This window comes from Cryobacterium sp. TS_SC_7 (genome assembly GCF_056156285.1).
Genome location: NZ_CM149589.1, coordinates 2,397,437 through 2,509,680, shown reverse-complemented (window position 1 = coordinate 2,509,680; position 112,244 = coordinate 2,397,437). Strand labels below are relative to the sequence as shown.

The 112,244-nt window shown below is 68.8% G+C and carries 108 protein-coding genes and 6 tRNA genes (2 of these 114 running past the window's edge); 53 read left to right on the top strand and 61 right to left on the bottom strand.

Annotated elements, in window-relative coordinates:
- Together AC0J5J_RS11585 and AC0J5J_RS11580 are read left to right on the top strand one after the other, a co-directional pair.
- Positions 1-1,040, top strand: the 3' portion of a protein-coding gene (locus tag AC0J5J_RS11585; protein WP_474898101.1) for a PspC domain-containing protein. It extends 301 nt beyond the left edge of the window; 1,040 of the gene's 1,341 nt are visible here — the last part of the coding sequence; its start codon lies off the left edge, out of view; it ends in the stop codon at positions 1,038-1,040.
- A complete protein-coding gene (locus tag AC0J5J_RS11580) occupies positions 1,037-1,789 on the top strand; it encodes a hypothetical protein (RefSeq protein ID WP_474898099.1) in 753 nt (250 codons plus the stop codon). Before AC0J5J_RS11585 ends, AC0J5J_RS11580 begins: the two co-directional genes overlap by 4 nt.
- Before the next feature lie 124 nt (positions 1,790-1,913).
- Here AC0J5J_RS11580 and AC0J5J_RS11575 read toward each other — a convergent pair whose 3' ends face one another.
- The 3 genes from AC0J5J_RS11575 to AC0J5J_RS11565 are packed head-to-tail and all read right to left on the bottom strand — an operon-like array spanning position 1,914 to position 4,029.
- Positions 1,914-3,131, bottom strand: a complete 1,218-nt coding sequence (locus AC0J5J_RS11575; RefSeq protein WP_134424694.1) for a UDP-N-acetylmuramate dehydrogenase — start codon at positions 3,129-3,131, stop codon at positions 1,914-1,916.
- Between the two features lie 11 nt (positions 3,132-3,142).
- Entirely contained in the window at positions 3,143-3,586 is a 444-nt protein-coding gene (locus AC0J5J_RS11570; protein ID WP_474898097.1) for a MaoC family dehydratase, read from the bottom strand.
- Positions 3,583-4,029, bottom strand: coding sequence for an FAS1-like dehydratase domain-containing protein (locus tag AC0J5J_RS11565; protein WP_474898095.1), 447 nt, complete (start codon positions 4,027-4,029; stop codon positions 3,583-3,585). Before AC0J5J_RS11565 ends, AC0J5J_RS11570 begins: the two co-directional genes overlap by 4 nt.
- A gap of 55 nt (positions 4,030-4,084) precedes the next feature.
- Between AC0J5J_RS11565 and AC0J5J_RS11560 the strand changes: the two genes are divergently transcribed.
- The 4 genes from AC0J5J_RS11560 (at position 4,085) to arsM (ending at position 6,998) form a co-directional block, all read left to right on the top strand.
- A complete protein-coding gene (locus tag AC0J5J_RS11560; RefSeq protein WP_474898093.1) occupies positions 4,085-4,549 on the top strand; it encodes a GNAT family N-acetyltransferase in 465 nt (154 codons plus the stop codon).
- A 48-nt stretch (positions 4,550-4,597) separates the two neighbouring features.
- Positions 4,598-5,206, top strand: coding sequence for a HEAT repeat domain-containing protein (locus tag AC0J5J_RS11555; protein ID WP_134424690.1), 609 nt, complete (start codon positions 4,598-4,600; stop codon positions 5,204-5,206).
- A 63-nt stretch (positions 5,207-5,269) separates the two neighbouring features.
- Entirely contained in the window at positions 5,270-6,022 is a 753-nt protein-coding gene (locus AC0J5J_RS11550) for an SGNH/GDSL hydrolase family protein (protein WP_134424689.1), read from the top strand.
- A 91-nt stretch (positions 6,023-6,113) separates the two neighbouring features.
- A complete protein-coding gene (arsM, locus tag AC0J5J_RS11545) occupies positions 6,114-6,998 on the top strand; it encodes an arsenite methyltransferase (RefSeq protein ID WP_474898091.1) in 885 nt (294 codons plus the stop codon).
- Positions 6,999-7,001: 3 nt separating this feature from the next.
- On the opposite strand, the gene AC0J5J_RS11540 is transcribed toward arsM, so the two are convergent.
- A complete protein-coding gene (locus tag AC0J5J_RS11540) occupies positions 7,002-7,913 on the bottom strand; it encodes a PfkB family carbohydrate kinase (RefSeq protein ID WP_134424687.1) in 912 nt (303 codons plus the stop codon).
- A 288-nt stretch (positions 7,914-8,201) separates the two neighbouring features.
- Between AC0J5J_RS11540 and AC0J5J_RS11535 the strand changes: the two genes are divergently transcribed.
- Positions 8,202-9,140 carry an ornithine cyclodeaminase family protein gene (locus AC0J5J_RS11535; protein ID WP_134424686.1) on the top strand — a complete coding sequence of 313 codons (939 nt, stop codon included), beginning with the start codon at positions 8,202-8,204 and terminating at the stop codon, positions 9,138-9,140.
- A 17-nt stretch (positions 9,141-9,157) separates the two neighbouring features.
- Here the strand turns inward: AC0J5J_RS11535 and AC0J5J_RS11530 are convergent, their stop codons facing one another.
- The 4 genes from AC0J5J_RS11530 to AC0J5J_RS11515 all read right to left on the bottom strand — a co-directional run bounded on the left by AC0J5J_RS11530 (position 9,158) and on the right by AC0J5J_RS11515 (position 13,597).
- Positions 9,158-10,138, bottom strand: coding sequence for a DMT family transporter (locus AC0J5J_RS11530; protein ID WP_474898089.1), 981 nt, complete (start codon positions 10,136-10,138; stop codon positions 9,158-9,160).
- Between the two features lie 151 nt (positions 10,139-10,289).
- Positions 10,290-11,210 carry an acetamidase/formamidase family protein gene (locus AC0J5J_RS11525; protein WP_474898087.1) on the bottom strand — a complete coding sequence of 307 codons (921 nt, stop codon included), beginning with the start codon at positions 11,208-11,210 and terminating at the stop codon, positions 10,290-10,292.
- 3 nt (positions 11,211-11,213) lie between these two features.
- Positions 11,214-12,650 (bottom strand): APC family permease, encoded by a 1,437-nt coding sequence (locus AC0J5J_RS11520; RefSeq protein WP_474898085.1) that lies wholly within the window; start codon positions 12,648-12,650, stop codon positions 11,214-11,216.
- 35 nt (positions 12,651-12,685) lie between these two features.
- Positions 12,686-13,597 (bottom strand): proline iminopeptidase-family hydrolase, encoded by a 912-nt coding sequence (locus AC0J5J_RS11515; protein WP_474898083.1) that lies wholly within the window; start codon positions 13,595-13,597, stop codon positions 12,686-12,688.
- 260 nt (positions 13,598-13,857) lie between these two features.
- On the opposite strand from AC0J5J_RS11515, the gene AC0J5J_RS11510 reads away from it, so the two are divergent.
- Positions 13,858-14,568, top strand: a complete 711-nt coding sequence (locus AC0J5J_RS11510) for a FadR/GntR family transcriptional regulator (protein WP_474898081.1) — start codon at positions 13,858-13,860, stop codon at positions 14,566-14,568.
- 16 nt (positions 14,569-14,584) lie between these two features.
- Here AC0J5J_RS11510 and AC0J5J_RS11505 read toward each other — a convergent pair whose 3' ends face one another.
- Together AC0J5J_RS11505 and AC0J5J_RS11500 are read right to left on the bottom strand one after the other, a co-directional pair.
- Positions 14,585-14,764 (bottom strand): hypothetical protein, encoded by a 180-nt coding sequence (locus AC0J5J_RS11505; RefSeq protein ID WP_134424684.1) that lies wholly within the window; start codon positions 14,762-14,764, stop codon positions 14,585-14,587.
- Between the two features lie 172 nt (positions 14,765-14,936).
- Entirely contained in the window at positions 14,937-15,623 is a 687-nt protein-coding gene (locus AC0J5J_RS11500) for an NAD(P)H-hydrate epimerase (protein ID WP_474898079.1), read from the bottom strand.
- A 154-nt stretch (positions 15,624-15,777) separates the two neighbouring features.
- Between AC0J5J_RS11500 and AC0J5J_RS11495 the strand changes: the two genes are divergently transcribed.
- A complete protein-coding gene (locus AC0J5J_RS11495) occupies positions 15,778-17,496 on the top strand; it encodes an ABC1 kinase family protein (protein WP_474898077.1) in 1,719 nt (572 codons plus the stop codon).
- A gap of 337 nt (positions 17,497-17,833) precedes the next feature.
- Here AC0J5J_RS11495 and AC0J5J_RS11490 read toward each other — a convergent pair.
- The 6 genes from AC0J5J_RS11490 to AC0J5J_RS11465 all read right to left on the bottom strand — a co-directional run bounded on the left by AC0J5J_RS11490 (position 17,834) and on the right by AC0J5J_RS11465 (position 23,867).
- Positions 17,834-17,907 (bottom strand) — tRNA-Met (locus AC0J5J_RS11490).
- A gap of 33 nt (positions 17,908-17,940) precedes the next feature.
- Positions 17,941-18,012 (bottom strand) — tRNA-Thr (locus AC0J5J_RS11485).
- Between the two features lie 87 nt (positions 18,013-18,099).
- Entirely contained in the window at positions 18,100-19,932 is a 1,833-nt protein-coding gene (locus tag AC0J5J_RS11480; RefSeq protein WP_474898075.1) for a glycoside hydrolase family 13 protein, read from the bottom strand.
- Positions 19,933-19,939: 7 nt separating this feature from the next.
- Entirely contained in the window at positions 19,940-20,848 is a 909-nt protein-coding gene (locus AC0J5J_RS11475) for a sugar ABC transporter permease (protein WP_134424681.1), read from the bottom strand.
- Between the two features lies 1 nt (position 20,849).
- Complete coding sequence (locus tag AC0J5J_RS11470) at positions 20,850-22,502, bottom strand: ABC transporter permease subunit (RefSeq protein WP_474898074.1); 1,653 nt, start codon at positions 22,500-22,502, stop codon at positions 20,850-20,852.
- Between the two features lie 132 nt (positions 22,503-22,634).
- Entirely contained in the window at positions 22,635-23,867 is a 1,233-nt protein-coding gene (locus AC0J5J_RS11465; RefSeq protein ID WP_134424679.1) for a sugar ABC transporter substrate-binding protein, read from the bottom strand.
- A 172-nt stretch (positions 23,868-24,039) separates the two neighbouring features.
- Here AC0J5J_RS11465 and AC0J5J_RS11460 point away from each other — a divergent pair, with 172 nt between their 5' ends.
- Positions 24,040-25,710, top strand: coding sequence for a glycoside hydrolase family 13 protein (locus AC0J5J_RS11460; protein WP_474898072.1), 1,671 nt, complete (start codon positions 24,040-24,042; stop codon positions 25,708-25,710).
- 192 nt (positions 25,711-25,902) lie between these two features.
- Positions 25,903-26,754: a GTP pyrophosphokinase gene (locus AC0J5J_RS11455; protein WP_338145423.1), complete on the top strand. Its 852-nt coding sequence runs from the start codon at positions 25,903-25,905 to the stop codon at positions 26,752-26,754.
- Positions 26,755-26,789: 35 nt separating this feature from the next.
- On the opposite strand, the gene AC0J5J_RS11450 is transcribed toward AC0J5J_RS11455, so the two are convergent.
- Together AC0J5J_RS11450 and AC0J5J_RS11445 are read right to left on the bottom strand one after the other, a co-directional pair.
- Positions 26,790-27,980: a M23 family metallopeptidase gene (locus tag AC0J5J_RS11450; RefSeq protein WP_474898070.1), complete on the bottom strand. Its 1,191-nt coding sequence runs from the start codon at positions 27,978-27,980 to the stop codon at positions 26,790-26,792.
- A 426-nt stretch (positions 27,981-28,406) separates the two neighbouring features.
- A tRNA-Tyr gene (locus AC0J5J_RS11445) sits at positions 28,407-28,488 on the bottom strand.
- Positions 28,489-28,643: 155 nt separating this feature from the next.
- Here AC0J5J_RS11445 and AC0J5J_RS11440 point away from each other — a divergent pair.
- Both AC0J5J_RS11440 and AC0J5J_RS11435 read left to right on the top strand, forming a co-directional pair.
- Entirely contained in the window at positions 28,644-29,660 is a 1,017-nt protein-coding gene (locus AC0J5J_RS11440) for a LacI family DNA-binding transcriptional regulator (protein WP_134424676.1), read from the top strand.
- 26 nt (positions 29,661-29,686) lie between these two features.
- Positions 29,687-30,175, top strand: coding sequence for a YajQ family cyclic di-GMP-binding protein (locus AC0J5J_RS11435; protein WP_134363544.1), 489 nt, complete (start codon positions 29,687-29,689; stop codon positions 30,173-30,175).
- A 104-nt stretch (positions 30,176-30,279) separates the two neighbouring features.
- Here AC0J5J_RS11435 and AC0J5J_RS11430 read toward each other — a convergent pair whose 3' ends face one another.
- From AC0J5J_RS11430 to ubiE, 3 genes are read right to left on the bottom strand one after another with little or no spacing between them, the layout of a single operon-like run.
- Entirely contained in the window at positions 30,280-31,665 is a 1,386-nt protein-coding gene (locus AC0J5J_RS11430) for an FAD-dependent oxidoreductase (RefSeq protein WP_474898068.1), read from the bottom strand.
- 10 nt (positions 31,666-31,675) lie between these two features.
- A complete protein-coding gene (locus AC0J5J_RS11425; RefSeq protein ID WP_420898538.1) occupies positions 31,676-32,746 on the bottom strand; it encodes a polyprenyl synthetase family protein in 1,071 nt (356 codons plus the stop codon).
- Between the two features lie 32 nt (positions 32,747-32,778).
- The gene (ubiE, locus tag AC0J5J_RS11420; RefSeq protein ID WP_134424674.1) at positions 32,779-33,504 is read right to left on the bottom strand and encodes a bifunctional demethylmenaquinone methyltransferase/2-methoxy-6-polyprenyl-1,4-benzoquinol methylase UbiE; all 726 of its coding nucleotides are present in this window, start codon (positions 33,502-33,504) and stop codon (positions 32,779-32,781) included.
- Between the two features lie 59 nt (positions 33,505-33,563).
- On the opposite strand from ubiE, the gene AC0J5J_RS11415 reads away from it, so the two are divergent.
- Positions 33,564-34,802, top strand: a complete 1,239-nt coding sequence (locus tag AC0J5J_RS11415) for an isochorismate synthase (RefSeq protein ID WP_474898066.1) — start codon at positions 33,564-33,566, stop codon at positions 34,800-34,802.
- Between the two features lie 116 nt (positions 34,803-34,918).
- On the opposite strand, the gene AC0J5J_RS11410 is transcribed toward AC0J5J_RS11415, so the two are convergent.
- From AC0J5J_RS11410 to AC0J5J_RS11400, 3 genes are read right to left on the bottom strand one after another with little or no spacing between them, the layout of a single operon-like run.
- The gene (locus AC0J5J_RS11410; protein ID WP_474898064.1) at positions 34,919-35,785 is read right to left on the bottom strand and encodes a PPK2 family polyphosphate kinase; all 867 of its coding nucleotides are present in this window, start codon (positions 35,783-35,785) and stop codon (positions 34,919-34,921) included.
- Between the two features lie 17 nt (positions 35,786-35,802).
- Complete coding sequence (gene menD, locus AC0J5J_RS11405; RefSeq protein WP_474898062.1) at positions 35,803-37,539, bottom strand: 2-succinyl-5-enolpyruvyl-6-hydroxy-3-cyclohexene-1-carboxylic-acid synthase; 1,737 nt, start codon at positions 37,537-37,539, stop codon at positions 35,803-35,805.
- Positions 37,532-38,005, bottom strand: a complete 474-nt coding sequence (locus AC0J5J_RS11400; protein WP_134424670.1) for a PLD nuclease N-terminal domain-containing protein — start codon at positions 38,003-38,005, stop codon at positions 37,532-37,534. Before AC0J5J_RS11400 ends, menD begins: the two co-directional genes overlap by 8 nt.
- A gap of 70 nt (positions 38,006-38,075) precedes the next feature.
- Between AC0J5J_RS11400 and AC0J5J_RS11395 the strand changes: the two genes are divergently transcribed.
- Entirely contained in the window at positions 38,076-38,387 is a 312-nt protein-coding gene (locus AC0J5J_RS11395) for a DUF4229 domain-containing protein (RefSeq protein ID WP_474898060.1), read from the top strand.
- Here the strand turns inward: AC0J5J_RS11395 and AC0J5J_RS11390 are convergent.
- From AC0J5J_RS11390 to AC0J5J_RS11380, 3 genes are all read right to left on the bottom strand, one after another.
- Positions 38,361-39,341 carry a 1,4-dihydroxy-2-naphthoate polyprenyltransferase gene (locus tag AC0J5J_RS11390; protein ID WP_474898059.1) on the bottom strand — a complete coding sequence of 327 codons (981 nt, stop codon included), beginning with the start codon at positions 39,339-39,341 and terminating at the stop codon, positions 38,361-38,363. The genes AC0J5J_RS11395 and AC0J5J_RS11390 overlap by 27 nt on opposite strands.
- 65 nt (positions 39,342-39,406) lie before the next feature.
- Complete coding sequence (locus AC0J5J_RS11385; RefSeq protein WP_474898057.1) at positions 39,407-40,573, bottom strand: AMP-binding protein; 1,167 nt, start codon at positions 40,571-40,573, stop codon at positions 39,407-39,409.
- Positions 40,574-40,579: 6 nt separating this feature from the next.
- A complete protein-coding gene (locus AC0J5J_RS11380) occupies positions 40,580-41,491 on the bottom strand; it encodes a 1,4-dihydroxy-2-naphthoyl-CoA synthase (protein WP_474898055.1) in 912 nt (303 codons plus the stop codon).
- 167 nt (positions 41,492-41,658) lie between these two features.
- Between AC0J5J_RS11380 and AC0J5J_RS11375 the strand changes: the two genes are divergently transcribed.
- From AC0J5J_RS11375 to AC0J5J_RS11355, 5 genes are all read left to right on the top strand, one after another.
- Entirely contained in the window at positions 41,659-41,985 is a 327-nt protein-coding gene (locus tag AC0J5J_RS11375; RefSeq protein WP_474898053.1) for a hypothetical protein, read from the top strand.
- Entirely contained in the window at positions 41,982-42,932 is a 951-nt protein-coding gene (locus AC0J5J_RS11370) for a sigma-70 family RNA polymerase sigma factor (protein ID WP_474898051.1), read from the top strand. Before AC0J5J_RS11375 ends, AC0J5J_RS11370 begins: the two co-directional genes overlap by 4 nt.
- Before the next feature lie 123 nt (positions 42,933-43,055).
- Positions 43,056-43,385, top strand: a complete 330-nt coding sequence (locus AC0J5J_RS11365) for a DUF7882 family protein (RefSeq protein ID WP_134424662.1) — start codon at positions 43,056-43,058, stop codon at positions 43,383-43,385.
- Positions 43,382-43,645 carry a hypothetical protein gene (locus AC0J5J_RS11360; protein WP_474898049.1) on the top strand — a complete coding sequence of 88 codons (264 nt, stop codon included), beginning with the start codon at positions 43,382-43,384 and terminating at the stop codon, positions 43,643-43,645. Before AC0J5J_RS11365 ends, AC0J5J_RS11360 begins: the two co-directional genes overlap by 4 nt.
- Positions 43,646-43,745: 100 nt before the next feature.
- Entirely contained in the window at positions 43,746-44,726 is a 981-nt protein-coding gene (locus AC0J5J_RS11355) for an o-succinylbenzoate synthase (RefSeq protein ID WP_134424660.1), read from the top strand.
- Between the two features lie 102 nt (positions 44,727-44,828).
- Here AC0J5J_RS11355 and ccsB read toward each other — a convergent pair whose 3' ends face one another.
- Genes ccsB through AC0J5J_RS11330 form a run of 5 tightly spaced genes read right to left on the bottom strand, consistent with a single transcriptional unit; the run spans position 44,829 to position 49,492 of the window.
- Entirely contained in the window at positions 44,829-45,791 is a 963-nt protein-coding gene (gene ccsB / locus AC0J5J_RS11350; RefSeq protein ID WP_134424071.1) for a c-type cytochrome biogenesis protein CcsB, read from the bottom strand.
- A gap of 51 nt (positions 45,792-45,842) precedes the next feature.
- Positions 45,843-47,507 (bottom strand): cytochrome c biogenesis protein ResB, encoded by a 1,665-nt coding sequence (gene resB, locus AC0J5J_RS11345; protein WP_134424063.1) that lies wholly within the window; start codon positions 47,505-47,507, stop codon positions 45,843-45,845.
- Complete coding sequence (locus tag AC0J5J_RS11340; protein ID WP_474898048.1) at positions 47,491-48,252, bottom strand: cytochrome c biogenesis CcdA family protein; 762 nt, start codon at positions 48,250-48,252, stop codon at positions 47,491-47,493. The genes resB and AC0J5J_RS11340 overlap by 17 nt, the downstream gene beginning before the upstream one ends.
- Positions 48,253-48,254: 2 nt before the next feature.
- The gene (locus AC0J5J_RS11335; protein WP_474898046.1) at positions 48,255-48,851 is read right to left on the bottom strand and encodes a TlpA family protein disulfide reductase; all 597 of its coding nucleotides are present in this window, start codon (positions 48,849-48,851) and stop codon (positions 48,255-48,257) included.
- Positions 48,848-49,492 (bottom strand): histidine phosphatase family protein, encoded by a 645-nt coding sequence (locus AC0J5J_RS11330; RefSeq protein ID WP_474898044.1) that lies wholly within the window; start codon positions 49,490-49,492, stop codon positions 48,848-48,850. The genes AC0J5J_RS11335 and AC0J5J_RS11330 overlap by 4 nt, the downstream gene beginning before the upstream one ends.
- A 78-nt stretch (positions 49,493-49,570) precedes the next feature.
- Here AC0J5J_RS11330 and aspS point away from each other — a divergent pair, with 78 nt between their 5' ends.
- A complete protein-coding gene (aspS, locus tag AC0J5J_RS11325; RefSeq protein WP_474900221.1) occupies positions 49,571-50,884 on the top strand; it encodes an aspartate--tRNA(Asn) ligase in 1,314 nt (437 codons plus the stop codon).
- A gap of 54 nt (positions 50,885-50,938) precedes the next feature.
- Here the strand turns inward: aspS and AC0J5J_RS11320 are convergent, their stop codons facing one another.
- Both AC0J5J_RS11320 and AC0J5J_RS11315 read right to left on the bottom strand, forming a co-directional pair.
- Positions 50,939-51,235, bottom strand: coding sequence for a Dabb family protein (locus tag AC0J5J_RS11320; RefSeq protein WP_134424059.1), 297 nt, complete (start codon positions 51,233-51,235; stop codon positions 50,939-50,941).
- Positions 51,232-51,501 (bottom strand): glutaredoxin family protein, encoded by a 270-nt coding sequence (locus AC0J5J_RS11315; protein ID WP_134424058.1) that lies wholly within the window; start codon positions 51,499-51,501, stop codon positions 51,232-51,234. Before AC0J5J_RS11315 ends, AC0J5J_RS11320 begins: the two co-directional genes overlap by 4 nt.
- A 56-nt stretch (positions 51,502-51,557) precedes the next feature.
- Between AC0J5J_RS11315 and AC0J5J_RS11310 the strand changes: the two genes are divergently transcribed.
- Positions 51,558-52,280: an HAD family hydrolase gene (locus tag AC0J5J_RS11310; RefSeq protein WP_474898042.1), complete on the top strand. Its 723-nt coding sequence runs from the start codon at positions 51,558-51,560 to the stop codon at positions 52,278-52,280.
- A gap of 51 nt (positions 52,281-52,331) precedes the next feature.
- On the opposite strand, the gene AC0J5J_RS11305 is transcribed toward AC0J5J_RS11310, so the two are convergent.
- Both AC0J5J_RS11305 and AC0J5J_RS11300 read right to left on the bottom strand, forming a co-directional pair.
- A complete protein-coding gene (locus AC0J5J_RS11305; protein ID WP_003792170.1) occupies positions 52,332-52,430 on the bottom strand; it encodes a 30S ribosomal protein bS22 in 99 nt (32 codons plus the stop codon).
- A 127-nt stretch (positions 52,431-52,557) separates the two neighbouring features.
- A complete protein-coding gene (locus AC0J5J_RS11300; protein WP_134364384.1) occupies positions 52,558-53,004 on the bottom strand; it encodes an ArsR/SmtB family transcription factor in 447 nt (148 codons plus the stop codon).
- Positions 53,005-53,090: 86 nt separating this feature from the next.
- Here AC0J5J_RS11300 and AC0J5J_RS11295 point away from each other — a divergent pair, with 86 nt between their 5' ends.
- Complete coding sequence (locus AC0J5J_RS11295; RefSeq protein ID WP_474898040.1) at positions 53,091-54,521, top strand: TrkH family potassium uptake protein; 1,431 nt, start codon at positions 53,091-53,093, stop codon at positions 54,519-54,521.
- Positions 54,514-55,185 (top strand): potassium channel family protein, encoded by a 672-nt coding sequence (locus tag AC0J5J_RS11290; RefSeq protein ID WP_474898038.1) that lies wholly within the window; start codon positions 54,514-54,516, stop codon positions 55,183-55,185. Before AC0J5J_RS11295 ends, AC0J5J_RS11290 begins: the two co-directional genes overlap by 8 nt.
- Before the next feature lie 48 nt (positions 55,186-55,233).
- Here the strand turns inward: AC0J5J_RS11290 and proC are convergent, their stop codons facing one another.
- Positions 55,234-56,082 carry a pyrroline-5-carboxylate reductase gene (gene proC, locus AC0J5J_RS11285; protein WP_134424054.1) on the bottom strand — a complete coding sequence of 283 codons (849 nt, stop codon included), beginning with the start codon at positions 56,080-56,082 and terminating at the stop codon, positions 55,234-55,236.
- Positions 56,083-56,149: 67 nt separating this feature from the next.
- Here proC and AC0J5J_RS11280 point away from each other — a divergent pair, with 67 nt between their 5' ends.
- Complete coding sequence (locus AC0J5J_RS11280; RefSeq protein ID WP_474898036.1) at positions 56,150-57,112, top strand: cation diffusion facilitator family transporter; 963 nt, start codon at positions 56,150-56,152, stop codon at positions 57,110-57,112.
- On the top strand, positions 57,109-57,822 hold the full coding sequence (locus tag AC0J5J_RS11275) for a glutamine amidotransferase (RefSeq protein WP_474898034.1): 714 nt from the start codon (positions 57,109-57,111) through the stop codon (positions 57,820-57,822). Before AC0J5J_RS11280 ends, AC0J5J_RS11275 begins: the two co-directional genes overlap by 4 nt.
- Here the strand turns inward: AC0J5J_RS11275 and tadA are convergent.
- Positions 57,779-58,258, bottom strand: a complete 480-nt coding sequence (tadA, locus tag AC0J5J_RS11270) for a tRNA adenosine(34) deaminase TadA (RefSeq protein WP_198414224.1) — start codon at positions 58,256-58,258, stop codon at positions 57,779-57,781. The genes AC0J5J_RS11275 and tadA overlap by 44 nt on opposite strands.
- A gap of 34 nt (positions 58,259-58,292) precedes the next feature.
- On the opposite strand from tadA, the gene upp reads away from it, so the two are divergent.
- The 5 genes from upp (at position 58,293) to AC0J5J_RS11245 (ending at position 61,407) form a co-directional block, all read left to right on the top strand.
- Complete coding sequence (gene upp / locus AC0J5J_RS11265) at positions 58,293-58,925, top strand: uracil phosphoribosyltransferase (protein WP_134424051.1); 633 nt, start codon at positions 58,293-58,295, stop codon at positions 58,923-58,925.
- A 518-nt stretch (positions 58,926-59,443) separates the two neighbouring features.
- The gene (locus tag AC0J5J_RS11260; RefSeq protein WP_134424050.1) at positions 59,444-60,139 is read left to right on the top strand and encodes a winged helix-turn-helix domain-containing protein; all 696 of its coding nucleotides are present in this window, start codon (positions 59,444-59,446) and stop codon (positions 60,137-60,139) included.
- Positions 60,140-60,388: 249 nt separating this feature from the next.
- A complete protein-coding gene (locus AC0J5J_RS11255) occupies positions 60,389-60,823 on the top strand; it encodes a MarR family winged helix-turn-helix transcriptional regulator (protein ID WP_241972680.1) in 435 nt (144 codons plus the stop codon).
- Positions 60,824-60,915: 92 nt separating this feature from the next.
- Entirely contained in the window at positions 60,916-61,107 is a 192-nt protein-coding gene (locus AC0J5J_RS11250; RefSeq protein ID WP_134424049.1) for a DUF1918 domain-containing protein, read from the top strand.
- Between the two features lie 129 nt (positions 61,108-61,236).
- Positions 61,237-61,407 carry a hypothetical protein gene (locus tag AC0J5J_RS11245; protein ID WP_166785483.1) on the top strand — a complete coding sequence of 57 codons (171 nt, stop codon included), beginning with the start codon at positions 61,237-61,239 and terminating at the stop codon, positions 61,405-61,407.
- Positions 61,408-61,479: 72 nt separating this feature from the next.
- Here AC0J5J_RS11245 and AC0J5J_RS11240 read toward each other — a convergent pair.
- Together AC0J5J_RS11240 and AC0J5J_RS11235 are read right to left on the bottom strand one after the other, a co-directional pair.
- Positions 61,480-61,552, bottom strand: a tRNA-Arg gene (locus AC0J5J_RS11240).
- Positions 61,553-61,601: 49 nt separating this feature from the next.
- Positions 61,602-62,972, bottom strand: coding sequence for an MFS transporter (locus AC0J5J_RS11235; protein ID WP_474898033.1), 1,371 nt, complete (start codon positions 62,970-62,972; stop codon positions 61,602-61,604).
- Between the two features lie 93 nt (positions 62,973-63,065).
- Between AC0J5J_RS11235 and AC0J5J_RS11230 the strand changes: the two genes are divergently transcribed.
- Together AC0J5J_RS11230 and AC0J5J_RS11225 are read left to right on the top strand one after the other, a co-directional pair.
- Positions 63,066-63,800, top strand: a complete 735-nt coding sequence (locus AC0J5J_RS11230) for a flavodoxin family protein (protein ID WP_134424047.1) — start codon at positions 63,066-63,068, stop codon at positions 63,798-63,800.
- A gap of 30 nt (positions 63,801-63,830) precedes the next feature.
- Positions 63,831-65,393 carry a carboxylesterase/lipase family protein gene (locus AC0J5J_RS11225; RefSeq protein ID WP_474898031.1) on the top strand — a complete coding sequence of 521 codons (1,563 nt, stop codon included), beginning with the start codon at positions 63,831-63,833 and terminating at the stop codon, positions 65,391-65,393.
- Positions 65,394-65,697: 304 nt separating this feature from the next.
- On the opposite strand, the gene AC0J5J_RS11220 is transcribed toward AC0J5J_RS11225, so the two are convergent.
- From AC0J5J_RS11220 to serS, 5 genes are all read right to left on the bottom strand, one after another.
- A tRNA-Ser gene (locus AC0J5J_RS11220) sits at positions 65,698-65,788 on the bottom strand.
- An 87-nt stretch (positions 65,789-65,875) separates the two neighbouring features.
- Complete coding sequence (locus AC0J5J_RS11215; protein WP_241972679.1) at positions 65,876-67,162, bottom strand: LCP family protein; 1,287 nt, start codon at positions 67,160-67,162, stop codon at positions 65,876-65,878.
- A gap of 40 nt (positions 67,163-67,202) precedes the next feature.
- Positions 67,203-67,287 (bottom strand) — tRNA-Ser (locus AC0J5J_RS11210).
- A gap of 121 nt (positions 67,288-67,408) precedes the next feature.
- Positions 67,409-68,221 (bottom strand): HAD family hydrolase, encoded by an 813-nt coding sequence (locus AC0J5J_RS11205; protein WP_134424044.1) that lies wholly within the window; start codon positions 68,219-68,221, stop codon positions 67,409-67,411.
- Entirely contained in the window at positions 68,218-69,486 is a 1,269-nt protein-coding gene (serS, locus tag AC0J5J_RS11200; RefSeq protein ID WP_474898029.1) for a serine--tRNA ligase, read from the bottom strand. The genes AC0J5J_RS11205 and serS overlap by 4 nt, the downstream gene beginning before the upstream one ends.
- Positions 69,487-69,534: 48 nt before the next feature.
- On the opposite strand from serS, the gene AC0J5J_RS11195 reads away from it, so the two are divergent.
- Entirely contained in the window at positions 69,535-70,530 is a 996-nt protein-coding gene (locus AC0J5J_RS11195; protein ID WP_474898027.1) for a diacylglycerol/lipid kinase family protein, read from the top strand.
- Between the two features lie 35 nt (positions 70,531-70,565).
- Here AC0J5J_RS11195 and pheA read toward each other — a convergent pair whose 3' ends face one another.
- Positions 70,566-71,495 carry a prephenate dehydratase gene (pheA, locus tag AC0J5J_RS11190; protein ID WP_134424041.1) on the bottom strand — a complete coding sequence of 310 codons (930 nt, stop codon included), beginning with the start codon at positions 71,493-71,495 and terminating at the stop codon, positions 70,566-70,568.
- 36 nt (positions 71,496-71,531) lie between these two features.
- Here pheA and pgm point away from each other — a divergent pair, with 36 nt between their 5' ends.
- Positions 71,532-73,148, top strand: coding sequence for a phosphoglucomutase (alpha-D-glucose-1,6-bisphosphate-dependent) (gene pgm / locus AC0J5J_RS11185; protein WP_134424040.1), 1,617 nt, complete (start codon positions 71,532-71,534; stop codon positions 73,146-73,148).
- A 215-nt stretch (positions 73,149-73,363) separates the two neighbouring features.
- On the opposite strand, the gene AC0J5J_RS11180 is transcribed toward pgm, so the two are convergent.
- A complete protein-coding gene (locus AC0J5J_RS11180) occupies positions 73,364-74,077 on the bottom strand; it encodes an amidase domain-containing protein (RefSeq protein ID WP_474898026.1) in 714 nt (237 codons plus the stop codon).
- Between the two features lie 125 nt (positions 74,078-74,202).
- Entirely contained in the window at positions 74,203-74,982 is a 780-nt protein-coding gene (locus tag AC0J5J_RS11175) for a M15 family metallopeptidase (RefSeq protein ID WP_241972678.1), read from the bottom strand.
- Between the two features lie 191 nt (positions 74,983-75,173).
- Here AC0J5J_RS11175 and AC0J5J_RS11170 point away from each other — a divergent pair, with 191 nt between their 5' ends.
- The 7 genes from AC0J5J_RS11170 to AC0J5J_RS11140 all read left to right on the top strand — a co-directional run bounded on the left by AC0J5J_RS11170 (position 75,174) and on the right by AC0J5J_RS11140 (position 85,495).
- A complete protein-coding gene (locus AC0J5J_RS11170; RefSeq protein WP_134424038.1) occupies positions 75,174-75,854 on the top strand; it encodes an SDR family oxidoreductase in 681 nt (226 codons plus the stop codon).
- A 161-nt stretch (positions 75,855-76,015) separates the two neighbouring features.
- Entirely contained in the window at positions 76,016-79,486 is a 3,471-nt protein-coding gene (locus tag AC0J5J_RS11165; RefSeq protein WP_474898025.1) for a hypothetical protein, read from the top strand.
- Positions 79,487-79,739: 253 nt separating this feature from the next.
- Positions 79,740-80,951, top strand: coding sequence for an ABC transporter substrate-binding protein (locus AC0J5J_RS11160; RefSeq protein WP_134424036.1), 1,212 nt, complete (start codon positions 79,740-79,742; stop codon positions 80,949-80,951).
- A gap of 192 nt (positions 80,952-81,143) precedes the next feature.
- Positions 81,144-82,133, top strand: a complete 990-nt coding sequence (locus tag AC0J5J_RS11155) for a carbohydrate ABC transporter permease (RefSeq protein WP_474898023.1) — start codon at positions 81,144-81,146, stop codon at positions 82,131-82,133.
- Positions 82,130-82,972 (top strand): carbohydrate ABC transporter permease, encoded by an 843-nt coding sequence (locus AC0J5J_RS11150; RefSeq protein ID WP_134424034.1) that lies wholly within the window; start codon positions 82,130-82,132, stop codon positions 82,970-82,972. Before AC0J5J_RS11155 ends, AC0J5J_RS11150 begins: the two co-directional genes overlap by 4 nt.
- A 41-nt stretch (positions 82,973-83,013) precedes the next feature.
- A complete protein-coding gene (locus AC0J5J_RS11145; RefSeq protein WP_134424033.1) occupies positions 83,014-84,426 on the top strand; it encodes a GH1 family beta-glucosidase in 1,413 nt (470 codons plus the stop codon).
- A 40-nt stretch (positions 84,427-84,466) separates the two neighbouring features.
- Positions 84,467-85,495, top strand: coding sequence for a LacI family DNA-binding transcriptional regulator (locus AC0J5J_RS11140; protein WP_474898021.1), 1,029 nt, complete (start codon positions 84,467-84,469; stop codon positions 85,493-85,495).
- A gap of 92 nt (positions 85,496-85,587) precedes the next feature.
- Here AC0J5J_RS11140 and AC0J5J_RS11135 read toward each other — a convergent pair whose 3' ends face one another.
- On the bottom strand, positions 85,588-86,514 hold the full coding sequence (locus tag AC0J5J_RS11135) for an LLM class F420-dependent oxidoreductase (protein WP_474898020.1): 927 nt from the start codon (positions 86,512-86,514) through the stop codon (positions 85,588-85,590).
- A complete protein-coding gene (locus AC0J5J_RS11130) occupies positions 86,511-87,494 on the bottom strand; it encodes a DNA-methyltransferase (protein WP_474898018.1) in 984 nt (327 codons plus the stop codon). The genes AC0J5J_RS11135 and AC0J5J_RS11130 overlap by 4 nt, the downstream gene beginning before the upstream one ends.
- A 34-nt stretch (positions 87,495-87,528) precedes the next feature.
- On the opposite strand from AC0J5J_RS11130, the gene AC0J5J_RS11125 reads away from it, so the two are divergent.
- Entirely contained in the window at positions 87,529-87,885 is a 357-nt protein-coding gene (locus AC0J5J_RS11125; RefSeq protein WP_474898016.1) for a GNAT family N-acetyltransferase, read from the top strand.
- 8 nt (positions 87,886-87,893) lie between these two features.
- Here AC0J5J_RS11125 and AC0J5J_RS11120 read toward each other — a convergent pair whose 3' ends face one another.
- Positions 87,894-88,943, bottom strand: coding sequence for a lipoate--protein ligase family protein (locus tag AC0J5J_RS11120; protein ID WP_474898014.1), 1,050 nt, complete (start codon positions 88,941-88,943; stop codon positions 87,894-87,896).
- Positions 88,944-88,952: 9 nt separating this feature from the next.
- Positions 88,953-89,804 carry an alpha/beta fold hydrolase gene (locus AC0J5J_RS11115; protein WP_134424027.1) on the bottom strand — a complete coding sequence of 284 codons (852 nt, stop codon included), beginning with the start codon at positions 89,802-89,804 and terminating at the stop codon, positions 88,953-88,955.
- A gap of 191 nt (positions 89,805-89,995) precedes the next feature.
- Here AC0J5J_RS11115 and AC0J5J_RS11110 point away from each other — a divergent pair, with 191 nt between their 5' ends.
- The 3 genes from AC0J5J_RS11110 (at position 89,996) to AC0J5J_RS11100 (ending at position 93,378) form a co-directional block, all read left to right on the top strand.
- A complete protein-coding gene (locus AC0J5J_RS11110; RefSeq protein WP_241972677.1) occupies positions 89,996-90,400 on the top strand; it encodes a MarR family winged helix-turn-helix transcriptional regulator in 405 nt (134 codons plus the stop codon).
- Between the two features lie 5 nt (positions 90,401-90,405).
- Positions 90,406-91,719 carry an MFS transporter gene (locus AC0J5J_RS11105; protein ID WP_198414223.1) on the top strand — a complete coding sequence of 438 codons (1,314 nt, stop codon included), beginning with the start codon at positions 90,406-90,408 and terminating at the stop codon, positions 91,717-91,719.
- 141 nt (positions 91,720-91,860) lie between these two features.
- On the top strand, positions 91,861-93,378 hold the full coding sequence (locus AC0J5J_RS11100; protein ID WP_474898013.1) for an HNH endonuclease signature motif containing protein: 1,518 nt from the start codon (positions 91,861-91,863) through the stop codon (positions 93,376-93,378).
- A gap of 152 nt (positions 93,379-93,530) precedes the next feature.
- Here the strand turns inward: AC0J5J_RS11100 and AC0J5J_RS11095 are convergent, their stop codons facing one another.
- Positions 93,531-94,997: a peptide MFS transporter gene (locus AC0J5J_RS11095; RefSeq protein WP_134424023.1), complete on the bottom strand. Its 1,467-nt coding sequence runs from the start codon at positions 94,995-94,997 to the stop codon at positions 93,531-93,533.
- A 117-nt stretch (positions 94,998-95,114) separates the two neighbouring features.
- Here AC0J5J_RS11095 and AC0J5J_RS11090 point away from each other — a divergent pair, with 117 nt between their 5' ends.
- Positions 95,115-95,510 (top strand): sortase, encoded by a 396-nt coding sequence (locus AC0J5J_RS11090; protein WP_134424022.1) that lies wholly within the window; start codon positions 95,115-95,117, stop codon positions 95,508-95,510.
- Positions 95,511-95,538: 28 nt separating this feature from the next.
- On the opposite strand, the gene AC0J5J_RS11085 is transcribed toward AC0J5J_RS11090, so the two are convergent.
- Complete coding sequence (locus tag AC0J5J_RS11085) at positions 95,539-96,288, bottom strand: dienelactone hydrolase family protein (RefSeq protein ID WP_134424021.1); 750 nt, start codon at positions 96,286-96,288, stop codon at positions 95,539-95,541.
- A 149-nt stretch (positions 96,289-96,437) separates the two neighbouring features.
- Here AC0J5J_RS11085 and AC0J5J_RS11080 point away from each other — a divergent pair, with 149 nt between their 5' ends.
- Positions 96,438-97,226 (top strand): FadR/GntR family transcriptional regulator, encoded by a 789-nt coding sequence (locus AC0J5J_RS11080; RefSeq protein ID WP_134424020.1) that lies wholly within the window; start codon positions 96,438-96,440, stop codon positions 97,224-97,226.
- A gap of 18 nt (positions 97,227-97,244) precedes the next feature.
- Positions 97,245-98,504 (top strand): alpha-hydroxy acid oxidase, encoded by a 1,260-nt coding sequence (locus AC0J5J_RS11075; RefSeq protein WP_474898011.1) that lies wholly within the window; start codon positions 97,245-97,247, stop codon positions 98,502-98,504.
- Positions 98,505-98,594: 90 nt separating this feature from the next.
- On the opposite strand, the gene rocD is transcribed toward AC0J5J_RS11075, so the two are convergent.
- On the bottom strand, positions 98,595-99,842 hold the full coding sequence (gene rocD, locus AC0J5J_RS11070) for an ornithine--oxo-acid transaminase (protein ID WP_134424066.1): 1,248 nt from the start codon (positions 99,840-99,842) through the stop codon (positions 98,595-98,597).
- Positions 99,839-100,717 carry a dimethylargininase gene (ddaH, locus tag AC0J5J_RS11065; RefSeq protein ID WP_474898009.1) on the bottom strand — a complete coding sequence of 293 codons (879 nt, stop codon included), beginning with the start codon at positions 100,715-100,717 and terminating at the stop codon, positions 99,839-99,841. The genes rocD and ddaH overlap by 4 nt, the downstream gene beginning before the upstream one ends.
- A gap of 357 nt (positions 100,718-101,074) precedes the next feature.
- On the opposite strand from ddaH, the gene AC0J5J_RS11060 reads away from it, so the two are divergent.
- Positions 101,075-101,512, top strand: coding sequence for an Lrp/AsnC family transcriptional regulator (locus AC0J5J_RS11060; RefSeq protein ID WP_134424017.1), 438 nt, complete (start codon positions 101,075-101,077; stop codon positions 101,510-101,512).
- 58 nt (positions 101,513-101,570) lie between these two features.
- Positions 101,571-102,065: a hypothetical protein gene (locus tag AC0J5J_RS11055; protein ID WP_474898007.1), complete on the top strand. Its 495-nt coding sequence runs from the start codon at positions 101,571-101,573 to the stop codon at positions 102,063-102,065.
- A gap of 44 nt (positions 102,066-102,109) precedes the next feature.
- Here the strand turns inward: AC0J5J_RS11055 and AC0J5J_RS11050 are convergent, their stop codons facing one another.
- Positions 102,110-102,883 carry an ABC transporter permease gene (locus AC0J5J_RS11050; protein ID WP_474898005.1) on the bottom strand — a complete coding sequence of 258 codons (774 nt, stop codon included), beginning with the start codon at positions 102,881-102,883 and terminating at the stop codon, positions 102,110-102,112.
- A gap of 126 nt (positions 102,884-103,009) precedes the next feature.
- On the opposite strand from AC0J5J_RS11050, the gene AC0J5J_RS11045 reads away from it, so the two are divergent.
- Positions 103,010-103,372 carry a GntR family transcriptional regulator gene (locus AC0J5J_RS11045; RefSeq protein ID WP_134424015.1) on the top strand — a complete coding sequence of 121 codons (363 nt, stop codon included), beginning with the start codon at positions 103,010-103,012 and terminating at the stop codon, positions 103,370-103,372.
- Positions 103,373-103,469: 97 nt separating this feature from the next.
- Here AC0J5J_RS11045 and AC0J5J_RS11040 read toward each other — a convergent pair whose 3' ends face one another.
- From AC0J5J_RS11040 to AC0J5J_RS11025, 4 genes are all read right to left on the bottom strand, one after another.
- Positions 103,470-104,438, bottom strand: coding sequence for an NAD-dependent epimerase/dehydratase family protein (locus AC0J5J_RS11040; RefSeq protein ID WP_474898003.1), 969 nt, complete (start codon positions 104,436-104,438; stop codon positions 103,470-103,472).
- On the bottom strand, positions 104,435-107,209 hold the full coding sequence (locus AC0J5J_RS11035) for an alpha/beta fold hydrolase (protein WP_474900220.1): 2,775 nt from the start codon (positions 107,207-107,209) through the stop codon (positions 104,435-104,437). The genes AC0J5J_RS11040 and AC0J5J_RS11035 overlap by 4 nt, the downstream gene beginning before the upstream one ends.
- Before the next feature lie 89 nt (positions 107,210-107,298).
- Positions 107,299-108,321, bottom strand: a complete 1,023-nt coding sequence (locus AC0J5J_RS11030) for a 3-oxoacyl-ACP synthase III (RefSeq protein WP_134424013.1) — start codon at positions 108,319-108,321, stop codon at positions 107,299-107,301.
- 186 nt (positions 108,322-108,507) lie between these two features.
- A complete protein-coding gene (locus AC0J5J_RS11025; protein WP_474898001.1) occupies positions 108,508-112,095 on the bottom strand; it encodes a proline dehydrogenase family protein in 3,588 nt (1,195 codons plus the stop codon).
- A gap of 141 nt (positions 112,096-112,236) precedes the next feature.
- On the opposite strand from AC0J5J_RS11025, the gene AC0J5J_RS11020 reads away from it, so the two are divergent.
- Positions 112,237-112,244, top strand: partial view of a LysR family transcriptional regulator gene (locus tag AC0J5J_RS11020; RefSeq protein WP_474898000.1) — the 5' end (the start) only. Its footprint extends 907 nt past the window's final position; 8 of the gene's 915 nt are visible here — the first part of the coding sequence; the start codon lies at positions 112,237-112,239; its stop codon lies off the right edge, out of view.

Below are 112,244 nucleotides of genomic sequence, written 5' to 3'. Positions count from 1 at the left end.
GCGGCGTCTTCGAGCCCGCCATGATCGGGATCGTCGCGCTGGCGGCCCTCAGCTTCGCCTCGTATACGCGCAACCTGTGGTGGCAGGCCCCGCCGGCAGGGTTGCCCGACTGGCTGGCAACCACCCTCGCGGTCGGCTGGAGCGTGGCTGTGACCATCGGGATCATCTGGCTCGTCGTCTTCCTGGCGCGACGCACGGCGACTCCGGCCGGCGCCGTCCTCAGTGCCGCCGCATCCGGCGCCGGGCGCCCCGTGACCGGCCCGGCCGCCGGCGCCTTCGACCCCACCGGGAGCACGGTCGGCACCGGCGGCTTCGTCAGCTCTCCGGGCCTCGCCGGAACAGCCGGTGCCGCACCCACGGGCCCTCCTCCCGGGCGCGGGTCGTGGCGCGACCGCCGGCCCGGTGCCGGCTTCAGCGCGATCGTGCTCGGCCTGGCGCTGCTGTGCGGAGCCGTCGCCGCCGGTCTGTGGTCCGGCGGCGACTGGTCGGATGCCGCGCTGCTGGTGGGCCTGTCCGTCACGCTGGGCGTGCTCGCCCTCGGCGTCATCGTGTCGGGCATCCGCGGCAAACAGAGCGGTGCCGTGGGCGGGTTCGCCTTTCTCACGGCCGTCGCGCTCGTCTTCCTGGGCCTGTTTCCCAGCGGCACCGCGTTCTTCCCGATTGGCGCGCCGGTCTGGACCGTCAGCGCCGACGCCGCCTCCACGCCCCCCGGTTACGCCGTTCTGGCCGGCCGGGCAACCCTCGATCTCACCGCCCTGGATGCCGCCGGCGCCGCAGAACGCACCATTGACGTGTGGATGGGCGTCGGCGTCACCGAGCTGATCCTGCCGAGCGACCGGCCGGTGCAGGTGGAGACGACCGCGCTGATCGGCGGGATCGACTACGTCGGCGACGCCGCCGCTGCCGAGCGGGGCGGCATCTTCTTCCGCGATGTGCACACCTTCAACGACGACGACGCCCGCACCGTGACCCGCATCCGGGTCTGGACGGCCCTCGGCCAGGTCACCGTCATCGCCCCGGCCCGTCTGGAATCCTCATGACCGCGGCCCCCGACCCGACCGAGCAACCGGCTCCGGAACCGGAGTCGGAACCGGAGCAGCCTCCGACCCGGAAACCGATCCTGGAACCGCAGCTTCCGGACGGTGTACCCAACCCCCCGGTCGACGACCGGTTCGCGGACGCCATCACCTCCGTCATCGCCGTGACGGCGGCGCCCGGCCCAGCACCCTCAGAAGGCGAGGGGCCGGGCGCTGCAGGTCCCGAGATCGAGGTGGAGACCGCCGACTCCGCCGCGGACCACACGGTCGCCTATCCGAGCCCCATCCCGGAGTATTCCATGGAGGCCACCGGCGGCTCGGACGACCCCGACGACACCGACCCGACGCACGGCGGGCCCGGCGGGCCCACGGTGTCCCACCATGCCGACACCGAGTCGATGGGCTCCCTCACCCCTGAATCGCCGCTGCTCGCGCCCGAACCCCCGGCGTATTTTCCCCCCGAACCGCCGTACCTGCCCCCGGTGACGCCGCCGCCGCTCGCCCCCGCACCGCCGACGTACCTCGCCCCGGAGCCGGCGCTGCCCGCGGCATCCGTCAGACCCCGCAGCCGGCCTCTCTTCGGCACCATCGTCTGGGGTGTCATTCTGCTCTCGCTGGCAGGCTACGTGCTCCTCGGTGTGCTGGTGCCCACGCCCGCCGACCCCACGCTCTGGCTGCTCGGGGGTGTGATCCTGATCGGGCTGCTTCTGATCGTCGTCGGCATCATCGCCGCCCTCCGCCGAGCCCCCTGAAGCCTCGAGGGCTTCCAAGCTCGCGAGAGCGCAAAATGTGCCCTTTCGTCGGCGCCGAAGGGGCACATTTTGCGCTCTCGCGGCCGTGGCTGAGCGGGGGGAGGGAGGGGAGGGAGGGAGGGGGTTAGGCGTCTAGGCCGACGAGGATGGGCTCGGGCTGCAGGATGACGCCGAACTCGGACTGAACGCGGGCCTCCACCAGGCGGGCGAGCTGAGCGATCTCGTCGGCGGTGGCACCGCCCGTGTTCGTCAACGCGAGGGAGTGCTTGCTGGAGATCGCGGCGCGGGACCCCGGCAGGCGGAAGCCCCGACCGATCCCGGAGTGCTCGATCAGCCAGGCCGCGCTCAGCTTCACCAGCGGCACGGGCCGCTCCCCGGGGATGGGCCCGACGCCGGCATACTCGTCCAGCGGGATCACCCGGTCGGGCAGGTTCTGCTCCGACAGCGGCCAGCGCGGCACGGCGTCCGGGAGCGTGCGCGAGAACGCCAGCGACACGATCGGGTTCGTGAAGAACGAACCGGCACTGCGGGTATCGGCGTCGTCCGGGTCGAGCACCATGCCCTTGGCGGCGCGCAGGGCCAGCACGGCGGCCCGCAGTTGCGCGAGCGGCACCCGGTCACCCAGTTGCACCCCCAGCGCCGTCGCGAGCTGCGGAAAGGCCACCGGCCGGCTGAGCGCGCTGCCGAGAACGGATGCCTCACTCCGCGTGTCGTGCAGGTTCAGCTCGACCGCGATCACCAGGCCGCGAAGCCCCTGCTTCAGGGCCGAGGTGCGGTAGCCCAGGGCCAGCGCGCCGGCCTCCAGACGTCGCCGTTCGCCGGACTCGTAGTCGAGGAAGTCGATGGCCGACAGGGTGGTGCCGAGCTCCTGACCGTAGGCGCCGATGTTCTGCACCGGGGCCGCCCCGGTGGATCCGGGGATGCCCGAGAGAGCCTCGATGCCGGCCCAGCCCTGCGCCACCGTGTACGCCACCAGCTCGTCCCAGGGCTCGCCGGCCTGCACGCGCAGCACCAGCCGGTTCGGTTCGTCGGGTTCGTCGGACGAAGCAGACGGCGCAGACGACGGCAGCGGCGACGCCCCGGAAGTGGGCGAGACGACGCTCACCCCGCGCGTCAGCACCCGGATCACGGTGCCGTCGAAGCCCTCGTCCGCCACGATCGTGTTGGAGCCGCCGCCGAGCACGAGCCACTCGTCGCCCGACGCCCACACGTCCAGGGCCTGATCGACCAGGTCCTGCTCGGTCGTGGGCGACACCATGCGGGCGGGCGGGCCGCCGACGCCCATCGTGGTCAGCTCGGCGAAGGTCGGCATCGGGGAGGCAGAAGCAGCGGGGCTTGTCATCGGGGTGCCGTTCAGGCCAGCCGCACGCGTGCCTGCGCTTTGCCCAGCACCGTCACCTCGCCCGACGAAACGGTGAGGTCGATGCGGGCCACGCCGGCATCCGCGTCGAGGGCACCGACCTTGGCGACCACGGTCACGACCGCGACATCGTCGGCCGGGACCAGCACCGGGCGGGTGAAGCGCACCTGGTAGTCCACGATGCGGCCGGGGTCGCCGGCCCAGTCGACGACCGGCTGCACGGCGAAGCCCATGGTGAGCATGCCGTGCGCGAGCACGCCGGGCAGCCCCACGGACACGGCCACGTCGTCGCGGTAGTGGATGGGGTTGAAATCTCCGGATGCCCCGGCGTAGTGCACGAGGGAGTCGCGGGTGAGCGGGAAGGTTCCCTCGGCGACGATCTCCCCGACGGTCAGGTCGGCGAGGCGGGGCGTGGCGGGCGTTGCGCTGCTAGTCATTCGTCTCCCCTGACGACGAGGGTGGAGGTGGCGGTCACGACGTGCGCGCCGGCGGCGTCGACGATGGTCGACACGGCCGTCACCATGGAGTGGCCGCCGAGGCTCTTCACGCTGGCCACGGTCAGCGTGGCGGTGAGCTCGTCGCCGGCCACGATCGGGCGGCTGAAGCTGAACCGCTGGTCGCCGTGCACGACGCGGGTGAAGTCGATGCCGGCATCCGGTTCGGCCAGAAGCTGCGCCAGGGTGGCCTCCTGCACGACCACGGCGAACGTGGGCGGGGCGACGACGTCGGCGTAGCCCGCGGCGCGCGCGGCCTCCGGGTCGAGGTTGATCGGGCTCGTGGCGAAGACCGCGCGGGAGAACTCGCGCACCTTCTCCCGGCCGACGAGATAGGGGGCGACGGGCGGGAAGACCCGGCCCTGCAGTTCGGGGTTGACAGACACAGGGCGAGTTTACCGGCCTCCGCCGGGGGCGGCGCCATCGGGCAGACTGACTGGTGTGAAGATCAAGCGCGTGCGTCTGGGTGACCCTGAGGTGGCCCCGCTCCTGGCCGACCTGGCGCGGGAGTACGACGAGCGCTACGGCGACGGCGACTCCGTGCACGACGTGTCGGCGGAGGCTTTCGACCCGCCGAGTGGCGTCTTCCTCGTGCTGCTCGACGGGGGCGTGACCGTGGCGGGCGGCGGCATCCGTCGCCTGAGCGAGACCACGGGCGAGGTGAAACGGATGTGGACCAACCCGGCGCACCGTCGGCAGGGCCATGCCATGGCCCTGCTTGCCGCCCTCGAGGAGGTGGCGCAGGAACTCGGCTACCGGCACCTGCGCCTGGAGACCGGGCACGCGCAGCCGGAGGCACTCGCCCTCTACCGGCGTCTCGGCTACCGGGAGATCGGCAACTACGGGATCTACGAGAACGCCACCGGCTTCGAGCGCACATTTGCCGCCGGCGAGCGCCTCCCCTGAACTCAAGCATTGGCCTGCGACACGCCCGCTTGCTACCGTAGACATGCCATGCCTAACAAATTAGAGCCACACCCCGACCTTCCCATCGACCTGCCCACGGCCGAACGCATCCATGCGGCCGTAGCGCACTATGGCGAACAGGCCGTCATCGACAATTCCGTCGCGCTGCTGCGCGGCAAGAACGCCGGCAAGGACTTTCTGCTCTACGCCGGCGGACGCCACGCCCTGGGCATCCTCGAAGGTGCCCCGGCCCTTTACTGGCCCGAGCTGTGGGGCGCCCGCGCGCTGCTCTACGTGTGGGGCGAAACGGCCGCGCCGTACATCGTCGTCGGCATGAACAACCAGGCCTGGCGGGTGCGCGAGATGTGCGCCAAGGTCGTGCTGTTGCGCGGCCTCGAGGTGGCACCCAAGCTGGTGCGCCTGACCACCGACGAGGTTCCGCGCGTGCGCGCCGCGGCCCTGCACGCGCTGGCCGCCCAGGGCACCGCCGACCACCTCGCCACGATCGTGCAGCGTCTGCGCGACCCCGACAAGGAGGTGCGCCGCGCAGCCCAGCAGGCCCGCGACGTGCTCAACGAGCGGTGGAACCTTGTTGTCGAGCAGGGTCAGGGCATCGAGCAGACCCACGGGACCCGGCACACGCACCCGAGCGAGTAGCCGGTCGAGTAGCCGGTCCACGGACCGGAACGCACACACGCAGTACCGAGACGGGGGGTCCGGATGTTCCATCGCTTTGTGGCCATCGGCGACAGCTTCACGGAAGGCGTCGGCGACGACCTTCCGGGCGGCCAGGTGCGCGGCTGGGCCGACCTCGTCGCGCTCGGCCTCGCCGCGGCATCCGACCACCCCGTCTCCTACGCCAACCTCGCCGTGCGCGGCCGGCTGCTCGGCCCGATCGTCACTGAACAGCTGGAGCCCGCGCTCGCGCTCGGCCCCGACCTGCTCAGCATCTGCGGCGGCGGCAACGACGTCATGCGGCCGCGCGTCGAGATTCCCTATGTCGTGAACCTGATGAAGCAGGTCGTCGACCGGGCCGAGGAGCAGGGCGTTCACGTTCTGGTTCTCAGCGGCGGCAATCCTTCCCACCACCTGCCGCTGGGCAATCTGATGCGCCGGCGCGGCGACCAGCTCGCGGACGCCGCGCGCGCCGCATTCGACCGGCCGGGCGTGACGCTCGTAGACAATTGGGTCGACTCCGAGCTGGAGCACAAGCGGTTCTGGTCCGTCGACAAGCTGCACCTCAACGCTCTCGGTCACACCCGGGTGGCCACCAACGTGCTGGCCGACCTGGGCGTGCCGGTGCCCGTGGAATGGCTCGATGCCCCGGCCCCGACCGACGAGCACGTGCAGGGTACGGCGGCGTACTACCGCGAGTTCGTGCTGCCATGGATCGGCCGCCGCATCACCGGGCGCTCCTCCGGCGACGGCCGCCCGCCGAAGCGCCCCATGCTGGAGCCCGTCGACGCCGCCTGATCGCTGTGATCGAGCGTGGATTGACGGTGATCGATCTTCTGCGGTAGATTACATCGATAGTCATCAATGTATTCAGTCGAGGGAGAACGCCATGAGCGAGAACAGCAACCCGGTGCGCGAAGAAGTGCGGGCCCGTTACGCGAGCGCGGCCCTCTCGGTCACGAACGAGGGGCGCCGGTCGCTGCTCGCCGACGCACCCGCCGCCGGCTGCTGCGGCACCGACGCCACGGCCCCGACAGCGGATACCCCGGCGAACTCCTGCTGCGGCGGCGCCGACTCCGCCGAGGCAACGGATGCCGCCAGCTGCTGCGCGCCGGCCGCCATCGACGAGAGCCTGGTCTTCGGTTCCGCGCTGTACGACGCCGCGTCGACCCAGGATCTCCCGGGCGCGGCCCTGCTGGCCAGCCTCGGCTGCGGCAACCCCACGGCGGTCGCCGACCTCCAGGCCGGCGAAACCGTGCTCGACCTCGGCTCGGGCGGGGGCATCGACGTGCTCCTCTCCGCCCGTCGGGTCGGCCCCACCGGCTTCGCCTACGGTCTCGACATGACCGACGAGATGCTCGACCTGGCCCGGCAGAATGCGGCCGCCGCCCAGGCGCGGAACGTGGAGTTCCTGAAGGGCACGATCGAGGAGATCCCGCTGGGCTCCGACAGCGTCGACGTCGTCATCTCCAACTGCGTGATCAACCTGTCGACCGACAAGCCCGCCGTGATCGGGGAGATGTTCCGGGTGCTGCGTCCCGGCGGCCGCGTCGGCGTGTCCGATGTCGTGGCCGAGAACCACCTCGCACCCGCCCAGCGAGCCGAGCGCGGCTCCCATGTGAGCTGCATCGCGGGAGCGCTCTCGATCGCGGAGTACGAGGCGTTCCTCGCCGCCGCGGGCTTCGAGCAGGTCAGCGTCACCCTGACCCACGAGGTGACCGACGGGATGCACGGCGCCATCGTGCGGGCGGTCAAGCCGGCGCGCACCGTCTAGTCGTCAGCCGGCGGTCGGCACGCGCAGCAGGGCACCCTCGCTGCGGCAGGTGGCCGCTGCGATCAGCATGGCGTCGGCCAGCAGACTCTGCCAGCCGGCGGCATCCGTGGGCACGCCCCGCGTCAGCATGGTCTGCACGCTGGAGGCGAGGGTGGCGTCGCCCGCGCCCATGGTGTCGACGACGCTGCCGGCCAGAGTCGCGATCGGTTCGGTCACCAGCACGTCGTCCACGGTGGCGACGGATGCCCCCGCGCGCCCGGCCGTGGCCAGCACCGTCTGCGTGCCGCCGGCCAGCAGCCGCGCCCGCAGCTGATCGAGGGTGCTGCGGTAGAGCAGCTCGGCGTCCTCGTCTCCCACCTTCGTGAGGAGGCTCCGGGCAGCGAGGCGTTCGAAGTTGGCCACGAACAGGTCACCGTCGGCGAGCATGCCGGCGCGGGGGTTCGGGTCGATCACGAGGCGTCGCTCCGGGTCCGCGACCGCGGCGATGAAGGCATCCGTCTGGGCCGTGTCGTCGAAGGGGAAGCAGCTCACGACCACCAGGCGGGCCTCGTCGAGGGCGGCGCGCTCGGCCGGGCCGAACTCGATGCGGCGCTTCCGGGCGGCCTCGTTGAACGCGTAGGTGGGTTCACCGTCGGTGCGGTCGGAGGTGGCGCGCGAGCTGCCGAACGGGCCGGGCGTGGCCACCAGGGTCACGTCGTGGGCGGCGAGGAACTCGCGCAGGACGAGACCGTCGGCGTCGTCACCGACCATGGCGATCAGGGTGGTCGGCACCCCGAGCACGGCCAGGCCGACCGCCACGTTGAGGGCGGCGCCGCCGGGGAATTCCAGGTGCGACCCGGGGCTCACCATCTCGTCGATGAGGGCGTCGCCGACCACGACCACGCGGTTCTGCTCCGTCAGGTTCTGCTCCGTCATGCGGTCTCTCCCTTGCGCCTGCCACCAACCCTGTCGCACCAAGCCTAGGGCTCGCGCGCTGCCGGGGTGGCGACAGATGAGAACAGACGCGACCGGGTTTGTCCACCCCCTTTCGCGGGGTGCAGAGGGGTCGTAGGCTCGCCCTCAGGCGGGGTTGCTCCCCGAGCACCGATCCTTAGTCCCTGATTGCAGGGTCCGTATGAGACCGGAGCGAAAGCACCCCTCGTCGGGGGCAGGACATCATCGGGGTGACCTGCCCCCCTTTACCCCGCCACGTACAGTCGGAGCATGGCTTCCGACGCATCGACCCCGTGGTTCTCCGCCGACGATGTCTTCGCCCGCGTCGGCTTCGGCGCCGCGGTGCGCGCCCTGCAGGCCGCCGTACGCGGTGGGCTCGACCCGGCGCACGATTTCAGCCGCAGCATCCTGAACGTCGACCAGGGCCAACTGCTGCTGATGCCGTCGAAGTCCGCGGGGTTCGTGGGCGTCAAGGTCGCCACCGTCGCGCCCGGCAACCCGCAGCTCGGTCGGCCACGCATCCAGGGCCTGTACCTGTTGATGGATGCCGGCACGCTCAGCCCGGTCGCCCTGCTCGACGGCGTCGCGCTGACGACCCTGCGCACCCCGGCGGTGTCCGCGGCCGTCGCCGACCTGCTCGCGCCCGCCGTGATCGAGCACCTCGTGGTGTTCGGTTCGGGACCCCAGGCATGGGGCCATGTCGAGGCGATGCGGGCCATCCGTCGGATCGGCCGGCTCACCGTGGTCGGCCGGCACGCGGGCCGGGCCGAGGCTCTGGTCGAGCGGGTGATGGCGAGCGGTCTGCCCGCGCAGACCGGCACCCCCGACGCCGTGGGCGACGCGCAGCTGATCGTCTGCGCCACCACCGCCCGCACGCCGCTGTTCGACGCCTCCCTGGTGCCGATGGACTCCTGCACTGTGGCCGTCGGGTCGCACGAGCCCGATGCCCGCGAGCTTCCCAGCGCGCTGATCGGGCGCGCCCAGGTCGTCGTCGAAGACCGCCAGGTGGCTCTCCGGGAGGGCGGCGACGTGCTGATCCCGCTCCGGGAGGGTGTGATCGACGCCGCCTCCCTGGTGCCGCTGCGGGATATCCTCGTCGGCACGGTCGCGGTCGACCACACCCGCCCCCGCGTGTTCACGAGTTCCGGCATGTCCTGGCAGGACCTGGTGGTCGCCCAGGCCGTCTTCAGTCCGGAGTGCCGCGCGTAGCGTCGAACAGGCCGGTTTCAGTCAACGAGGGCGGGCGACGGATGCGGCGGGGCCTGCACCGCGGGCGCCGGCACCGCGGGCGCCGGCACCGCGCGCAGGCGGTGCCCCTGCTCCACCCGCTGCCCCCAGGTGGTCCCCGCGATGATCAGCCCGGCCCCGAGCACCGCCACCAGGCCGAGGCTCTCGCTGCCGAGGCTCACCCCCACGAGCACCGCCCAGATCGGCTCGGTGCCCATCAGCAGGCTGGCGCGCGCAGCCGAGGTGTGCCGGATCGCCCAGGTCTGGGCCAGGAACGCGAACACGCTGCAGGCCAGCCCGAGGTAGAGCACGCCGAGCCAGGCGGCAGGGCCGAAGGCGCCGATCGCGCGGAGCGTGCCCGGCGCATCCGCTGCGGTGAAGACGACGGCGCCCACGGCCGCCTGCACCAGCGTGATCGTGAGAATGCCGGGCCGGCGACCGGCCACCGTGCGCCGGGTCAGCCGGCCCACCATGGTGACGTGCAGGGCCCGCACCAGCGCCGCCGCGAGCATGAGCAGGTCACCCGGGTTCGGGGCGCGGAATCCGTTGCCGGACACCAGCAGCGCCACCCCGACGACGGCGAACACCGCGGCAACGAAGAACGGGCGCGGCAACCAGTTGCGCGCCGCGACCGACTCGAGAATCGGGGTGAGGATGATCGTCAGACTGATGATCAGGCCCGCGTTCGTGGCCGAGGTCACGGCCACGCCCGCCGTTTCCAGCCAGAGGATCGCGGCCTGCGTGAGTCCGAGCAGCCCGCCCACGGCCAGCTCGGAGCGGGTCGGCCGCCGCGGCCGGCTCAGCGCCCAGATCAGCGCCAGGGCCAACGCGGCCACCAGGAAGCGCAGCGCGAGCACGGCACCCACGCTGGCCTGCTCGGTGAGCACCTTGGCGGCAAGGTAGCTGCCACCCCAGACCAGGGCGACCAGCAACAGCACGGCGTCGATGCGGTAGCGGCCGAGCCGGGGAAGATTGGTCATGGGGCCATGCTCCCGGGTCGCATCCGTTAAGTCCAGATGGCCAATCGAGCCGACCCACCCCCGCCCCGCCAGAGTGGGTGTACCGTCGGTTTGAGCAACTCAAACCGACGGTACACCCGCTTTCGTGTTCGGGTTGGGTGGCGGCGCCAGGTCAGAGCACGCTCTTGGGCAGCCGGTGCACAGTCACCGCTCCGACAGCGGTGAACGGATGCAGGGGGTCGGGCGCGACGGACCCTGTCGGTCCGCCGAGGCGCGAGTGCCCCACTGCGCTCATGACCGCGTAGGCATCACCGGCTTCCCACCCATGGTCCTCGACGAGGAACACGAACATGTCTTCATAGCCGCGCGTGATGCTCTCCTGCACCGGGTCGCCCAGTCCTACGAAGATCCATTCCCCCTCGGTTTCGACCCGCGGCGCCCGGAGCGCCTTCCCTTTCACCAGGTCGATGCTGACCACAGCGATCCCCTCCGCCTCGATCGCCACGAAAGACGACTCGCCTTCGGCCATGATCGCGTGGATGTCACCGATCGACAGGTAGGCTCCCTCGACCATGACCGGCAGGTAGACCGTCGAACCAGGGCGGCAATCAGTGACGTCCATGTTTCCGCCCTGGGGGTATGACGGCATAATCGTCGAGTTCGCGCCCACTGCGGGTGCCGTGCCGATGCACCCAATCATGGGCAGCGGAGCGAAGACGTGGCGGTCCGTGACGTGCACGCCGGCCGCGTCAATGGGAACCCGACGCGTGAACATGCCCTCACCCATGACATTCTGCAGGGCGCCCGATCCCGGCAGGCTCACTGACCACCCCCAGTTCTTCAGCCGGATCTCGTGGATCGTGATCGCGAGGGCGTCGCCGGGTGCGGCTCCCTCGACGTAGACCGGGCCCGTCACCGGATTAATTTGCACCGTGAGCCTGTCCATGTCGTGATGTGAGTGCAGCTGCTCGTAGACCTCGTCGCTGGTCTCGAAGCCGATCCGCTCACCGGTGCCTGGAACGATGCGGAGGGCAGGCGGGCGGTCGGCCGAGAAGCTGGGCTGGCCATGGCTCTTGTCCAGAAAGTGGTCCATGGTCTACAGCCCCGCTCGCTCTCCCGTGGCAGGTACCGCGAGCGGAACGGCGGCAGGTTCGCCGTCCAGAGCGGTCTTGCGTCCCGTGTGCCGGTAGTACAGGAAGACGGCGGCCCCGAGCACGAGCCAAATCAGGCCACCAATCTTGGCCAGAGGACTCGCGTTGAGCAGCACATAGCCAATGATTAGGAAGCCGATCACCGGCACCACCAGGTGAAGCAAGTAGTTCGTCGACTTTTTGCGCACGATGTAGTGCACGATTACCGAGAGGTGCAGCAGCATGAATCCGAAGAGCGCACCGAAGTTGACCAGCGCCGCGATGAGGTCGATCTGGCCCACGAAGAACAGCACGAGGATGGCGGAGAGGCCGGAGACCAGGAGGATGGCGTTTCGAGGAACCTGACGGCTGCTGATCTCGCTGAGGAACTTCGGCAGTTGGCGGTCCCGACTCATCGAGAACAACAGCCGTGAGGTCGCGGCCTGAGCGGCCATGGCGTTCGCGATTCCGATGGCCAGCACGTTCACCACGAAGAACGCGGTAGCCCATCCGCTGCTGGAGGCAGCCTCGACCACGGTGAAGAACGCGTTGCCGGCTTCACTGTCACTGAACGATTCTCGTCCAGCCGAGAGAGCGCTGGCCAGCCAAGTCTGCACGATGAAGAGCAATGCGACGATCAGCAGAGCCGTGATCATGGCCTTCCCCGCGGAATTGCGTCCGCCGGTCGATTCCTCGGCCATGGTGGAGATGCCGTCGAAACCGAGAAAACTCAGCACGGCGATCGAAAGAGCGGATGCGATCAGCGGCCCGGTCACGGCGCTCGCGTCCCAGAGCGGGAGGATCGTGAATTCGGCGCCGGGAACCGAGCCGTTGGTCAGCGCGGTCACGGCGATGATCACAAAGATCACGACGAACACGAGTTCGATCGCCAGGAAGACCCGGTTCATCCGCTTGATGGAGGTGATACCCAAAAGGTTGATCACGGTGTTGATGCCGACGAAGAGAAGGGCCCACACCCACCTCGGGGAGTCAGGGAAGATCCCGATCATCGACTCGGCGGCGAACACGTAGAGCAGGGTAGGAACGAGCAGGTAATCGAGCAGAATGGCCCAGCCGGCAAAGAATCCCGCCGTGGGGTGGATCCCCCGGCCGACGTAGGAGAAGACCGAACCGGCCAGGGGGATCGATTTCGCCATCTGCGCATAGGCCAGCGCCGTGAAGATCATGGCGATGAGACCGATCAGGTAGACCAGCGGGACCATTCCCGCCGACGCGTTGTAGACGGTGCCGAAGATGGCCCAGGGGGCGATCGGAACCATGAAGATCAAACCGTAGATGAGCAGGTCGGTGGTGGAGACGGATCGTTTCAGTTGCTGTTTGTAGCCGAAAGACTCCAACTGTTCCTGCGCGTTGAGTTCGGGCGAACTCGGGGATGCTGTCATCGGGGTGCTCTTTCTTTTGGGGGTCGGGGCGGGCATCAGAGGTCGGGCCGTGAGTCGTGCCGGGCCAAGAACGCGGCGATGACAGCCCGGAATGTCTCGGGCTGTTCCAGATGGCTGCAGTGGCTGGCGCCGGAGAAGACGTGGCTGGTCGCTGCGGGAATGCGGTCGACGAAAGGTTGCCAAGTGGTCGGGGTTGCCTCGTCGAATTCACCGGCCACCACGAGCGTCACCGCCTCGATCTGATCGAGCCGGTCGATGATGCTCCAGGAGCGGAGCGTGCCGACCACATGAAACTCGTTGGGCCCGTTCATGGTGTGGTAGACGGTGGGGTCAGCCTCCATCTGGGCGACGCTCCGCTGGAAGTCGTCTGGCACCGGCGTGATTCGGCACACGTGGCGCTGGTAAAAGACTTCGGACGCGGCCAGATAGTCGGGGTGCGTCAGAGTGCCCTCCGCCTCGTGCCGGAGGAGCGTCGCCTGCAGCTCCTCGGGCAGCAGTGCGCGCAGTTCGGCTGCACCCTCAGACCAGAGGCCCATGGAGGCCGGAGAATTGCAGATGGCCAGGCTGCGCAACCCTTTCGGTCGGCGGGTGGCGATCTCGGCGCCGAGCATCCCACCCCAGGACTGCCCTAGGAGGTGGTAGTCAGCCAGGCCCAGGGCGGCGATGAGATTCTCGAACTCGTCAACGAATAGCTGGGGTGTCCAGAAGTCCACCGGCGCGTCAGGCAGGTGCGTGCTGTTGCCGCAGCCGAGCTGGTCGTAGTGGATGACAGTGCGCCCACTTCCGGCGAGCTCGTCGAGGTTGCGGAGGTAGTCATGGGCCATCCCCGGGCCGCCGTGCAGCACGACAAGGGGCAGTGCTCCGGCCCGTGGCTGGTCGGGTTCGGTGATGCGAACCCAGGTTTGCCACGCACCGAACGGCACGGCTCGGGTACTGATATCAGGCACTGGTCTCCCCCGGTTCACGACCGTCGTTGGACGGTGAGAATCATCATGGCGGAGTAAAGGTCTCGTAACAAGACCATTATTTGTGTCTTAATATGAGCGTTACACGCCGGACACGTACCCACCCGAGTGGGGGCCGGCATTCAGGGAGGGCAGGGAACAACATGGGCGACGCACCGCAACCCCACACAGTCGGCCAGCCGATTCCGGGACCCCCCGCGGGCCTGGACCCCGCCGGCTCTCTGGGCACTCCCCTGGCCGCTATGACACGGGCAGACGAGATCACGGACCGCCTGATCACGGCGATCGCGATCGGCGAGTACCTGCCGGGCGCACGACTGCCCTCCGAGCGGGAATTGGCGGCATCCCTGCGCGTCGGCCGGATGACCGTCCGAGCCGCAATCGCCACCCTCGTCAGCCAGGGAATGCTGGAGACTCAGCGTGGCCGGGGCGGCGGCTCATTCGTGCGCGAACAGTGGACCTCGTCGTCGAACGCATCCGTTCATCGAACTCTGTCGGCACGCTGGGAAGTGCTTCGCGACACCTGCGAGGCTGTAAGTCGCCTTCAGGGCACAATCGCGCGGGCCGCGGCCGAGAAGCGAACCGATGAGGATGTCACGCAGTTGCAGCAGTGCCTGGCTGTGTTCCGGGAGGCCGAATCAGGCCCGCCGTCCCAGCACGCGGATGAGCTGCTCCACATCGCGATCTGCGCGGCCGCCCACAATGACACCCTGCAGTCCGTGTTGTTCGAGTTGGAGTCCCGGGTCAGCATTGCCGCTCCGGCACACCTGTGGGGTTCGACCGCCGGGATGCGGGCAATGGAGCTTCGGGCTCTCGCCGACCACGAGAACCTCGTCGACGCGATCTGCTCCCAACGGCCCGACGATGCCGGCGCTATCGCCCTCGAGCACGCCCGCATCGACCTTGAACTCCTCGAAGAGGCTCTTCAGAGAGCCGGAGCGCCCGACGCCTGAGTACCGCAGACCGGCGTCAGCGGTCGACGAGCTGCTCCCAGTCGCGCTCCACGGCGCGCGTGAACTGCAGCTGCCTGACCATGAGGGGGATCTCCCAGACCAGCCACATCGGGACCACGAGGAACGGCCACAACCCGGCGGGGGTCTGGAACATCCCGACCACGACGATGAACAGCGCCAGCGGAACTTTGACCACGGTGTCGACCCCCTCTGTCGCTCTCGGTGCAGGGAAATGACTACCCTCCATTGAGACTCCGGGCCGCGGAGAACACAACGCCGGCGACCTTGGAAACCGCACAGAAAGTGCCGCCGCCCTAGTCCGACCGGACACCGAGCGGTCAACGTGCAGACACTGCGCAGCGAGCGGCCTACCCGCGATCCCGGGCCGCGATCCGCTCGAGCTCCTCGCCGATGCCGATGTCGGCCACCGCGATGCGCCCGGCCAGGCTCGCAGCAGGCTCCCGCAGCAGACCGGACTTGCAACCGCCGAAGGTCACCGTCAGGTCCGCGGGCAGCACGACGGGGTCCGGCACGGCGCCGTCGTCGACCCCGATCCCGCTGGGCAGGTCGACGGCCACCACCAGGGGCGCGGCGCGGCCGTGCAGCACCGGCAGAATCGCCGCCACGGTCTGCCGGGCTCGCCCGCGCAGCGCCGGGCTGTCGCTCGTTCCGGTGCCGAGGATTCCGTCCAGGATCACAACGGATGCCCGTGCCGCGCCGGCCAGCACGGCATCCGTTTCGTCCTGCGACAGCAGCGCCGCGCCGGCCGCGAGCGCCGCGGCGAGCCCGGCCGCGTGCACCTGCGACGCCGTGGGCACGATCGTCACCCGTGCGCCCTGCCCGGCGAGCAGCGCTGCCGCGTGCAGCGCGTCACCGCCGTTGTTCCCGGCCCCGGCGAGCACCAGCAGCCGCGCGCCCGACACTCCCCCGCGCGTCTCGAGCAGCGCCGCCGTCTCCGCGGCGAGCGCGGCCGACGCCCGATTCATCAACGGCACGCCCGCCGCCAGGAAAGGAGCCTCGGCCTCGCGCATCTGGGCGGCGGTGTACGTTTTCACGTGGTCAGAGTACGCCCCGGGCCGGCACGACTCACGTCTCCGGCCCCGATCTGGTCCGGGCAGGCGTTTCGCACCCGTCTCCCATCCGGACCGGGCATGCTGGAGTCCTGATCGTCCGCCATTCCGGCCGGCGCGCGACAAGAAAGCTGAAACAGTGGCCGGCGCACGCGGTATCACCATTCCGAAACTGACCCTGGCCGCCGAGCGGAGCCGTCCGGCCCTGCCTCGGCCGTTCCTGCAGCGCGGGCGGCGCTTCGCCGAGCTCGTGCGCATCGCCCGCAAGAACGGGCTGTTGCCGGTGCGGCGGCTCGACTTCACGACCAACCCGAGTGGGGCATCCGTTCGCGCAGTGCAGGCCGAGGGCCTGCGCGCCGCGCTGGAGGAGGCCGGTGGCGCCTTCGTCAAGATGGGCCAGCTGCTCTCCACCCGCTCCGACTTTCTGCCGCCGGAGTTCGTCACGGCCCTCGCGCAGTTGCAGCAGAGCGTGCAACCGGCCCCCTGGGACGAGGTCGAACGGATGCTGGAGGACGAGTTCGGCGGCCCGCTCGCCGGCGTCTTCGCCGAGTTCGATCCCGACCCGATCGCCGCGGCCTCGATCGGCCAGGTTCACCGCGCCACGCTGCTGAACGGCACGGTCGTGGCGGTCAAGGTGCAGCGGCCCGGCATCGTGCCCGAACTGCGGCGCGACGTGGCCATCGCCCTGCGGGTGACGAACGTGATGAGCCTCACGTCGCCACAGGCCAGGACCCTGGGCATCAAGGCGGCCGCGGAGGACTACGCCGCCGACCTCGTGCGCCAGCTGGACTTCCGTTTGGAGGCCCTGAACCTATCGGCCATGCGCGCCCTCCAGCTGCGCAGCCCGCGGGCCGGCGAGCTGCGCTTCCCCGAGCTGTTCGAGTCGCTGTCCAGCGATCGTGTGCTCGTGATGGAATACCTCGTCGGGGACACGTTCAGCGACCTGAACGAGAAGCCCGACGCCCCGCGCGCCGATCTCGGCGCCGCGATGCGCACGGTGCTCAGCGCTTTCGTGCGCCAGATCGTCTTCGACGGTGTCTTCCACGCCGACCTGCACCCCGGCAACATCATGCTCCTGGCGGACGGCACACCTGCCCTGGTCGACTTCGGGTCGGTGGGCCGGCTCGACCTGCAGCTGCGGGAGGCGATCCAGGAACTGCTGATCGCCTACCTGCAGTCCGACACCCAGCTCATCGCCGACGGGCTCCTCGCACTCGCCCCGCTGCGGGCGGGCGCCGACGAGAAGGCGTTCCGCCGCGAACTGAGCGCGTTCATCACTTTCGAGCTGGGGCCGGGAGCGCGCGTCAGCGTGCTGACGGTCGACGTACTGGTGGCCATCCTCACCCGCTACGGCGTGGGCATCCCGGCCGAGCTCGTGTCGGCCGCGCGGGCGTTCGCCGTGCTCGAGGGCACCCTGCGCTCCACGATGCCGGAGTTCGACCTGCTCGAGGAGTCCCGCGCACTGGCGAGCGTGCAGATCCGCGACCAGATGGCGCCGGCCAACGTGCGCGAGCTGCTGACCACCGAGCTGCTGGCGCTGCTCCCCAGCGTGCGCCGGCTCCCGCGGCGCTTCGACCAGATCGGGCAGGCCCTCGAGATGGGCACGCTCAACGTCAATGTGCGGCTGCTCGCGGACCCGAGCGATCGACGGCTGCTCACCGGACTGGTGCGGCAGAGCCTGCTGACCCTGGTCGGCGGGGCAGCCGGCGTGATGTCGCTGGTCTACCTGACCGCTCCCGCGCCGGCAGACCCCGGCCTGATCAGCACGGTGACGGCCGGGGTCAGCCTGGGAGTCGGCTCTGTCGTGCTGCTGGCCTCGGCGTCCGTCGGCGCGCTGGTGACCCGCAGCCGCCGGTGACGCCGGGCATCCGTCGACTGCTGACCGCAACCCGAAACGACGACGACCTCGCGTGAGGCGAGCTGTTCGGCGACTATTTCGGGCCTCGGCGTGACGAACGGTCGCCACGGACCGTCTTAGTTATGGAAGTACTTGTGATCTGCGGCGTGTTTCGTTCTCTCTGGCACCACCGAGCGTCAGCAGACGAGTTCGCCCAGTTCGCTTCGTCCCGGGGCCCGTTGTCCGTTCACGGGCACCCGGAGACGGAGTGTGTCCGCGTGCCGGCGGAACCGGGTTGCATCCGAAAGAAGAAAGGCCCCGTGACCGGTAGAATTCCTGGTCAAAGGGCCTTTATGTGTAGCGGGAGCGGGAATTGAACCCGCGACACCACGATTATGAGCCGTGTGCTCTAACCAACTGAGCTACCCCGCCACGACCTGTCGGCTGCAAGAGCTTCCAAGCCAGAGCCCCCTGTGGGAATCGGACCCACTACCTCTTCCTTACCAAGGAAGTGCTCTACCAATGAGCTAAGGGGGCGAAGCATCCGCGTGAGCGAAAACTAAGCCGCATTTCGGCAACCGGTAAATATTATCACCAAGTTGGGCGGCCCGATGACCGCACGGCTCAATCCGGGACGTCAACCCCCGGCAGCGCCCACGCGGTGAAGCTCGGGCCGGCCGTTTCGACCCGGATGCCGCCGCCCACCATGCTGACGGCGGCGTCACCCAGGAGCCGGGTCGGCTCCCCCGCCACGGCCCCGGCAGGCAGGGTCACCGCGCCGGCGGCGCGGGCCGCGACCAGCAGTACGGACTCCTCGGCGCACTCGCGCACGTAGACGAGCACGTCCGCGCCCACGTGCACCCAGCGCATCCCGCCGCCGTTCAGGGCCGGGTGGGCGGTGCGCAGGTGGATCAGCGCCGCGTACAGGTCGATCGTGGCGGCCACCTCGGGTTCGTCCGCCGTGTCCCAGGGCATCGGCGTGCGCGAGCCCTCACCGTCGATGCCGATCAGGCCGAACTCGTCGCCGGCGAAGACCACCGGGATGCCCGGCAGGGTCGCGCTCAACCCGAACGCCACGGCCACTCCCCCGTCGATGGCGTGGGTGCGGAACCGGGGCGTGTCGTGCGTGTCGAGCGCGTTCATGGTGGCCAGCCGGGTGCGCCATGGGTAGCCGGCGGTGAACCGGAGGTGGGCGTCGACGAACTCCCGCCCATCGGTCTGCGGGATGGTGCCGTAGGGCAGCCCGAAGAACGAGGAGGGGCTGCCGGGTTTCGAGAGCCAGCTCCACACCGGGCGGGTGAATGTCGTGTACGTCATCGCGCCGTGCCAGCCGTCACCCTGGAAGTCCGCGGAGGCGTCGTTGGTCGACTCGCCGAGCAGGATCGTGTTTGGGTTCTCCGCGATCATGGTGCGACGGATGGTCTGCCGCACCAGGGCGTTCAGGTCTTCCCCCTGCAGGCGGCCGGTCATGTTCGCCACGTCGATGCGCCAGCCGTCGAGGTGGAACGGGGCCCGCAGCCACCGTGCGACCACCGAGCCCGGTCCGTCGATGAAGCGGCGGCGCAACTCGGTCGACGACCAGTTGAACTTCGGCAGCTCGGGAACGTCGAGCCAGGAGGCGTAGCGCTCGTTCTGCTCGTCGAGCCAGTAGTAGAAGGCGCTCTCGGCGGCATCCGGGGTATGCAGCGCGGCCCGGAACCACTCGTGCCGGTTGCCGGAGTGGTTGGAGGTGAGGTCGCCGATGACCTTGAAGCCTCGCGCGTGCGTGGCCTCGACCAGCCGCACGAGGGCGGCGTCGCCGCCCAGCGCCGGGTCGACCCGGTCGAAGCTTTCCGCGTCGTAGCGGTGGCTCGACCCGGCCGGGAACACGGGCGTCAGGTAGAGCAGCGTCACGCCGAGCCGTTCGAGATGATCCAGGTGAGCCACGATGCCGTCGAGGTCGCCGCCGTAGAACTGGCGCGAGCGGGCCGGCTGGCCCGTCGCCACCGGGTCCCCCCAGGCTGCGGGCACGGCCCAGGCGGGCGTCTCACGCAGCGCGGCGGCCGGGGAGCGCCCGAACCGGTCCGGGAAGATCTGGTACATCACCGTCGCGGCGGCCCAGTCCGGCGGGGCCGGGTAGCTGAGCAGCGTGAAGTCCTCGGCGTCGAGGGTCTCGAAAGGGAAGAGCCCCGCGGCGTTCAGCCACCAGTGGCTGCCGTCGGCCCGGGTGATCAGGAACCGGTAGCCGTTGGCCGGGTTCAGGATCTCGACCTCGGCCTCCCACCACTGCCAGCCGTCCGACGCGCCGAGCGGCCGGGCCTCGTGGAAGCGCGGCTCCCGGTCGGGCGTCGAGCGCACGTGCACGGATGCCGCGGCACCCCACGCCTCCGGCACCCGCACCCGAACCCGAACGGTGTCGCCCGGTCGGGGGGCCTGGTCGGAGACGTAGAGCGGCGACCCGTCGTGGTGCGGGAGCATGCGCGCCCTACTTCACCGATCCGGCGGTCAGCCCGCCCACGATGTACTTCTGCAGCCACAGGAACAGGGCCATCACGGGCAGTGCCGCGAGCACGGCGCCGGCCGCGAAGACAGAGTAGTTGCTGGAGAACTCCTGGGACACGAACTGGTAGAGGCCCACCGCGAGCGTCTGCTTCTCGGGCGTGATGAGCACGATGCTGGCGATCACGAACTCGTTGGTCGTGCCCACGAAGGAGAGCAGCCCCACCACGGCGAGGATCGGCGCGACGAGGCGCAGGATGATCGTGAAGAAGATGCGGGCGTGCCCGGCGCCGTCGATCTTCGCGGCCTCGTCGATCGACGCCGGGATCGTGTTGAAGAAGCCGTACATCAGGTAGGTGTTCACGCCGAGCGCGCCGCCCAGATAGACCATGATCAGGCCGATCTGCGAGTCGAGCCCGATCAGCGGGAAGATGTCGGAGATGCCGTTCAGCAGCAGGAAGATCGCCACAACCGCGAGCAGCTGCGGAAACATCTGCACCAGCACGAGCATCAGCAGCCCGGCGCGGCGGCCGGAGAAGCGCATGCGCGAGAAGGAATACGCGGCCAGCGCCCCGAGGAACACGGTGCACAGCGAGGTGATGGTGCCGATCAGGAGTGTGTTGCCGTACCAGTCCGCGTACGGCTGCTGCGGCAGGTTGAACAGGGTCTCGTAGCTACCCAGGTTGATCTCGCTGAACAGGCCGTTGGCGGTGATCAGGGTGCCGCCCGGGTGCAGGGACGCCGACAATACGTAGAGCAGCGGGAAGGAGCAGAAGACGACCATGACGGCGCCGACCAGGTGGCGCCATCCGGTGTCGAAGAACCACTTGCGCAGGTTGAACGGTCGTTTGGTCGGGATGTACCGGTCGCTGGTGTCGGGGGCTGCAATCCGCATCTCAGTTCAACTCCTCTAGCGCCTTGGTCTGTTTGAAGCTGATGATCGACACGATCGCGACCAGCAGGAAGATGATGATCGAGAACGCGCTGGCGAGACCGTAGTCCCGGCTCGCCCCCACGAAGGCCACCTTGTAGACCATCGAGATCAGGATGTCCGTGGCGCCCACGTTCACCCCGGCCGTGACGTCCCGGGGACCACCGTTGGTGAGCATGTAGATCAGGTTGAAGTTGTTGAAGTTGAACGCGAACGACGAGATCAACAGGGGTGCGACGGAGACCAGCAGCAGCGGCAGCTTGATCAGGCGGAAGATCTGACCGCTTCTGGCGCCGTCGACGGTGGCGGCCTCCTGGATTTCCTCCGGGATCGATTGCAGCGCCCCCGTGCAGACCAGGAACATATAGGGGAAGCCCAGCCACAGGTTCACGAAGATGATGCTGAATTTCGCCAGCCACTCGTTGGTCAACCAGGGAATCTCCGCACCGCCGAACAGCACCTGGTTCACGAAGCCGAACTGGGGGTTGAGCATGCCCGCCCAAACCAGCGCCGACAGGAACGCCGGGAACGCATACGGGAGGATCAGGACCACGCGGTAGAAGTTGCGGCCCCGCATCCGCAGGTTGTTGAACACGATCGCCAGGAACAGGCCCAGCGCGAACGTGGTCAGAACCGAAAGGAAGGCGAAGGCGAAGGTCCAGAGGGTCACGCTGATCAGCGGGCCGCGGATCGATTCGGAACCGAAGGCCTCGGCGAAGTTCGCCAGACCCACGTTCACCTTCCAGCCGGGCAGCAGCTCGGTTCCGTCGGCGGCGACGAACGAGCCGGTCTCACCGTTGTCGGTGTAGACGACGTTGGTGGTGGTGTTGGTCATGGTGCCGGCCGCTTCGTCGTAGACGAGGTCGGAGAGGTACAGGTAGGCGCTCGAGCCGTCGGGCGTGCGCAGGGTGCCGTCGTTGGGGTCGTCGGAGAGCGGCACCGAGAGGGCCGCGATGGCTTCCTGGTTGGCGACGATGTCGGAGAACGCGAGGCTGGTGTAGCCGGGAAGTTCCAGGGCCTTGCCGCTGTCGTCGACGGTTGCGTCGGTGACCGGGCTGAGCGGGGCATCCGTGCCTCCGACGCTGATCTCGCCGTCGGGGTCGGTGACCAGGAAGCTGTACATGCCGAGCCGTTCGACCACGGTGAGGTCGTAGGTGGGCGAGTCGGGCACGCGCTGCTGGGACGAGACGATCAGGGCGTTGACCGCGTCCGGCTTGTCGCTGTTGTGGCCGGTGCCGTAGTTGGTGAAGGCGATGTAGCCGGTGTACCCGATGACGAAGACCTGGAAGATGAGCAGGAAGATCAGGCCGGGTGCGAGGTATTTGGCGGGCAGCTTGGCCCGGCTGAAGTAGATCCAGTTGACGATCAGGGTCACGACCAGTACCGCGCCGAAGACCAGCCAGTCCTCACGGAGGAACAGCACCATCAGCGCGTAGACGCTGATCGCGTCCACGATGGAGAGCAACGCGATCTTGACCAGGAGAACCTTCACCCCGGCGGATGCCGCCTCCGCCACGCGGGCGGCCCGTCTCGAGCGCGAGGACTGCGGGACCGGCTTCTCGTCCGGGCCCTGGGGGGGGACCGTCGCTTCGCCCTGCTCAGTGCCTGTGCTGGTCATCTTCGTCCGCTCTCTGCCGTTCTGGTCGTGCCGGGTTGCGCGATGGCGCGGGGTGGTGCGTGGTTCTTTCGCAGGAGGCTGCCCCGGACCGAAGAGACCGGGGCAGCCTCAGAACTGCGAAGGTGGAGCGTGTTACTTGATGGCGGCCTGGATGTCGGCCGTCATCTTCTGCCACAGCTGCGTGGAGTCTCCGGCGCCCGTGATGATCGCGGCCTCGGTGACGCCCCAGAACTGCCAGACCTTACCCATCTGCGGGATGCTGGGCATGGGCACGGCCTCGGCCGCGACAGCGCCGAAGCCGGCGGTGATCGGGTCGGAGCTGGCAGCCTCGAATGCGGAGGTCAGGGCCGGTGCGCGGCCGCCGATCTCGTAGAGCTCGGTCTGCACCTTTTCGGAACCGATGTAGTTCACCAGGAACTCGTTCGCCGCGAGGGCGTTCTTGGACTTGGCGCTGACGACGAAGCCCTGCACACCGACGAACGGCTGCGCGGGCGAGCCACCGGCACTCGGGATCGGGTCGATGGCCACGTCGATGCCCGCCTTCTGGGCATCCGGCACGTTCCACGGGCCGGTGATCAGGAACGGCGACGCACCGGCGTTGAACTTCTCCTTGGCGATGTCGCTGGTGACGTTCACGCTCAGGTGGCCGGCTGCGCCCTCCTTGGCGAGCCAGGCCGCGTAGGCCTCGCCGCCGGCGTTGCCGATGGAGAGGTCCGCGGCGTTGTAGCTGCCGTCGTCGTTGGTGCCGAAGACGGGGGCGCCGAAGGAGGTCTGGAACGGGTACAGGTGGTACGGGTCGGACTCCGGTCCGACCTGCACGAGGAACGGGAACTCCGTACCGGCTGCTGTGCCGGCGGCGATCATGTCGTCGTAGGTGGCGGGGGCGGTCGGCGCGAGGGCCGTGTTGCGCAGGAGGGCGATGCTCTCGACCGAGTACGGCACGCCGTAGGTCTTGCCCTCGACGCTCATGGCCGTGACGGCCACCTGCTGGAAGTCGGTCGCGGTGTCGCCGAGTTCGACCGGCTGCACGACGCCGTTGCTGACGAAGTTACCCAGCCAGTCGTGGGCGGCGATCGTCACATCGGGGCCCTTGTCGGTGGGGACCTGGGCGATGAACTCTTCCTGGATCTTCGCGAAGTCCTTCTGCACGAGCTTGACCGTGACGCCGGACTCCTTCGTGAAGGCGGCTGCCGCCTCCTTGAGGACCGCCGCGCGGTCGGCGTCGACCCAGACGGTCAGCGTTTCGGACCCGGAGGCGGCCTTGGAGTCATCGGAGGTCGAACCACCGGAGCAGCCGGCCAGTGCGAGGGACGCGGCGACCGCGACTGCGCCAGCAGCCAGGAGGCCTTTCTTATTCACCATCATTGGTGTGCCTTTCATAAGGACATGGACAATTGTGCAAGCGTTTACATTATTGCCATTACCCAATTGATTGACAACTCAAGTGCGAAGAGTCATCCAAATTTTGTAGAGTTCGTTTAAGTCAGAAGCCATGCAAACGCTTACATTCTGTGAGGAATGCCGTAAGGTTTTTCCCATGACAGGCACAGAATGGTGGCGCACCGCCGTTATCTACCAGATTTATCCCCGATCCTTCGCGGACGCCAACGGCGACGGCATGGGCGACCTGGCCGGCGTGACGAGCCGTCTGCCAGCCCTGCAGAGCCTCGGCATCGACGCCATCTGGCTGTCACCGTTCTACACCTCGCCGCAGCACGACGCCGGCTATGACGTGGCCGACTACTGCGACGTCGACCCGCGGTTCGGCACTCTCGCCGACTTCGACATCCTGCAGCGCACCGCGCACGACCTGGGCATCCGCGTCATCGTCGACCTCGTCCCGAACCACTCGTCGAGCGACCACCCCTGGTTCCAGGCGGCCCTCGCGTCGCCGGAGGGCAGCGACGAGCGCGCGCACTACATCTTCCGCGACGGGTCGGGCGAAAACGGCGAGCTGCCCCCCAACAACTGGGACTCCGTCTTCGGCGGCAGAGCCTGGACCCGCATCCAGAACCCCGACGGCACGCCCGGCCAGTGGTACCTGCACCTCTTCGACACCACCCAGCCCGACTTCGACTGGGACAACCCCTGGGTACGCGAGCAGTTCCGCGACGTGCTGCGTTTCTGGCTCGACCGCGGCGCCGACGGCTTCCGGGTTGATGTCGCCCACGGCATGATCAAGGAGGCCGGCCTCCCCGACTACACGCCCGTCGAGGGTGGCAGCATGGGCGGCGCCACGGTGCTCGACCTCGGCAGCATCCCGGGAGCCGCCCCGGCCGCGCCGTACTGGGCCCAGGACGGCGTGCACGAGATCTACCGGGACTGGCGCCTCATCCTCGACGAGTACCCGGGCGACCGCATCCTCGCGGCCGAGGCCTGGGTCGACCCGCTCAGCCATGTGGCCGAATGGGTGCGCCCCGACGAGATGCACCAGGCCTTCAACTTCGCCTACCTCGAGACCCCCTGGAACGGCCCCGCGCTCCGGCGCGTCATCGACGACTCCCTCGCCGCGTTCGGCGCGGTCGGAGCCCCGAGCACCTGGGTGCTCTCCAACCACGACGTCGTGCGCCACGCCTCCCGCCTCGCGCTCACCCACGAGAACCTGCAGGGCCACGGCATCGGGCCGAACACGCCCGATCTCCCCGACACCGTGATCGGCCTGCACCGGGCCCGGGCCGCCTCGGCCCTGATGCTCGCGCTGCCGGGCTCCAGCTACCTCTACCAGGGCGAAGAACTGGGCCTGCCCGAGGTCATCCACCTGCCCGACTCCGCCCGCGAGGACCCGACCTGGTTCCGCACCAACGGAGAACGCTACGGCCGTGACGGATGCCGCGTGCCGCTCCCCTGGGAAGCCGCCGCCCCCTCCTACGGTTTCGGCCCCTCGGCGGCAAGCTGGCTCCCGCAGCCGGACGAGTGGGCGGGGCTCGCCCGCGACGCGCAGGCCGGCGTCGCCGGGTCCACCCTCGAGCTGTACACGTCGGCCCTGCGCCTGCGCCGGGAGCACGCCCTCGGACTCGGCTCGGTGGAGTGGCTGGACGGCCACGCTGACGAGATCGTGGCGTTCACCAACGGCGCGGTGACGGTCGTCGCGAACACGGGCAGCGCATCCGTGCCCCTGCCGACCGGCGAGCTCCTCCTGGCCAGCGGCCCGCTGCCCGGTAACACTCTGCCCGGCGACACCACCATCTGGCTGCGCGCGCAGCCCTGATCGCAGCGGAGCACCCTCGCTGGGGCGCACCCTGCGGAAGCGGGCGCACGTTCTATCGTGCGCCCGCTTCCGCAACGTGCGCCGGGGGCGGCGCACGGGGGCGGACGGGCTCTGCCGATCAGCGGCCCCGCAGCCCCTCATGGGACAATAGGCGAGCGGCGCCCGTCTGGTGTGCGCCCAGAAGGAGCTACGGTGAGCGGCACGGGGATCGACAGCGGGACCGAACCCGGGTCCGGCACCGAATCCGACCCGGCAGCCCCATCGCACCGAGACCTCGCCGACCTCCGCGAGCTCAAGACCGAGCTGGCCCGGTTCATGCTCGCATACAAGTTCGCGACCGACGAGATGATGACGAAGATCAACATCTTGAAGGAGGAGTTCGCCTCCATCCACGACTACAGCCCGATCGAGCACGTCGCGTCGCGATTGAAGTCACCCGAGGGCATCCTCAGGAAGGCCGTTCGCAAGGGGTGCCCGCTGGTCCTCGACGACATTCGGGACCAGATCCAGGACATCGCCGGCATCCGCATCACGTGCAGCTTCATCTCCGACACGTATCGCATCCTCGACATGCTCACCAGCCAGCTCGATGTCACGGTTCTCGAGATCAAGGACTACATCGCCGCCCCGAAGCCCAACGGCTACAAGAGCCTGCACCTGATCGTCGACATCCCCGTCTTCATGTCCGACCGGGTCGATGAGGTCACGGTCGAGATCCAGATCCGCACCGTCGCGATGGACTTCTGGGCAAGCCTGGAGCACAAGATCTACTACAAGTACCGCGGCGCGGTTCCGGTGCATCTGGTCTCCGACCTGAAACAGGCAGCGGATGTCGCCAACCGGCTCGACCTGAAAATGGAGGGCCTGCACGATCAGGTGCTCGCGATGGAACCCGGCGGCAGCAGCGAGAACGACCTGCTCGAGATCGCCGGCCTGTCGCAGCTGGCGCTGCCCGGCGGGCTCCTCGCGGCCATGGGTCGCACCCGGGCTGAGAAGTCCGAGGACGACACCGCCCGCGAAGCGGAGACCGACGCCACCGGCTAGTCCAGGCTCCGGGCGCCAGGCCCGCGGCTCGAGGCCTAGTTCGTGTTGGCGTACAGCCAGACGAGCGGATCGACCTTCGTGCCGCTCATGCCGCCGATACGAATCTCGAAGTGCAGGTGCGGGCCGGTGGACATGCCGGTATTGCCGACCTTGCCGATCACCTGGCCGACCGTGACCACGTCACCCGCCTTGAAGAGCATCGTGTCGTGGATCATGTGTGCGTAGACACTGGAGACGAGTTTGCCGTCGATCATGTGGTCGATGATCATGTGCACGCCGAGGCTGCCCTCGCCGTCTTCGGCGAAGCGCACGACACCGTCGGCGATCGACTGGATGGGAGCGCCGAGGCCCGGGTTGAAGTCCTGGCCGCCGTGGTTCGAGGAGCACCCCGCGCAGTCGCGGAAGCCGAATTGGTCACCGATGTGCACGCCCACCGAGAAGGGCCACTGGATGGTCCCGTTGGGATTGTTCGTGAAAGTGGCTTCCATCCGGATGCCGCTGGCCGCGGCGACTTCGGCGACGGTCTTCGACTCATAGCCGTCACGTTCGACGGAAATGGTGTCCGCGCCGCCGTTCATGGCCAGAATCTGAGCCGGTTCATTCTTCGTGCTCTGCTGGGCAGCCTGGGCTGCGGCCTGCACATCGGCGGAGGACAGCAGCGCCTCGGCCGGCAGGGACGTTGCGACGGCCATCAGTGCGACGAAGGCCATGGCGACCATCGTCACGCTGGTGGCGGCGAATTTGCGCATCCGGCCGGACGGGGCAGCGCTTTTCGTGCCGGGGCGGGTCGGAGGTGCGGCAGCGACCTTCGGGCGGACCGAGGGGGCCAGCCGCTCACGGGCGGAAGCGCGACGGGGGCGTGCTGAGCTCGAGGTCGACTCCTCGGCGCGGCGGCGGGCCCGGGTGGGGAACGGGATCTCGGTGGACGTCGTGACGGCGGAGACAGCCGCCTGCGACCGCTCGAGGTCGGCATCGGTCGTGTCCGGCGCTGTCGGCGCCGGCAGGTACAGGTCGGGCTCGTGCAGGCCGGCAGCGATCAGACGCTCGGCGGCCGGCGTGAGCGGCGCCACGGACTCCGGCTCTGACCCGAGCGCAGACGCAGGCACGCTCTCGGGCGCTGCACCGTTCGCGTCCGCAGACTCGGCGAGCTCCAGGGGCGACAGCTCCATCCGCTCGCGCTCGCGCAATTCGCGACGTGTCAGGGGACGTTCCAGAGGGTCACTCACGCCCAGCGCCGAGGCAGCCGGTGATGCGGAGTGAGGGAGCACGGGAATAGTTTCTTTCGGCGCGTCGGACAGGGTGACGAACGGTCATCTTGGCCACAGCCAAAGTAACGAATCACTACACGTTACCGTCTCGCAGCACCGGATTGCGCACCCGGGCCCCGAATGACACCCGAAAAAGGGGCACCCGCCCCCGTTGCCGAGAGGCCCGTTCCGCGGGCGTTCGACCCACGGATACCAGTGGTTCAGGGCCATCCGCCGCCGCGGGTGACCGTCCGCGGACGTTCGAGAACCCAGCCCGGGAAACTGTCGAAAAAAACGACGTTCGGGAGGGCGCCGATGGGGAGGGGACACCCGATTTCCGCGGGCGCCCCGCTGACAGCGGTAGCGCCCGGCAGCCTGCGACGAATTCGACGCTGCAATTCACAGTGGCAAGTGAGGGATTCGAACCCCCGAAGTCTAAGACGGCTGATTTACAGTCAGATCCCTTTGGCCACTTGGGTAACTTGCCAATACGCACCCGACCATATGCAGAACACGTGACCGGAGACGCTCAGACAGAATACAAGGTTTTGGGCCCCAGTGAGAAATCGGCGCACGTCCGGCGCGTATCGGCCGGTGGATATGATCGAAGAGGGCTCATTATTAATACTTAGAAGGAACTCAATGGTCGGCATCGATGAGGTCGCACGCCACGCAGGGGTTTCCACGGCCACGGTATCGCGCGCGCTGAGCGGCAACGGCCATGTGTCGCCGGCCACCCGGCTGAAGGTCGAGGCGTCGGCCGGGGAGCTCGGCTACGTCGTTTCCTCGACGGCCTCCAGTCTTGCCTCGGGCCGCATGAAGAACATTGGTGTCGTCGTCCCGTTCCTCGATCGCTGGTTCTTCTCCAGCGTCGTCGAAGGTGCCCAGCGGGCTCTTCTCCGCAATGGTTATGACCTCACCCTCTACAGCCTCACCGGCGGCGGGGCCGAGCGGCGCAGCGTGTTCGAGCATTTCCTGCTGCGGCAGCGAGTGGATGCCGTCATCGCCATTTCACTGGAACTCACGGAAGACGAGGTGGCCCGGCTGCATGCCCTGAAGAAGCCGCTCGTGGGCGTCGGCGGTCCCATCTCGGGCGTGCGCACGCTCACGGTTGATGACGTCGCCATCGCCCAACACGCCACCGAGCATCTCCTCGCCCTCGGCCACACCCGCATCGCGCACCTCGGCGGCAACAAGGACCTCGACCTGGACTTCCACCTGCCCACGAACCGGAGGGTCGGCTACGAACGCGCTCTCGAGGCGGCCGGGATCGCTCCCGATCCGGCCCTGTTCATGGCCGCCGACTTCACCATGCGCGGCGGCTACCAGGCCGCGAAGCAGCTCCTCGGCAGCCCGCACAACCGGCCGACTGCCGTCTTCGCGGCGTCCGATGAGATGGCGATCGGCACCATCCTCGCCGCACGCGACCTGGGGCTCGTCGTGCCGCGGGACGTCTCGGTGGTCGGCGTCGACGACTACGATCTGGCCGATTTCTTCGGGCTGACCACCATCGCGCAGTTCCCGCGGGGGCAGGGCGAGAGTGCCGTCGAGATCCTGCTCGATCAGTTGCGGCCTGGGCTGAACCAGCTCACCGACCTCAATACGCCTATGCCGTTCGAGCTGCTGGTGCGTTCCAGCACGGCCCGGCCCGGCGAATAGCCCGCCCACTGGGTAGCATTGCAGGCATGGCAGACTCAACGTTCGACATCGTCAGCAAGGTCGACCCGATGGAGGTCGACAACGCCCTCAACCAGGCCCACAAAGAGGTCGCGCAACGCTACGACTTCAAAAACGTGGGTGCCTCGATCGAAATGAGCGGCGAGAAGGTGCTCATGAAGGCCAACTCCGAGGAGCGCGTGAAGGCGATCCTCGAGGTGTTCGAGTCGAAGCTGATCAAGCGCGGCATCTCCCTGCGCAGCCTCGACGCCGGCGACCCGTTCGCCTCCGGCAAGGAATTCCGGATCGAAGCCTCGATGAAGGCCGGGATCGACCAGGAGAACGCAAAGAAGATCAACAAGATCATCCGCGACGAGGGCCCCAAGGGCGTCAAGAGCCAGATTCAGGGCGACGAGCTCCGGGTCAGCTCGAAGAGCCGCGACGACCTGCAGGCCACCATGTCGCTGCTCAAGGGCAAGGACCTCGACGTCGCCCTGCAGTTCGTCAACTTCCGCTAGTCACCCTTCCGCCCGGCTGGGTTTCCAGCCGGTGAACCGACACGTTTGAGGGGTTGGGCACTCTCTGCACCCCTCAAACGTGTCGGTTCAGCGTCGGCCGACGCTCAGCCTTCGGCGCGGGAGACCTGCACCATTTCGTCGCGGGGCACGACCTTGATCCGGGTACGCCCCTCGGCAGCACCGAGCGCGAGCTCGTGCTGATCGAGCCTGTGCCAGCCGTCGAGGTTCGTGTACTCGACCCCTCGCTCGTCGAGCAGGTCGACGATGCTCTGCTCCGACGGTGACTCGGGGCGCCACCAGTTGCCCAGGTCATTGATCAGGTGCCGCACGGTCTCCATGGCGTCGGACTTGGTGTGGCCGATCAGTCCCACCGGTCCGCGCTTGATCCAGCCCGTCGCGTAGACGCCGTACATCTGCGTGTTGGCCGCCTTCGAGCCGAACGTCGGGTCGCCCTTCCACAGCACCTGTCCCTCGCGGTTCGGGATCACGCCGCGCTTCTTGTCGAACGGCACGCCCGGCAGCGGCGAACCGAAATAGCCCACCGCACGGTAGACCGCCTGGATCGGCAGTTCTCGGATCTCTCCGGTGCCGACAACGCCGCCCTGGCCGTCCGGTGCGGTGCGTTCGTAACGGATGCCGCCGACCCGGCCGGTTCCGTCGTCGACGATTTCGAGGGGCTTGGCGAAGAAGTGCAGGTGCAAACGCCGGCTGGCCGTGCCCGCCGGGCGCTCCCGCCACTTGTTCAGCACCTTGTCGATCACGAAGACCTGCTTGTTGCTGGCCACAGCGTCCCGCGCGGCGTCGTCATAGTCGAAGTCCTCGTCGTAGACGACGATGTCCACATCGGGCAGGTCACCGAGCTCCCGCAGTTCCAGCGGGGTGAACTTGACCGAGGTGGGCCCGCGACGGCCGAATACGTGCACATCCGTCACCGCCGAGGCCTTGAGGCCCGCGTAGACGTTCGCCGGGATCTCGGTGCTGAGCAGGTCGTCGGCGTGTTTGGCCAGGATGCGCGAGACATCCAGGGCCACGTTGCCGTTGCCGATCACGGCGACCTCCCGGGCCTCCAGCGGCCAGGTACGCGGAAAATCGGGGTGGCCGTCGAACCAGCTGACGAACCGGGCTGCCCCGTAGGACCCCTCGAGATCGATACCGGGGATGTTCAGGTCGGCGTCGCGCACGGCCCCGGTCGCGAAGATGACGGCGTTGTAGTGCTTCTTCAGATCATCGAGGGTCACGTCCCGGCCGAACAGGACGTTGCCGAACACCCGGATGTCGCCGCGGTCGAGCACATCGCGCAGGGCCGTGATGATGCCCTTGATCCGGGGGTGGTCCGGGGCGACGCCGTAGCGCACGAGCCCGTACGGTGCCGGCAGATGGTCGAACAGGTCGATGGAGACATCGAAGTTCCGTTCCGCCTTGAGCAGGATGTCAGCGGCATAGATCCCCGCAGGTCCCGCACCGACAATGGCCAATCGCAACTTGGTCATGGGAGCCTTTCTAACTGGATCGCTCAACGATCGTGTCGGCGAAACGGGTGAGCGCCTTCTTGACCGACCCGTGCGGCAGCGCGACCAGAGCCTCGACCGCCTCCCGGGCCCAGCTGTGCGCCTCGGCCAGGGTCTGGGCTGTCACGTCGTGCTCGCGCAGTGCGGTGATCGCCGAGTCGGCTTCCGGGGTCGCGACACCATTGCTGGCCATCACGTCGCGCTCGAGGCGTTCGAGCAGGGCGGCCGCGATCGCGTCGTGCGGGGCCCGCTCGCGCAGGCGCAGCAAAGGCAGGGTGGCCACTCCGGCGCGCAGGTCGGTGCCGGGGACCTTGCCGGTCTCCTCCGGCTGCGGCGAGAGGTCGAGCACGTCGTCGATGAGCTGGAAGGCCACGCCGATCTTCTCGCCGAACGCGATCACCGGCTGTTCGAACTCGGGCGGCGCGTCGGAAAAGATGATGCCGGCCTGGGCGGCCGCGGCGATCAGCGAGCCGGTCTTATCGGCGAGCACCTGGATGTAGTGATCCACCGGGTCCTGGCCGGGCTGCGCGCCGACGGTCTCGTGCAGCTGACCGAGCACGAGACGCTCGAAGGTGTCGGCCTGCAAACGGATGGCCCGTTCACCCAGCCGGGCCATCAGCTGGTTCGCGCGGGCGAAGAGCAGGTCCCCGGTCAGAATCGCCACCGAGTTGCCCCACACGGTCTGGGCGCTCGGCACGCCGCGGCGCTTGTCCGAGTCGTCCATCACGTCGTCGTGGTAGAGCGAGGCCAGGTGGGTGATCTCGATCGCGGTGGCCGCGGTGATGACATCGGCGTGGTTGCCGCTGCCGAGGTGCGCGGTGAGCAGCGCCAGCATGGGACGCACGCGCTTGCCGCCGGCCTTGAGCAGGTAACGGCTGGTGACGTTCGCGATCTCGTCGGCGAAGGTGACCTCGGCGAGCAGGCTTGCCTCGACCTGGTCGATGCCGGCGTCGATTCCGGCGGCGAGGCCACGGTCCTCAGCGGTGGAGAAAATGCGATCGCTGAGACCGAGCTGACTCGTCACGGACGTACCGCGACGGAACAGGGGCATGCTCGGTTTCACTCTGTCAGCCTATCGATCGGATCTGGGAGGATTCAGGACGGGGCGATGGCCGCATCCGCCGGCTTGACGCCGCGATGCAGTGCCACGATGCCCAGGGACAGGTTGCGGTAGGCGACGGCCTCGAAGCCCGCTCCGCGCAGCCAGGCGCTGAGGGTGGACTGGTTCGGCCAGGCCGCGATCGACTCCCCCAGGTAGTCGTACGCCTCCGCGTTGGACGACGCGAGCTTCACGACCAGTGGCATCACGTGGTTGAGGTAGGCGAAGTAGCTCACCCGGATCGGTGCGAACGGCGGCGTGGAGAACTCGCAGATCACGACGCGCCCACCGGGCTTGGTGACCCGGTAGAACTCGGCCAGGGCCTTCTTGGGCTCGACCACATTGCGCAGGCCGAAGGAGATGGTCACGGCGTCGAACTCGTTGTCGGCGAAGGGCAGCGCGGTGGCGTCGGCTTGAACGAATTCGACCTGCGGGTTGTCGGCGTGACGCTCTCGTCCGACGGCGATCATTCCCTCGGAGAAATCGGCGGCCACGACGTGCGCGCCGGTCTTGGTCAGCGCGACGCTGGAGGTGCCCGTTCCGGCGGCGATGTCGAGGATGCGCTCGCCGTGTTCGGGGTTCACGGCGCGGGTCGCAGCCATCCGCCAGAGAGCCGCGTTTCCGACCGACAGCATCGCATTCGTGCGGTCGTAATGGGTGGAGACCTGATCGAACATGGCAGCGACCTGCTCGGGCTGCTTATTAAGGTCTGCTCTACTCACCCGATCAGTCTAGATTGCCCACGGACGCGCGGGGCGCTCCACAGCCGCTGGCATAGGCTATGCAGGTGAATGCTCAGGCTCTAACGGTTGAAACCACCCCCATCGCCGACATCCGCCAATTGATTCTCCTGCTGGACACCCGGGAACCGCTGCTCTGGATGCGTCGCAACCAGGGTCTGGCCGGCATCGGTACCGCGTTGCGGCTCGAATTCACCGGCGCGACCCGGCTCACGGATGCCGCCACCGCCTGGCGCGAGGTCGCCGCCGCCGCCACCGTGACCGACCCGATCGAAAGCACGGGCACCGGCCTGCTCGCCTTCGGAGCCTTCGCCTTCGATGCCTCCTCCGCCCAGACCAGCGTGCTGATCGTTCCGCAGGTCATCGTCGGACGCGACAACGGCCAGTGCTGGGTGACCCGCATCTGGCCCACCGGCGGCACGCCACCGGAGATCCCCCTCGCCCTGCGCCCGCTCGGCACCGAGTACCGTATCGCCCTGCTGCCGGGGGCCCTCCGTCCCGACGGCTACCGCGATGCGGTCGACGACGCGGTCTCCCGCATCGCCGACGGCGACCTCAACAAGGTCGTTCTGGCCCGTGACCTGGTCGGCCGACTGCCGGCCGAATCCGACCTGCGCCGGGCCGTCAGCGAGTTGGCGCTGGGTTACCCCGATTGCTGGACCTACGCAGTCGACGGTCTAGTCGGTTCCAGCCCGGAGACACTCATCCGCGCCGACCATGGCGAGGTCAACGCCCGCGTGCTGGCCGGCACCATGTCCCGCGGCGCGGACGCCGCCGCCGACCTGGAGGCTGCCCTCCAGTTGGCCACGTCGACCAAGGACGGCGACGAGCACGCCTTCGCGGTGCAGAGTGTGCTGGCTTCGCTGCGCCCGCACACCTCGCACCTCACCACCAGCGAGATCCCCTTCACCGTGAAATTGCCGAACCTCTGGCACCTGGCGACGGATGTCGAAGGCACCCTCAGCGACGGATCGAACTCCCTCGACCTGATCGCCGCCATGCACCCGACGGCCGCGGTCGCGGGCACGCCCACCGAGGCGGCCCTGGCCCTGATCCGCGAACTGGAGCCCTTCGACCGGGGCCGCTACGCGGGCCCGGTGGGCTGGGTCGGCGCCGACGGCGACGGCGAGTGGGCCATCGCCCTGCGCTGCGCCCAGGTCAGCCCGGCCGGCGACGTCACGGCCTACGCCGGCTGTGGAATTGTGCTGGACTCCGAGCCCGAACGTGAACTCGCCGAAACCCGCATGAAGTTCCGCCCCGTGGTGGAAGCCTTCGGCTAAGCCCCGGCCTTCCGCCCCCGCCGCATCCGACTCCCGCGCATCCGACTCCCGCGAGAGTCCCCGTTCCGGTCGAGAGTGCCCGTTGCGCCGGTCACTCTCGACCGGAACGGACGCACTCAGGTCGCGGCGAGGCGGGCCTTCTCGGCCTCGACGTCGAAGGTCGCCGGCGGCCAGGACAGGTCCAGGCGTTGCAGGGCGTCGATCAGCAGGTGCTGCACGGCCAGGCGGGCGTACCACTTCTTCTCGGCCGGCACCACGAACCAGGGAGCAGCGTCGGTCGACGTGCGCTCGAGGGCGATCTGGTAGGCCTGCTGGTAGGCAGGCCACTGCATCCGTTCGTCGATATCGCCGGGGTTGTACTTCCAGTGCTTGTCGGGTCGTTCCAGCCGCTCGGCCAGGCGTTCCTTCTGGTCGTCGGAGCCGATGTGCAGCATGACCTTGACGATGGTGGTGTCGGCGTCGACGAGTTCCTGTTCGAACCGTTGGATCCGCCCGTACCGATCCTCGATCTCCGCCTCCGGGGCCAGCGCCCGCACGCGGCCGACCAGCACGTCCTCGTAGTGCGACCGGTCGAAGACGCCGATCAGTCCGGCGTCAGGCAGACGTTTCCGCACCCGCCAGAGAAAGTCATGGGACCGTTCCTCCTCGGTGGGCGCCTTGAATGCATACAGACGGATGCCGTGGGGGTCGACGGCACCGACGACGTGGCGCACGATGCCGCCTTTGCCGGCCGTGTCCATGGCCTGCAGCACGAGGAGCACTCTGCGCGGGTCGCCGGACCGGCTGTTGGCGAAGAGCCTCTCCTGCAGATCCGACAGCACGCCCACCCCGCTGGCGAGGGCCTCGTCGGCGTTGTCCTTCTCCACCCCGTCGAAACCCGGCGTGGAACCGGGATCCACGTCCGCGAGGCGGAACCCGGGCCCCACCCGCAGCAGCGCTCGCGGTTCCCCCGCCCAGAACTCCTGCTCACTGCGTGCAGCCATGATGCGCCTTTCCGTGCCTATCGAACCAGAGGAACCTCGAGAATGCTCGGCCCGGCGTGGGGCGAGGTCAGGGCCCGCTCCAGATCGCTCCGGCTGGCAGCCACACCGTAGGACCAACCGTAGGCCGCGGCAAGGTTGGCCAGGTCGGCGCGTTGCGGGGTGAAGAGCACCCGGTTGATGGCCTCGGCGCGAGCGGATGCCGCCACTTCGAGGCCGTCGAAAATGGTACCGCCGCCGTCGTTGCCGACGATGATCTGCAGACGTGGGAGGGCCTCCCCCGGTGTCAGCAGGAGCGAACCGACGTCGTGCAGCAGGGTGAGGTCGCCCACGACCAGCCGGGTGATGCCGGTGGACTGCGGCGTCGGACCGGTCTGGCTGGCCAGGGCGATGCCGACGGCCGTGGCCACGGTGCCGTCGATGCCCGCCAGGCCGCGGTTGGAGTGCACGGAGATCTTCTTGCCCGGAACGCGGCGGTCTGCCACCCGGATCAGTCGAGAGGCGCCGAAGACGAGCCGGTCGTGCGGCCAGGACGCGCGCCAGACGGCGTCAGCGAGCATGGGCCGGGTGACCGGCGCGCGCATGGCGGCGAGTTCCTCGCGGGTGATCCCGCGATCGCTCATCGGGATCGATTCCCGGGCGGCCCCCGCGGCCAGCAGGTGACGGCTGGACATCACCCAGCGTCCCAGCCATTCGCGTCCGTCCGGGGTGCCGGCCGCTTCGACGGCTGTGGCGTCCGGGGCGGCGGCGCGAGCGAAGACGCGAACCCGGTGTCCGGGGTTGAACCATTCGCCTCCGGTGGGTGCCACCACGATGGTTTCCACCCCCTCGCGCATGATCATGGCCGGAACCTCACGGCTGAGCGTCGGATGGCCGAACACGACGGCGCGTTCGACCCGGCCGCCCAGATCGGAGGCCAGCAGCAGTTCACGGTAGGCCGACACGAGGTTCGGGCCGAACCGGGCGCCGCTGCACACCTCTGCCAGCAGGGGCCAGCCGCCGGCGCGCGCGAATTCCTCGGCCTCGGGGCCGGCGCCGGTTCCCGCGATGACCACGGTGCGCGGGCCGCCCGTGACAAGGAATACCGGTTCGGCGCGGTCGGTGGTCACGGTGGGCTCGGCGAGCACAGCGGCCGATTCGGCGACTCCGGCCGGGCCGGAGATCAGTTCAGGGTTCAGGGTCACCGGTGCCGACAACGGCTCCCGGAAGGCAAGGTTCAGCTGCACCGGGCCGGGATCGAGCGAGCGCACGCCGGTCGCGGCATCCGTCGCCTGGCGAGCCAGGGAGATGGCGGCGGCGTGCTCGGAGTCCGCACCCTCCGGTGCGGGCACATCGACGCACAGGCGGGTCGCCACGCCGAACAGGCCGGGCTGCAGGGTGGTCTGGTTCGAGCGGATGCCGCGCAGCTCGCTCGGCCGGTCGGCCGTCAGCAGGATCATGGGCACCCCGGAGTGATGCGCCTCGAGAACGGCGGGGTGGAGGTTCGCCACGGCCGTGCCGGACGTGCAGACGACCAGCGCAGGTCGGCCGGATTCGACGGCGAGCCCGAGTGCCAGGAACCCCGCGCCACGCTCGTCGAGGCGCACGTGCAGTCGGATCAGCCCGATCCGTTCGAGTTCTGCGGCGGCCAGGGCGAGGGCCTGCGACCGGGCACCCGGGCTCAGAACAATGTCGCGCACGCCGAGGCGCACGAATTCACCCAGGAGAGAGACGCTGAAGTCTGTTGCCGGGCTGCCGCTGGCGCCGATGTCAGGCATCCCGCCGGCCGGGAAGGTCGCCCTCGCCCGGCTCGGATTTCTTCGGCTCGAACCCGGACGGGCCCGCCTGGCCGCTCTTTCCGGCCTGACCGGTGGTCCCGGTCTGACCGCTGGTCCCGGTCTGGCCGGAGCCATGTTCGCGCGGATCGGGATCATCCAGATCGGCGAGCTCCTGCTCGAGGGCCCGGAGTCGTTCCTGGTCGGACTTGGCGCGGTCCAGACCCTTGAGGAATTCGATGTCGTCGTCCGGGGCGGACGAGCGCATGACCTTCCCCGTGTTGGCGCGGCCGCGGCCGATCACCAGCCACAGCACCGGCCCGATCACGGGGATCAGCACGATCACGAAGATCCACACCCATCGCGGAAGCCCGCGCACCCGGGATCGGTGCAGAAGCGCGCAGTCCACCAACGTATAGACGGTGAGGACGACGACGACGACTCCAAGAGCGAACCACAGGCGGACCATAACGACAGTGTATGGCTCCCAGCCGTGAGATCGGTGAGTGATTCACAGGCCGGCGATCTAAACTGAACCCATGAAAGCTGTTCCCGCCTGGGTGTCCTATTCGGTCCTCCGTGTGCTCCTCTTCGCCGTCCCCCTCGCCGCCATGCTCGCACTCCGGATCGAGTGGTGGATCGCGACGATCGCGGCCGCTCTGATCGGGGCGTCTTTGTCCTTCATCCTGCTGCGCAAGCCGCGCGAGGAGGTCGCACTGGGCCTCTACCAGGCCCGCCACCCCGAGAAGGAGTCGGTGCACCCCGACGCCGCGTCCGAGGATGCCGCCCTGGACCGGGCCGCGGAGCGTGCGACCGAAACCGAACTACAGCGCGAACGCGAGAGCCAGTAACAGCCCGTAGGCAAGGGCCGAGAAGCTGGTCAATTTGAGGGCCAGCACCAGCTCCGCCGAGGTCTTCGCCGTCACCGTGATCAGCCCGGCCGGCACCGCCAACAGCAGTACGAAGAACGTGAGCCAGGCCAGCGGGTAGAAGAGTGCGAAGAAGGCGGCGATCAGGAACGCCAGCAGCAGGAACAGGCAGAAGACCACACGCGACGCCGTGCCGCCGATCAGTACCGCGAGGGTGCGCTTGCCGGATGCCCGGTCCGGCGCCAGGTCGCGCAGGTTGTTGACCATCAGCACGGCCATGGCGATCAGGCCGATGCCCACGCCGCTCAGCCAGCTTTCGGTGTTCACGGTCCCCACCTGCACGTAGGTGGTTCCGGTCGTGGCGACAAGGCCGAAGAACACGAAGACGAACACCTCGCCGAGACCGAAGTACCCGTAAGGCTTGCGACCCCCGGTGTAGAACCAGGCCGCGACGATGGCGACCGCGCCCACCAGCAGGAGCCACCACTGTCCGGTCAGGATGACCAGGGTGAGGCCGGCGAGGGCGGCGAGGGCGAAGAATGCCAGCGCGACGGTGAGCACCGCGCGGGGCCGGGCAGCGCCGCTGCCGGTCAGCCGGGCCGGTCCGATCCGGTTCGCATCGGTGCCGCGGATACCGTCAGAGTAGTCATTGGCGTAGTTCACGCCGATCTGCAGGCACAGGGCCACGATCAGCGCCAGAAGAGCCCGCACCGGGTGGAAGACGCCGGGCCCGCTGGCCACGATCGCCGCCCCCGTGCCGAGTGCCACCGGGGCGATCGCCAGCGGCAGCGTGCGCAATCGAGCGCCGGACACCCAGTCGCCGGCCGTGGCCGGCCCGGACTGCACCGAGCGGCTGCCGGCGGGGGCGTTCCGCAGCGCCGGGTTGCCCGATTTCCCGATCCGGTTCGCCGGGTTCGTCGTTGCCGAGGGGTTCAATCGCTGTTGTGAGGGCCTGACCGGCCGCGCTCCGTGTGCCACGACTTCATAGTACGTGCCGGGAGTCAGAGATCGGCGAGCATCCGGGTCAGCGCCCGGCGGTCGGGTTTGCCCGCGGACAGCTGCGGGATCTCCGCCACCCGCACGAGCCGTGCGGGCCGGGCGGCCTTGCCCAGGGCGGAGGCCACGGCTTCCCCGATCCGGCCGAGGGTCACCGCGGTGTCGTCGGCTCCGGATGCCGCACGCGGCAGGACCAGCACCGGCACCTGACCCCACTGCGGGTCGGGCCGGCCCAGCACGACCGCCTCATCGAGTCCCGGCAGCGACCGCACGACTCGCTCGACCGCGTCGAGCGACACCTTCTCACCGCCGGAGATGATCACGTTGTCGGCTCGGCCGAGCACGCTCACGCGGCCCGTCGCGGCATCCACTTCGCCCAGGTCGCCGGTGCGGTACCAGCGCTCCCCGTGCACGGAGAGGAAACGCTCGGCGCTGTGCACGGGGTCACCCAGGTAGCCCTCGGCGAGAACGGAGCCCGCGATCTCGAGCTGTCCGTCGACCGTACGCACCTCGGTGTTGCCGATCGGGGTCCCGTTGTAGACGCAGCCGCCGGCGGTCTCCGAGGCGCCGTACGTGGCCACGACCCGCAGGTGGAGGGCGAGGGCCCGCTCGGCCAGCTCGGCCGGGAGCGCCTGCCCGCCGACCAGGATGCCCTGGAAGCGCCGCAGCACGGCCAGCACCCGCCGGTCGTCGGCGGCGGCCGCGACCAGCCGGGCCAGCTGAACCGGCACCAGGGCGGTGAACCGCAGCGGCTCGGTGAGACGCTCGGCCCCGGCGGCGAACCCGACCGGGTCGAAGTGCCCGCCCGGCAGCACCACCGGAGTGGTGCCGGCCGCGATCGAGCGCACCAGAACCTGCACCCCGGCGATGTAATGCACGGGCAGGGCCAGCAGCCACTGGCCGGCCCCGCCGAGGAAGACGCTGGACGCGGCCGCGCTGCTCAGCAGGGCGTCGGTGCTCAGCATCACGCGCTTGGGCGCACCCGTCGACCCTGACGTCTCAATCACCACGGCCACCTGCCTCGGCACGCGGGCCGACCCGGCCAGGGGCGCCGACTCGCCGCGGCCGGGAACGGGCAGAACCGCGTCCGCCGTGTTGGCCAGAGCCAGGCGCAGCGGGCTCAGCAGGGCGAGCGGGTCGCCGACCGGCACCACCGTGAGACGGCGGGTCATGGTCGCCTAGAACTGCCAGTCGTAGGGACCCCAGTCGGGGTCGCGCTTCTCCAGGAAGGCGTCACGGCCCTCGACCGCCTCGTCGGTGCCGTAGGCCAGCCGGGTGGCCTCGCCGGCGAACACCTGCTGGCCGACCAGGCCGTCGTCCACGGCGTTGAAGGCGAATTTCAGCATCCGGATGGCGGTGGGTGACTTGGTCAGGATCGTTCGGGCCCAGTCCAGGGCCTCCACCTCGAGTTCGGCGTGCGGCACGACGGCGTTGACCGCCCCCATCTCGAGGGCGCGCTGGGCGGAGTACTCGCGAGCGAGGAAGAACACCTCCCGCGCGGTCTTCTGCCCTACCTGGCGGGCGAAATAAGCGCTGCCGTAGCCGGCGTCGAACGAGCCGACGTCGGCATCCGTCTGCTTGAACTTGCCGTGCTCGGCGCTGGCGATGCTGAGGTCGCAGACCACATGAAGGGAGTGTCCGCCGCCCGCCGCCCAGCCGGGGATGACCGCGATGACGACCTTGGGCATGAACCGGATCAGCCGCTGCACCTCGAGGATGTGCAGCCGACCGCCGCGGGCCTTGTCAATGCCGGATGCCGTCTCGCCGTCCGCGTATTTGTAGCCGTCCCGGCCGCGGATGCGCTGGTCACCGCCCGAGCAGAACGCCCAGCCGCCGTCCTTCGGACTCGGGCCGTTGCCGGTCAGGAGCACCACGCCGATGCGCGGATTGACGCGGGCGTCCTCCAGGATCGCGTACAACTCGTCGACGGTATGCGGGCGGAAAGCGTTGCGCACCTCGGGCCGGTTGAACGCCACCCGGGCGATCCTCCCGGTCACGTCGTGGTGGTAGGTCATGTCACTGAGGCGCTCGAAGCCCGCGACCTCCTGCCACTGGGTCGGGTCGAAGATTTCGGAAACCTGTTCGATCATGCTCTCCAGCCTACGCGGGCCAGCCACGGCCCCCGTCGGCCCGGCGAACCCTCGAGACGGAGCATCTCGACAGGCTTTGTGCCCCTTTTCGGGGGTGAAGTCAACCCCCTTGAGGGCCTCGATTTCAGCATGTGTACTTATTTTCTGAGAAAGACTCGGAGGTAGTGATGGCCCGCAACGGCACCCGACAGGCGCTCAACGATGACGCGCGAAGCACCAATCCTCAGCCCACAGACATCAGAGACACCAGAGACATCAGAGACATCGGCGACATCGGCGTCAACGAGCTCTCCCCCACGGAATGGCGTGTCAGCGACCGCAGGATCGCCGACGGCGACCCGGCCGCTCTCGTCGGATTCATCCAGCGTGTGGACGACGCCTTCGAGGTGACGAACTTCGGCCGGCCCCGGGAACGGTCCTATTTTTCGTCATTCGACCGAGCCACGGCGAGCCTCGCCCTGCGTCCGACACCCGGCGAAGGGGTCCTGCGATGAGCACCGCCACGCAACAGAGCCGACCTCCCTTCACCGCACCTGCCCGGTACAGCGCGTCGACGGATGCCTTCGGCGACTACCTCCGCCAGATCGGCAAGGGCCCTCTGCTCTCCGCCGTCGAGGAGGTGACCCTCGCCCAGCGCATCGAGGTGGGGTTGTTCGCCGCCGACAAGCTCGCCCACGGAGTCGACGACCCGTCGCTCGCCCGGGAGCTGGCCTGGCTCGCCCACGACGGCCGCCGCGCGAAGAACCACTTCATCGAGGCGAATCTGCGGCTGGTGGTGAGCATCGCCAAGCACTACTCCGGCCGCGGCATGCCCATCATGGACCTCGTGCAGGACGGCAACATCGGCCTCGTCCGCGCCGTCGAGAAATACGACTTCATGACCGGCTACAAATTCTCCACCTACGCCACCTGGTGGATCCGCCAGGCCATCCACCGCGGCATGGCCGACAAATCCCGCATGATCCGCATCCCCGTGCACACCGCGGAGAAACTCAACAAGATCAAGCGCATCCGCCGCGACCTCACCAGCACCCTCGACCGCGAACCCACCATGGCGGAGCTGTCCGAGGCCTCCCAGATCCAGGCCCGGGACGTGGCACGGTTGCTGCAGTACGACAACGAGCCCATCTCGTTGCACTCCCCGGTCGGCGACGGTCTCGGCGACATCTCCGAGCTGATCATCGACGACGACCTGCCCCAGCCCGACGAGTATGCGACGGTGACGCTCCGCGCCGCGGACATCAGCTACTACCTCGAGGCGCTGCCGCCCCGGGAACGGTCGATCCTGACGGCCCGGTTCGGCCTCGACGGAGGCGCACCTCAGACGCTGGACCAGATCGCCCTCGTGCAGGGCGTGACCCGGGAGCGCGTGCGCCAGATCGAGAAGCGCGCTCTGGCCATGCTTCACGTCCCCCGCCTCGAGCGGTATCTCCGTGACTGACCCCCCGGCGGCACCCCCCGATGACGTTTACAACCGGATGTCCCGGCTGAGCCCAGAATTGGAGCATAGCCACGGGCATCCGTTCACGCTAACGTAAGTTGTAACTTTGTCAACGGGGGTCAAATGGGAAAGCTCACGTACAACTCCACGCTGACCGCGGATTTCGATGACCGGGTGCTCGCCCACATCCAGGTCGTCATCGGCGCGAAGCTGCGCCGAGGTGAATGTTTCTATTTCACGTGGCGAGACGACCCCCAGGGTGGTGACGGCCGCAGCACGATCTGGCTGCATCCCGCGATTCCCCTGTCCTACAAGTATTTCGGTGGCCGCTCCCCCAGCCTCAACCGCGAGTGGATCGAAGCGCTGATGTTGTCCGCCAATTCCTCCGGGGGCCTTCAGCTCGTGCCCGAACCCCATCGACCCGCGACAGTAGTGGTGAAGGACGAATCGTGAAACGTGTCGACATTGTCTACGGCGGCGCGCAGTACTCGCTCGGCGGGCGCTCCCTCGAATCGGTTCAGACCGAGGTCGAGACGGCGCTGGAGTCCGGCAAGCCCTACTGGCTCCGGGTGAACAGCGGCGGCGGGCGCTTCGAAGACGCCTACCTGCTGATCGTGCCGGGCATCCCCTTCGCCATTCTCAATGTCAAGCCGAACAACGGCACGGACATCGACCTCGAGGTGGACGGGGCGTTCAACCAGGACGTGCTCTGACTGACAACCCGGGCCGATTGATCCCCGAGTCTCCTGCACCCCGTGTGTCCACACGCCCTCTGCGTCACCCGGGCGGGCCCTCGGCTGGCACACTGGGAACATGCTGCCAACACTGCCAGAGTTGCTCGGATCTGCCCGCGTCGTCGCGTTGCCGCTGGTGACGCGGTTCCGCGGGATCGACACCCGGGAGGCGATGCTCCTCGAAGGACCGCACGGCTGGGCGGAGTTCTCCCCGTTCGCCGAATACGACGACGCCGAGGCAACAGCTTGGCTGCGGGCGGCCATCGATTTCGGCTGGGAAGAAACCCCCGCACTGCTCCGGGAGCGCATTCCGGTGAACGCCACCGTGCCGGCGGTCACCGCCGAGGAGGTCCCCGGCGTGCTCGCCCGGTTCCCCGGCTGCCGGACCGCCAAGGTGAAGGTCGCCGATCCCGGCCAGACCCTCGCCGACGACGTGGCCCGCGTGCGCATGGTGCGCCGCGTGCTCGGACCCGAGGGGCGTATCCGTGTCGATGCGAACGGCCTGTGGAACGTGGATGAGGCGGAGCACGCCATCCATGCCCTGAACGAGTTCGACCTCGAGTACGTGGAGCAGCCCTGCGCCACCATCGAGGAGCTCGCCGAGATCCGTCGGCGCACCGCCTACCTCGACGTCGGCGTGGCCGCGGACGAGAGCGTGCGCCGAGCGGAAGACCCGCTGCTGGTGGCCCGCACGGGCTCCGCGGACATCCTCGTGATCAAGGCCGCGCCACTCGGCGGGATCCACGCGGCCCTAAAGCTGATCGGCCAGGCGGGCCTCCCGGCCGTCGTCTCCAGCGCCCTGGACACTTCGGTGGGCATCTCGATGGGCGCGCACCTGGCCGCCGCGATCCCCGAACTCGACTTCGACTGCGGCCTCGGCACGGCCTCACTCCTCGCCGCCGACGTCACCACGGAACCGCTCCTGCCGGTCGACGGCGGCATCCCGGTGCGCCGGGTGACCCCCGACCCGGGATTGCTGGAGCGCTACGCAGCCCCGGACGACCGGCGCGAATGGTGGCTCGCCCGCCTCACCCGCGTCTACGCGCTGCTCACCGACTGAACCAATTCGACGGAGATTCTGGGCCACAAGCGGTTTTTGGGACCGTTTGGGCCTGTCTTGGGCAAAATCACCGTCGAATTCGTGAGGGGCGCGGGCCCGGGGCTAGAGGCCGGAGTAGGCGTGCAGTCCCTTGAAGAAAACGTTCACGATGCCGAAGTTGAACATGACGGCGGCGAAGCCGATGATCGACAGCCACGCCGACCGTGAGCCGCGCCAGCCGCGGGTCGCGCGGGCGTGGATGTAACCGGCGTAGATGGTCCAGATGATGAACGTCCAGACCTCCTTGGTGTCCCAGCCCCAGTACCGGCCCCAGGCCTGCTCGGCCCAGATCGATCCGGCCATCAGGGTGAAGGTCCAGAGGATGAAGCCGATGATGGTGACACGGTAGGCGAGGTTCTCCAGCATGGCCGACGACGGAAGTGTGGCCAGGAACCGCAGGCGCCCGCTCTTCGCGGAGGCGACTCGCGACTCGTGCCGGAACTGCAGGAGCTGCACGGTGGACAGGGCGAAGCCGAGGGCGAAGAAACCCGTGCCGAGGGTGGCGACGAAGACGTGGATGACCAGCCAGGCCGACTGCAGCGCCGGCGGCAGGGGCGCAACCTCGACGTAGAAGCGCAACGCGGCGATCCCGAGGAGCACCAGCACCATCCCGGTGACGAAGGTTCCGAGGAAGCGCAGGTCGGCGCGGGTGAGCACGATCAGGAACACGGACACGATCAGCAGCGTGCCCGTCATCGCGAACTCGTACATGTTGGCCCACGGCACGCGTTCGGCGGCCACGCCGCGGAGAACGGTCGCCATCAGGTGGATCAGGAAGGCGAGCACGGTGAGCGAGACCCCCACCCGCAGGCTGGGCGACCGGCCGTAGGGCATTGCCGCGTCATTCGCGATCCGAGCGCTGATCCGCGTGAGGGTGGTGGTGCCGCCTGACGCACCCGCGGCATCCGTGCGAGCCGTCGCCGCCTGGCGTTGCGTCTCGTCTGCCGCCTCGGCGGACCCGACGGCCGCCGACCGCCTGGCCAGGTCGAAGGAGAAGGCGATGAAGGCCAGCGCGTACACGGCCATGGCCGAGTAGAGGCTCAGGATCGAGAGCTCGTTGAGATTCACGGTTTCAGCCTATTTCTGTTCGGATGCCGGGGTGGCCGATTGGGAGGATAACAGCAGGTCGGTGTGCCGGTCGGCAACGTCGCCGACGGCGGATTCCAGCGCCGGGTCCTCGCCTCGGGCCAGCCCCGCGTATTCGAGGCGCAGCGAGCCGTCGGTCTGGGGCACGGCCTTCATCCAGACCCGCCGGCGGGGTACGAACAGTGACGTCAGCAGACCGAGCAGGGCCAGCACGGCGAAGGACAGCACCCAGAGCTGGGTGGGGTCGTGATGGATGTCGAACGAGGCGAACCGGAGCACCGAACCGGAGAAGTCCCCGTTCTGCGCCCCCGGAGCGGCGTCGTCGAAGGTGACGGTGCCGAGGCCGTTCGGCAGCTCGCTGGACTCGCCGGGCTTGAGTTCAATGGACTCCACCCCGGTCTTGCCGCCAGTGAGCTGCTCCATCTGGTCGATGTCGAGTGAGTAAACCGAGGTGGGCACCCCCGCGTCAAGCCCGAGGTCTCCCGAGTAGACGTTGAGGGTCAGCAACGGGTATTCCAGGTCAGGGTACGAGGAGGAGTACGCCCCCGACTCCATGGTGGCCTGCGTCGGGTAGAAGAAGCCGATCATGCCGAGCTGCTCGGCCAGTCCGTCGGGAACCTTGACCACCCCCAGGGAGGTGAGGTTGGCGTCCTGGGGCAGGAACGGAATGGAGTCGGTGAAGACGACCACCCCGTTCGGATCCTTCACGGTGATGGTCGGGGCGTAGCCGTTGCCGAGCAGGTAGACGTCGGTGCCGCTGGTGCGGGCCGGTCCGTTCACCTTCACCTGGCTGGCCTCTGCGGCCTCACCCCGCGGGGTGATGGTGACGTCCGCGGTGAAGTCGATCGGCTGGCCGTAGGCCTTGAGGTTCTTCTCCTCGTAGGTGACGTCGAAGTCGTCGAGGGTGAGGGTGTACGGCTTCAAGCTTGTGTCATTGAAGAACCGGCCCGGGTTGAACGAGTCGTAGGCCAGCAGGGTGTTCACGAACGTCTGACCCTCAACGAGAACGCGTTGCCCGCTGAAACCGAACCCGCCGCCGAACCCGACCGTGATCAGGATTCCGACCAGGGCGAAGTGGAAGACCAGGTTTCCGGTTTCACGCAGGTACCCGCGTTCGGCCGAGACCGAGATCTCCCCGCGATTCTCGAAGACCGCCGCGCGGTAGCCGCTGGTCTTCAGAAGCCGGCGGGCGGACTCGACGGCTGCCTGGGCATCCGTGCCGGACGGAGCCGTGCGCGTCGTGAAGCCGGCCAGGCGCGACAACCGTGCGGGCGTTCGCGGCGGCTGGGCCCGTAGCGCCAGGTAGTGGTGCTTGGTGCGCGGGATGACGCAGCCGATCAGCGAGATGAACAGCAGCAGGTAGATGGCCGAGAACCACGCCGAGGAGTAGACGTCGAAGGCCTGGATCTGGTCGAGAATGGGGGCCAGGTCGGGGTTGTCCGCGAAGTACTGGGTGACCCCGTTCGGGTCGGAGCTGCGCTGGGGCACCAGGGAACCCGGCACGGCGGCGATCGCGAGCAGCAGCAGCAGGAACAGCGCCGTGCGCATATTCGTCAGCTGGCGCCAGAACCACCGCAGCCAGCCGACGAGGCCGAGGCGGGGCTGGACGATCCCCGCGGAGGCAGGAGCGTCGTAGTGGTCAGATGGCCGGGACATAACTTCCGATCGTTCCTTGCAGGTCGAGGAGCCAGGCATTCCACACGCCGCTCACCATGAGCACGCCGATGAGCACGAGAAGGAGGCCGCCGAACAGGTTGATGGCCCGGACATGCCGTTTCAGGAAGGAAACGGCACCGGTCGCCCAGCTTAGGCCGAGCGCGATCAGAAGGAACGGGATGCCGAGCCCGAGCGCGTAGAACAGCGCCAGGAGTCCGCCCTGCCAGGGCGAACCCGTGGTCAGGCTGAGCGAGTTGATGGCGGTGAGCGTCGGGCCGGTGCACGGCGTCCAGCCGACCGCGAAGACGGCGCCGAGCACGGGGGCGCCGGCCAGTCCCATCCTCGGTTTCCAGCCTGTTTTGACCGTGCGCTGCGCGAACCCGAACTGGCCGACGAAGACCAGGCCGAGCAGGATCACCAGGATGCCGGCAATGCGGGTGATCGCGTCGCGGTACTGGTTCAGCCAGAACCCGGCCACCCCGAAGATCACACCGGTGAGCACGAAGACGAGGGTGAAGCCGAGGATGAACAGTGCGACCCCGAGCAGCAGGCGGTTACGGCCCCGGCGGTCACCGCGGGCGGCGGTCGAACTGCCGTCGGTGAAGCCGCCGATATAGGCCAAATAGCCCGGCACGAGCGGCAGGATGCAGGGCGAGGCGAACGAGACCAGCCCGGCCAGCACGGCGATGGGAATGGCCAGAAAGAGCTGGCCGCTGAAGACGATCTCGCCGAACGGGTTGTCCACGCCTACGGTTCCTCGGCGATCGTGTCGCGCACGAGGGTCTCGAGGATCGATGGCTCCGACACCGCACCGAGGATGCGTGCCGCGACCCGGCCGGATCGGTCCAGAACCAGGGTGGTGGGAACGGCGTTGGGCGGGATGCTGCCGCTGAACGCGAGCTGCATGCTCCCGGTGTCGACGTCCATCACCGACGGGTAGGTGATGCCGAAGCTCTCGTTGAACGCCGTCGCATTCGCGGCCTGGTCCCGCACGTTGACGCCGACCCAGTGGGCGTCCGTGCCGGAGAATTCCTCGTTGAGCTCCTGCAGGGCCGGGGCTTCCGCCCGGCAGGGCGCGCAGCTGGCGTACCAGAAGTTGACCACAACAACCTTGCCGGCGAAGTCATCGCTGGAGAGCGGGGTGCCGTTCTCGTCGGCGCCGCCCCAGGTCACGGGATCGCCGCGCTCGGCGACCGGGATCTCGGTCCAGCTGCCGTCGCCGGCGATGAAACCCTTGCTGCTGCCCTCACGGTACTGTTCGGCCAGGGGGTCGGTGGAGCAGCCGGTCAGCAGCAGCGCTGCGGCGACGAGACCGACCAGGGCGTTACGCGGACGGTGGCTCATACGGCGCCCACATCCGTGGCGCCGGCTTGCAGGACAAGGGCCGGGTTGGTGTAGCCGGACTCGGCCGGCCGGTCGCTCGGGAAGGAGATCGTCGTGATGCTCGACAGGTCGCAGCGGCGTTTGCGCGGGTCATGGGCGAGGCGTTGGCCGGCCAGGGCGCGATGCACCATCCAGATCGGCAGCTGGTGGCTGACGAGCACGACGTCGCCCCCGTCGACGGAGCGGCGGGCATCATCGATGGCGGCGAGCATGCGCTGCGCGATCGATTCGAACGGCTCGCCCCAGCTGGGGCGCAGCGGGTTGGCCAGGGCCGGCCAGTTGCGCGGGTCGCGCAGTGCACCGTCGGCCCCGCGCATCCGCTTTCCCTCGAAGACGTTGGCCGGTTCGATGATGCGGTCGTCGATGTCGATGGGGAGACCGAACGCCGCGGCGATCGGCGCGGCCGATTCGCGGGCCCGTTGCAGGGGTGAGGAGATGACCCGAATGACGGGACGGGCGCGTTGCACCAGATCGGCGGCCGCGGCCTCGGCCATCTGCACCCCCAGATCGGAGAGCCGGAATTCGGGCAGGCGTCCATACAGCACGCGTTCGGGGTTGAAAACCTCGCCGTGCCGCACGAGATGTACCTGATTGGCTACCACTCTTCCAGTGTACGGAGGAGATACCCGCGAATACGCCGAGAGCCGTGCGGCTAAACTTGACCGGTGACTCAGCGCATAGTGATCAAGAACCTGGCCGCCCTCGACAACGGCCCCGTAACGGTGTCCGGATGGGTCGACACCGTCAGAGACCAGAAGAAGGTGCAGTTCGTCGTGCTCCGCGACGAATCCGGCGCGGTTCAACTCGTGAACCCGCGCACCACGGATGCCGAGGGCGTGGTCGTCGCCGACGAACCGGCCAGCACCATCTCCACCCTGTCGCAGGGCAGTTTCGTCACCGTCACCGGTGAGCTCAAGCACGACGAGCGCGTCAAGCTCGGCGGAATCGAGATCAAGCTCGCGACCCTCGAGGTCGTCACGGTCGCGATCCCCGAGACCCCCATCGCCGCCGACTCCAGCCTCGACAAGCGCCTCGACTGGCGCTTCCTCGACCTCCGCCAGCCCAAGGCGAACCTGATCTTCCGCCTGCAGACCACGTTCGAGCATGCGATGCGCACCTACTGGATCGACAACGACTTCATCGAGCTGCACACCCCGAAGCTGATGGCCAGCGCGAGCGAGTCCCGCGCCGAGCTGTTCGAGGTGGAGTACTTCGACACCAAGGCCTACCTCGCGCAGAGCCCCCAGTTCTTCAAGCAGATGGCCCAGGCCGCCGGCTTCGGCAAGATCTTCGAGGTCGGCCCGGCGTTCCGCGCCGACCCGTCGTTCACCAGTCGCCACTCCACCGAGTTCACCAGCGTCGACTCCGAGATCAGCTGGATCGACAGCCACGAAGACGTCATGCAGCTGCACGAAGAGCTGCTGGTCGCCGGATTCACCGCCGTCAAGGAGAAGCACGGCGAGGAGGTTCTGGCCCTCTTCGGCGTCGAGGTCACCGTGCCCAGCACGCCGTTCCCGCGCATCCCGCTGGCCGAGGCCAAGGAGATCGTGAAGTCCCGCGGCTACGAGGTCCCGCGCGACGACGACGACATGGACCCCGAGGGCGAACGTCAGATCGCCGCCTATGTGCTCGAGACCTTCGGCCACGAGTTCGTCTTCCTCACCGACTACGCCTCGAGCATTCGGCCGTTTTACCACATGCGCCACGAGAATGATGCGAGCATCACCAAGAGCTACGACCTGATCTTCAACGGCACCGAGATCTCGACCGGGGCACAGCGCGAGCACCGCATCGACATCCTCGTCGAGCAGGCCAAGGAGAAGGGCGTCGACCCCGAGGAGATCGAGGGCTACCTCGACTTCTTCCGCTACGGCGTGCCGTCGCACGGCGGGTTCGGCATGGGCCTCGCCCGGGTGCTGATGCTGCTGCTGCACCAGGCCAGCATCCGCGAGGTCACCTACCTGTTCCGCGGCCCGACGCGTCTCGAGCCGTAACCGGCGAGGGCTGCCCTGCCACGGTGGGGCAGCCGCCGTGCCCGCCCGAGCCGGTCAGACGATGATATCGACGGCCATCCGGTCCGAGACGACGGAACGGATGAACGCTCCCGCCGCCTGATGCGCGGGGTGCACCTGATAGCGACCGACCGCGTCCAGGTCGTCGAAGTCGGCCACCAGAACCACGTCCCAGTTGGCGCCGCCGGCCACATCTGCACCCACCCGCAGGGCTCGGATCTCGTCGACGACGCCCACGAGCGCTTCGAGGCGGGCCGCGATCTCAGCCGCATGGGCGGCCTTCCGGGCCGGGTCGGCCTCGGACAGCTGCCAGGAGACGATGTGCCGGATCATCGCACGGCCAGAATCGCGCTGCGCAGCCGCAACGGATCGATGCGCCAGTAATTGTGCACCTTGCCGTTGAGCAGAAGCACCGGGATGTCTTCGACGTAGAGGGCGTGCAGTTCGGCGTCATCAAGGATGGATCGTTCCTCGATCACGATCTCCGGGGCCGACGGGTCGTCGGCCAGCTTGGTCACGACACTGCCGATCAGGTCTCTCGCGTCGTCGCAGAGGTGACAGCCGGGCTTGCCGATCAGGGTGAGGAGTGCGGTAGCCATGGCACCAGCCTATGCTGGCTCCGGGAACGACTCAGGCAACTAGACTTGCTGCTCACATGTCCGAAGCCACTGCCGCCCCAGCCATCGCGTTCTTCGACGTGGACAACACTCTGCTGCGCGGCGCGAGCCTGTACCACCTCAGCGTCGGCGCCTGGCGGCGGCGGCTGATCACCGGCCGGGACGTGGCATCGTTCGCGTGGAAGCAGGCGCGGTTCCTCATGGTCGGCGAGAACGGGGTGCACCTCGCCAGCATCCGCGAGCGTGCGCTGGAAGTGGTCGTGGGCTACACCCGCGCCGACCTCGTCGCGCTGAGCACGGAAATCGTCGACGCCCGCCTCCTGCAGCGGCTCTGGCCGGAGACGGTCGCCGTTGCCCGCGCCCACTTGAAGGCCGGACGTGAGGTCTGGCTCGTCTCCGCGACGGCACAGGAGGTGGCTGACGTCATCGCCGAGCGGCTCGGTCTCACGGGAGCATTGGGTACCCGGCTCGAAGCCGTTGACGGCGTGTTCACGGGCCGCCTGATGGACGGGGTGTGCCACGGCGCCCAGAAGGCACGTGCGGCCACCATTCAGGCCTCCATCAGCGGGGCCGACCTGGCCGGCTGCTGGGCCTACTCCGATTCGCACAACGACATTCCGTTGCTGGACCTGGTGGGCAACCCGGTCGTCGTGAACCCCGATGCGACGCTGCGCCGTTACGCGGCGGCGCGCCACTGGCCGGTCATGATTCTCAAGCGCCGCAGTATCACGGCCGCCACCCGGGCAAGCAAAAAGCGCTAGGCCCAGGGGCCTAGCGCTCACGCCGGTACATCTTACGAACGGTTGAACCGTCTACTTCTTGTTACGACGCTGGTGACGAGTCTTGCGAAGCAGCTTGCGGTGCTTCTTCTTCGCCATACGCTTGCGTCGCTTCTTGATTACAGAACCCACACGGACCTCACAAAAGAAATTGGTTTCGCCGCGGGATTCGCGACAGACACGGTAAATGGCAGTCTACCGGAAAAAGAACGCTCTCCTACGCGGCCCTGCACATTCGAACGCCGGGGGGCGGGTCGGCTCAGTCGTTTTTGCGCCATTTTCGGGGCTTAGCGTCTTTGACCGCATGCGCCATTTGGAATGACGTGTCGGCGAAGGCCTTCCCGATGGCCGCAGCGAATGCCCGCTGTTCGTCCTTCAGGCCTTCGGCCTCCTCGGCGATCTCCCCGACGGTGGCGTCGAAGTCGACGCTCAGGAACGGGATCAGCCAGTCCTCGATCTCCTCGAGCGGCGCGTAATCCAGGTGGTAATACCGGTGCTGACCGGCTTCCCTCACTCCCACCAGACCCGCTTCCCGCAGCACCTTGAGGTGCTTCGAGATGGTCGGCTGGCTCAGCCCGAGCTTGTCGACGATGTCAGACACGCTGAGTTCGCCCCCGGCCGTGCTCGACTGGTTGTATCGCTCGAGGAGAATGCGTAGAATTTCGCGTCGGGTCGAATCCGCCACCACGCCGAATATGTCTGCCATGCCCCAAGGCTAGTCATTCCCGGTGGGGGATACCATGGCGACAGCCGTTCGTCGCGGGCAAGTCGGAGGTTTCAGTGCAGACACGGATGGCGGGTTCCGCTTTCGCGCCGCGTCCCACCAGCTGGTACGCCTGGCTTCGGGACTCCGTCGACGGCCTGGTCCGCCGCTCACCGTCCCGCTTCGCCATCCTCGTGTTCACGGCGCTGGTGCTCGTCTTCACCCTGCTCTTCTCGCTGCCGATCGCCACCGTGGACCGTTCGATCACTCCGTTGCACGACGCCCTTTTCACCGCGGTCTCGGTGATCTGCGTGACCGGCCTCGCCACAGTGGACATGGCGACGCACTGGTCCGCATTCGGCAACGTGCTGGTGGTGGTCGGAGTCAACATCGGCGGCGTCGGCGTTCTGACCCTCGCCTCCCTGATGGGCATGGTCATCTCCCGGCGCCTGGGGCTGCGCGCCCGGCTGATGGCGGCCAGCGACACGAACCCGTCCCGCATCCACGCCGGGCCGGTCAACGAAGGCCAGGCCATCCGCCTGGGCGAGGTCGGCAACCTGCTGGTGACGGTCGCGATCAGCGCCTTCGTGATCGAGCTGGTCGTGGCGGCCCTGCTCTTTCCGCGGATTCTGGCGGTCGGTACACCTGCCGGCGAAGCGCTCTGGCAGGGCGTCTACTACGCGGCCATGGCCTTCACGAACAGCGGCTTCTCCCCCAACGTCGGGGGTCTCACCCCGTTCGCCGGCGATTACTGGTTCCTCAGCGCCCTCATGCTCGGGGCCTTCCTCGGCAGTCTGGGCTTCCCGGTGATCTATGCCCTCGCCCGAGGCTGGCGCAGCCCCCGGCGCTGGTCCCTGCACGTGAAGCTGACCCTTTTCACGACCATCGTGCTGATCGTCGCGGGCATCGCGGTCTACATTGCGCTCGAGTTCGACAACCCGAAGACATTCGGCTCCCTGAACGCGGGCGACACGATTTTCCAATCGCTGTTCATGTCGGTGATGACCCGATCAGGCGGCTTTGCGACCATCACCGTCAGCGACCTGCACGGCTCCAGCCTGCTCGTCACAGACATGCTGATGTTCATCGGCGGCGGCTCCGCGTCCACCGCGGGCGGCATCAAGGTGACGACCCTGGCCATCCTCTTCCTGGCGGCGTTCGCCGAGGCAAGCGGGCGAAGCCAGATGGAGGCGTTCGGGCGGCGCATCCCCAGCGATATTCTGCGGCTCGCGGTCAGCGTGGTGCTGTGGGGCGCCACGACCGTAGCCGTGTCCAGCATCCTGATCCTGCAGATCTCCAAGGCGCCGTTCGACCTGGTGCTCTTCGACGTGATCTCCGCGTTCGCCACCTGCGGCCTGTCGACGGGACTGACCGCCGAACTGCCTCCGGCCGGGGTGTACGTGCTGGCTGCGACCATGTTCATGGGCAGGATTGGTACAGTGACACTCGCGGCTGCCCTCGCCGCGAGCCAGAGCAGGCAGCTGTTCTCCCGTCCGGAAGAGAGACCCATCGTTGGCTGACCGCTTCAAACACGACGCACCCGTGCTGGTGATCGGCCTCGGCCGATTCGGGGCAGCCACGGCCGGGCAACTCGACCGGCTCGGCCGCGAGGTGCTCGCCGTCGACGGCAGCGCGACCCTCGTGCAGAAGTGGTCCGAGCGGGTCACGCATGCGGTGCAGGCCGATGCCACCTCCATGGAGGCGCTGCGCCAGATCGGCGCCCAGGACTTCTCGATCGCCGTCTGCGCGGTCGGCTCGTCCGTCGAGGCCAGCGTGCTCATCGCGGCGAACCTCGTCGACCTGGGGATTCCCCAGATCTGGGCGAAGGCGATCTCCAAGTCCCACGGCACGATCCTCGAGCGCATCGGCGTGAACCACGTCGTCTTCCCGGAGGCGCAGGCAGGCGAACGACTGGCCCATCTGGTCTCGGGGCGTCTGCTCGACTTCATCGAGTTCGACGACGACTTCGCGCTGGTCAAGATGATCCCGCCCAAGCCGATCCGGGGCCTGAACCTGACCGAATCCGGGCTGCGCCGCAAATACAACGTCACCGTCGTCGGCGTGAAGAGCCCCGGCAGACCCTTCACCTACGCCACCGAGAAGACCGTGGTCACCGACCAGGACCTGATCATCGTCTCCGGCACCAAATCCGACATCGAGCGGTTCGCGGCGCTGGAGTTCTAGGCCGGGAGTTCGCGGCCGGGAACCCCGGCCTGGCCGGGCACTCGCGGGTCAGTGGCCGGCGAGTTCGCGGGCCCGGGCGAGCGCGGCATCCGTCGCCCGGTCGAACAGCTCCTTGAGGCCACCCTTCTCGAGTTCCCACACGGCCCGCTCGGTGGTGCCGCTCGGGCTGGTCACCTGGCGGCGTAGCTCGGTCGGCGACAGGTCGGATGCGGCAAGCAGGGTGGTCGCACCGAGGAAGGTGCCGTTCACCATGACCGCGGCCTCCTCCGGGGTGAAGCCCTTGTCGAGGGCCGTGGCCGTGAGCTGCTCGATCAGGTAGAAGACGTAAGCCGGACCGGACCCGGAGATCGTACTGAGGGCGTCGAGCTTCTCCTCGGGCACGACCAGCACGTCGCCGACGGTGCCGAAGAGGGCCGTGGCGAGCTCGAGATCGGTGGCGCTGGACCGGGACCCCGCGCTCAGCCCCGTGACCGCCTTGCCGACGACGGCCGGAGTGTTGGGCATCGAGCGGATGACGGAGACGGAGTCGGGCAGCAGGGCTTCGAACGTCGCGATGGTGACGCCGGCGGCGACGCTGACGACCAGCGTTCCGGGCTCCAGGCTGTCGGCGATCTCTCGCAGGAGGTCCGGGACCATCGCGGGCTTCACGGCCACGATCACGATGCGCGCACCGGCCACGGCCGTGCGGTTGGCCTCCGGGTCCTCCGCGGTGGCGTAGGCGGTCACGCCCTCGGTCGCGCGGAGTTCGGCGGCCTTGGCGGCGGTGCGATTGGTGGCACGAATACCACCCTGCACGGTCACGCCCGGCTGCAGCAGCCCGGTGAGTACGGCCCTCGCCATAGAGCCGGCGCCGAGGAATGCGATCGTGGGCAGGGTGGTCGATGCAGTCGAAGTCATCCGACGAGTCTACTTTCGAGGCAGGGGTCGGAGCCGGGCGCCTTTTCGATCGTTCTAGGATTGCCCAATGAGCACATCGGGCGGGAACAAGGCAATCGTGGCGGCACTCGGTGCCAATCTGGGCATCGCGATCACGAAGTTCGTGGCCTGGGGATTCTCCGGCTCCTCCTCGATGCTCGCCGAGGGCGTGCACTCCCTCGCCGACTCGGGCAACCAGGTGCTGCTGCTGGTGGGCGGTCGTAAGTCGCGGCAGAAAGCGGACACGGAGCATCCGTTCGGCTATGGCCGGGAACGCTTCGTCTACGCCTTTGTCGTGTCGATCATCCTGTTCTCGGTCGGCGGCGTTTTCTCCCTCTACGAGGGCGTGAGCAAGCTGCAGAATCCGCACCCGCTCGACGTTCCGTGGCTGCCCATCCTGGTGCTGCTGGTCGCCATGGGCCTCGAGTCCTTCTCGCTGCGCACCGCGATCCGGGAATCGAACCTCGTGCGCGGCACGCAGGGCTGGGTGCAGTTCGTGCGGCACTCCAAGGCGCCCGAGCTGCCCGTGGTGCTGCTCGAAGACGTCGCCGCGCTCACAGGTCTGGTCTTCGCGTTCCTCGGCGTCGGCCTGACCATCATCACCGGCGACCCGATCTGGGACGCCATCGGCACCCTGTTCATCGGAGTGCTGCTCGTGCTCGTCGCTGTCGTGCTCGGCATCGAGACGAAGAGCCTGCTGGTCGGTGAGGGTGCCGACACCGCGGATGCCGTATCCATCCAGCGCGCCATCCTCTCCGGCCCGGAGACGCAGAAGATCATCCACCTCAAGACGCTGTACCTCGGTCCGGACGAACTCCTCGTCGCGGCCAAGATCGCCTTCGACGCCGACAACCGCTTCGCCGACGTGGCCGCGGGCATCGATTCGGTCGAAGCCCGCATCCGTGAGGCCGTGCCGGCCGCCCGGGTGATCTACCTCGAACCGGACCTGTACGTCGACCCCAACCGACGCCAGCCTCCCACCGACGCCATCGTCATCAAGGGCAGTGAGTGAGCCGCACCGCGGTCGTTCTGCGACACGATGACACCATCCACCTCGGCAATCTCGAGCCCGTCCTGGTGGAGCACGGCTACGTCGTCCGTTACGTCGACACGCTGCGGGAGGACGTGCGCTCCCTCGACCCGACCGACGGCGATCTGCTGGTCGTGCTCGGCGGCGAGATGGGGGTCTACGAGGCCGACGCGTTCCCGGCACTGCACGACGAGATCGCGCTGCTCGAGCACCGGCTCGGCGCGGGCCTGCCCGTCTTCGGCGTGTGCCTCGGAGCCCAGCTCATGGCCGCAGCCCTCGGTTCCCGGGTCTACCGCGGGCCGACGAACGAGATCGGCTACCGGTCCGTGGTGCCCACGGAGGCCGGCGCGGCGTCCCCGGTGCGCCATATCAGCGGCGTTCCCGTCTTCCAGTGGCACAGCGACACCTTCGACCTGCCCGACGGGGTGACGCGACTGGCCGGTTCACCCCAATACGGCAATGAGGCCTTCTCCATCGGCAAATGGGCGCTGGCCGTGCAGTTCCACCCGGAGGTCACCGCCGAGATGCACGAGGTCTGGCTGGCCGCCTCCGAGGCCGAGGTGGCCGCGGAAGGCTTCGACCCGGGCGAGCTGCGCCGCGACCGGGAACTCTACTCCAGGGGCATGCAGAGCGCGTCCAGGGCCATGTTCAGCGAATGGCTCGACGGGCTGGATCCAGAAAGAACGCTCTGAGCAGCTCCCCGCACTCCTCCGCGTCGACCTCGGCGTAGACCTCAGCCCGGTGGTTGAGCCGGCGGTCCCGCAACACGTCGTACACCGAACCGGCGGCCCCGGCCTTCTCGTCCCACGCGCCGAACACGACCACGGGCACGCGCGCCGCCAGGATCGCCCCGGCACACATCACGCAGGGCTCCAACGTGACCACGAGGGTGCAACCGGTCAGGTGCCAGTCCCCCAGAGCCTGGGCGGCCTGTCGGATGGCGACGATCTCCGCGTGGCCGGTCGGATCCTGCAGCGCTTCGCGCTCGTTTCGCCCACGCCCGATGACCGTGCCGGCAGCGTCCAGCACCACCGCGCCCACGGGAACGTCGCCCGTTTCGAGTGCCGCCCGGGCCTCGTGCAGGGCCAGCCGCATCCATTCACTGTGCCGGCGATCGACCTCGCCCATCCACGTTCCTCTCCCCGACTAGTAGATTGAGCCTATGCGAGTCCACGTAGCCGACCACCCCCTGATCACCCACAAACTCACGGTTCTCCGGGACAAGAACACCCCGTCGCCGATATTCCGATCACTTGTCGAAGAGCTGATGACTCTCCTCGCCTATGAGGGGACCCGCGGTGTGCGGGTCGAGGAAGTGACCGTGCAGACCCCGGTCGCCGTGGCCCGCGGCGTGCAGATCAGCAACCCCAAGCCGCTCGTCGTGCCGATTCTCCGCGCCGGGCTCGGCATGCTCGAGGGCATGGTCAAACTCCTGCCGACCGCCGAGGTCGGTTTCCTCGGAATGGCCCGCAACGAGGAAACCCTCGAGCCGACCACCTACGCGGAGCGTCTGCCCGACGACTTGTCCGACCGCCAGTGCTTCGTTCTCGACCCGATGCTGGCCACGGGCGGTTCGCTGATCGCGGCCATCCAGTTCCTCTTCGACCGTGGCGCCGTCGACGTCACGGCCATCTGCATCCTGGCCGCCCCGGAAGGCCTCGCCGCGGTGGAAAAGGCCCTCGAGGGCCGTGAAGTGACCATTGTGCTCGGCGCCGTCGACGACCGTCTCGACGAACACGGCTACATCGTGCCCGGGCTCGGCGACGCCGGCGACCGCCTCTACGGTCTGGTGTAGCAGAACCGACTGATCCGGTGCCGGGTACCGGCCATGCAGGTCCTGCGACCCACATGGCATGCAACCCCGACATATTCACGAATCTTTGATGAAGTGTCTTTTCATCACGGATGCTTTCACAGTTTCCCTCTCTGCGGCGGATCCTCCGATCCGTCGCAGAGTCACCGAACGTGATGCGCGTCGCACAGCGTCATCCTCGGTCACAGAATTGACACACGCCGTAACAGTGGGCTTTACTCGCAACTATGACAACGAGCGCACGCCCCCAGACCTCCGTCGAGGCCCCCGGGACTGCCGGCATGATGCTGATGCCCGGCGGCTGCTCCGCGTGTTGCCGAATGTCCCGCTAACCAGCGAACCATCGCCCCGTTCCCGCCCCGCTGACGTATCGCGGCCGGCCGGTTGAACTCCGAGTCTCTTCGACTGCCTCCAGGCCATTCACCGGCCGAACTTTTTCGAACCCGCAACCGCTTCGTGCATCGGGTTCCCCTGCAGCATCCCAGCCAAGGATCACCGCCATGTCGCTTGCTCACATTGACACCGCCCGCTCAGCCCGCCTCGAACTTCAGACCGCTCCCACCCCGGCCGCGCCGCGCATCCGGGCCGTGCCCGACGGCACGCAGGCCCGCGGCTTCGTTCTGTACGTCGGCATCGACGAGGACACCGCGGCAGCGGCCGGAACCAGCCTCAGCCGCATCGTCGAGGCCCTGAAGGCGCTGACCAGTACGATCGCCCCGGCCGCGGAGACCCATGCCGCCGTCGCACTGGCACCGGCCGGCGCCGGCGGCCGCGACGTGGACGTCGTACGCCTCGCGCTGCAGGACCCCACCGCCCTGGCCAAGCACCGCAACGTCGCCGAAGACCCCGACCGCGCGCCCGGCGGCGTCGTGGTGGACATCTCCCGCAAGCGCGTCATCCTCGACAGCGAGACCGCGGCGCTCACCTACAAGGAATTCGAACTGCTGCAGTACCTCGTGCTGCGCGAAGGCCGCACCATCGAACGTGCCGAGCTGATTTCCAAGCTCTGGAACGCCGCGGACGACGAGGACGCCCCGAACGAGCGCACGATCGACGTGCACGTGCGCCGGTTGCGGGCCAAGCTCGGCCGCTACGAGGACATCGTGCGCACCGTGCGCGGCGTCGGCTACCGCTTCGACCGTCACGCCGACGTGTCGATCCGCCAGTCCAGCACGCCCAGCCCCGACGTCTTCTGAGTGGTGCCTGCATGACAGAGGGCCGGTCGTAGTAGCTACGACCGGCCCTCTTCCCTTGCACCAAGAGTGTCCTGCAATCACATTTCGCGTCTTCCGCCACAGCAAACGGTTGACGCACTCCGAATATATAACGAACGCGTAACGAGAAGCTAGTTATCCGTTCGTTATTTTTCTTTGAATTCGCCACGAGTGGATGAGGCGGCTTCGTACGGAGTCTCTATTCTTGGAGTTCAAGGATGTGGAGGCAGCGTGACCGATCGAGCCGTGGCTGTAGCCGCCTGGGAGTCCCTGTTCCGCGCCCAGGTCGCCATCATGCGCAGTATCGCCGCCGACTTCCCGTCCCGGGAGATTTCCTTCAACGAGTACGACGTCATGTTCAACCTGTCCCGGGCACCCGGACGGCAGTTGCGGCTCCGCGATCTGAACCGGCACGTGCTACTCACCCAGCCCAGCGTGAGCCGCCTGGTCGACCGGCTGGCTTTGCGCGGTTTCGTGCAGAAGCACACCGACCCGACCGACGGCCGCGGCGCGCTGATCGAATTGACGGATGCCGGCTTCGAGCTCTTCCGCCGGGTCGCGCTGCAACACATGGACACCATCACCGAGCGCATCGGCGACACCCTGAGCGCCGACGAACTCACACAGCTGACCGCTCTCTGCGACCGCCTCCGCGGCAGCGACTGACCCTGCCGCCCCTTCGCCGGCGCACCGCCCCCGCGCCCCCCTGTGCAGACACCACGGGCGGGCGTACGGTAACCGGCGAGGAGGTGGTTCCCATGCACGCAGCGCAGGGAGACCGGATCGTCATTCGAGGCAAGACGGTGGAGGCTTCGGACCGGCATGGCGTGATTCTGGAGGTTCGCGGACCGGACGGCGAACCGCCCTACCTCGTGCGGTTCAGTGAAGCGCACGAGAGCATCGTCTACCCCGGCACGGACTTCATGATCGAGCACATCGACCACTCGTAGAGCCGCGTCCCGAGACGGCCGAGCACAGGCATCCGGCCGGGTCAAGGGGGTACTGCGCCGAGCCGACCTGAGTTAACTTCGGATTACGCGTTGCAGATCGTGGCGGGTACAAGAACAGGAGCCTCAGCCATGAGAATCACGTGTCCCTTTTGTCACTCGGCCGCTCGCCTGACGCCGAACCCGGCGCACGCCGAGCACCACGCCCTTCCGGTCTACGTTCTGAGCTGCACCGGATGCGACCGCACCAATGTGCGCCGCGAGTCGGCCCACCAGCCCCGGACCCTGGTGGCCGCGCGCTGACCTGCCCGACGGGCCGCGCCCCGGGTACGAAAAAACCCCCGCAATCTGGACGATTGCGGGGGTTTCATGTTGTGCGCCCGAAGGGATTCGAACCCCCAACCTTCTGATCCGTAGTCAGATGCTCTATCCGTTGAGCTACGAGCGCAGGCTGTCATTCAGCTAAGCGCTCTATGACAACTTGAAAACTATAACAGCTATTCGGGGCGCTCTGGTGCCGCAAGCGCTGCGGGGGTGCGAATTCCGAGCCAGGAAACGATCCCCCCGGCGATCATCAGGCCCGCCACGACCACCATCACACGCTGGAAGCCGGCCACGTCGAGCGCCGCCCCGATGATGGTTCCGGCCAGAGCCACCGCGATCAGCCCGGCCACCCGGGCCACGGCATTGTTGACGGCCGACCCGATCCCGGCCTGCTCAGCGGGGATCGATCCCAGCACCGCGGAGGTCAGAGGCGCCACGGTGATGGCCAGTCCGAGGCCGACCACCACGATGGCCGGTACAACGTCCACCCAGAGGTCGATGGGCGGCACCGCCCCACGCAGCAGCAGGAAACCGAGACCCGCGACGACCGGACCGACGGCCATGAACATCCGTGGGCCGTAGCGGCCGGCGAGCGTGCCGAACAGGGTCGCGAGGAGCAGCAGCATGACGGTTGCCGGGATGCCCGCAAAGCCGGCCGCCGTGGCGGAGAAGCCGCCGACCTGCTGCAGATAGACCGTGACGACGAAGAAGCCGAGGCTGAGGGCCGCGTAGACACCGACCGTGGCGAGGTTGCCCACCCCGAAATTACGGATCCGGAACAGGTCCAGAGGCATCATGGGATGCGGCGCGCGCGCCTCCCACCAGAGGAAGGCGGAGAAGGCGAGCACCCCGACGATGAACGGGACGAACACGATCGGGCTGGACCAGCCGAGCCGGCCCTGCTCGATCAGGGCGAAGACGGCACCGCCCAGGCCGAGCGCGGCCAGACCGGCACCCCACCCGTCGAGCGGCGCGGCCGGCCGGGTGCGCCCTGGTTCGTGCAGTCCTGCCAGCAGGTACAGCGTGACCGCGATGGGGATCACGTTCAGCCCGAAGATGAGGCGCCAGTTCAGCGTGTCGACCAGGATGCCGCCGAGCACCGGGCCCATGATGCCCGCGATCCCGGTCCAACCGGTCCAGGCGCCGATCATGCGAGCCTGTGCCGCTCCGGAGAAGGTGGACGTGATCAGCGCCAGGGAGCTCGGCACGAGCAGGGCGGCCGCCATGCCCTGCAGCAACCGGGCGAGCACGAGCGCGCTCCCCCAGGGTGCCACCGCGCATGCGAGCGAGGTGATTCCGAACCAGACGAGGCCGATCCGGAGCACCCGCACCCGGCCGAACGTGTCGGAGAGCGACCCGGCCACGAGGATCAGGGCGCCCAGGGAGAGCAGATAGCCGTCGACCACCCACTGCTGCAACGCCAGCCCGCCGCCGAGCTCCGCCGAAATCGCCGGCAACGCGACCGTGACGATGGACCCGTCCAGGAAGGCGACGAACGACGCCAGAATGGCCACGATCAGCACCCGGCGGTCTCTGGCTATCATCCTCTCATCTAACCTCCTCGGGGCCTGCGGGCGCACCCCGGAGCGCCGCGCACCGCCCTAGCCGAGGTCTGGGGCCGGTGCAAAACTGGCGCCATGACCCCGACCCGCAACACCCAGGCATCCTTCGAATATGCGGGCCTGCGCGCCCTGTTCATCAACTGCACCCTCAAACGAAGCCCGGAAATCAGCCACACGCAGGGCCTGATGAACCTCAGCATCAACCTGATGCACGAGCAGGGCGTCTACGTCGAAACAATCCGGGCCGTCGACCACGACATCGCCACCGGCGTCTACCCCGATATGACCGAACGGGGGTGGGCGACGGATGCCTGGCCGGCCCTGTTCGACAAGGTGCGCACCTCCGACATCGTCGTGATCGGCGGGCCGGTCTGGCTCGGCGACAACGGGTCGGTCACCAAGCGCGTGATCGAACGGCTGTACGCCATGTCGGGCGAAATGAACGACAAGGGCCAGTACGTCTACTACGGCAAGGTGGGCGGAGCAGTCATCACCGGCAACGAGGACGGCGTGAAGCACTGCGCGTCGAACGTGCTCTATAGCCTGGCGCACATCGGGTTCACGATCCCCCCGGCGGCGGACTCCGGCTGGCTCGGCGCGATCGGGCCGGGACCGAGCTACCTGGACCCGGGCTCCGGCGGCCCGGACAACGACTTCACGAACCGCAACACCACGTTCATGACCTGGAACCTGATGCACCTGGCCGCGATTCTGAAGGCCAACGGCGGCATCCCCGCTTACGGCAACCTCCGCGCCGAGTGGGACCAGGGCGAGCGATTCGGATTCCAGCCGAACCCGGAGTACCGATAGCGGCGCCGTTGCGCCAGAAGTGAGCCCACCATGACCGTGACCCTGACCCCCGTGGCGCCGACTTCTCCCCGGAGCCGGCTGGACGTGCGGGTAACGGGAGGGGTCGTGCGCGGCGTGGCCGACGACGGCATCCTGGCCTGGCGCGGGATCCCCTACGCCGCACCGCCCGTGGGGGAACTGCGGTTCCGGGCCCCGCAGCCCGTCGCTCCCTGGCAGGGCGTGCGGGACGCCTCCACGTTCGGCCGGGTCGCGCCGCAGCCCTACAAGAGCCAGTTCAAGGGCACCCGGCCGCGCGTACCGGCCGGGGAGGACTGCCTGACCGTCAACGTGCTGCGGCCGGCGTCGTCGTCCCGCAAACGCCTGGGCCGCCCGGTGATGGTCTTCATCCACGGCGGGGGTTACAGCGTGGGCTCCTCACAGGACTTCACCGGCCGGGGCGAGAGCTTCGTGCGCACCGGCCGGGTCGTCTACGTCAGTTTCAACTACCGCCTGGGGGCTCTCGGCTACCTCGACTTCTCCCGGTACTCCACCCCGGAACGGCCCCTCGAGAGCAACCTGGGCCTGCGCGACCAGGTGGCCGCGCTGGAGTGGGTGCGCGACAACATCCGTGCCTTCGGCGGCGACCCGCACAATGTGACCGTGTTCGGGGAGTCGGCCGGCGCCAATGCCGTGCTGCACCTGATGGTGACGCCCGCGGCGAAGGGCCTGTTCGCCCGTGCGATCGCGCAGAGCCCACCCACCAGCGCGTCGTTCTCGCATGCGCTGACGGAGGGTTGGGCGGCAGAGTTCGTGGCGGAACTGCGATCGCTCGAACCGGACGCGGACGCCCTCTCCCCGAACGAGCTGCTGACCGGCGCGGCCGTGGCCGACCTGACCCGGGCCGCGGTGGAACTGCAGTCGCGAACCCCCGATGCGAACCCGGGTACCTTCTGCCTGATCCCGGTGATCGACGGGGACTTCCTGCCCGAGCGCACCCTCGACGCCTTCCGGAACGGGACCGCGCACCGAGTGCCGCTGATCATCGGCACGAACGAGCGGGAGGGCTCCCTGTTCCGGGGACGGGTGGACATCCTGCCGCAATCGCCCAAGCGCATCGCGGCCATTTTCGACCACGCCCCGGTGAATTCGCACGACGCGATGCGGACCGTCTATGCCAGCCTTCCGGCGAAGAGGTCATCGGCCGACTTCGGCGGGGATTTCGTGTTCTGGTTTCCGAGCCTGCAGATCGGCGATTTCCACTCGCGGTTCGCGGCGGTCTACGCCTACCGGTTCGACCTGGCCCCCCGGCTCATGCACCTGCTGGGCATGGGCGCCACCCACGGCATCGAGCTGTTCGCCCTGTTCGACCACGTCGACGGTCCCGTGGCCCGGGCGATGAGCCTGCTGGGCGGGCGGGAACTCTTCATCAACGCGGGCGAACGGATGCGTCTGCACTGGCTGCGCTTCGCCTGCACCGGGCGCCCCGACGACACCTGGCCGACCTACACGGAGTCGGACCGGCTGACCCTGATCATCGACGCGGTCGATCGCATCGAGTCGGATCCGCGCGGAGAACGACGGGCGGTGTGGCAGGAGTTCCTGCCGGGCTTCTAGTGCGCTGCGGCGGTTGGGTCTGGCGCAGGTTGCCGGCAGAGCACGGCCGGCCTTCGCGCCCGGTCCGCGTCATCCGTCACCGCGGCAAGAGAGGAGTTTTTCGCGACACGCCATTCGCCCCGCCCGGAGACCCGGTGTGTCGCGAAAATCTCCGCAGTAACGTGCAGCGGATATGTGCGGCGCGGGAGAAAGGACAAGGGGGAGAGCACAAGGGGGAAAGACAAAACCCCCACATCCCGGGGAACCGGAATGGAGGGGCGGATGCTGCTCGTGCGAAGGACCTTCTGTGCGAAGGATCTCAGTGCGGAGACGGTGGGATTTGAACCCACGGTACCCCGTGAAGGGTACTCCACCTTAGCAGGGTGGTGCACTAAGCCGTACTATGCGACGTCTCCTTGGTGCCTGCAATGCAAACACACGATTGCAATCATAACCGTACTGACGGCATCCGCACGAACCGGACCGACGGATGCCGGCGGGCGCTACTGGTCGTCGAGCGTGCGCCCGACCGAACAGGTGAGTTCGCCGGCGGTCTGGCCGGTCACGGAGTCGGAGAGCACGGTTGTCGACGGATCCGTGACGGCCGGATCAGGGACGGCGGGATCCGCGACCTCACCGGTCGCCGGGTCAACGGTGGCTGCCGGGTCTGGTTCGGCGACCACCGGAGCGTTCGGGTCGACGGTGGCGCCTCCCCCGGTGGTGCCGCCCAGCTGGAGCGAGGCGTCGGCGGCGACCGCCGCGAAGAGGTCGCCGAAGTCGGGTTCGACCGCCTCCACCCCGCCGTCGACCGTTCCGGTCGGCACCTGGATGAAGACGACCTTGCTGAGGTCGATGTCCTTCAGCGCCACCGCGATCGAGGCGAGGGTGGAGACGTCGTTCAAGCTGGTGGAGAGGCTCATGTTGGCCGTCACGGCCTTGGCCAGGGAGTACACCTTGAGCGGATCGGTGAGGGTGTCGGCGCTCTTGACCGTGCGCATGAGCGAGGACAGGAATACCTGCTGGTTGCTGATCCGGGTCAGGTCACTGCCGTCGCCGACGCCGTGGCGGGTGCGCAGGAATTGCAACGCGGCCGTTCCCTCCAGCGTGTGCATGCCGGCTTCCAGATAGGTGTTCGTGTACTCGTCTTCAATGTCTTCGGCGACACAGACCGGAACGCCTCCGACGGCCGTGGACATGGCGATGACGCCGTTGAACTGCACCTCCGCCGCGTAGGGGATGCTCAGGCCGGTCAGTTTCTCCACGGTGAGAACCGTGCAGGCCAAACCGCCGTAGGTGAGCGTGGTGTTGATCTTCTGGCTGCTCATCGAATCGAAGGTGCCACCCTCCGGGTCAGGGCACTCGGGAATGGGCACATACAGGTCCCGGGGAAAGCTGATCACGGAGGCGTTGCTGTGGTCCTCGGAGATGTGCAGCAGCATGGTCACGTCATTGAGGTCGCCGGTGGAGTCTTCCGGGCCGAACGCTTCGCCCTGGCCCTTGCGGCTGTCACTGCCGACGATGAGCAGATTCACCCCACCCTCGATCGCATCGATGCTGGTCGCCGGGCCCGCGGTCTCGTTGGCGAGCTTCACGTCCGGTTGCACGCTCGCGGCGACGTCGTAGGTTGCGATCGCGGCAACGGAGACGCCGCTCACGAGCACGACGGCCAGCGACGCGGCGAGAACCTTGGCCAGAGCGATGAACGGGTTGGAACGGCGGAGACGACCGTGGCGGGCGATGGTGGCGAGCTTCCTCGATCGTGACGAGCGGGGGCGCAATTGGTCGCTCACTCAGGTCCCTTCGTTGATGCAGGCCGTGCAGATAAAGATGCGGAGGGCGTGGGATTCGAACCCACGAGACATCTCTGCCCACCAGTTTTCAAGACTGGCTCCATCGGCCGCTCGGACAGCCCTCCCGTTTCACTACCCGGCTGCGCTGATCGAACACGCGACGCGGACATGCGAATACCGACCGATTCTAACCGCTCGCGGACTAACCACTGTGCCAGAGGATGCTGGCAGCGGGCTGGGCACCGGCTACAGGCTGCCCAGAACGACGGCCAACCCGTCGTCGTGCACGGCTCCGGTGATCTCGCTGGCCACGGACAGGACTTCCTGCGGAGCCTGGCCCATGGCCACTCCCCGGCCCTGGATTCCCGCCCACTCGAGCATCTCGATGTCGTTGCGCCCGTCACCGACGGCCATGACGCGGCTGCGCGGAATTCCGAACTCGGCCCGCACGCGCTCCATCGCCGTGGCCTTGTTCACGCCGTCCGGGGCGATGTCCAGCCATGCGGTCCAGCCGATCGCGTAGCTCACCCGGTTCAGCCCCATCCGGTCCACGACCTGGAGGAAGTCCTCCATGTCGTGGTCGGGTGAGATCACGACGACCCGGGTGGCGTCCTGGCTGAGGAGGTCGTCGAAATCGACGTGCTCGCTGTCCAGCCCGATCGTGGCATCCGGGAAGGGCTCGGTGTAGCGGTAGAAACCGTGTTCATCCTCGACCGCATACCGGGCGCCGACGAGGTGCGAGCGGATCTGCAGGAGCACATCCGTCGGGTCGAAGGTCTCGACCCATTCGCGCCGGTAGCCCGTGGGCGCATCCGGATCGCGGTGCAGGGTGATCGCACCGTTCGAGCAGACCACGAAGCGCGGCCGGATGTCGAGACGATCCAGCACCGGCAGCGTGGTGGCCGTCGAGCGCCCGGTGGCGAGCATGACCTCGTGGCCGGCCGCGGTGAGGCGCTGGATCTGTTCGAGCACGCCGGGGCTGATCGTGCCGTCCTCGTGCATGGTGGTGCCGTCGATGTCGAGGGCGACCAGCCAGGGCGCATCCGTCAGCGTCGTCATGCGCCCACCGGGCGGATGACCTCGAGGCCGCCCAGCCAGGGCCGCAGCGCCTCGGGGATCAGCACCGAGCCGTCCGCCTGCTGGTGCGTTTCGAGCAGGGCCACGATCCAGCGCGTGGTCGCGAGGGTGCCGTTGAGAGTGCCGACCGGCGCGGTCTTGCCCGACTCGGTGCGGTAACGGATGTCCAGCCGACGCGCCTGATACGTGGTGCAGTTGCTGGTGCTGGTCAGCTCACGGTAGGCGTTCTGGGTGGGCACCCAGGCCTCGATGTCGAACTTACGCGCTGCACTGGAACCGAGGTCGCCGGCGGCCACGTCGATGACGCGGTAGCTCAGGCCGAGAGCTTGGAGCATGTCTTCCTGCAGGGCCACGAGGCGGTCGTGCTCGGCCTCCGCGTTCTCCGGCAGCACGTAGGTGAACATCTCCAGCTTGTTGAACTGGTGCACCCGGATGATGCCGCGGGTGTCTTTGCCGCCCGAACCGGCCTCGCGGCGATAGCAGGTGGACCAGCCCGCGTAGCGGAGCGGGCCGTCGGTCAGGTCGAGGATCTCGTCCGAGTGGTACCCGGCGAGCGCGACCTCGCTCGTACCGGTGAGGTAGAGGTCGTCGGCAGGCAGATAGTAGATCTCGTCGGCGTGCTCGCCGAGGAACCCGGTGCCGTCCATGATCTCCGGCCGCACCAGGGTCGGGGTGATCAGCGGGATGAAGCCGGCCGTGAGCGCACGGTCGAGCGCCATGTTCATCAGCGCGATCTCGAGGCGGGCGCCGATGCCGCGCAGGAAGTAGAACCGGGCGCCGGACACCTTGGCCCCGCGGGCCATGTCGATGGCGCCGAGCAGTTCACCCAGTTCGAGGTGGTCGCGCGGCTCGAAGTCGAAGGTGGGCACGGAGCCATGGGTGCGGAGGGTGACGAAGTTCTCCTCGCCGCCGGCCGGGACGCCGTCGATGATGGGGTTCGCCAGGGTGCGCACGACGGCGGTGAACCGCGCCTCGGCCTCGGCGGAGGCCGCCGCAGCGGTTTTGACCTCGGCGGCGAGGCTCTGCGCCTGGGCGACGAGGGCCTTCTTCTCCGCGGGGGGCGCGGCAGCCACCTGTTTGCCGAACTGGTTCTGGGACGCGCGCAGCGCCTCGAACGCCTGGATGGTGGCGCGACGCTCCGCGTCGGCGGCGAGCGCGTCGTCGACCGCCTCGACCGACGCACCGCGCGCTTTCTGCGAACGCTTGATGAGGTCGGGATTCTCTCGCAGCAGCACAGGATCAATCACTGAACCAGTCTACAAGCGCCTGCCCCGGCAGCTTGCTAGCCTTGCCGGGTGGATACTCCCGATCAGCCTCCCGTTGTTCGGCGAGCCGCGGTTGTCTACAACCGGCTCAAGGTCGACCAGGAGCGCCTGCGGGCCAGCGTGTCCCGGGCCGAGGGCGCGGCCGGCTGGGCTGAGTCCCTGTGGTTCTCCACCAGCGCGGATGACGCCGGACAGGCCGCCGCACGGCTGGCCCTCGCGCAGGGCGCGAACCTGGTGCTCGCGGCGGGCGGAGACGGCACTGTGCGCGCCGTCGCCCAGGTGCTGCGGGGTTCCGGCGTGCCTCTGGCCGTCGTTCCGCTGGGCACCGGCAACCTGCTGGCCCGCAACCTGCGCCTGCCGCTGTCGAGCCTGGACGAGGCCACCACGATCGCGTTCACGGGTCTGGACAAGCCGATCGACGTCGGGGTCGCATCCGTTCGCAGCGAGGACGGGACCACATCCGACCATGTCTTCCTGGTGATGGCGGGCATCGGCATCGACGCCCAGATGATCGCCAGCACCCGCCCCGATCTGAAGAAGAAGGTGGGCTGGCTGGCCTACGTCGACGCCGTGGCGCGCGTGCTTCCCCGGGTCAAGCCGTTCCCGATCCGGTACAGCCTGAACGGCCGCCCGCACCGCCCGGCGCACGTCAGCACCATCCTGATCGGCAACTGCGGCCAGCTGCCGGGTAATATCCAGATCCTGCCGGATGCCCGGATCGACGACGGCATCCTCGATATCGCGATGCTGCAGCCCAAGGGATTCCTCGGCTGGCTGACGATCTGGCGCCGGGTGACGTGGGAGAACGGCGTGCTGCGGCGGTCGGCCGTGGGACGGCGCATCCTCGAGCGCACCGAATCGACCACGGCCCGGGTGATGACGACGCTGCAGGCCGCCGACGTGCGCATCGTGCTGGTCGAAGCCCACGATTTCGAGATCGACGGCGACGCGCTCGGTCCCGTGCGCTCGGTCTCGCTGCGCACCGATCCGGTCTCCCTCGTGATGCGGGTTCCGGCCGGCGTCTGAGCGCCTCAACCGGGCAGGCCTCAACCGGGCAGGCCTCAGCCGAGCAGGCCGCTCAGCCAGGCCCGCGCTCCGCTGAAGACCTCGTCATCGTAACGGGACGTGAACTCGATGGGCTGCTTGTCGGCCCGCGGGTAGGAACCGAGGAACATCACCTGCGGACTGAACCGGCGCAGGCCGAGCAGCGCGTCGGCCACCCGCTCGTCATGGATGTGACCGTCGGCGTCGATCACGAAGCGGTAGCGTCCCATCGCGTCGCCGATCGGGCGCGACTGGATCAGGCTCAGGTTCACCCCGCGAGTGGCGAACTGTTCGAGCATTTCGAGCAGCGCGCCGGAACGGTCCTCGGGCAGCTCCACGATCAGGCTGGTCTTGTCCGCGCCCGTGCGCGGCGGCAGGGCGGTCGTGCGACTGACGAGAACGAAGCGGGTGACCGCATTGGGGTTGTCGCCGATACTGCGGGCGAGCACGACCACATCGTGGTGCTTCTCGATCCCGGGCGGGGCGATGGCGGCATCCGCCAGCGCGGATTCGGACAGCGCTGCGGCGGCGGCCACGTTGCTCGACGCGGGGACGTGGCCGTGGCGGGGCAGGTTCGACTCCAGCCAGCGGCGGCACTGGGCGTAGGCGACCGGATGCGCGTTGACGGTCTTCACATCGGCCAGCACGGTTCCCGGGCGAGCCACCAGGACGAAGTTCACCGGCACCAGATACTCACCGATGATGCGGAGCCCGGGGACGCTGGCGAGGGCATCCTGCGTGGCGGACACGCCGCCGTCGACGGAATTCTCGATCGCGATCATCGCGGCCACGCTGCGGCCGGACACGACGTCATCGAACGCTTCGCCCACATTGTTCACGGCCCGCCACGGCTTGCCGTGGGCTTCGACGACCTGGGCGAGGGCGGCCTCCGTGAACGTGCCCGTGGGTCCGAGGAAGCTGTAGCTGACATTGCGGGTCTCGGACATGGAGATCAGCCTAGTTGCAGTGCAAGACTGGGGACCATGAACGAACGCGCGGGCACAGCGGCCCTGGAATCTGACCTTGTCGATGTCGAAGCGCTGGTGAAGGCGTACTACGACCTGAAACCGGATGTCACGGTGCCCGCCCAGCGGGTGGCCTTCGGCACCTCCGGACACCGAGGGAGCTCTCTCAACACCGCCTTCAACGAAGACCACATCATCGCGACCACCCAGGCGATCGTGGAATACCGCGCAGCCCAGGGCATCACCGGACCGCTCTTCATCGGCACCGACCCACACGCCCTGAGTGCGCCGGCGTACACGACCGCCCTTGAAGTGCTCGTCGCCAACGGTGTGCGCGTCCTGGTCGACGAGTTCGACGACTACGTGCCGACCCCGGCGCTCTCGCACGCGATCCTCGCCTACAACCGGGCCGGCAACAGCGACGAGGCCGACGGGATCGTGGTCACCCCGAGCCACAACCCGCCCTCCGACGGCGGCTTCAAGTACAACCCGCCGCACGGTGGACCGGCCGACAGCGACGCCACCTCCTGGATCGCCAACCGAGCCAACGAACTCATCGCGGGCGGCCTCAACGAGGTGAAGATGAGCGAGCCCAGCGCGGTCGAGACCTATGATTTCCGCGGCGAGTATGTGAACGACCTCGAGAACATCATCGACATGGCCGCGATCAAGGCCAGCGGCATCCGGATCGGCGCCGACCCGCTCGGCGGCGCGAGTGTCGGCTACTGGGGCGCCATCCGCGACCGCTACGAGCTCGACCTGACCGTGATCAACCCCCACGTCGACCCCACCTGGCGCTTCATGACCCTGGACTGGGACGGCAAGATCCGGATGGATCCGTCGAGCCCCTCGGTGATGGCGTCCGTCGCCGCGCACAAGGACGAGTTCGACATCGTCACGGGCAATGACGCCGACGCGGACCGGCACGGGATCGTCACGCCCGACGGCGGGCTGATGAACCCGAACCACTTCCTGGCCGTGGCCATCGACTATCTGTACAGCCACCGCGACGGGTGGCGGGCGGATGCCGCGATCGGCAAGACGCTCGTCTCCTCCACCATGATCGACCGCGTCGCGGGCTTCCTCGGCCGCGACCTCTGGGAGGTGCCGGTCGGCTTCAAGTGGTTCGTTCCGGGCCTGATCGACGGCTCGGTCGCCTTCGGCGGCGAGGAGAGCGCGGGCGCCAGCTTCGTGCGTTTCGACGGCACCGTCTGGACCACGGACAAAGACGGCATCCTGCTCGCCCTGCTCGCGGCGGAGATCGTCGCCGTGACCGGCAAGAGCCCCAGCCAGCGCTACGCCGAACTGGCCGAGCACTTCGGCGACCCGGCCTACGCTCGAGTGGATGCCGCGGCGACCCCGGCCCAGAAGGCCCAACTGTCCAAGCTCGACGGTGACGCGATCACCGCGACCGAACTCGCCGGCGAGAAGATCATCGCGAAGATGAGTCACGCCCCCGGCAACGGTGCGGCGATCGGCGGCGTCAAGGTCGTCACCGAGAACGCCTGGTTCGCGGCCCGGCCCAGCGGCACCGAAGACGTGTACAAGATCTACGCCGAGTCGTTCAAGGGCCCGGAGCACCTGAAGCAGGTGCAGATCGAGGCGAAGGCGATCGTCGACGACGCGATCGCGTAGCGCGCCGGATCTCGACAGGCTCGATCACCGCGGTGGTCGAGCCTGTCGGTGGTCGAGCCTGTCGGCGGTCGAGCCTGTCGGTGGTCGAGCCTGTCGAGACCCGCGTCGGCGGTCGAGCCTGTCGAGACCCGCGTCGGCGGTCGAGCCTGTCGAGACCCGCGTCGGCGGTCGAGCCTGTCGAGACCCGCGTCGGTGGTCGAGCCTGTCGAGACCCGCTAGGGAATGCTCCAGTAGTACGCCGTGGCGCCCGGGTGCTTCTCGGTGATCGCGTAGTCCACCGACCGGTAGTCGGTGTCGTCGGTGTGTCCGGCGTAGTAGATCTGGATGTCGTCTCCGGAACCCTCGATCCGGGTGACCACCCCGGTGTGGTCGCGGTCGCCCGAATTGTCCCAGTCGAACTGGGCAACGTCACCGATCTTGACCTGGTCGCGCTGGTCATCCGTCAGAGCCGTGGCCCGGCCGGACTGCGCGACGTAATCCCGGAACGCGGTGGAACTGATCCAGGGCGAGGACGTGTCGAAGTCGGAGCCGGTTCCCTCGGACCACCACTGGTCGTCCATGGTCCAGCCCCGCTCGATCAGGGACTGGCTGGTGAAGTTGACGCAGTCGTTGTCGGTGATCACGCCGTAGGCGTCGGTGTTGTAGTCGGTCCAGTGGGCGAGCATGTAGTCCACCTGGGCCTGCGCCTGGGCGTCGACGGCAACGGGCTCTCCGGCGTCGGCAGGCTCGGCCCGCTCCGGCTCCGTTGCGTCAGCCTCCGTCGCGCCGGTTCCGGACGCGGTATTCGTCGAGGCGGCCTCTGTGGGATCCGGCGTCGGGGTGGCCGAGGCCGTGGGCTCGTCCGCGCCCATCGAGGCCACCGCGGCCGTTCCGGCGACCAGGCCGCCGAGGACAAGTACGACAACGCCGATACGGAAGCGTCGAGTCAAAACCACAGATATCTCTATTCGATCGGGGTGTCACCCGTTCGGGCGACGAAATACCCCGGTTGGGGGACACCCCAGATAATCACACTTATCCGTGAAATGTCAGAGTGTTCCAGTGAGGCGTGGACTCAGTTGTAGCCGGGAGCGGCCGGCAACCCGAAGAACTCCTCGAGCGTTGTCACTCCAACGCTGTGCATTTCGGCTGCGAGCTCAGTGCCGATGAAGCGGAAATGCCAGGGCTCATAGGCGTAACCGGTGATCTCCACCTTGTCGGCGGGGTACCGCAACAGGAATCCGAATCGCCACGCGTTCTGCGCGAGCCACTGCCCCTGCACGGTGTCGCCGAAACAGGCAGCCAGGGAGCAGTTCCCGGGCAGCGCGCTGATGTCGATGGCCAGCCCGGTCTGATGCTCGCTCGTTCCCGGTCGTGCCGTGCTCGTGTCGGCGACCGCCTGACCGTTGGCGGCGACGTCGCCGGCATAGAGGTCGACCTGGGTGGCGTAGCTGCGGTAAGCGCTCTGCGACTGGAACTGCAACCCCGTCTCGGCCTCGAAGGCTGCGAACAGGGCGACGACGGCGTCGGCAGCCTCCCGGCGCAGCAGCGGCGTCCAGACGTGGGCCACCGGCACCTCGACGAGGTCGCTGGGTGAGTAGTCGGCGGGATTCAGCGGCCGGGTCTTGTCGACGACCACCCAGATGCTGGCCGGGTCGTCGAGAGAGCGCGCCGACCGGTTGAAGGTGGGCACCACGGCAGGCTCCGGGGATCCGGTCGGGGCAGCTCTGGTCGGGGTGGGCGTGGCGGTCGGCTCCTGGCGGGGGGTGGGCACCGGATCCACGACAGGGCTGGCGGCGAGCGGCGGAGGTGCCCCCGTCAGGGCTCCGGCCAGGACCGCACCGGAAGCGAGCACGGCGATGACGATTGACAGCGCAATGATGCGCCTCCGCCGAAACGGATGCGCCGGCCCTGGTGCCTGTAGTCCCCCCACGGTGGCGAGCCTAGACCGGTCGGGGCCGTTCGGGCGACCGACGTGCTGGGGTCCCGTCGAACTCGATCGCCGGGGTGGGGAATTGTGCGGGCCGGCGAGGCGTTGGACCTCCTATGCGTATTGTTATTGCAGGTGGACATGGAAAAATCGCTCGTCAGCTGACCCGGGAGCTGGCGAAGGACGGCCACGAGGTCGTCGGGCTGATTCGAACGGATGAGCAGCGGGCGGACCTGATTGCCGACGGGGCGGTGCCGGTGGTGATCAGCCTCGAGGCGTCCTCGGCCGCCGACGTCGCGCATCTTCTGGCCGGCGCCGACGTGGCGGTGTTCGCCGCAGGAGCCGGAGCGGGCGGCAGCGAGGAGCGCCGGCAGGCCGTCGACTTCGGCGGCTCGGTGCTGCTGGCCGACGCCGCCGAGGCCGCGGGCGTGCCCCGTTTCATCCAGATCTCCTCGACCGGCACCGAGAAGGTGCGGAACGGCCAGACCCCCGAGGATGTCCCGGCGGACTTCCTCGGCTACCTTCAGGCCAAGCTGGCGGCCGAAGACGACCTCGTCACCCGCCCTCTGGACTGGACGATCGTCCGTCCGGGCGGCCTGCTCGATGACGCCGGCACCGGTCAGGTGCGACTGACCCCCGCCGGCCCCGGCCTGCCGGAGGACAGCGCCAGCGTTCCCCGCGCCGACGTCGCCGCCGTGCTGGCCGAGTTGATCACGAGTGGCGCCGCGACCCGCCGGGTGCTGCACCTGGTGTCCGGTGAGACGCCCGTCACCACCGCCGTGGCCGCGTTCGCGTAGGCCGGGTCGGCTTCACGCCGAGCTCGACGCCGACCGCCCGGGAAGAAGCAGCTTGAATGCGCGACGGATGTCTGAAATGCTGTGTGAGAGCGCTCTCTCGGTGACCCGGTGAGCCCGGTCCCGCCGGAACATCCGTCGGGGTGAATCCAATGGAGGATCCCATGTCCCTCGAGCCCATCATTCAGCACACCGACCGAGGCGAGATCCCGGTCGACCCCGCAGAGGGCACCGTCCGGGGTGGACCGGTGGATCTGGACGGACGCCGGTTCTACCGGATCGAGGCCTACGACCAGATGCCGCCGTTCTTCATGACGCTCGTCGGCGCGAGCGACGTGTGGCTCTTCATCTCGAGCACCGGCGGCCTGACCGCCGGCCGGGTTGACGCCGACCGGGCCCTCTTCCCGTACTACACCGACGACAAGGTCACCGAGAGCGCCGGCCGGACCGGCGGGCTGAGCGTGCTGCTCGTCCGACGGCCCGACGGGACCAGCACCCACTGGCAGCCGTTCGCGGAGCTGCGCCCCGGCGATCAGCACGTGCAGCGCACGCTCTACAAGGACGCCCTCGGCACGACCCTGGTCTTCGAGGAGACCCGCCCGGATCTCGGCCTGCGCCTGCGCGTGACGTGGCAGACCAGCGCCCGTTTCGGCGTCGTGCGCAGCTGCGCTCTCACTTCTCTCGCCGGCGACACTCTCGACGTCGACCTCCTCGACGGCCTGGTGAACATCCTCCCTGCCGGGGCCGGCAAGAAGACGCAGAACGAGTTGAGCGTGCTGCTCGACGCCTACAAGCGCGCCGAGCTCGACCCGGCGACGGGCCTCGGGCTGCTGACGCTGAGCGCGACGCTCTCCGACCTGGCCGAGCCCAGCGAGTCGCTGCAGGCCAACGTGGCCTGGCAGGTCGGGCTGAGCAACGCCGAGCACCTGCTCTCGACCAGCCAGGTGGCCGCCTTCGCCCGCGGCCGGGGCATCACCGCCGAGACGGATGTCCGCGGCCAGCGCGGCGCCTACCTCGTGCACGCGAGGACCACACTGGCCCCCGGCAGCACACTGCGCTGGCAGATCGTCGCCGACGTGAACCAGGATGCGGCGGATGTCGTGGGCCTGCGGGAGAAGTTTCGCGACCCGCTCGCCCTCGCCGAGGAGCTGGCGGCCGACATCTCCGGCACCCGATCCGATCTGGAGACGATCCTCGGGGCCACCGACGCCGCCCAGCACACCGGTGACGAGCTGGCGACCATCCACCACACCGCCAATGTGCTCTTCAACACCATGCGCGGCGGCGTCCCCGCCGAGGGTTACACGGTGGAGTCCCGCGACGTGCGGGCGTTCATCACCCAGCGGAGCCAGGCGACGGCCCGGCGCTGCGCCGCGGTGCTGGAGGCCCTGCCCGAGCGGCTGCGGGCCGACGAGCTCATCGCCATCGTTCAGGAGCACGGCGACGTGGACCTGTGGCGCCTCGCCACGGAGTACCTGCCGCTCACGTTCAGCCGCCGGCACGGCGACCCGAGCCGGCCGTGGAACCAGTTCCGGATCGTGCTGAAAGACGAGAGCGGCATCCGTCGCCTGGAATACCAGGGCAATTGGCGGGACATCTTCCAGAACTGGGAGGCGCTGGCCTGGTCGTTCCCCGAATACGTGGAGTCGATGATCACGATCTTCCTCGACGCCACCACCGCCGACGGCTACAACCCGTACCGGATCTCCCGCGACGGCATCGACTGGGAGGTCCCCGAGCCCGAGGACCCGTGGGCCAACATCGGCTACTGGAGCGACCACCAGATCGTCTACCTGCTCAAGCTGCTCGAAACCTCGCACCGCTTCCACCCGGGGCGCCTCGACGCGCTCGTCAACCGGGCGGCCTTCACCCACGCCGACGTGCCGTATCGGATCGCCGCGTACCGGGACATCCTCACCGACCCGTACAACACCATCACGTTCGACGACGAGCGGCAGCACACCATCGACCGCCGGGTCGCGGCGGAGGGGTCGGACGGACGGCTCGTGCACGGCGCCGACGGCGACCTGGTGCGGGTGACGCTGGCTGAGAAGGTGCTGCTGCTCCTGCTGGCCAAGCTCGTCAACCTGGTGCCCGACGGCGGCATCTGGATGACGACCCAGCGCCCGGAGTGGAACGACGCCAACAACGCGCTCGTCGGCCGCGGCCTGTCGGTGGTCACCCTCGCCTACCTGCGCCGCTACCTCGTCTTCGCGCAGGACCTGCTGACGGTCGACGTCGAGCTCTCGAGCGAACTCTCCGGACTGCTCACCGCGGTGCGCGACGTGCTCTTCGAGCATTCGGACGCCCTGGCCGACGGATTCGATTCCACTCGCCGCAAGACCGTCATGGACGATCTGGGCGAGGCCGGGACCGCCTATCGCAAGCAGGTCTACGCCGGTTTCGGCGGGGACCGGTCGACGGTCGCCGCGGGAGACGTCGCCGAGCTGCTCGATCTGGCCCGACGCTTCGTGGAGTCCGGCCTGCGCGCCAACCGGCGGGGCGACGGCCTCGTGCACTCCTACAACATTCTGGACCTCGGAGCCGATCGCGCCGACGTGCGGCGGCTGGCGGAGATGCTCGAGGGCCAGGTCGCCATCCTCTCCTCCGGCCTGCTCGGCCCGGACGAGTCTCTGGACCTGCTTCGCGCCCTGCGCGCAAGCCGGCTGTACCGCGCCGACCAGCACAGCTACATCCTCTATCCCGACAAGGACCTTGCGTCCTTCCTCGCCCGCAACACCTTCAGCGCCGCCCGGGCCGACGACTGCCCCCTCGCCCTGCGCCTTGCCGCGGCAGGCGACCGCAGCGTCGTCGTGCGGGATGTCCAGGGAGACCTGCACTTCGCCGCCCACATCCGGAATGCCAGGGGCGTTTCGGAGGCGCTGGACGCGCTCAGCACCGACCCGGCCCTGCATGACGCCGTGGAACAGGACCGGGCCGAGCTCCTGGGCATCTTCGAGGAGGTCTTCCGACATGCCGAGTTCACCGGGCGCTCCGGGTCGTTCTTCGCCTACGAGGGCCTCGGCAGCATCTACTGGCACATGGTGTCGAAGCTGCTGCTCGCGGTGCAGGAGACACTGGAACGTGCCATCGCCGAGCAGGCGGACGAGGCGGCGATCTCGGGGCTGAAGGCGGCATACGAGGACGTGCGGGCCGGCATCGGCTACCGCAAGGATCCGCTGACCTACGGTGCGTTCCCCACCGATCCCTACTCACACACCCCGGCCGGCCACGGCGCACGGCAACCGGGAATGACCGGGCAGGTCAAGGAGGAGGTGCTCACCCGGATGGGCGAGCTCGGCCTGCGGGTCGAGGACGGTCGCATCCGGTTGCGGCCCACTCTGCTCCGGGCCGGCGAGTGGACCACGACGCCCGGCACGTTCACCTATTCGGACGTCACCGGTGAGCAGCAGAGCATCGATCTGCCCGCCGGAGCGCTGGCCTTCACGTTCTGCCAGGTCCCCGTCGTATTCCACCGCGGGGGCCCGCTCGACGTGGTCGCGCACCTGTCCGACGGCACCCACGTGCCCGGGCAGGGTGGCACACTCGACGCCGACCTGAGCGCGAGCATCTTCCGCCGCGACGGCCGGGTGCTCTCCCTCGTGGTGACCGTGCCGGAGCACGCCGGAATCTGACCCGAACGGGGCGGCGGCCGACCCGCCGCCCCCGGCTGCGACTCCTCACGCGCACCAAATGAGAGCGCTCTCTTGACAAACGACCAATCCGCACACTAGCGTGATCATCAACACGTGAGAGCGCTCTCACAGCACTGATGAGAGCGGACTCGCATCCACCCATCAGCACGCACACAAGGGAGTGACCGTGAAGCGTTTCCCACGCAGCACACTTGCAGTAACCGTCGCCGGAGCAGCATCGTTCGCATTGCTCATGTCCGGCTGTTCAGCCGGCGCCGACACCGGGCAGTCGACGGACAAGAACGTCAAACTGACCGTCGCCACCTTCAACGAATTCGGCTACGAGGACCTCTTCGCCGAGTACGAGAAGGCCAACCCGAACGTCACCATCACGCACAAGAAGGCCGCCACCTCGAACGAGGCCCGCGACAACCTCACGACCCGTCTCGCCGCAGGCAGCGGCCTGAGCGACGTCGAGGCCATCGAAGTGGACTGGCTGCCGGAACTGCTCCAGTACTCCGACCAGTTCGTCGACCTCACCTCCGATGACGTCAAGGACCGCTGGCTGGATTGGAAGACCGAGGCCGCAACGGATGCCGACGGCCGCCTCATCGCCTACGGCACCGACATCGGCCCGCAGGGCGTCTGCTACCGCTCCGACCTGTTCGCCGCCGCAGGCCTGCCGACCGACCGCGCTGAAGTCGCCGCGCTCCTCGGCACCAGCTGGGAAAGCTACTACGCAGCCGGCGAGAAGTTCGCTGCCGCCGGCACGAACGTGCCGTGGTTCGACTCGGCCGGAGCCACCTGGCAGGGTGTCGTCAACCAGATGCCCAACGCCTACGAAGAAGAAGACGGCACCATCATCGCCACCGAGAACCCGGAGGTGAAGGAGGCCTACACGAGCGTGCTCGGGGCCAGCACCACCCTCTCCGCCCACCTCGGACAGTGGAGCGACGACTGGACCGCCAGCTTCCAGAACGACGGCTTCGCCACCATGCTCTGCCCCGGCTGGATGCTCGGCGTGATCTCCGGAAACGCTGAAGGCGTCACCGGCTGGGACATCGCCGACACCTTCCCCGGCGGCGGCGGCAACTGGGGCGGTTCGTACCTGACCGTTCCCGAGCAGTCCAAGAACCAGGTCGAAGCGCAGAAGCTCGCAGCCTGGCTGACCGCCCCCGAGCAGCAGCTCAAGGCGTTCGAATCCAAGGGCACCTTCCCGAGCCAGGTCGACGCTCTCGCGAGCGACGAACTGCTCAGCGCCACGAACGAGTTCTTCAACAACGCGCCGACCGGTGAGATCCTCGCCAACCGCGCCGCGGCCGTCGACGTGACGCCGTTCAAGGGCGAGTTCTACTTCGCCATCAACGACGCCATGCAGCAGGCTCTCACCCGGGTCGAGGATGGCTCCATGACGCCCGACGAGTCCTGGGCTCAGTGGGTCACCGACGTCGAGTCGCTCGGCTAACCAGCACCACCCGCCGGCCGGGCCTGTCGAGACACCTCTCGTCAGGCCCGGCCCCCGGTCCCGGCCGGCTCTCCCGGCTCGACCGCCCTGGTTTCGACAGGCTCGACCACCGGGTTTCGACACGCTCAACCACCGGGTTTCGACACGCTCAACCACCGGGTTTCGACACGCTCAACCACCGAAGGACTGTTCATGACCACCGCCGCCGCCGCCGCCGAGGTGAATGCCCGCAGCATCCGCCGCATCGCCCTCAGCCACAAGCTGAGCCGCTGGGATGTGCGCTTCTCGCCCTACCTGTACATCTCTCCCTTCTTCCTCGTCTTCGGAGTCATGGGCCTCTTCCCCCTGCTGTACACGGCCTGGGTGTCGGTGCACGACTGGAACCTCATCGGCGGCCAGGGCGACTTCGTCGGTCTGGAGAACTTCGTCACGGTGCTGACCCAGGGGTACTTCTGGAACTCCCTCCGCAACACCTTCAGCATCTTCCTGCTCTCGAGCATTCCCCAGGTACTGGTCGCGCTCGGCATCGCCGCCGTGCTCGACTTCAACCTGCGCGGCAAGACCTTCTGGCGTATGGGCGTACTCCTGCCCTATGTCGTGGCCCCGGTCGCGGTCGCACTGATCTTCAACGACCTCTTCGGTGACAAGTACGGCCTCATCAACAGCGGCATCATGAGCCTCGGGCTCGAGCCGATCCGCTGGCACGTCGACGTGATCCCCAGCCATATCGCCATCGCCACGATGGTGAACTTCCGCTGGACGGGCTACAACGCCCTCATCTTCCTGGCCGCCATGCAGGCCGTCCCGCGGGACTACTACGAGGCCGCCATCATCGACGGCGCCAACCGCTGGCGCACCTTCCGGTCGATCACCCTGCCACTGCTGCGCCCGATCATCATCTTCGTCATCCTGACCTCGACGATCGGCGGTCTGCAGATCTTCGACGAGGCGCGCATGTTCGACAACGTCGGCCAGGGCGGGGCCAGTCGCCAATGGCAGACACTCACCCTGTACATCTACGAACTCGGCTGGAACCAGCGCAACTTCGGCCGGGCGTCCGCCGTGGCCTGGCTGCTCTTCCTGATCATCATCCTCATCGCGGTGATCAACTTCCTCATCACCCGCCGCATCGCGGGCACCGCCGACCGCAAGCTGCGCGTCCGCCCGAAAGGCATGAAATGAGCAAGACCATCATCGGCGGCCACGACCGCCGTCCCTCCCTCTGGGTCTACGGCATCCTCATCGCCGTTCTCCTCGGCTCGGCCTTCCCCATCTGGTGGTCGTTCCTGATCGGCAGCCAGGACGCCTCCGCGCTGAACCAGAACGGAATGATGTGGATTCCGGGCGGGAACTTCATCGCCAACGCCCTGACCGTCATCGACAGCATCCCGTTCTGGACGGCCCTGGGCAACAGCATCATCGTGTCGACGGTCGTGTCGCTGAGCGTGGTGATGTTCTCGACCCTGGCCGGTTACGCCTTCGCCAAGCTGAAGTTCCGTGGCCGTGAAGGCCTGCTGATCTTCGTGATCGCGACCATGGCCGTACCGACCCAGCTCGGCATCGTGCCGCTGTTCATCGTCATGTCCCGGCTCGGCTGGACCGGCAGCCTCTGGGCCGTCATCGCACCCGCCATGGTCACCGCGTTCGGCGTGTTCTGGATGACCCAGTACCTGCGTGACGCACTGCCGGACGAGCTGATCGAGGCCGTGCGCATGGACGGCGCGTCGATGATCCGCAGCTTCTGGCACATCGGCCTCCCCGCCGCGCGCCCGGCCGCAGCCATGCTGGCCCTCTTCACCTTCATCGGCACCTGGACGAACTTCTTCTGGCCGTTCATCGTGCTCGGGCCGGGCAACCCCACCCTCCCCGTGGCATTGCAGCAGCTGCAGGCCGCGTTCTACGTCGACTACTCCCTCGTGCTCGCCGGCGTCGTCCTGTCGATCATCCCGCTGATCCTGGTCTTCATCTTCCTGGGCAAGCAGCTGGTCGCCGGCATCATGCAGGGCGCGGTCAAGGGATGACCGCGGTACTGAACCCTTCCACCGTGAACCAGAATATGGATATGACCACAGACGCTCGCTCCTTTCCTCCCGCATTCCTGTTCGGAGCGGCAACGGCCGCCTATCAGATCGAGGGTGCCGCCCACGAGGACGGGCGCACGGATTCCATCTGGGACGCGTTCAGCCGCGTCCCCGGCGCCGTCCTCGGCGCCGACAACGGGGACGTCGCCTGCGACCACTACCACCGTTACCAGGACGACGTCGCGATGATGAAGGATCTGGGCCTGCAGACCTACCGCTTCTCCACCTCCTGGTCGCGCGTGCAGCCCGACGGCGGCCCGGTCAACCCGAAGGGGATCGACTTCTACTCCCGCTTGGTCGACGAGCTGCTCGGCGCCGGCATCAAGCCGTGGCTGACCCTCTACCACTGGGATCTGCCGCAAGCCCTCGAGGAGAAGGGTGGCTGGGTCAACCGCGACACTGCTTCCCTGTTCCGGGACTACGCCCTCAACGTGCACGACGCCCTCGGCGACCGTGTCGACGTGTGGACCACCCTCAACGAGCCGTGGTGCTCCTCTTTCCTCAGCTACACCGGCGGCGTGCACGCCCCGGGCCGGCAGAGCCCCCGCGACGGCCTCGCCGCGGCGCACCACCTCCTGCTGGGCCACGGACTCACCATCGAGGCCCTCCGCGACCGCGATCCGAAGCTCGAGCTCGGCATCACGCTGAACCTCACCGTCGCCAAGCCGGTCGATCCGGCCCGCGCCGGCGATGTGGACGCCGCCCGCCGGATCGACGGACAGTTCAACCGAGTCTTCCTCGACCCGATCTTCCGCGGCGCCTACCCCGAGGACCTCCTGGAGGACGTCGCCGAATTCGGACTGACCGACTTCATCCAGGACGGCGACCTGGCCCAGATCAGCCAGCCGATCGACACCCTGGGCGTGAACTACTACCACGGCGAGCTGGTCAGCGATCGCCCGGCCGAACATCCGTTGCTCGCCCAGGCTCCGACCAGCCGTCCCACCCGGTCGGCGTTCCCCGCCGCCGACGGTGTCTTCACCCACCCGCAGGGGCTGCCGCTGACCGCCATGGAGTGGGAGGTGCAGCCGGACGGCCTGCGCGAACTGCTCGTTCGCGTGAACACCGAGTACGCAGCACCGGCCGGCACCAGCCTCTACGTCACCGAGAACGGCGCGGCCTTCGACGACGTCGTCGCGGCGGACGGCAGCGTACCGGATGCCCGGCGCACCGAGTTCCTGACCGACCACCTCGGCGCCGTGCTCGACGCCATCGATGAGGGTGTCGAGGTCCGGGGCTACTTCTACTGGTCACTGATGGACAACTACGAGTGGGCCTGGGGCTACGACAAGCGCTTCGGAATCGTACGGGTCGACTACGCCACCCAGGAGCGCACCGTCAAGGACAGTGGGAGGGCTTACGCCGACATCATCCGCAACCGCGCCCTGTCCTGATCCGGAATTGCAATGGTCACCGGCGAATTAGACTGACGCCATGATTACCAGTGTGCGCCAGGCCCGTCCGTCGCAGCCCACCCTGGAGATGGTGGCCGAGGTGGCCGGGGTTTCCCGTGCCACCGTGAGCCGGGTCGTGAACGGGTCGCCGAAGGTCAGCCCCGAGATCGTCGCCTCGGTGACGGATGCCATCAACCAGCTCAACTATGTCCCGAACCGGGCGGCCCGCTCGCTCGCGAGCCGGCAAACCGAGGCCGTGGCCCTGGTCGTGCCCGAGGACATGACCCGGTTCTTCGGTGACCCCTACTTCGCCGCGGTCGTGCAGGGCATCACCCGCCGCCTCGACCAGAGCGACTACACGCTCAACCTGCTCGTCGCCTCGAGCGACCCGCGGCACAAGACCATGCGCTACCTGCGCTCGGGCAACGTCGACGGCGCACTCATCATCTCGCACCACACCGGGGACGACTTCGTCGCCGAACTGGAGAAAACCATGCCCGTGGTCTTCGGCGGCCGGCCGGCGAACGCGGTTAACCCGAACGCCTACTTCGTCGACGTCGACAATGCGTCCGGTGCCGAGACGGGCACCCAGCGCCTGATCGACATCGGGCGGCGCCGCGTCGGGTCGATCGCCGGAGCGGTCGACATGCCCGCCGGCATCGACCGGCTCATCGGTTTCGAGCGCACGCTCGAGCGAGCCGGGATGCCCACGGATGCCGTCGAGCCCGGCGACTTCACGGCCTCGGGCGGCGCGGCGGCCACCCGCCGACTGCTGGAGCGCTGCCCCGACATCGACGGCCTCTTCGTGGCCAGCGACCTGATGGCCACCGGTGCGGTGGACGTGCTGCGCGAGTTCGGCCGCTCGGTGCCCGGGGACGTGGCCATCGTCGGATTCGATGACAGCCCGGCCGCGACGAGCGGCCTGGTGCCGTTGACCACTGTCAGCCAGCCCTCCGAGGAGATGGGCTACGCGATGGCGGACATCCTGCTGCGCCGGCTCTCCGGCGACGAGAAGATGCCGCACCAGACCCTGATGCCCACCCGCCTGGTGCTGCGGGAGTCGGCGTAACTTCATCGCGAGTGTGCCCGTTCCGGTCGAGAGTGACCGGCGCAGCGGGCACTCTCGACCGGAACGGGCACTGTGCGGGAGCGAGAGGGCGATCAGGCGAGCTGGGGCATGACCTCGCGGGCGATGAAGTCCAGGTGGTCGAGGTCGGACAGGTCCATGATCTGCAGGTAGACGCACTCGACCCCGTCATCCGAGAGCGCGCCGAGGCGGTCCACGACCTCGGATGCGGTGCCGGCCACGCCGTGCGCCCGCAGCTCGGCGGGCTCCCGGCCCACGGCCGCGGCCCGGCGGGCGAAATCGGCCTCGTCCGCACCCGCGACGGCGATCAGGGCGGCCGAATAGACGAGCTCACGGGGATCGCGGCCGATGGCCTCGCAGGCCGCGCGCACGCCGGCGAACTTGGCCGGGACATCCGTGAAGTCGGGGAAGGGCAGGTTGAACTCGGTGGCGAAGCGGGCCGCCATGGCCGGGGTGCGTTTGGCGCCGCCGCCGCCCACGATCACCGGGATGCGGGCCTGCACGGGCTTGGGCAGGGCAGGCGAGTCGACGAGGGTGTAGTGCTCGCCGGTGAAGCTGTAGCGGTCGCCGACCGGGGTCTCCCAGAGGCCGGTCACGATCTCCAGCTGCTCCTCGAGCATGCCGAACCGCTTGGCCGGGAATGGGATGCCGTAGGCCAGGTGTTCCTGCTCGAACCAGCCGGTGCCGAGCCCGAGCTCGACCCGCCCGCCCGACATCTGGTCGACCTGCGCGACCTGGATCGCGAGAATCCCCGGCGGCCGGTAGGTCACCGACGAGACCAGGGTACCCAGGCGGATGCGCCGGGTCTCCCGGGCGAGACCGGCCAGGGTGGTCCAGGCATCCGTCGGCCCGGGCAGGCCGGGGGCCGTGTCGCCCATGGCGAGGTAGTGGTCGGAGCGGAAGAACGCGTCGAAGCCGAGCGTCTCCGTGGCCTGGGCCACGGCGAGGATGTCGTCGTAGGTGGCACCCTGCTGCGGTTCGGTGAAAATGCGGAGTCTCATGCTCCCAGTCTTGTCTCGGCTCCGTCCGGGGCGAAATCGAGCAGCGGCGGCTGGGCGGGGTTCACTGCTCCAGGCAGGGCATCGACGCCGGCCAGGAACTCGACGTCCGGCAGCAGCGCGAAGCGCGCCCGCATGACCGCGATCGATTCCGGGTTCTGGTCCACCAGCACGAACCGGCGGCCGAGGGCCGCGGCGACGGCGCCGGTCGTGCCGCTGCCGGCGAAGAAGTCGAGTACCCAGTCCCCCTCGCGGCTGGACGCCTGGATCATGCGGCGCAGGATGCCGACGGGCTTCTGGGTGGGATACCCGGTCTTCTCCTTGCCGGTCGGCGACACGATCGTGTGCCACCAGACATCCGTTGGCAGCTTGCCCTTCGCGACCTTCTCCGGGGTGACCAGCCCGGGCGCCATATAGGGCTCACGGTCGACCGTGGTCGAGTCGAAATAGTACCGGGCCGGGTTCTTCACGTAGACCAGGATCGTGTCGTGCTTGGTCGGCCAGCGGTTCTTCGACTTCGCACCGTAGTCGTAGGCCCAGATCAGCTCGTTCAGGAAACAGTCCCGGCCGAAGAGTGCGTCGAGCAGGACCTTGGCGTAGTGCGCCTCGCGGTAGTCGAGGTGCAGGTACAGCGTGCCGTCGTCGGCGAGCAGGCGCCAGGCCTCGATCAGGCGCGGCTCGAGGAAGGCCCAGTAGTCCTCGAACTGGTCGTCGTAGCCGAGCAGGTCACCCTTGATGCGCTCGTAGCGCTGTCCCTTGAATCCCGTGATGGTGCCCGCCGCTTTCGCGCCGAGGGCAGCGGATGCCGCCTGGGCGGGCGCCCGGACCGACGTCGTGGTCTGCCGGTTCTGTTTGCGTCCCGTGTTGAACGGCGGGTCCAGGTAGATGAGCGTGAAGGCCGCATCGGGCAGGTGCGGCAGCACCTCGAGGTTGTTCGCGTGGACGACACGGCTGGAAGAGGTGGGAGACCACGCGGTTGGCATTCCCTCATTGTGTCAGGCACCCTACGCTGAAGGGATGACAACAGACGCAGCAGCCCCGGAAACCACGACGGACTCCAGCACGGACTCAGCGACGGCCTCGACCACGGTCGAGTTCCGGCACGAGCCGGCCCTCTCCCGCTACACGCTGGAGATCGCGGGAGCCACCGTGGGATTGGCCGATTATGAGATCGCCGGCGAGGAGGTTTTGTTCACCCACGTCGAGGTGGACCCCACGCACCGGGGCGAGGGCCTGGCGAGCATTCTGGTCGAGCAGGCGCTCGACGACGTACGCACTCAGACCACACTCACCGTCGTGCCGGTGTGCCCCTACGTCGTGCGCTGGATCGACCTGCACACCGAGTACCAGGACCTGCTCACGCGCGGACAGTAACCCTCGGCCTACGGAACGCGGCCGATCCACTCATCCGTGCCGAACTTGGTCTCTACCAGCTCGGCCGCCCGCTCGTATTCCGCTTCGGTGATCTCGCCCGCAACCGCGCCGTACAGTCCGGTGAAGGTGGTCTTCATGCGGTCGATGATCGCGTCTCGACTGAGGCCCGTCTGGCTGCGCAACGGGTCGACCCGCTTCGCGGCGCTCGTGATGCCCTTGTCGCTGAGCTTCTCGCGGCCGATGCGGAGCACCTGCACCATCTTGTCGCCGTCCATGTCGTAGCTCATGGTGACGTGGTGCAGCACGGCGCCGCTGCCGAGCCGCTTCTGGGCGGCCCCGCCGATCTTGCCCTTGGGGCTCGTGATGTCGTTCAGCGGCTGGTAGTAGGCGTCGATGCCGAGGGACTTGAGGGCCGTGAGCACCCATTCGTCGAGGAAGGCGTAGGAGTCTGCGAACGTCATGCCCTGCACGAGGTCGGTCGGCGCGTAGATGGAATAGGTGATGACCGACCCTGCTTCCATGAACATGGCCCCGCCGCCGCTGATCCGGCGCACGACGGTGAAGCCGTGCCGGGCGGCCTGCACCGCGTCGACCTCGTTCTTGAGGGACTGGAAGCTGCCGATCACCACGGCCGGCTCCGTCCATTCCCAGATCCGGAGGGTGGGGCTGCGGCGCCCCTCGCCGACCTCGATCGCGAGCACCTCGTCGAGCGCCATCTGCATGACGGGGGCGACCGCCTTGGTGTGGATCAGCTGCCACTCGTAGTCTCGCCAGCCACTGGCCTGGGCGAGCGAACGGCGGATCGCCACCGCCACCGACTCGGGCGAGAAGCCGAGCAGCGTGGCCTGCGCCGGCAGCGCGGCGCGCACAGCGGCGGCGATGCTCACAGCGTCGCTGTCGGCGGGCAGGCCGTTCACGGCCGCGTTGATGTCACCGAGCGCACTGTCGGGCTCGAGGAAGAAATCACCGGCCAGCCGGAAGTCGACGATCGTGTTGTCGACGACGTCGAGATCGACGACGACGAGCTTGCCGCCTGGAACCTTATATTCACCGTGCATGACGCCAGCCTAATCGGCGGGCACGGCCCAGCGCTTGCCCAGCCACCCGATCAGGTCGTCGAAGACGTCGTCGCGGTTCGTCTCGTTGAACACCTCGTGCCGAGCCCCCGGGTAGACGATGACACGGATGTCGCGCAGCCCCGACCGCCCGGAATAGGCCCGGACCAGCTTGAGAATGCTGCGCTCCCCGCCCACGATGTCGTCGCCGCCGGCCAGGATCAGCAGCGGCAGGTCCGGCGGCAGACCGCGGCTCGGCCGGCCGAAGAGGCGCGCCGCCTCGCGCAAGCCGAACAGCTTCGCCAGCGGAGTCGTGGTCGTGAGCGGGTCGGCGATGAACGCGCGGGCCACCGCGGGGTCGCGGCTGAGCCACTCCACCCCGGTGTCGCCCAGGTGCTTGTGCCGGCGGTTCAGGTCGCCGCTGTCCAGGTAGCCGGGCATCCGGTAGGCCGTGCCGCTGAGCACGACCGCGTCGTAGTCGGCGGCGTGCGCGTTCACGATCATCTGCACCATGAACGACCCCCAGCTGTGGCCGAGCAGCACGAGCGGCAGGTCGGGGTGGGCGGCACGGATGATCCCGCTCAGCTGGTGCACTCCGGCCACGGCCGCGCGCAGGCCGCCGGGGCCGAGGCGGCCGAGGCAGGTGAGGTCGCCACCGTACTGGTGCACCCCGGTGTGGCCGTGGCCCCGATGATCGTCGGCATAGACGGTGTAGCCCGCCGTGTTCAGGCGCTCGGCGAGCTCCGCGTAGCGCTGCGCATGCTCACCGACCCCGTGGGCGATCTGGACGATGGCCCGAGGGCGATCGACGGCCCAGGTGAAATACGTGATCGAGACGCCGAAGTCATCCGTGTAGGTAGGCACGGGGCCAGTCTGACAGCACTCGCCCCGCTCGTCTGCTGGTTACAGGGCTTTGCCGCCAACCTGAACTAGGCTGCGAACAGGGAATACTTAGCAAGGCTAAGTGGTTAGGGTGTGTACCCATGGAATCTTCACCGTCAGCTCTCACGTCAGCTGTTGCCCCTGCAGGCGGCCGGCGCGCGACGGTTGCCGAGTTGAGCCACGACTTCCGGCTGGCCAACGGCCGCCTGGCCCGGCGGCTGCGCCAGGAGAAGGCCGACAACGAGTTGAGCAGCAGCCAGTTCTCGGCGCTCGGCACCATCTTCTTCCAGGGCCCTTTCACCCTCCGCGAGCTCAGCGAGCACGAGCGCGTCACGCCGCCATCGATGAATCGCACGGTCAACGCGCTGGTCGAGGCCGGCCTCGTCGACCGGGCCGGCTCGGCCGACGACGGCCGCAAAGTGGTACTCACGGTGACCGAACGGGGGCGCAGCCTGATGCGGGAGACCCGCAAGCGCCGGGATGCGTGGCTCGCCCAGCGCATCGTGAAACTGAGTTCCGATCAGCGCCGGGTACTCACCGAAGCCGTCGACATCATGAAGGAGCTCGCCAACAGTTGAATACCATGTTTCGCTCCCTGAGCGTCCCGAACTACCGAATCTGGTTCGCGGGCGCCCTGGTGTCGAACATCGGAACCTGGATGCAGCGCACCGCCCAGGACTGGATCGTCCTGACCGAGCTGACCGACTACAACGCCACGGCAGTGGGTATCGTGATGGCCCTGCAGTTCGGGCCGCAGCTCGTGCTGATGCCGTGGTCGGGCCTGATCGCCGACCGGTTCAACCGGCGCCGGCTGCTCATCCTGACGCAGAGCCTGATGGGACTGCTGGCGCTCGGCCTGGGCGTGATCACGGTCACCGGCGTCGTCGAGCTGTGGCACGTCTACCTCTTCGCCCTCGGACTCGGCATCGTGGCGGCCATCGACGCCCCGGCCCGGCAGACCTTCGTGTCGGAGCTGGTCTCCGACGACAACCTGTCGAACGCGGTGGCCCTCAACTCCGCCTCGTTCAACGGCGCCCGGCTCTTCGGCCCGGCCGCCGCCGGCCTGTTGACGGTGGCCGTGGGTGCCGGCTGGGTGTTCATGATCAACGCCGTGACCTTCGCCGCGACGGTCTTCGCGATGACACTGCTGCGAACCGAGCAACTGCGCCGGCAGCCGCGGGCACCCCGCGAGCGCGGCCAGCTGATGGCCGGTTTCCGCTATGTGTCACATCGACCCGACATCGTCGTCGTGCTGATCACGGTTTTCCTGGTGGGCACCTTCGGGTTCAACTTCGCCATTTTCACGGCCACGATGGCGACCGTCGAGTTCGGAATGGGTGCCAGCGAGTTCGGCCTGCTCAGCTCGATCATGGCGATCGGCTCGGTGGCGGGAGCCCTGCTCAGCGCCCGGCGCAGCCGGCCTCGGCTCCGGCTCGTGGTGGCCGGTTCGTTCGTGTTCGGACTCTCCTGCGCCCTGGCCGCTGTGATGCCCAACTACGTGACGTTCGCGATCTCCCTGGCCCTCGTCGGCCTGTCCTCGCTGACCCTGATGACGACCGCGAACGCGTACGTGCAAACCACGACGCGGCCGGCCATGCGCGGCAGGGTGATGGCGCTGTACATGGCAATCTTCGCCGGCGGAACTCCGCTCGGGGCACCGCTGGTCGGCTGGGTGGCCGACCAGTTCGGCCCGCGCTGGGCGCTCGGTGTCGCCGCGCTCTCCGGCCTCCTCGCGGCTGCCGCCGTGCTGTTCTGGATGGTGCGCTACCGCAGCCTGCGGGTGCGGATCCGCCGGGGCGTGTCCCCCCGGATCCGCGTGCACCACGACGGCGACGGCCGCGATGCCGAGACGGCGACCCGCGAGATCGCCATCGTCGAGGCCACGGCGACACGCTAGCGCTCGAATCGCCCGGCTCGGCGAGACGACGGTGTTGGGGTCTGACGGCGCGATCGACAATTCGTAATCAAGTTCGATTTTAGCTTATTATCATGGGAACGAATATAGTGCTTTTGTTCTACTTGAGGTAAACTCTTGTTCATGACCACCCTCGTGGAACACCCCGCAGCGGATGCCGCACCCGGCCCGTTCGCGGCGGCGCGCGTGGTGGCCGAGCTGCAGGCTCTCGCGGGTGAACTCGGTGAGACGCTCGGGTGTTCGAGCGTGCGCGGCCTCGACGACGACGGGCTGCTGCAGGTGACCACGGCGCTCGAGGGGCTCGGCCGCCGTGTCGACGCCCTCCGGGTGGCCGCGGCCGGGGAGGTCGCCGACCGGTCCCGGCCCGAACTCGGCACCGGGCAGCTCTCCGCGAGGAAGGGCTGCCGCACCGCCGGGGAACTCCTCGAGCGGCTCACCCTGGTGTCGGGCCCGACCGCCGGGCGACGGATGCGGCTGGGCAAGCAGCTCCGCACCGGCCGCTCCCTGAGCGGCGAACCGCTGCCGCCCACCTTTCCGGCGACCTCGATCGCTCTGGCCACCGGCGCGATCGGCGTCGACACGGCCGACGCCATCCTGACCGCCTTGACGCCCACGCTGCGGTGCACCGACCTGGACTCGGTGCAGGCCGCGGAGAGCGAGCTGGTGGCGTCGGCGACGGGCACGAGTGCGCAGACCCCGGTGCCCGCGCCGGCGGATGAGGTCCGGTTGCAGGGCTCCGTCTGGAAGGCCGTGCTCGCGCCCGACGGGTCGCGGCCCGACGACCACGCCGCGGTGGCGCGGTCGTTCCGGCTCGGCCGGGAACGCGACGGCGTGGTGCCGGTGTCGGGGTCGTTGATGCCCGAGATCGCGGGCAAGCTGCGCCGCCTGTTCGACGCGTATCTGTCGCCGAAGAGTGCGCCGGTCGCCTTCCACGCCGAGGAAGACGCCGACACAAACCGGGAGGGGCTCACACCGGAGCAGGCGCGGGAGCAGGCGCTGCTCGAACGGGATGACCGCACGCCCGACCAGCGGCGGCACGACGTGTTCGCCGTGATCGTCGACGTCGCCGCCCGCGCCGGCGAGGCACCGACCATCGGCGGCGCCCCCGCCACGGTGCTGGTCAGCGTGCGGGAACAGGACCTCAACGCGGACTTCGGCCAGGGCCGCGGCGTCGGCTGGATCGACGGCGTCGATTCCCCGATCCCGATCACCGCCGTCAAGGATCTGATCAGCACCGGCGGACAGCAGAAGGTCGTGATCAACGACGAGGGCCGCATCATCAAGCTCGGTTCCCCCGAGCGCTGCTTCACGCCCGCGCAGAGACGCGCGATCCAACTCCGCGACGGCACCTGCATCATCCCCTGGTGCAAAATCCCCGCCGGAATGACCGAGATCCACCACGTCATCCCGCATTCCGAAGGCGGGGAAACCCACACCGACAACGGCGTCTGCCTCTGCTGGTTCCACCACCGCTACCTCGCCGCCTCCGGCTGGGCCATCCGGATGGTGCGCGGCGCCGTGCAGATCATGGCACCACCCTGGCTCGAGACCGGGGCACGCAAGTGGCGGGCCGTGACGAAGTCCCGCACCCGGATGACGGACGCCGTTGAACGAACGAACGTGAGCAGGGATGACGAGTAGGGGTGCGTCTGGGCCTTGGTCTCGACAGGCTCGGGTCTCGACAGGCTCGACCAGCGCCATGGGAACCATGGCGACGCAGGTCGCCAGAGCGCCGGGTCACAGCCGTCGGGCCGGCGGATGCCGGTTAGCGCACGCCGGTTAGCGCACGCCGGTCAGCGCACGCCGTTCATCAGCCGCAGGATCGGGCGGGCGATCAGTGCGAGCAGCAGTCCGAGCACGATGGCGACCCCGCCGATCACGCTGAAGTAAACCGTCTCGGGCACCGTGGTGTACCACTCGGCGAGCCAACCGGACATCGCGCTGCCCAGGGCGATCGACAGGAAGAACAGCGCGACCATCTGGGTCTTGAACGGCTCGGGCGCGAGCCGCGTGGTGACGGCCAGGCCGACCGGCCCGATCATCAACTCCGCCACCGTGAGCACGAAGAGGATCACGACCATGGCGACCAGCGGAGTCGAGTTCGCACCGCCGTCGACGAACGGAAGGAACAGGAGGAAGGCGGCGCCCATCAGAGCGGTGCCCGCGGCGAACTTGACCGGGGTCGACGGCTGGCGGGAACCCCAGCGGGTCCAGAGCGCCGCGAAGGCGCCGGAGAGCAGGATGATGAAGACCGGGTTGAACGACTGCACCCACGACACGGGCAGCTCCCACCCGAACACGTCCCGGTTGAGGCGCTCATCGGCGTAGATGGTGACCACCGTGAACTGCTGCTGGGAGAGTGACCAGAACGCGGCGCTGGCCACGAACAGCGGCATGAACGCGTAGACGCGCTTGCGTTCGATGGCAGTGATCTGACGGTTGCGCAGGATCACCACGAAGTAGGAGACCGTGGCAACCAGGGTCAGCGTGATCACGATCGTGACCAGACCGGATGCCGTGATCACGCCCAGCAGCACCAGCACCACGATCAGGCCGATGGCCGCGATCAGGGCCCAGAGGTACGCGGCGTAGCGGGAGGCCGGCAGCGGGTTCGGCACCTCGTGCACGATCGCCGGCAGCCGTTTGCGCCCGAAGGAATACTGCACCAGGCCGATCGCCATGCCCACGGCCGCGAGGCCGAAGCCGTAGTGGAAGCCGAGAGTGGTCTGCAGCAGCCCGGTCAGGACCGGTCCGAAGAACGCGCCCAGGTTGATCCCGAGATAGAAGAGGGAGAACCCCGCGTCGAGCCGCGGGTCGTCCTTGGCGTAGAGCGCCCCGACGACGCTGGTCGCGTTGGCCTTGAGCCCTCCGCTGCCGAGGGCGATCAGGATGAGCCCGGTCGCCACCCCGGCGGCGCCCGGCAGCACCGCCAGCGCCACGTGCCCCACGGCAATCACGATGGCGCTGTAGAACAGCACCCGCTCCGAACCCAGCAGACGGTCGGCGATCCAGGCACCCAGGATGGTCGACAGGTAGACACCGCCGCCGTACGCCCCCACGATGCCGGCCGCGGTGGCCTGCGGCATGCCGAGGCCGCCGTCGGCCGCGGAATAGTACAAATACAGCAGCAGGATGCCCTGCATCCCGTAGAAGGAGAAACGCTCCCACATCTCGACGCCGAAGACATTGGCGAGGGAACGGGGCTGGCCGAGGAAGCTTCGGTCGTCACGTGGAGGGGCTTGTTCAACAACCGAGGACATTGCTTGACCTTACCGCGTGCCCCCAGAATCGGGGGCATCGGCGCCGCTGCGGCACCGGGCTGCGGCGCACGGTACGATTTGCCCGGTACCGTTAGAACCTCTGGAGAAAGGGCCGGCATGGACGCTCTATCGCTGGTCTCCCTCCTCAGCGAGGTCCTGACCCTGGTCGGACTCGTCGTCGGCGGAGTCCTCTTCGCAGCCGGCCTGGTCGTGCGCGGCGTGAAGGGCCGCTGGATGCTGACGGACGGCGTCATCGCCTCCTCGCCGGCGGGTACGGTCATCCGTTGGTTCGACCGTGACGGCGACGTGCACGAATGCCCTGCCACCACCCACGAGACACACCGGCTCGCTCCGGGAGAGGACGTGCTGGTCTGGTTCAACCTTCGCACCCCCTCGCGGTGCCGCACCCACACCCCCGAGGCGGAGGGCCGGGCCCTGCGCGTGACCGGGCTGATCCTGCTCGGCATCGGCGCCGCATCCGGCGTGCTCGGCATCGTGCTGCTCTTCGTCTGACCCGCCGGGCGCACCTGACGCTCGAGAGCTAGCGCCCGGGCGTCAGGTGCTCGCCGAAGAAGGCCTCGATCCGCCGCCAGGCGTCGGCCGCGGCGACGGGATCAGGCCCGGCCCCCAGAACGCGCTTGAGCAGGAATCGCAGGGCCACCGGGCCGCTTTCGGCATCGTTGAGGAAGGCGTGCCCGGCACCGGGGTACTCCACGACGTCGTGCGGGATGCCCAGCCGGGTCGCCGACGCCTCGAGCGTGGCGGCGGCGCCCCGGAGGGACTTGTCGGTGGCGCCGAAGCTGGCCACGATCGGGCACGCTCCGGTGAGCGCGTCGTCGAGCTGTTTCGGCAGCCGGCCGTAATTGACGGATGCCGCGTCGAACCCACGCGTGGCGGCGACCAGGGCGAACCCCCCACCCATGCAGAACCCGAGCACCCCGGCAGCGCCGGTGCAGTCGTCCCGGTTGATCAGGAATTGCCGGGCGGACTCGATGTCGGTGAAGGCCCGGCCCGCGCCGGTCTGGAGCTCGCGAAAAGTCTGCATCAGGCACTTTCGCGCCCCGCCCTCGGTGAAGAGGTCGGGCATCAAAGCGAGGTAGCCGGCTGCGGCCATCCGTTCGACCTGGCGCCGCATCACATCGTTCAGGCCGAAGGCCTCGTGCACCAGCACGACGGCCGGCCAGGGACCGGGACCGGCCGGCCGGCCCAGTACCGCCCTGAGCCCGGCGCTGCCGCCCGGCGCAGGCGGCAGGAGCAGGTCGATCAGGTGCGGAGCGGTGCTGCCGGTCATGGGTGGCCTCTCAGGGGTGGCCTCTCAGGGGTGGCCTCTCAGGCTGAATCACAACTTTATCCCCGGCGAGGCGCCGACACCGCTAGCATGTGGTCAGACCACATCCCACCACACCGCCCCCCCCCCCCCCCCAATGTCGAGGAGGAACCGTGAGCGCTCCGCCCCGCGCCTGGGAAACCGTGCTGCAGAGCATCGAGCTGGACCTGCTCAGCGGTCGACTCCGGCCCGGCGACCGCCTCCCGCCCGAACGGGCCCTCGCCGTGGAGCTGGGCGTCGGACGCTCCAGCGTGCGAGAGGCCATCCGGGTGCTCGAGGTGCTCGGGCTGCTGCGTACCTCCGCCGGGTCGGGACCCGGCGCGGGCGCGATCATCGTGGCCCTGCCCGGCGGCGGCATGTCGGCGCTGATGCGCCTGCAGGTGGCGGCTCGCGGGTTCCCCGTCGCTGACGTGGTCAAGACCCGGCTCGTGCTCGAGGCGTCGGTCGTGACCGAGCTGGCCGAGGCATCCGCTCGGGCCGACTCGACCATGGTGGCCAGCGCGTCGCTGCGACCGAATCTCCGGGCACCGGTACAGCTGCTGGGCGCGATGGACTCGCCCGCGCTCACCGAGGCGGAGTTCCTGGCCCTCGACGCCGAATTCCACCTGGCCCTGGCGGAGGCCTCCGGCAACCAGGTTGTCACCGCCACGATGGCCGGGCTCCGCAGCGCCATCGAGGGCTACGCCCGGGCCGGTGCGACGAGCCTCGCCTCCTGGGCCGACACCTCGACCCGGCTCCGGGCCGAACACCGCGCGATCGTCGCCGCGATCGAGGCCGGCGACGCTCCGGCGGCTCGGAGCCTCGTGCACGACCACATCGCCGGCTACTACGCCGAAACCCACCAGGCCCACCACCGTCCCGCCCGCACCGCGGATGCCTCCGGGTATCCGGTGGCCCGATAGAAGAACGGACACATCCCAATGGTTCAACGCCGCATCCCGAAGATCGCAGACCTCGCCCCGCTGATGCGGTTCAAGACCCCCGAGTTGAATGCGAAGAAGCGCCGCCTCGAGAGCGCGCACACGATCTACGACCTGCGGGACATCGCCAAGAAGCGCACCCCCAAGGCCGCGTTCGACTACACCGACGGTGCCGCCGAAGCCGAGCTCTCGCTGGGCCGCGCCCGCCAGGCCTTCGAGGACATCGAGTTCAACCCGTCGATCCTGCGGGACGTGTCGACCGTCTCGACCGGCTGGGACGTGCTCGGAGCCCCCGTGGCGCAGCCCTTCGGCATCGCCCCGACCGGCTTCACCCGGATGATGCAGACCGAGGGCGAGATCGCGGGCGCCCACGTGGCCGCCCGGGCCGGTATCCCCTTCTCCTTGTCGACCATGGGCACCACGTCGATCGAGGACGTCAAGGCCGCGAACCCGCACGGGCGCAACTGGTTCCAGCTGTACATGTGGAAGGACCGCGACCGGTCGATGGCGCTGGTCGACCGGGCCGCGAAAGCCGGCTACGACACCCTGCTGGTGACCGTGGACGTGCCGGTCGCCGGTGCGCGCCTGCGCGACAGGCGCAACGGTTTCTCGATCCCGCCGGCCCTGACCATCGGAACGGTCATCAACGCGCTGCCGCGGCCGGAGTGGTGGATCAACTTCCTCACCACCGAGCCGCTCGCCTTCGCCACCCTCGACCGCTCGAGCGGCACGGTCGCCGACCTGATCGACACCATGTTCGACCCCACCGTCACGTTCGAGGACCTGGCCTGGATCAAAGCTCAGTGGCCCGGCAAGATCGTCGTCAAGGGCGTGCAGAGCCTGGCGGATGCGCAGACGCTCGCCGACCTCGGCGTGGACGGCATCATCCTCTCCAACCACGGCGGCCGACAGCTGGACCGCGCCCCGATCCCGTTCCACCTGCTGCCGCAGGTCGTGCGCGAGGTGGGCAGCGAATACGAGGTGCACCTGGACACGGGCATCATGAGCGGTGCCGACATCGTCGCATCCGTCGCCCTCGGCGCCCGCTTCACCCTGATCGGCCGCGCCTACCTCTACGGCTTGATGGCCGGCGGCGAGGCCGGCGTCGACCGGGCCGTCCAGATCCTCTCCGAGCAGGTGTCCCGCACGATGCGGCTGCTCGGTGTGACGAGCCTCGAGGAGCTCGAGCCCGGGCACGTCACGCAGCTCGCACGCCTCGGCCGCATCTCGCAGCCCGTGGCGGCATCCGTCAGCGTGTAGCGGCCTGACCGGCCGAGCGTCGCCGTTTGTGCCGAGCTGACCCGTTCTAGCGGGTCAACTCGGCACAAACGGGACGTCTGGGCGGCGCGGCTACGCCGCGGCGAGCTCCGCGAGCACGGCAGCGAGCTGCTCCACCGCCCAGTCCAGGTCGGCCTCGGAGACCACGATCGGCGGAGCCAGGCGGACGGTGGACCCGTGGGTGTCCTTCGCGAGCACGCCGCGCACCAGGAGAGCCTCGCAGACCGCCCGGCCGGAGGCCAGCTTCGGGTCGATGTCGATGCCGGCCCACAGACCGGCGCCGCGCACGGCCAGAACACCCCGGCCGATCAGCCCGGTCAGCCCGTCATGCAGGCGGGCGCCGAGCACGCGCGCGCGCTCCTGCTGCTCGCCGGTGGCCAGCAGCTTCACCACGGCGAGGCCGACGGCCGCCGCCAGCGGGTTGCCGCCGAAGGTCGAGCCGTGCTCCCCCGGGCGGAGCACACCCAGCACGTCCCGGTTGCCCACGACCGCGGAGACCGGCACGATGCCGCCGCCGAGCGCCTTGCCGAGCAGGTAGAGGTCGGGAACGACGCCCACCAGGTCGCAGGCGAAGGTCGCCCCGGTGCGGCCGAGGCCGGACTGGATCTCGTCGGCGATGAAGAGCACATTGTGCCGGGTCGTGATCTCGCGCACGGCCGGCAGGTAGTCCGCCGGCGGCACGACGATGCCGGCCTCGCCCTGGATCGGCTCGAGCAGCACGGCCACCGTGTTCTCGTCGATCGCCGCCTCGAGGGCCGCTGCGTCCCCATAGGGAACCGTGCGGAACCCCGGGGTGAACGGACCGAAGTCCTTCCGGGCCGACTCGTCGTCGGAGAAACTGATGATCGTGGTGGTGCGGCCGTGGAAGTTCTCCCCGGCCACGATGATGTTGGCCATCCCCGCGGCGACGCCCTTGACCCGATAGCCCCAGGCGCGGGCCACCTTGATGCCGGACTCGACCGCCTCGGCGCCCGTGTTCATCGGCAGGACCATGTCCTTGCCGGCGAGCTCGGCGAGCGCGGTCACGAACGGGCCGAGCTGGTCGTTGTGGAACGCACGGCTGGTGAGCGTGATGCGGCCCAGCTGCTCGCGGGCGGCGTCCAGCAGGAGCGGATTCGAGTGCCCGAAGTTGACCGCGGAGTACGCGGCCAGGCAGTCCAGGTAGCGGCGGCCGTCGACATCCGTCACCCAGGCGCCGTCGCCGGACGCGACGACCACAGGCAGCGGATGGTAGTTGTGGGCGGCGTGCTCGTCTTCCAGTGCGATGTACCCGGCCTGGCCGAGCGTCGTCGCACTCGGCGTCGTCGTCTGGTCGGTCATCGGCGCAGCTCCAGCGTGCAGCATTTCACTCCTCCTCCACCGAGCAGCAGCTCGGACAGGTCGACCCCGATCGGGTTGAAGCCGCGTGAGCGCAGCTGGCGCTCGAAGTCCTTGGCCCGCGCGGCGATGACCACGTTGAAACCGTCGGAGTAGGAGTTGAGGCCGAGGATGGCCGCGTCCTCCTCGGTGACGATGATGGCATCCGGGAAGCGCTCCCGCAGGATGGCCAGGCTGGGCTCGTCGAACGCGCTCGGCAGGTAGGCGATCTCGCCGTTGCCGGTGTCGGGCGAACCGTCGAGCACGGCGATGGCCGTGTCGAGGTGGTAGAAGCTCGGGTTGATCAGGTTGAGCGTGATCACCGTGCGACCGTAGATCGCCGCCACCTCTTCGTGACTGTGCGAGGCGCTACGGAACCCGGTGCCCGCGAGGATCACATCGCCGACGAGCAGGAAGTCGCCCTCGCCCTCGTTGATCTCGACGGGCACGCGCACGTCGAAGTCGTGGGCGCCGAACCAGTCCATATAGGCCGGCCCTTCCGGCTGGCGTTCGGCGTAGGTGAAGGCGGCGCCGTAGGCGATGTTGTCGATCACGAAGCCGCCGTTGGCCGCGTAGACCATGTCCGGCAGGCCCTCGACCGGGTCGATCAGGTGAACGTCGAAGCCGAGGCCGACGTAGGTGTCGTAGAGGGTCTGCCACTGGGCAACGGCGAGTGCGGTGTCGGTGGGGATGGCCGGGTCCATCCAGGGGTTGATGCGGTACACCACGGTGAAGTAGTCGGGCTTGCACATCAGCACGGTGCGCTTGACGGGTCTGCGCTCGGGCCGTTCCGGCGAGACGAGCTCATTCGGGTTGGGGGCGGTGAGATTGGTCGACATGGGACTCCTTCGGCGGCCGGCCGCCCGTGTCGGGCGAGACCGGCGTGCTCGGCGTGCGGGGTGGATGGCGGACCAGGTCACTCACGAGAGCTCTGCCAGACGGGAAAACAGCTCCGACAGAGACGCCATTCTTAGTTTCACACAGCATGAATCGGAGGTGCACGCTAATTTGCGCCGAAAACATGCGCGATTTCGGCCGTGCGCGCAGTTTTCCGCCGTGAGAGACGGTGACGGATGCCCAGCGCCGGCCTGCCCCTGGCCGACCACCGCGCAGCTATCCAGTGATTCGCGCTATCGGGCGCTGTTTTTCTGCGTCGACACGCGCATCAGCGCAACGACGCCCCTTAGACTCTCGGCATGGACAACCTCGACCGTGGCATTCTCGACCTGCTCCGCCAGAATGCCCGGGCGGGCTACGGCGATATCGGCTCGGTGGTGGGGCTGTCGGCGTCCGCCGTGAAACGCCGCGTGGACCGGCTCGTGGCGGACCGCGTCATCCGTGGTTTCACCATCCAGGTGGACCCGGCCATCGACGGAATGAGCACCGAGGCCTACGTCGAACTCTTCTGCCGCGGAACCGTGGCGCCGGAGGAACTGCTCCGCATCCTCTCCGGGGTGCCGGAGGTCGTGGACGCCGGAACGGTCACGGGCAGTGCGGACGCCATCGTGCATATCCGGGCGCGGGACATCCCCGGCCTCGAGGCGGCGCTGGAGAAGGTGCGTCTGGCCCCCAACGTGGACCACACCCGCAGCGCGATCGTGCTCTCCCGGCTGATCCACCGCACGGCCGAGTAACCGCGGGCCGCGCAGCCCGGCCCTTTCGCTCGGCCCGGACCTCCGCAACACTGTGGGGATGGTCTCCCGCAGAAGCAGTCAGGTTCCGAGCAGGATCGGCGCAGCCGGCGCCGAGCGCATCAGCGCGGGCGCGTACGGCCTGCTGGTGGCCGCGAGCACCCTGATCGGGCTCGGGAACAACTCCGCCTGGACCATCATCCTCGTCGTCATGATCACCAACCTCGTCTACTACGCCACCCACGTCTTCGCCTACTCGATCGGCGACGAGAAGGTCGGCTGGACGCACGTGCGCCACCACCTCCGCGTCAGCGCCCCGATGATCTCCGCGGCGTTCGTGCCGCTGCTGACCGTGCTGGCCCTGCTGGCCCTCGGCTTCGACACCGGCACCGCGACACTGATCGGCGTGATCACGGCCACCGTGCTGCTGGCTCTGGTGGCGGTCGGCGGGTTGCGGCTCCGCGGCATCCGTGGCTGGCCGCTCCTCGTCGTCGCGGGCGGAACAGTGCTGCTCGCCGCGGTGCTGATCCTCGCGAAGTTCCTGGTGCTGCACTAGCGGCACTGGGCCGCCGAAACCCGCCGAGCGCGGGGCACGGGGCGCTAGCCGGGGACGGGGACCGGGCGGCGTGTCACGGGCGCGAGCAGATGGATCAGGGTCACCGCGGCGATCGATCCGGCGCAGAGGATGCCGGCCAGCACCACGATCTGGAACCGCCCGGCCTCGAGCGGCGACGCCCCGCCGAAGATGGCGCCCACGAAGGCCCCCGGCAGCGTGACGAGCCCGGTGGTCTTCGTCTGGTCGGTGGAGGGGATCAGGGCGAAGTACACCGCTCGGCGGGCGAGCTCCCGGGTGGCCTGGCGCGGGGTGGCGCCGAGGGCCAGCCAGCCCTCGACCTCCTCCCAGTGCTCGGTGACGCCCTCGGTGAAGCGTCGGCCGGAGAGCGTGGCGATCGACATGGCGTTGCCGATGATGATGCCGCCGAACGACAACACGTAGCGCGGCGTGAACTCGAGCGCTCCGGTGCCGAAGACCACGAGGAGGGTGACCAGGACCCCGAGTCCCATTGCGACGGCCACCCAGGCTGCGTGGCGGCGGGTAGCGCCGATCCGGCGGGTGACGGTGCCGACCGCCGCGGTGAACATGACCACGAGGCCCACGCCGACCCAGAACGGGTCGGAGATGATGCCGCTGAGGATCAGGCTGATCGCGGCGAGCTGCAGGGCTCCGCGCAGCACGGCGAGCGCCGGAGCGAACGGATGCGGCACCCGGTACGTCCGCAGCACCAGCGTGACGATCGCGATGAGCAGCACGACGCCCAGCAGGGTCGGCGCCAGGCCGGCCAGCTGGGCAGGGAGGTCGCGGAGCCAGGTCACGTATCGAGCCTAGCGAGCCGCCGCATCCGTTCGGCCCCGCACCGCTGTTCGGCACTGCCCTTCCGACTGCGAGAGCGGGTGAATCACGGCTAGCTTGGTACGTAACGCACACAAAGGATGTCCGGCATGCAACTTGTCATCGACCAGCACTCCCCCACCCCGCCCTACGAGCAACTGCGGGTGCAGGTGATCGAGGGGGTGCGCGCCGGCACGCTGGCGCCGGGCGACAAGCTGCCCACCGTGCGCCGGCTCGCCGAGGACCTCGGCCTGGCGCCGAACACGGTCGCGCGCGCCTACCGGGAGCTGGAAACGGACGAGGTGATCGAGACCCGCGGACGTCTCGGCTCCTTCATCGCCGCGACCGGGGACGCCACACACCGGCAGGCGCAGCTGGCCGCGGTCGCCTACGCCGAGCGGGTGCGCTCACTCGGGCTGGCCACGGATGAAGCGCTGGTGATCGTGCGGACGGCCCTGGGCATCCGTTCGTAGGAAGCGGTTCCCCCTGGCGAGAGTCGCTGCTTGCACCGAGACTCGCCCGCAGAAAGGCGATTCTCGGCAGAGACGGCGAGAGTCGGCTAGCGGTCGGCTAGCGGTCGTACGACGCGGCCAGGCGGCGGAAGCCCTCATCGAGGCTCACCGCGGGGGTCCAGCGGAGCTCGGTCCGGGTGCGGCGCTGGTCGAACCAGTGCGCGGTCGAGAGCTGCTCGGCCAGGAACCGGGTCATCGGCGGCTCGTCGACGCCCGGGCGGACGGCCCAGGCCGCCTCGATCAGCGCCCCCGCACCGCGGGCGACGCCGGCCGGCACCCGCCAGGCCGGAGCCGGCACGCCCGCGGCCCGGCACATCCCCGCGAGCAGCTCGGCGACCGGCCGCGGCTCGCCGTTCGTGATCACGTAGGAGCGGCCGTGCACGGCGTCGGCCTGCTCGAGGGCGGCGGCGATCGCCGAGGCGGCGTTGTCGATGTAGGTGGTGTCGATCAGGGCGGCGCCGTGACCGAGCAGCGGCAGGCGCCCGGCGCGGGCGCGCTCCACGATCCGGGCCACGAGCTGGGTGTCGCCGGGGCCCCAGACCAGGTGCGGGCGCACGGCGACCACGCGCAGGCGCGCCGAGTCCGCGGCGAGAGCGAGCAGTTCGGCCTCGGCCTTGGTGCGGGCGTAGGGCCCGCGAGCGCGGGCCGGGTCGGCCGGGTCGGCGTCGCTGCCGACAATGGATGCCCCGGCGTGGGCCACCGAGGGCGAGGACACGAACACGAAACGGGAGACTCCGGCATCCGTGGCCTCGGCCAGCAGGGAGCGGGTGCCGCCCACGTTCACGGCGACGAAATCGGCCGGACTGCCCGCGAGGGACACCTTGGCGGCCAGGTGCACGACCGCGTCCATGCCGGCGACGGCGAGCCGGGCCTCGGCCGGCACGGTGACCGAGCCGAGCAGGTCGGTGACGCCGGGCACGCCCGACGGGCGGCGCTGGAACGTGCGCACCTCGTGCCCGGCGGCCGCGATCTCGGCCGCGACGGCCCGGCCGAGGAAGCCGCTGGCCCCGGTGACGAGCACCCTCACGGGCGAGTCATCCGGGCACCGGAGAGGATGCCGCCGGCCCAGCGGCCCAGCCGGGTGCGGTCGATCTTCGAGTTGTGACGGATGTCCGTGGGCAGGTGCGGCACGACCAGAACCGCGGCCAGCGGAAGACCCGCGGCGGCGCGCACGGCGGCGGCCAGCTCGGGGTCGGCCAGCGCGACCCGGCGGGCCGGCGTGACGGTCTCGACCACGACCACCACCTGCTGGGTGCCGGCCGGGCCGATCCCGACCACGGCGGCCCGGGCCACCGCGGCGACGGACTCGACGCGCTGCTCGGGGCCGACCGGGGTGAGCACGCCGGCCGCGGTCGTGATCACGTGCGGCAGGCGGCCCTCCACCCAGAGTCGTCCGGCCGTGTCGAGGTGTCCGACGTCGCCCGTGCGGTGCCAGCGTTCGCCGGGCACGGCGCCGCGGCGGGCGGCCCGGTCGGTCAGCCACAGGCGGTCGTAGTGGTCTTCGACGTGGGGCGCGGAGACCACGATCTCGCCGGTGACGCCGGCAACCTCGGACAGTTCGCCGGTGGCACGGCCCCGGGCGTCGAGGGCGCTCGTGCGGATGCGCGTGGTCGCCGTCGCGCGGCCGACGCAGACCCCGCCGGGGCCGGCCGGGACATCCGTCGGGGTCGACGACGCGACAGCCGACCCAACCGACGACAATGCCGACGTCGGGTCAGTCAGTGGGCGCGTGGCCAGCGCCTCGCGGATGCCGTGGAGGGTGATGTCGGCCATCAGCAGCCCCTCGGTCATGCCGTAGGGCGTGTGTGCGGAGGCCGCCGGCATCAGCCGGGCCGCCGCGGCGAGCAGTGGCTCGGAGACCGGGGCGCCGGCCGAGAGGAAGCACTCCACGCCCGCAAGACTGGCGTGGTCGGCGGCGGTGAGGCTGTCGGCGGTGGTGACGACGTTCATCAGCGCGGCGGGCGACAGGAACACCACGGTCGCGTCGATGGCGGCCACCGCGGCGGCCACGGATGCGGCGGTCAGCGTCTTCGGCTTCGTCACGTCCATGTCGGGGGTCACCGAACGGGCGCCGAGCGCCGGCCCGAGCAGGGCGAACGGGGCGAAGCCGGCCACCAGGCCGGTACCGCGGCCCACGCCGTACTGCGCGTACAGCGCGTGGCTGACCGCGGCGAGCTGGCCGTGCGTGTAGACGACGCCCTTGGCCGGACCGGTCGAGCCGGACGTGAACAGCACGGCGGCCGTGTCACCGGGTTCCGGCGGCGGCGGCAGTTCCTCGTCCACGCCGAGCGCGATCAGCTCGGCGAGGGTGGCGGAGATGTCGAGGGCGCGCATCGCGGCGCGGGGAAACCGCGCCACGGAGATCTTCTGGCCGGGCCAGTCGAGGGCCCGGGCGGCGAGCAGCCCGGGGGCGGCGCCGATCACATGGTCGGGGCGGGCGCCGCGCACGGCGCGGGTCAGCCCGCGCAGGCCGAGGCCGGCATCCGCCACCACCACGATCGCGCCGATCCTCACGCAGGCGTAGAGCACCGCGGTCAAATCGGCTCCGGGCGGGATCAGCAGCGAGACACGGTCGCCCTTGCGCACACCGAGGCGGTCGAGGCCGCAGGCGAGCTGCCTCACGCGCCGGGAGAGCAGCCGCCAGCTGACGACGCGGGGCGCGCCGCCACCAGGCGGGGCCATGTCGATCAGCGCGGTCTCGTCGCTGTTCTGGAGTTCGTCGAGGTAGTGCCAGAGCGGATGCCGCTCGCTGGCCGCCCAGCCGCCCTCGCCCTCGCCCTCACCCTCGCCCTGCGCGCCCGAGTGTGCCCGTTCCGGTCGAGAGTGCCCGGCGGAACGGGCACTCTCGACCGGAACGGGAACCCCACCGGCGGAGGAGTCTGCGGGCAGCCCACGGTCGCCGAGCCAGGTGAGCGCGGCCGCGGCGTAGTCGACGTCCTCCATCACGAGGTGTCCGGCACCCTCGAAGCGGTGCACGTCGGCGTGCGGCAGCCGGTCCAGAAGGTCGTCGAGGTAGCGGTCGCTGAAGATCGGATCGGTGGGGCCCCAGAGCATCAGGGCCGGCACGACGAGGTCACGGATGCCGCCGGAGATCCGGGCCAGTTCGGCCGCGCTCTCATGTGCGTCCGGCACCGGGATGTCCGCCACGAACGCGCCGATGCCGCCGCGCCGGGCCGCGCCGCGGTACGGCGCGCGATAGGCCTGCTTGACCGCGGTCGGCAGCGGCGGGTGCGCGAGCGCCAGCGTCGTCTCCAGGAACGCCGGCGTGGCCACGGTTCCACGCCCGAGCACGCTGCTCCGCAGGGCCAGCCGCAGCGGGGCCGGCACGGGAGCGTCCTCCGGCTGGTGCACGGCCGTGTTCAGCAGCATGACCCCGGCGAGCAGTTCCGGGTGGTCGAGCGCCCAGCCGAGCGAGATCGAGCCGCCCCAGTCGTGCCCGAAGGTGACCACCGGGCCGGAGAGTCCCAGCGTGTCGGTCAGTTCACCGAGGTCCCGCACGCGCATGGCAAGCGGGCGCCGGGCACCCGATCGTTCGGAATAGCCCATTTCGAGCTGGTCGACGGCGATCACGCGCCAGGCCTCGCCGCCGTTGGCGGCCGCATCCGTCGCCGCCGTCACGAACTCGCGCCACAGGTAGGACCAGGTCGGGTTGCCGTGCACGCAGAGCACCGTGCCCACGGGGGTGACGCCCAGTTCGGCGAGGCGGTCGCCGTTGTCGAGCAGGTGCCAGGTGCGGGTGACCGGATGCCCGGACGCCCCCGACACGACCGGCACCAGCCGTGAGAACGCGGCGTCCATCCCCGGCAGCCCGGCAGGCGGCAGGGTCGCGGGCGCCGGCGTCGCGGCGGCACGCGGGAGGCGGTAGGACACGGGGGCAGGGCCGAGGTTCACCAGGCGAGTTCCATCATGGCCGTGTTGAGGCCGCTGCCGACGCCCATCAGGAGCACGCGGTCGCCGCGCTTGAGGGTGCCGGCTTCCCCGGCGAGGGTGATCGGGATCGACGCGGGACCCACATTGCCGAACAAAGGGTAGGTGAGCGGCACCCGGCTGCGGTCCAGCCCGGTCGCCTTCACGATGGCGTTGGTGTGCACATCAGACACCTGGTGCAGGATGTAGCGGTCCATGCCCGACCAGTTCCAGTCGCGCTTGGCCTCGGTCCAGGCCGAGACGACGAGCTCCATGCCGCCCTTCAGCAGTGCCTTCGCGTCGGTGAACATGCCGTCGACGCTGCCGACGCAGAGTCCGTTGAACTGGGTCGCGGCCCGGGTGACGCCGCCGAGGATGCGGTGGCCCTCCGGATGCCGGTCGGCCCGCCCGAGCACGGCCGCGGCCGCCCCGGAGCCGAGCGTCAGGCTCGCGAACTCGCTCATGAAATCCTTGCGGCTGATGTCCGGCCGGCCGAGCCGTTCGATGGTGTTGGTCTGGATCTCGTCGGCGTCTTCGCCGTCGATGATCACCGCGTAGTCGATTTGGCCGGAGTCGATCAGCTGGGCAGCCAGGGTCATGCCGTTGACGAAGCCGAGGCAGGCGTTCGCGATGTCGAAGTTCGTGGCCGAGGAGGGCAGTCCGAGACCGTGGTGGATGCGCACGGCCACGGAGGGTTCGAGATGCTTGCGGGTCACCGAGGTGTTGATCATCAGGCCGACCTGGCCCGGTTCGATGCCGGCCGCGGCCAGGGCGCGCTTGCCGGCCGTGACGGCCGCGTCGTCGAAGGCCTGGCCGGGAGCCCAGTTGCGCCGCTCGTGCACGCCGGCCACCCGCTGGAGCAGCCCGCTCGGCAGTTTGAGTCGTTTCAGGGCCGGTTGCAAGCGACGGTCGATGTCCACCGACGTGGTGATCTGCGGGGCGAGCTCGCTCGCCACCGAGAGCAGAACGACGTTCCGGTGCGTCGTCGTTGCGTTACCGTCCAACTGTGGTTCCCCTGTCGAATTGCAGCAGTGGCAACCACGGCCCCGGCCATCCTGCACCTGAAGCCTGACTGTTGTCCGTACTCCTGCTGGGCACGGCCGACCGCAGACTGCGACCGCCAAGGACTCATTTTAGCCTTCCGGGCCGCCGCCGCCGTGCGGGCGGAGACCCGGGGCGGATGATCGCCGCTAGATGATCCCCTCGGAGAGGGTGCTCGGGTTGCCGAAGCGGTGCGCCGTGATCGAGATCGCCTGCTCACGCAGGAACGGAAGCAGCTCGACCCGGCCGGCCTGGGTGACGGGGTGCGCGTAGACGGCCACATCCGGGCTGCCGCCGAGGGCGCGGGCCAGGCTGGACGCCGCCGCCTGGGCTCCGTGCAGACGGTCCCCGCCGATCAGTCGCACCCGACTGGTGCGGATGCCACCGGCCGCCGCCCGCTCCAGCCATTCGGCGTCGTTCTCCACCGTGACCGTGATCTCGCGCTCGGCGAGTACGTTGCGCACCATCGGCGGCACCGGGATCGCGCTGGACACCTCGAACCGCGCCGTCGACACGGTGGCCGCGGCGATCACCCGCAGCAGGTCGGACAGCGTGCCGTCCTCGCAGAGGCGCACGGTGACGGGCAGGGGGCGGTAGCGGAACAGGTTGCGTTCGAGCCCGAGGTCCGAGGCGTCCTTCACGGCGCCGAACTCGTCGCGCCAGGCCAGCGCGTCGCTGAGCGCCGACCGGCGCAGCACGTCGAAGTCGGCGTAGTCGAGCACGGTCTGGGCTGCTTCGATCAGGTCGGTGACGCTCTGGTCGAGACCCCGCAGGTGCAGTGTCGAGCTGTTGCGGCCGGGATCGCTCACCCAGCTGCCGAACCCGTACAGGTAGTTCGGACCGCCGGCTTTGGTGCCCGGGCCCACGGCCGACCGCTTCCAGCCGCCGAAGGGCTGCCGCTGCACGATCGCGCCCGTGATGCCGCGGTTCACGTAGAGGTTGCCGGCCTCGATGGTCTCCAGCCACTCGGCCAGCTCCGCCGGGTCGAGCGAGTGCAGCCCCGAGGTCAGGCCGTAGTCGACCGCGTTCTGGAACCGGATGGCCTCGGCCAGGTTGCGCGCGTGCATCACTCCGAGCACCGGGCCGAAGAACTCGGTCAGGTGGAAGTAGGAGCCGGGCAGAACCCCGGTGCGGATGCCCGGCGACCACAGGGCGCCGGACTCATCGAGCTGTTCGGGCTCGACCAGCCACCGCTCGCCGACGCCGAGCGTGGTGAGGGCGTGCAACAGTTTGCCCTCGGCCGGTTCGATCAGCGGACCCATCTGGGTGACCGGGTCGGCGGGCCGTCCGACGCGGAGGGAGGTCGCGGCATCCGTCAGCTGACTCAGGAAACGCTCCGACCGGGCGACCGATCCGACCAGGATGACCAGGCTCGCGGCGGAGCACTTCTGCCCGGCGTGCCCGAACGCGCTCTTGATGACGTCGGCGGCGGCGAGGTCGAGGTCGGCGGAGGGGGTGACGATGATGGCGTTCTTGCCGCTCGTCTCAGCCAGCAGGGGCAGGTCTTCGCGGAAGCTGCGGAACAGCTGCGCGGTCTCGTAGGCCCCGGTCAGGATGACCCGGTCGACAGCCGGGTGCGAGATCAGGCGGGTGCCGAGTTCGCGGTCCGCGAGGTCCACCAGCACCAGCAGGTCGCGTGGCACGCCGGCCTCCCAGAGCGCCTCGACCATGACGGCGCCGGAGCGCTGGGCGAGCTTGGCGGGCTTGACGATCACGCCGGATCCGGCGGCGAGCGCGGCAAGCACGCCGCCGGCCGAGATGGCGACCGGGAAGTTCCACGGCGGGGTGACCACGGTCAGCCTGGCGGGCACGAAGATCGCGCCCTGCACGGCGTCCAGGTCGCGGGCGCGTTCAGCGTAGTAGTGGGCGAAGTCGATCGCCTCGCTGACCTCCGGGTCACCCTCGGCGATGGTCTTGCCGGTTTCGGCGGCCATCACCTCGATCAGACGGTCGCGGTTCGCGGCGAGCGCGAGCCCGGCCCGGTGCAGCACGGCGGCGCGCTCGGCGCCGGTGCGCTGGCCCCAGGCGGCGCCGGCGGCCGCGGCGGTCTCGATCAGGTGGTCCAGTTCGGCCGGGTCGCTGACCCGGGCGTCACGGATGGCGTCCAGCCCGAGCGTGGAGGTCCCCACCCGGCTCAGGATGCGACGGCCCCAGGCCCGGTTCGCGGGCAGCGAGGGGTCCGTGTCGGGTTCGTTGTGGAAACCGGTCTGCGGCAGGCTGCCGACGGAACCGCGGGTGAGGCCGAGCACGGCTGCGGTGAGCCCGACTCCGGACTCATCGCCGTATTCGTCGTCGCCGTCATCGGCGGAGCGCTCCAGTCCATGGTCGGCGGCGTCGAGCTGCTCGGCCCGGGACCGGTCCTGGCCCCGGTTGGGCTGCGGCACGACGGTGTCGAGGCCCGCGAGGGAGGCCAGGAACCGCTCCTTCTCCCGGTCGAAGAGGTCCGGTGAGCTGGTCAGCTCGAAGACCGCCGACATGAAGTTGTCCTGGCTGGCGTTCTCCTCGAGGCGGCGGATCAGGTAGCTGATCGCCACGTCGAACTCGGCGGGGTTCACGACGGGCGTGTAGAGCAGGAGTCGGCCGACGTCCTTGCGAACGGCCTCGGCCTGGCTGGTGGCCATGCCCAGCAGCATCTCGAACTCGACCCGGTCGTCCACGCCGCGCTTCTGCGCGAGCAGGTGCGCCCACGCCACGTCGAAGAGGTTGTGGCCGGCGACGCCGATCTTGACGGCATCCGTGTTCTGGGGCGTGAACGCCCAGTCGAGAACGCGCTTGTAGTTGGTGTCGCTGTCCTGCTTGGTGGAGTAGGTCGCCAGCGGCCAGTCGTGCACGGCGGAGTCGACATGCTCCATGGCCAGGTTGGCACCCTTGACGACGCGCACCTTGATCGGGGCTCCGCCGGCTGCCCGGCGGCCCTGGGCCCAGTGGGTCAGACCCTGCAGAGCACCCAGGGCGTCGGGCAGGTAGGCCTGCAGCACGATGCCGGCCTCCAGGTGCAGCAGCTGCGGCTGGTCGAGGATTCGCTCGAACACCGCGATGGTGAGGTCGAGGTCGCGGTACTCCTCCATGTCCAGGTTGATGAACTTGGGCGTCGCCGACGATTCCGCCAGCTCGTAGAGCGGGGTCAGGCGTTCGACGACCCGGTCGACGGCCTCATCGAACGACCACATCGACAGCTGGCTGGCGATCGAGGAGACCTTGATCGAGACGTAATCCACGTCGTCGCGCGCGAGCAGCGCGCGGGTGCCTTCGAGGCGGCGCAGCGCCTCCCTCTCCCCCAGCACGGCCTCCCCGAGCAGGTTGATGTTGAGCCGGTTGCCGGATTCACGCAGGTGTGCAATCGCCGGGCCGAGCTTGTCCGGCGTGGCGTCCACGACGAGGTGGCCGACCATCTGGCGCAGCACCTTCCGTGCCGCCGGGATGACCACCCAGGGCAGCACCGGGCCGAGCACTCCGCCGAGGCCGATCGCCCCGCGCATGTACGAGGGCAGGAAGCCGGGCGCCTGCTTCGCCACTTTCTGCAGGTTGTACCCGGCGACCATGAGGTCTTCCGGGCGCATCACGCCGTCGACGAAGCCCACGGTGAAGTCCAGCCCGTTCGGGTCCTTCAGCACGCCGGCGAGGCGTTCGGCCGACACGTCGGCGGGAATCGTGGCGCTCTCGGCGAGCCACTTCTGCACGAGGGCAACCACATCGGCGCTGAGATCGTGCTGCACGGATGGAGTGGAGTTGGTCATGGTCACGAGGCTAGTTCTTTCGTTCGCGGCGGGCTGCTGATTTCAGTGTGTGGTTTCCGTTCCTTTAGCAAAAGCGAATCTTTATAATCGATATTGATTAGCATTAGTGATCAATGCCGGGTCGGTCGAGGAGGGTGACGCATGCTGGA

Coding starts and splice junctions, on each gene's coding strand:
- AC0J5J_RS11580 (WP_474898099.1), top strand. CDS start 1,037: ATGACCGCGGCCCCCGACCCGACCGAGCAACCGGCTCCGGAACCGGAG.
- AC0J5J_RS11575 (WP_134424694.1), bottom strand. CDS start 3,131: ATGACAAGCCCCGCTGCTTCTGCCTCCCCGATGCCGACCTTCGCCGAG.
- AC0J5J_RS11570 (WP_474898097.1), bottom strand. CDS start 3,586: ATGACTAGCAGCGCAACGCCCGCCACGCCCCGCCTCGCCGACCTGACC.
- AC0J5J_RS11555 (WP_134424690.1), top strand. CDS start 4,598: ATGCCTAACAAATTAGAGCCACACCCCGACCTTCCCATCGACCTGCCC.
- AC0J5J_RS11550 (WP_134424689.1), top strand. CDS start 5,270: ATGTTCCATCGCTTTGTGGCCATCGGCGACAGCTTCACGGAAGGCGTC.
- arsM (WP_474898091.1), top strand. CDS start 6,114: ATGAGCGAGAACAGCAACCCGGTGCGCGAAGAAGTGCGGGCCCGTTAC.
- AC0J5J_RS11540 (WP_134424687.1), bottom strand. CDS start 7,913: ATGACGGAGCAGAACCTGACGGAGCAGAACCGCGTGGTCGTGGTCGGC.
- AC0J5J_RS11535 (WP_134424686.1), top strand. CDS start 8,202: ATGGCTTCCGACGCATCGACCCCGTGGTTCTCCGCCGACGATGTCTTC.
- AC0J5J_RS11530 (WP_474898089.1), bottom strand. CDS start 10,138: ATGACCAATCTTCCCCGGCTCGGCCGCTACCGCATCGACGCCGTGCTG.
- AC0J5J_RS11525 (WP_474898087.1), bottom strand. CDS start 11,210: ATGGACCACTTTCTGGACAAGAGCCATGGCCAGCCCAGCTTCTCGGCC.
- AC0J5J_RS11520 (WP_474898085.1), bottom strand. CDS start 12,650: ATGACAGCATCCCCGAGTTCGCCCGAACTCAACGCGCAGGAACAGTTG.
- AC0J5J_RS11510 (WP_474898081.1), top strand. CDS start 13,858: ATGACACGGGCAGACGAGATCACGGACCGCCTGATCACGGCGATCGCG.
- AC0J5J_RS11480 (WP_474898075.1), bottom strand. CDS start 19,932: ATGCTCCCGCACCACGACGGGTCGCCGCTCTACGTCTCCGACCAGGCC.
- AC0J5J_RS11475 (WP_134424681.1), bottom strand. CDS start 20,848: ATGCGGATTGCAGCCCCCGACACCAGCGACCGGTACATCCCGACCAAA.
- AC0J5J_RS11470 (WP_474898074.1), bottom strand. CDS start 22,502: ATGACCAGCACAGGCACTGAGCAGGGCGAAGCGACGGTCCCCCCCCAG.
- AC0J5J_RS11465 (WP_134424679.1), bottom strand. CDS start 23,867: ATGATGGTGAATAAGAAAGGCCTCCTGGCTGCTGGCGCAGTCGCGGTC.
- AC0J5J_RS11460 (WP_474898072.1), top strand. CDS start 24,040: ATGACAGGCACAGAATGGTGGCGCACCGCCGTTATCTACCAGATTTAT.
- AC0J5J_RS11440 (WP_134424676.1), top strand. CDS start 28,644: ATGGTCGGCATCGATGAGGTCGCACGCCACGCAGGGGTTTCCACGGCC.
- AC0J5J_RS11435 (WP_134363544.1), top strand. CDS start 29,687: ATGGCAGACTCAACGTTCGACATCGTCAGCAAGGTCGACCCGATGGAG.
- AC0J5J_RS11430 (WP_474898068.1), bottom strand. CDS start 31,665: ATGACCAAGTTGCGATTGGCCATTGTCGGTGCGGGACCTGCGGGGATC.
- AC0J5J_RS11415 (WP_474898066.1), top strand. CDS start 33,564: ATGCAGGTGAATGCTCAGGCTCTAACGGTTGAAACCACCCCCATCGCC.
- AC0J5J_RS11410 (WP_474898064.1), bottom strand. CDS start 35,785: ATGGCTGCACGCAGTGAGCAGGAGTTCTGGGCGGGGGAACCGCGAGCG.
- menD (WP_474898062.1), bottom strand. CDS start 37,539: ATGCCTGACATCGGCGCCAGCGGCAGCCCGGCAACAGACTTCAGCGTC.
- AC0J5J_RS11400 (WP_134424670.1), bottom strand. CDS start 38,005: ATGGTCCGCCTGTGGTTCGCTCTTGGAGTCGTCGTCGTCGTCCTCACC.
- AC0J5J_RS11395 (WP_474898060.1), top strand. CDS start 38,076: ATGAAAGCTGTTCCCGCCTGGGTGTCCTATTCGGTCCTCCGTGTGCTC.
- AC0J5J_RS11385 (WP_474898057.1), bottom strand. CDS start 40,573: ATGACCCGCCGTCTCACGGTGGTGCCGGTCGGCGACCCGCTCGCCCTG.
- AC0J5J_RS11380 (WP_474898055.1), bottom strand. CDS start 41,491: ATGATCGAACAGGTTTCCGAAATCTTCGACCCGACCCAGTGGCAGGAG.
- AC0J5J_RS11375 (WP_474898053.1), top strand. CDS start 41,659: ATGGCCCGCAACGGCACCCGACAGGCGCTCAACGATGACGCGCGAAGC.
- AC0J5J_RS11370 (WP_474898051.1), top strand. CDS start 41,982: ATGAGCACCGCCACGCAACAGAGCCGACCTCCCTTCACCGCACCTGCC.
- AC0J5J_RS11365 (WP_134424662.1), top strand. CDS start 43,056: ATGGGAAAGCTCACGTACAACTCCACGCTGACCGCGGATTTCGATGAC.
- AC0J5J_RS11355 (WP_134424660.1), top strand. CDS start 43,746: ATGCTGCCAACACTGCCAGAGTTGCTCGGATCTGCCCGCGTCGTCGCG.
- ccsB (WP_134424071.1), bottom strand. CDS start 45,791: ATGGCCGTGTACGCGCTGGCCTTCATCGCCTTCTCCTTCGACCTGGCC.
- resB (WP_134424063.1), bottom strand. CDS start 47,507: ATGTCCCGGCCATCTGACCACTACGACGCTCCTGCCTCCGCGGGGATC.
- AC0J5J_RS11335 (WP_474898046.1), bottom strand. CDS start 48,851: ATGAGCCACCGTCCGCGTAACGCCCTGGTCGGTCTCGTCGCCGCAGCG.
- AC0J5J_RS11320 (WP_134424059.1), bottom strand. CDS start 51,235: ATGATCCGGCACATCGTCTCCTGGCAGCTGTCCGAGGCCGACCCGGCC.
- AC0J5J_RS11315 (WP_134424058.1), bottom strand. CDS start 51,501: ATGGCTACCGCACTCCTCACCCTGATCGGCAAGCCCGGCTGTCACCTC.
- AC0J5J_RS11310 (WP_474898042.1), top strand. CDS start 51,558: ATGTCCGAAGCCACTGCCGCCCCAGCCATCGCGTTCTTCGACGTGGAC.
- AC0J5J_RS11300 (WP_134364384.1), bottom strand. CDS start 53,004: ATGGCAGACATATTCGGCGTGGTGGCGGATTCGACCCGACGCGAAATT.
- AC0J5J_RS11295 (WP_474898040.1), top strand. CDS start 53,091: ATGGCGGGTTCCGCTTTCGCGCCGCGTCCCACCAGCTGGTACGCCTGG.
- proC (WP_134424054.1), bottom strand. CDS start 56,082: ATGACTTCGACTGCATCGACCACCCTGCCCACGATCGCATTCCTCGGC.
- AC0J5J_RS11280 (WP_474898036.1), top strand. CDS start 56,150: ATGAGCACATCGGGCGGGAACAAGGCAATCGTGGCGGCACTCGGTGCC.
- tadA (WP_198414224.1), bottom strand. CDS start 58,258: ATGGGCGAGGTCGATCGCCGGCACAGTGAATGGATGCGGCTGGCCCTG.
- upp (WP_134424051.1), top strand. CDS start 58,293: ATGCGAGTCCACGTAGCCGACCACCCCCTGATCACCCACAAACTCACG.
- AC0J5J_RS11260 (WP_134424050.1), top strand. CDS start 59,444: ATGTCGCTTGCTCACATTGACACCGCCCGCTCAGCCCGCCTCGAACTT.
- AC0J5J_RS11250 (WP_134424049.1), top strand. CDS start 60,916: ATGCACGCAGCGCAGGGAGACCGGATCGTCATTCGAGGCAAGACGGTG.
- AC0J5J_RS11245 (WP_166785483.1), top strand. CDS start 61,237: ATGAGAATCACGTGTCCCTTTTGTCACTCGGCCGCTCGCCTGACGCCG.
- AC0J5J_RS11235 (WP_474898033.1), bottom strand. CDS start 62,972: ATGATAGCCAGAGACCGCCGGGTGCTGATCGTGGCCATTCTGGCGTCG.
- AC0J5J_RS11230 (WP_134424047.1), top strand. CDS start 63,066: ATGACCCCGACCCGCAACACCCAGGCATCCTTCGAATATGCGGGCCTG.
- AC0J5J_RS11225 (WP_474898031.1), top strand. CDS start 63,831: ATGACCGTGACCCTGACCCCCGTGGCGCCGACTTCTCCCCGGAGCCGG.
- AC0J5J_RS11205 (WP_134424044.1), bottom strand. CDS start 68,221: ATGACGACGCTGACGGATGCGCCCTGGCTGGTCGCCCTCGACATCGAC.
- pheA (WP_134424041.1), bottom strand. CDS start 71,495: ATGTCCGAGACCCGCAATGTCAGCTACAGCTTCCTCGGACCCACGGGC.
- pgm (WP_134424040.1), top strand. CDS start 71,532: ATGAACGAACGCGCGGGCACAGCGGCCCTGGAATCTGACCTTGTCGAT.
- AC0J5J_RS11170 (WP_134424038.1), top strand. CDS start 75,174: ATGCGTATTGTTATTGCAGGTGGACATGGAAAAATCGCTCGTCAGCTG.
- AC0J5J_RS11165 (WP_474898025.1), top strand. CDS start 76,016: ATGTCCCTCGAGCCCATCATTCAGCACACCGACCGAGGCGAGATCCCG.
- AC0J5J_RS11160 (WP_134424036.1), top strand. CDS start 79,740: ATGTCCGGCTGTTCAGCCGGCGCCGACACCGGGCAGTCGACGGACAAG.
- AC0J5J_RS11155 (WP_474898023.1), top strand. CDS start 81,144: ATGACCACCGCCGCCGCCGCCGCCGAGGTGAATGCCCGCAGCATCCGC.
- AC0J5J_RS11150 (WP_134424034.1), top strand. CDS start 82,130: ATGAGCAAGACCATCATCGGCGGCCACGACCGCCGTCCCTCCCTCTGG.
- AC0J5J_RS11145 (WP_134424033.1), top strand. CDS start 83,014: ATGACCACAGACGCTCGCTCCTTTCCTCCCGCATTCCTGTTCGGAGCG.
- AC0J5J_RS11140 (WP_474898021.1), top strand. CDS start 84,467: ATGATTACCAGTGTGCGCCAGGCCCGTCCGTCGCAGCCCACCCTGGAG.
- AC0J5J_RS11135 (WP_474898020.1), bottom strand. CDS start 86,514: ATGAGACTCCGCATTTTCACCGAACCGCAGCAGGGTGCCACCTACGAC.
- AC0J5J_RS11130 (WP_474898018.1), bottom strand. CDS start 87,494: ATGCCAACCGCGTGGTCTCCCACCTCTTCCAGCCGTGTCGTCCACGCG.
- AC0J5J_RS11125 (WP_474898016.1), top strand. CDS start 87,529: ATGACAACAGACGCAGCAGCCCCGGAAACCACGACGGACTCCAGCACG.
- AC0J5J_RS11120 (WP_474898014.1), bottom strand. CDS start 88,943: ATGCACGGTGAATATAAGGTTCCAGGCGGCAAGCTCGTCGTCGTCGAT.
- AC0J5J_RS11105 (WP_198414223.1), top strand. CDS start 90,406: ATGTTTCGCTCCCTGAGCGTCCCGAACTACCGAATCTGGTTCGCGGGC.
- AC0J5J_RS11100 (WP_474898013.1), top strand. CDS start 91,861: ATGACCACCCTCGTGGAACACCCCGCAGCGGATGCCGCACCCGGCCCG.
- AC0J5J_RS11095 (WP_134424023.1), bottom strand. CDS start 94,997: ATGTCCTCGGTTGTTGAACAAGCCCCTCCACGTGACGACCGAAGCTTC.
- AC0J5J_RS11090 (WP_134424022.1), top strand. CDS start 95,115: ATGGACGCTCTATCGCTGGTCTCCCTCCTCAGCGAGGTCCTGACCCTG.
- AC0J5J_RS11085 (WP_134424021.1), bottom strand. CDS start 96,288: ATGACCGGCAGCACCGCTCCGCACCTGATCGACCTGCTCCTGCCGCCT.
- AC0J5J_RS11075 (WP_474898011.1), top strand. CDS start 97,245: ATGGTTCAACGCCGCATCCCGAAGATCGCAGACCTCGCCCCGCTGATG.
- rocD (WP_134424066.1), bottom strand. CDS start 99,842: ATGACCGACCAGACGACGACGCCGAGTGCGACGACGCTCGGCCAGGCC.
- ddaH (WP_474898009.1), bottom strand. CDS start 100,717: ATGTCGACCAATCTCACCGCCCCCAACCCGAATGAGCTCGTCTCGCCG.
- AC0J5J_RS11060 (WP_134424017.1), top strand. CDS start 101,075: ATGGACAACCTCGACCGTGGCATTCTCGACCTGCTCCGCCAGAATGCC.
- AC0J5J_RS11055 (WP_474898007.1), top strand. CDS start 101,571: ATGGTCTCCCGCAGAAGCAGTCAGGTTCCGAGCAGGATCGGCGCAGCC.
- AC0J5J_RS11045 (WP_134424015.1), top strand. CDS start 103,010: ATGCAACTTGTCATCGACCAGCACTCCCCCACCCCGCCCTACGAGCAA.
- AC0J5J_RS11035 (WP_474900220.1), bottom strand. CDS start 107,209: ATGGACGCCGCGTTCTCACGGCTGGTGCCGGTCGTGTCGGGGGCGTCC.
- AC0J5J_RS11025 (WP_474898001.1), bottom strand. CDS start 112,095: ATGACCAACTCCACTCCATCCGTGCAGCACGATCTCAGCGCCGATGTG.